This is a genomic window from Mariniluteicoccus endophyticus (assembly GCF_054780035.1).
In genome coordinates this window covers 57672-164824 of record NZ_BAAGXC010000038.1, presented here as the reverse complement: position 1 = coordinate 164824, position 107153 = coordinate 57672, and the positions used below count along the sequence as shown (strand labels likewise).

Below are 107153 nucleotides of genomic sequence, written 5' to 3'. Positions count from 1 at the left end.
GCCGCCAGCGTCGTCCTCCTCAACCAGTTCGAGGGCCAGACCGTCTGCCTCGACGTCCGCGCCGCCGAGCCCTCGGTGACGCTGCTCAAGGGCCAGACGCAGTGGTGCCACACCTTCCCCGCCAAGCCCCAGGCGCCGACGTTCGACAACCTCACGTCGACGATCACTATCCCCGACGTGGCCGGGGCCAGCTATCAGGTCGACGGCCAGCCCGTCGCGCCGGGAACGATCACACTGAAGGTCCCCTTCGGCGGCCAGTGGGTGACGGTGACGGCGACGGTCCAGGGCAGCCCGACGGTCTACACGTGGAAGAACCGCTTCCCCGAGGTCGTCACCCCGAACGCGCCCGTCTTCGACGACGGCCAGCAGCGCCTCATCACGCCGATCAACAAGGGCGTGTACTGGTACATCGACGGCTACAACGACGGGAAACCACTCGTGGCCGGCAACACGGTGGACATGTCGGCGTACGCGGGCCAGACGATCCGGATGTATGCGGTGGCGGCCCAGCCCGCCGTCACGCTCCTGACGGGACAGACCGAGTGGTTCCACACCTTCCCGGCCCGACCCGACCGTTCTATCGCCAACGGTGACGAGTTCGACGGCGAGGGTCTGTCCAAGTACTGGCGCATCTACACCCAGGACACCCCGGCGAACCGCAAGTCCCTCTACCGCCCCGAGAGCGTGTCGGTGCACGACGGCGTGCTTGACATGCGTACGCGCCGTCACTGCATCGCCGACGAGCGGGAGAAACTCACCGACGCCAACGCCACGACGGCGGTGTGCCCGGCCGGGAAGATCACGCGCTACAGCACGGGCCGTGTGGACACGAACTACATCTACGGCATGCCGGCGCGGGTCGAGGTCCGCGCCAAGCTCGACCCCGAGCACCACGGCATCACCTCGACAGGCTGGATGCACAACGACCAGCCCTTCTGCAACAACGGCGTCACGACGACCGACATCGCCGAGATGGACATCATGGAGGTGTGGGCGACCAACTACAGCAAGACGTTCAGCCACATCACCTGTGACGGCGGCAAATACCACACCAACGGCGTGGAGACCCACCAGTGGATCCCGGGCGAGTGGCACACGTGGGGTGTCGAGTGGGACGGCCACGCGCTGCGGTACTACTTCGACGGGAAGCTGCAGACCGGCCCGTACGGGTCGGAGATCACCGCTCAGACGCTGGGCATCACCCAGGAGCGGTTCCTCAGCGCCATGCACGACCACATGTGGCAGTTCGTCATCAACGTCACCGCGCCTGTCGACGGCGGCTGGGCGCCGTGGATCGACGACACGTTGCCGTTCCGGGACCGCCACGACCTGTACGACTACGTCCGCATCCAGCCGTTCGTGCAGATGGACTGCCAGCCGTACGGCCTCATCGGCGAGTACGCGGCCCGGCACCCGGAGCTCGGCCGGTCGACGGGCTGCGAGTACGCCGCCGGCGTACCCGGTTCCCGCGCCCAGAACTTCGAGCACGGCCGCGTCTACTGGTCACCGGCCACCGGCGCCCAGCCCGTGAGCGGGGCCGTCCTCGACAAGTTCCTGCGCTCCGGTGGTGAGCGACGGATGGGCCTGCCGACGAATCCGCCGCTGGCCATCCGGGACGGTGGCACGTCGCAGACGTTCCAGAACGTCACGATCCTCCACTCGCCGGCGACCGGCGCCCACTGGGTGCGTGGCCTCATCCGCGACAAGTACGCCCTGACCGGCTGGGAGAACGGCAAGCTGGGCTACCCGGTGACCGACGAGGTCTGCGGCCTGCGCGACAACGGCTGCTACCAGCGCTTCCAGTTCGACGACCACATCTACTGGTCCGCAGGCACCGGGGCACACTCCGTGCTGGGTGCGATCTACCAGAAGTACGCGTCGATGGGCTGGGAGAACGGCGACTTCGGCTACCCCGTCACCGACGAGATCTGCGGGTTGCGCGACGGCGGCTGCGTGCAGCGGTTCCAGCACGCGAACGGCCACATCTACTGGTCGCCCGCCACCGGAGCCCACTTCACACGCGGGCTGATCCAGGACCGGTACGGGGCGATGGGCTGGGAGAACAGCACCATCGGCTACCCCGTCACCGACGAGATCTGCGGGATCCGCGACGGCGGCTGCTACCAGCGCTTCCAGCGGGAGTCGGGCCACCTCTACTGGTCGCCCGCCTCGGGGAGCTGGGGCGTGCAGGGGGCGATCTGCGCCTACTGGGGCTCCGCCGGCTGGGAGAACGGCAGGCTGGGCTATCCCACGGGTCCCGAGCGTTGCGCTAACCGTCCGGGCGCCCTCGAGTGCGACCAGAGTTTCCAGCGCGGGCGGATCACTTGGAGCTCGGCGCACGGGGCGCGCGGCTGACGCCCGCTCCCCCGCCGAAAACTGCGCCCCGGTCGACCGTCAGGTCACTGGGGCGCAGTCACATACCAGGCACCGCCGAGGCGTACGGCCGTCATGCCCTGCACCATCGCGCTGGCCGCCGCCGGGGTCGTGGTGGCGGTGGACAGGTCTGCGTTGTCCCCGTTGACGTTCGCGCCCCTGACCGTGGCCTGCTTCAGCTCGTCGCCGAACTGCTGGCTGGCGGCCGCGGCCGCCTGGCTCATTGCGTGGCGGCACATCTCGAAAGCGTCGGGCTCGCTCTCGATGACCTGGCCGCCGGCCGCCATGACCCGGCAGGCCGTCTCGCTGTCCTGGTGGCCGAGCGCGCGGAGGAACGCCTGGACGGCGTCGTCGGGGTTCTTGTGCTGGACCGATCCGGCCGAGCCGGCCGTGGGCGCGGGTGCGTCGGCGGATCCCCCGGTCTCGTCGGCGCAGCCGGTCATCGTCAGCGCGCAGGCCAGAGCGAGCGCGGCGGGCAGGTGACGGGCGCGGGACATGGGGACTCCTGTGGTCGGCTTCACCCATCGTAGGGCCGCCGCCCAAGGCGTTCGGGGCTCCTCTCACGGCAGGAGGCTGCTCCTGTCGGGGGCCCGTGGCACTCTGGTCAGGTGCCGCTGCCCGCCTGGATGTCCGACGACCCCGCGCTGCGCCACCACCATCGCCGCCCCGCGTCGGCCGGGCGGACCGAGCCGCTGCCCGGCTGGGTGCCTCCGCCCGTCACCGAGGCGCTGGCCCGTCAGGGCATCGAACGCCTGTGGACCCACCAGCGTCGGGCCGTGGACGCCGCGCGGGCCGGGCGCCACGTCGCGCTGTCGACGGGCACGGCGAGCGGCAAGTCGCTGGCCTATCTGCTGCCGGTGCTCGCGGCGACCTGGGGTGGCGAGCCCGTGGCTCCTCCGCCGGTCCCCGAGACCGGCGGCACGGCGGCGGCACGCGTACGCCAGTTTCTCGCCCGCCCCCACACGGCGCTCTATCTCGCGCCGACGAAGGCGCTCGCGCACGACCAGCTGAGGTCGTGCCGCGACCTGGGCCTCGACACGTGGCGGGTGACGACGGTCGACGGCGACTCCGACACGGCGGAGCGGGCGTGGGCCCGCGACCACGCTGCCTATGTGCTGACCAACCCCGACATGCTCCACCGCTCGATCCTGCCGAACCACGAGCGGTGGGGCGGTCTGCTGCGGTCGTTGCGCTACGTGGTGATCGATGAGGCCCACCGCTACCGGGGCGTGTTCGGCAGCCACACCGCCCAGGTGGTACGCCGGCTGCGGCGGCTGTGCCGGGCGTACGGCTCCGACCCGGTCTTCGTGTGCGCGTCGGCGACCACGGCCAACCCGCGCGAGGCCATGGCGGCCCTGGTCGGCCTCGACGAGGACGCCGTCGAGCTCGTCGACGAGGACGCGTCGCCGCACGGCGCCCTCGACCTGGCGCTGTGGAAGGCCGAGGGCCATCACGACACCGTGACCGCCGACCTGCTCACCCGCTTCGTGGGCGAGGGGCGCCAGACGCTGGCGTTCGTGGCGTCGCGCCACATGGTCGAGGTCGTCGCCCGCCGGGCCCGCGAGGAGATGGGGTCGACGATCGCGTCCTATCGCGGAGGCTACCTGCCGTCGGAGAGGCGGGCGACCGAGGCGGGGCTCCAGTCCGGCGAGCTCACGGGCGTCGCGACCACCAACGCGCTCGAGCTCGGCGTCGACATCGCCGGTATGGACGCCGTCGTCGTGTCGGGCTATCCGGGCACGCTGTCGGCGCTGTGGCAGCGCGTCGGCCGGGCGGGACGCAGCGGCGAGGACGCCGTCGCGGTGCTCGTCGGCCGCGACGACCCGCTCGACACATGGCTGTTCGACCACCCCGACCAGATCGTCGCCGCGCCTGTCGAGCGCAGCGTCATCAACCCCCACAACCGGCTGGTGGTCGCCCGCCACCTCGCCGCCGCGGCCCAGGAGATCCCCTGCACCGCCGACGACGAGCAGTGGTTCGGCCCCCAGACGGTGCCGCTGCTCGACCAGCTCGCCGACAGCGGCGTGCTGCGCAAACGGCTCCACGGCTGGTTCTGGACGCGTCCCGACCGCGCCGTCGACGCCATCGACCTGCGCTCGATCGGCGGGAAGGCCCTCGAGATCGTCGACCGTGACACCGGCGGCGTCGTCGGCACCGTCGACCCCGCCGCGGCCGACCGGACCGTCCACCCCGAGGCGGTCTACGTCCACGCCGGCGACGTGTTCGTCGTCGACGAGCTCGACCGCTCCGAGAACGTCGCCTTCGTCCGCCGCGACGACCCCGGCTACACGACCCAGGCCCAGGACGTCATGGACGTGTCGGTCATCGGCGTACGCCGCGACGAGCCGTGCGGGGCGGGCCACCTGCGGTTCGGCGACGTGACGCTGACCATCCAGGTCACCGGATATCTGCGCCGCGACGCCCGCACCGGCGACGTCTGGGACGAGACGCCGCTGGCGATGGCGGAGCACCGCATGACGACCCATGCGATCTGGTGGACGCTGCCCGAGCCGGCGCTGGCGGGGCTGGGGTTCAGCCACGTCCAGCTCGGCGCGGCCGCCCACGCGCTCGAGCACACCCTCATCGGGCTGCTCGCCGCGTTCGTGCCGAGCGACCGCTGGGACGTCGGCGGCCTGTCCACCGCACTCCACCCCGACACCGGCCAGCTGACCATCTTCGTCCACGAGGGTCTGCCCGGCGGGACAGGTGTCGTCGAAGCGGGGTTCGACGTTGCGTACGCGTGGCTGTCGGCCGCCGGCGACCGCCTCGAACGCTGCCCGTGCGCGTCGGGCTGCCCAAGCTGTGTGATCTCGCCCAAGTGTGGCAACGGCAACCAGGCCCTCGACAAGGCCGGTGCGCTGCGGCTGGCTAACCTGCTGCTCGGCTGACCTCACTCCAGCCGCCCCGCCCGGGCGACCGCAGACACCTCGGTCGGCAACCCGGGGAACCTTGCACCGACCGCGACCGCGACGTCGACGGTGACCACGTGCTCGGCCCAGTCACCGACGGCCCGACACGTCTTCACCCGCGCTCCGTTCGCCCGCGCCGACCGCGCGGCCACCTCGCACGCCGTGCCGCGTCCGTACGCCTCGGCCCCCGCCACCGCGGCCAGGTCGGCCACTCCCCGGACCCGGTGCTGGGCCGCGGCGTACGCGACCGCCAAAGACACCAGCGCACCCGCAGCCAGCAGGAGGACGGCGGTAACGGCGACCAGCGGGGTGACCGACCCACGCTCGTCCCTCATCGCACCCCCGGCTCGGTCACGACCTGGGCCGAGGCCCGCAGCCGCACCGTCGGGCCACGCTCACCGAACGGTCTGGCCGGCGCCTCGACCTCCACCACGACGACGTTCCCACGCCGGTCGACGTCGACGTCGGCACCCCTGGGGGCGTCCCGCCGAGCGCGGCGGGCGGCCTCGTCGTCGCCCCGAGCCACCTGACGCGCGACCTCCGAGGCCGTGTCCCAGCACTGCCCCTGGACCAGCGCGACGCCGACCAGACCGAACGCAGCCGTCAGCGCGACCACCAGCGCCACCAGCCCCAACGCCAGCTCGGCGGTGACCATCCCCCGCTCGTGCACTCTTCCTCCTCCCGACGTGTGGGCCGCGGGCGGCACCCCTGTCGCCCGCGGCCCCGTCATCCCCCGCCGGCTCAGCCGACCTTGATGAAGTGGCGCAGCACGGCCGAGACCAGTTCCCACATCAGCTGTCGGAACTCCGGCATGCTCACCACGGTGATCAGCACGCCCGCCAGCGTGCAGGCCGCCACGATGCCCACCGCGTACTCCGCCGTCGTCATGCCCCGCTCGTCGCGCACGACCTCGGCCGGCTCGGCACCGGTCGGCTCCACCATCTCCGCCATCTCTCGTCCTCTCTGTCGGTGTGGCATTGTCGCCACGTCCCTCACACTGGGTCTCGACCCCCGCGAAACGGCACGGCTGCCCACGACCTGTGGACCGTCCTCCCCCGCACACCCCGTGCAGCCTGTGGACAGTCATCCGAAGAAGCGGACGACGACGCCACCGATGGCCGGGACCACGCCGACCAGGACGAATGCCGGCAGGAAACACACCATGAGCGGGAAGACGCTGCGTACGCCCGTGGTGCGTGCCCGGGCCAGTCGCGCGTCGTGGGCGGCGCGCAGAGCCTGCTCCTCGTGCCGTCGCAGCATCGGCGCCACCGCCGCCCCCGACGCGGCGACGCGCCCGATGTCGGCCGCAGTACGGCGCCATGCCTCTGACTCCACGAGCAGCCCCCACGCGGCCCGCTCCGACAGCCCCAGATCCAGGGCGGACGCGACCCGCGCCAGGTCGTCGCCCACCACACCCGGTAGCGACGGGCCGACCGCATGCACGACGCTGCCCAGCGGCAGGCCCGCCTCGACACCGCACGCCAGCAGGGTCAGGGCCTCCGGCAGGTTTTCCCTTCGTTCGGCCTCACCCCCGGTGCGGTCCGGCCGGATCAGGCCCAGCCCGAACGTCACGCAGACGCCGACGACAAGGGCTGCTGCGAGCCGCCCCCACCACGGCAGTGGCACCACCGACGCCGCTGCGAGCGCGGACCCACCACCGAGCACAACCCGCGTGCGCGGGGCCAGGGCCGCGTCGCCCGCTGCGCTAAGGACGGGCGCACGGACCGGCACGGTCCGGCCCGGTGGGCCCACCGCCCACCACACCGCGAGTGAGGCCAGCACCCCCGAGATCATTGCCTCCCCCGTTCCGGGCCGGTCACCGACCCATCCGTTCGGTCCACCACAACCCGACCATCGCCAGGGCCGCACCACCCACCAGGCACGCATGACCGAAGAACGTGCCGAGCAGGAATGCCACCGGGTCACCGCCGATCCCATAGCCCACCGCCAGCCCGGCCAGCGGCAGCGCCGACAGCAGCCGCCCCGTCAGGCGGGCCGTGGCCAGCTCGGCGGCCACCACCGCTGCGACCTCGCGGTCGGCCCGCAGCCGCTCGGCGACCGAGTCGAGAGTCTCCGCCAGCGGCGCCCCTGTGGTCTCCGCCAGCGTCCAGGCACGTGCCAGGCGCCCCAGCCCCTCACCACCCGGCGTACGCGCCGCCTCGCCCCACACCACGGCCACGTCGCCGCCCACCGCGGCCGCCGAGGCGGCGGGGCGCAGGACGGCGAAGTCGCGGGCCGCCGTCGACAGCGCCGTGGCGGGTACGCGTCCCACCGACAGCTCCTGGGCCAGCGCCGAGCAGGCCCGGGCGATGTCGTCGGCGAGCCGGTCACGTCGCCTGCCGCGCCACGCCCCGCGCGCGACCGTGCCGACGCCTGCGGCGACGACCGCCACGGTGGCCGACACCGCACCCGCGCGGCCGCCGAGCACCTGTCCCACCACCAGCACGGCCACCACCGCACCGACCACCACGAAAGGGGTGGCGGACAGGTGGCGCTCCCGGCGGACGCGCTCCTCACCGCGGCGCGGAGCGACCAGCAGCCACGTCGCGAGCCCGGCCAACCCACCCGCCACGACGCTCACCGCGACCACCACCGCTCGAGCACGTCACCGCCGGGCCCCCGGCGTACGCGGCCGTTGAAGAACTCCAGCGCCGGTGTCACCGTCAGCCCGTCGGGACCGCGGTCGACGACGTGGATGCCCGTGACCCGGCGTACGCCCGAACGGGGCTCACGCCGCACGTGGACGACGGCGTCGAGCGCGGCCCCCGCCTGCAGGTGGAGCGCCTCCCTCGACATGCCGCCGAGCGCCGCCAGCGCCTCCAGCCGGGCGGGCACGTCGGCGGCGGAGTTGGCGTGGATGGTGCCGCAACCGCCCTCGTGGCCGGTGTTCAACGCCTGGAGCAGGTCGCAGACCTCCGCCCCGCGCACCTCCCCGACCACGACACGATCGGGACGCATGCGCAACGCCTGCTTGACCAGCAGCGACAGCGGCACCGCGCCGGCCCCCTCGGCGTTGGCGGCGCGCGACTCGAGCCGCACGCAGTGGGGGTGGTCGGGGTCGAGCTCGCGGGAGTCCTCCACCACCAGCAACCGCTCGTCGTGGGGGACGCGGGCCAGCATCGAGGCGAGCAGGGTCGTCTTCCCCGAGCCTGTGCCGCCGGCGACCAAGAACGCCACGCGCGCGGCGACCATCGCCTCCAGCACCTCGGCCCCGGCCGGCGGCACCGAGCCGCTCGCGACCCACTGCTCGAGCGAGAAGCGGCGTCCCGCGGGCACGCGCAGCGACAGGCAGGTGCCGGGATCGGCGAGCGGTGCGAGGATCGCGTGGAGGCGCGTACCGTCGGCCAGCCGCGCGTCCACGTAGGGCGAGCCGTCATCGAGACGGCGCCCGATCGAGGTCGCCAGCCGCACCGCGAGCCGTCGGACGTCCTCGTCGGACGCGAACGTGACGCCCGCTGGTTCGAGGCCGTGGCCGCGGTCGACGAACACTCGGTCAGGCCCGTTGACGAGCACATCGGTCACCCCAGGCTGGCGCAGCAGTGGTTCCAGCAGCCCAGCCCCGGTCGACTCTCGGCGCAACCGTTCGACGACATCCACGAGCACGCGGTCGTCGACGTGCTGGCCGAGGGACCTCATTGCCGCCGCCACGTCGGACGGCGTGGGCGCATGCCCCAGCTCGGCCAGCCGCAGGCGCAGGCGCTCCATGTCGGCGACCTGCATCAGCCCTCCCCCAAGACGCGGTCGGCCAACGACTCCAGCGCGCGCCGGAAACGGCGGCCACCGGCACGCGAGGCGGGCTCACCCCGGTCGGCGGCCCCCGGCAGCGCGCGGTCGTCGGGCAGGTCCCCCAGCAGCGGGATGCCGAGCCCCCGCGCGACCTCCGAACCACTGAGCGCCCCGGCGCGTGCGACGAGGGCCAGCGGGGCCACGGGATCGATGCCGGCCACCACCCGCCGCCCTCCCGCCAGCCCGCGCACGCTCGCCGGCGTCACGAGCAGCGTCCCGTCACACAGATCGACGCGCCCACCCAGCCCCGCGTCACCGCGTGAAAGGTCGACCACGACGACCTCGTGGGTGCGGGCGGCCGACCTGACGACGGTGGCGACAGCCGCTTCGCCCGGCGGCTCGGCCCCGGGGTCGCGGTCCCACGCCAGGACCTCCAGACCGTCGCTCCGGGGCAGGTTCGTGCCGAGGTCACCGACGAAACCGCGTGCCGCGGCGAGCCCCGACCAGCGCCAGCCCGGCGTGCGCTCCAACCCCAGTGCGAGATCGAGGCCGCCACCCCGCGCGTCCAGGTCGACCAGCAACGTACGCCGCCCCCGACGCACCGCGAGATCGGCGAGCGCCACCGCGAGCGTGGACGCGCCCGCGCCACCGACGCCGGCCACGACCCCGATGACGGTGGCCCGCCCGCGCGTCGCGCCAGCCAGCGACGCACTCAGCCCGCGTACTCCGTCGGGCAGGACCGTTGCCACCGCGCCGAGCGCGGACGACCAGCCGCACAGCTGTTCCTCGTCACCGGGCCGCCCGACCACGTGGAGGGTGCCCGGCTCGCCCGGACCGTGACGGGCCGCCGCCGCGGCCACGTCGACGCCCACGACCACGGCCCGCCACGAGCGCGCCAGCAGCCCCACGTCGCGCTCGTGGACGGCGGGCACGTCGACGGCGGCGGCGGCCGCGAGCGTCGTCTCGGCGAGGGCGGCGTCGTCGGTCAGGACCAGCACGCGGGCATCAGGGGTGGCGTCCATGACCCGACACTGGTCCGCGCACTCGCCCGATCGGTCACTCCCACACAGACTGTGGACAACTCTTGGCGCAAGCACTTCCACCTGTGGAGAAGATCGCAGGTGAACCCCTTCCCGACTGGGGGAAAGGGTGCTACAACTGATGCAAGGATCCTTCCACCACAATCAGGTACCCACGCGGCGACCACAACCGTCCCAAAGGTTGTCGAGCCGAGGGCTTGCCCCGGCCGACGTTTGAACGCTGTGCACGCTTGGTCACCTGACCCTGAGGTGGGTCACGGCTCCCGACGTCCTCGCGGCGACGGGAGCCGCGGCATGTCCGCACCTTTCCCGACCACCGTCAACCGGACAAACCTAGAGGACGACCTTCTTGTCGGGCGACTTGAACCACACCATCTGACCGCCCGCGGCGTTGACCTGGGCCGCGACGCCACGGACCAGCTGGGCGCGCGAACGCTTCGTCATCGAACCGCCGTGCCCGATGAGCAGGTCGACGAACGCCTGATAGGCGGCGCGGTCCTCGGCGAGGAGGTGAAACTTCTTGAACCCGTATTGGCGGCGGTGTCCCCCCGCCGAGTCGTGGGTGACCATCCGCACGTGCCAACGACCCTTGGCGTCGATCACGACGTCAAGCCCGATCTGCCACTCCCCCGGCGAGGTGACGGTCTCGGTGCGGTCGTCGAACGTCCATCCGGCGTCGACGAAGGGCTGGGCCCAGTCAGACACGTCCATCCTTCCTGAAGCGCCGCGCGGCCCCGAGCGGAGAGGACTCCGCCCCGAAGGTCAGGGCGCGGGCGCACTGAACGATCCAGTCGCGTACGCCAGCGAGGTGGCCCGTCGCGTAGCGCTGCAGGACTTCAGCGTACGCCCCTCCCGCCGCGGCATGGCCCTCCTCAGGCACCAGCGCCGCGCGCGGGTCGATGCGGCCCTCGACCAGCACCATGTGCTCCACCGCCCGCGCCAACACGCCGTCACCGCCGCCGAACGGCGCCATCGTGGCGATCTCGCCGTGCGCGATCGCCGCCACGACCACCGGGGACGCCTCCGTCGGCAAGGTCAACATGTCCAACAGCCCGTTGAGCCGTGCGGTGTCGGCCGTCGTCGTGCGTCCGAGGGCATCCTCCCCGACGACATCGCGCGCCAGCAGCACGTGGGCGCGTGCCAGCACCTGGGCCGGCGTGCGCCGGATTCCTGCGGCGAGGTCGATCAGCTCGGTCGACAGCCGCACCGCACCGGGCAGCCACTGATCGCCCTCCATGCCCGCCGAGGCCTTCGCCCCGGCCAGCAGGGCACGCGCGGAGGTCTCTGCGGGGATCTGCCGTAGCCCCCGGTCACGCAGGACGGCTTCGGCGGCATCGACGGCCGCGGTCACGGCGGACGGCACGCCCTCGACGCGGCCAAGATCGGCGAGTGGGTCATTCACGACCTAGAGTTTGCCCCATGACCTCCCGACGCACCGCCTACCCGCCGCAGGCCGTCGCGTGGATGGTCGGAGACGAGAATCGCCGCGTGCTCGACGTCGGCACGGGCCGGGGCGGCCTGGCAGCCATGCTCGTGGACGCTGGCCACACCGTCCACTGCGTCGACGAGGACCACCGCCGCGTACGCCGCCTCCACACGCGCCTGCCGAGCGCCCACCCGTTGGTAGCGAAGGCCGAGGCGCTGCCGTACGACAGCTGCCGCTTCGACGTCGTCACCGTGCACGAGTCGCTGACGCGGTTCGCACCGGGCCTCGCCCTCGCCGAGTTCGCGCGGGTGCTGCGGCCCGGCGGCCACCTCGCCGTGGTGTTCGACAGCCGCGACGACACGGTGCCCTGGGTCAAGCGCCTCGCCCGCCGCATGCAGCAGGTCGATCCGACCGCGATGCGCGGTTCCTACGGCGACGAGACCATCGCCGCGCTGGAGGAGTCGCCCTACTTCCCCGACATCGAGCAGCAGGCGTTCCGCAATTGGATCCCGATCGACCGCCGCGGCCTGCTCGCCATGGTCGACAACCGTCCCGCGGTCGCCGAGGCCGACCCCGCCGACCGCGAGGCGTTGTTCCACGACGTGGCCGAGATCTACGACGCCTCGGCCCGCGCGCCCGAGCCGCTGCTGCTGCCGTTCCAGTCGATGTGCTGGCGCGCGTACGTCGACCACAGCGAGCTCACCCAGCCCGTCACCGAGGACTCGCTGAAGATCTCGATCCGCTTCTGAGGGTCAGCCCTCCGCGGCGGCCCGGTCGGCCTCCTGCTGCGACCACGCCAGCAGGTCGTCGCCGCCGATCGCAGCGGCGAGCAGGTCGGGGAACTGGTCGGGCGTGCAGGCGAACGCCGGGATGTCCAGGTCGACGAGGTCGGCGGCGAGGTTGCGGTCGTACGACGGCGCACCGGAGTCGCTGAGCGCGAGCAGGGCCACGACCTGGACGCCGGCCTCCTTCATCGACCGCATCCGCGCCAGCATCTCGTCGCGGATGCCGCCCTCGTACAGGTCGGAGATCAGCACGAAGATCGACTGCGTGGGGTTGGTGATCAGGCTCTGGCAGTACGCGATGGCGCGGTTGATGTCGGTGCCCCCGCCGAGCTGGGTGCCGAAGAGCACCTCCACCGGGTCGTCGAGCCGGTCGGTGAGGTCGACGACAGCCGTGTCGAACACGACGATCGACGTCTTCAACGACTGCATCGACGCCAGCACCGCGCCGAAGATCGACGAGTAGACCACCGACTCCGCCATCGACCCCGACTGGTCGATCGCCAGCACGATGTCGCGCTGCACGCCCATGCCGGCGCGGGCGTACCCCACCAGCCGCTCGGGCACGACGGTCCGGTGCTCCGGCAGGTAGTTCTTCAGGTTCTTCGCGATGGTGCGATTCCAGTCGATGTCGCGCAAGCGCGGCCGATGGGTGCGGGCGGCGCGGTTCAGCGCCCCCTTCACCGCGGTCTTCGTCTTCTCGGCGATCCGCTTCTCGATCTCCTCGACGACCTTCGCGACGACGGTACGCGCGGTCGCCCGCGAGGTCTCCGGCATGACCGAGCCCAGCTCGACCAGCGTCGACACGAGGTGGACATCGGGCTCGACGGCCTCCATCAGCTCGGGCTCCAGCAGCAGCCGCTTCATGTTCAGCCGCTCAACGGCGTCGCGCTGCATCACCTGGACCACGGTGTTCGGGAAGTAGGTGCGGATGTCGCCCAGCCAGCGCGTCACGCTCGGTGCCGAACCCCCCAGCCCGGCGCCGCGCACGCCGCCCGCCTTCTCGCCGTCGTACAACCTGGCGAGCGCGGCGTCCATGCGGCGGTCCGGCTCCGCGGAGAGCCTGTTGGTGCCCGACGAGTCGTCGGCTCCCAGCACTAGCCGCCAACGACGCGCGCGGTCGATCTCGCCGCTCTCCGCGGGCACGTCCAGGGCGTCATCGAGGTCGCCTCGGTCGGGTGCGAGGTCGTCACTCATGGTCGCCTCCCATCAGGGCCCGCACGGTCGCCAGCACGCCGGCGGCGAGCTCGGGGTCGAAGGTCACGTCGGTGGCGGCCTCGGCCGGTGCGACGGGCTCGAGGCGGCGTACGCGGTCGGCGATCGCGCGCCGCTCGGTCAGGGCGTATGCGCCGAACGTACGCCGCAGCATCGGCACCACCGACACGAAGTCGCCCTCGTCGAGCTCGCCCAGCCACTCGTCGAGGATCGACAGCAGCTCGACCGAGTGGACGAGCAGCAGCGCCGATCCGGACAGGAAGCCCTCGACCCATGCCGCCTTCTCGGGGGCGGTCGTGCCGTGCGACAGGGCTCGCGACAGGCGCCGCTCGGCTTCGTCGTGGGACGACCCGTCGACGACGAGCGCGTCGGCGTCCAGCAGCAGCCGCACGAGCCGACCGGCAAGCAGGCCCGTGACGTCGCCGCGGTCGATGATCTCGCGCAGCGTGGCCAGCCAGGCCGCCTCGGCGTCGGGGTCCTCGAGCAGCGCCATCACCTCGTGGGCCGCCTCGACGTGGCCGATCAGCTCGGCGGCCGCCTCGCCGCCGAGACCACCGGCGGCCGCGGGCAGGCCGGCACAGATGCGGGCCAGCAGCGCCACCGCCACCTCGGTCAGCGACCCGGTGTCTGTGCCGCGCACGTCGCCGTAGCGCCGCGCCCGCACCAACGGTCCGAATGCCTGCAGCAGCTGGCTGACGTCGTTGTCCTGGGCGGCGTGGTGGTCGAGCGCGGTCAGCAGCGTGGGCAGCGCGCCGGACAGGTCGGCCCGCAACGCCGACTCGACCGCGGCCGTGACGGACGGCAGAGACGTCGCCCGGTCGACGAGCCTCGCGGCGGCGGCGTCGGCGACCGTCGTGCCCCACAGCGATGCCTCGATGACGTTGACGGCGTAGACGGGGTCCCACGCGATCTCCCAGGCCTCCTTGAACGTGCCCGTGCCGGTGGTCTCGTGCTCCTCGCCCCACGGGACGCCGACGATCCGCAACCGCTGCAGCAGCCGCGACCTCTCCCGGTCGTTGTCCTTGCGGAGGTCGAGGACGAGCTCCTTCGGCTCGGGGTCGAGCTTCAGCCGCAGCGTCCGCGCGCGGGCGCGCAGGTCGGCCTCCAGTGGCATCGACGGCGCCGTGTCGGGCACGGTGCCGAGCCGCTCGCCCACCACCGCGTCTCGGGTGACGAGGTCGAGCGCCAGCCGGTTGCCGTCGCACATCACGGCCAGCGTCGCCTCCATCACTTCATCGAGACCGGGCAGCGGCCGGCCGCGGATCACGGCCAAGGTCTCGGCCAGGCGTACGGCCTCGATGACGTGTGCAGACGACACCGGCAGGTCGTGCTTGCGCAGCACGCGCGCCACGCCCGTCAGCCAGCGCACGAGCGTCTGGTCGGACTCGGTGAACAGGTGGAAGTACCAGCCGGGCGAGTCGATGCCCGCGCCGTAGCCTGAGCGGTACGCCAGCCTCGAGTGCGTCCACGGCACCCAAGTCATCGTCACCTTGCGCTTCGGCAGGCCGCGCAGCGTCTTGTTGTCGGCCGTCGCGGGCGGCAGCTTGCCCGTGAGCGCGGGCACGTGCCACGCACCGCAGACCACGGCCACCCGCTCGAACTCCTTCGTGGCGGCCCGCAGCACCTTGCGCATGTGGGCCTCGCGCCGCGCCTCCCGCAGCTCCTCGGCCTCGGAGCGCCGGCGGCGGAGCCCCTCGGGCCCGTCCGGGTCCTCGCGCAGCACCGACATCGCCTCCGCGACCGCGTCGAACGGGTCGCCCTCGAAGCGGTGCTCGATGACGTCCTCCCACCATCGCTCGGGGTCGTCGTGGCCCGCCGCGTGGGCCAGCAGCGCGATCGGGTCGTCGCGGACCTGGTCGGCGGGGTCGGGCCACTCTTCGCTCGGCTCCGTCTCCTCGGTCCCGCTCGGATCGGGTTCGTCCACCTCGCCCGGCTGGGGGGCGTCCACCTCGCCCGCGGGACGGGGGTCGTCGGCCAACACCGTCGCAGCGGGCAGGTCCATGAACCGCACCGGGCGGTGGTGGGCCACCGCCCAGCGGATGGCCTGCCACTCGGGCGAGAATGAGGCCAGCGGCCACAACGACGCACGCGACGGCTCGTCGGTCGCGTACGCCAGCAGCGCCACCGGCGGCTGGAGGTCCGGCGAGGTCGCGTACCCCACGAGCGCGTCGGCCTCCGGCGGGCCCTCGATCAACACGACCTGCGGGTCGTACGCGGCCAGCGCAGCCGCGACCGCGCGGGCGGATCCCGGCCCGTGGTGGCGTACGCCGAGGACGCGCACCGGCGGGACCACGGCCACCTCCCCGGCAGCCGGGTCCTCGGCGTGCGTGTCCACGCTCGGCTCGGTCATGGGATCGTTCACCGCACCTCGCGGGCGGCCCGGTAGAAGTCCTTCCAGCCGTCGCGCTCCTTCACGACGGTCTCGAGGTATTCCTTCCACGCGACGGCGTCGGTGACGGGGTCCTTGATGACCGAGCCGATGATGCCCGCGGCCACGTCGGAGGCCCTCAGCGTGCCGTCGCCGAAGTGGGTGGCGAGCGCCATGCCGTTGGTGATCACCGAGATGGCCTCGGCGGTCGACAGCGTGCCCGACGGCACCTTCAGAGACGTCTTGCCGTCGACGGTCACGCCGCCGCGCAGCTCGCGGAAGACCGTGACGACGCGGCGGATCTCGGCGATCGCGTCGGGCACCTCGGGCAGCTCGAGCGCGCGTCCCAGGTCGGCCACACGCCGGGCGACGATCGAGACCTCGTCGTCCTCGGTGGCGGGCAGCGGCAGGACGACGGTGTTGAAGCGGCGGCGCAGGGCCGAGGAGAGGTCGTTGACGCCGCGGTCGCGGTCGTTGGCGGTGGCGATGAGGTTGAAGCCGCGGGTCGCCTGAACCTCGGTGTTGAGCTCGGGCACGGGCAGCGTCTTCTCCGACAAGACGGTGATGAGGCCGTCCTGCACGTCGGAGGGGATACGGGTGAGCTCCTCGACGCGGGTGATGCGGCCCTCGGCCATGCCGGTCATGATCGGCGAGGGGACGAGCGCGGCCTTCGTCGGGCCCTCGGCGAGCAGGCGGGCGTAGTTCCACCCGTAGCGCACGGCCTCCTCCGCCGTTCCCGCGGTGCCTTGGACCAGCAGCGTCGAGTCGCCCGAGACCGCGGCGGCCAGGTGTTCCGAGACCCACGACTTCGCGGTGCCGGGCACACCCAGCAGCAGCAGGGCCCGGTCGGTGGCGAGCGTGGCGACCGCGACCTCCATGAGGCGGCGGTTGCCGACGTACTTCGGCTGGACCTCGAAGCCGTCGTCGAGCGTGCCGCCCATCAGGTAGGTCACCACCGCCCACGGCGAGAGCTTCCAGCTCGTGGGGCGGGGCCGGTCGTCGACCTCGGCGAGGTGGGCGAGCTCGGCGGCGAAGAGCTGTTCGGCGTGCGGGCGGAGGAGTTCCTCGGGCTTGTTGGTCATGGGCGGCTCCTAGCCTGGTCGACATCGGCGGGGTCTGGATCGGTGGGTTGGGCGATGGTGAGGGCGCGGCGCAGGTCGAGCGTCATCGCCGACGTGCTGGTCGCGTTGCGCAGGGCCGGGACCTCGCGCCCCAGGTCACGCAGGCGGCCGGCGACGTCGACGCGCCCGTGCGGGTCGACGCGCGTGGCTGCGGCGACCACGACCTCGCGCTGGCGTCCCTGGGTCGTACGCGAAAGCCAGTCGAGGAGCGGCTCGAGGATGCCGTCGGGCCACCGGTCGAGCGCGACCAGCAGCTCGGGCACGGAGTCGGGGTCCTTCTTCAGCAGCGAGCGCAGGTGGCCAGCCTGGGCCTCGGGCGACGCGACGGCCAGCAGGCGCGGCGTCAGGGTGCCGAGGTCGCGGCCCAGCAGCGCGGCGGCGACGTCGCCGTCCCCCTCGCGCAGCGCGACCCGGGCCAGGCCCTCGTCGAGCGTGAGCCCGTCATGGACGTCGCGTCCCACCAGCTCGACCGCGGACTTGCCGACGAGGGCGGGCCACAGCGACAGGGGTAACGTCCCCGCCAGCCAGGCCAGCACGGCCGAGGGCTTCGGATCGGCGGGGCCACCGTCGCGGGCGTCGACCTCGACCAGCCGCGGGTCGATCGACAGGCGCCGCAGCATGCCGCGCTTCGCCGCGGCGGCGACGCGTACGGCCGTGCGACCTGCCAGCGGGCTGTCGGTACGCAGCGCCTGCAGCTCGCGGGCGGTCTCCGAGACGACCTTGCTGCGGTCGTCGAGGCAGGCCTCGAGGAAGGGGAAGTCGTCGGGTCCCAGCCCGGTGCGCAGGGCGCGCAGGAGGCGTACGCGGCCCTCGGCGTTCTCCTTGGGCCACACCGCCTCCAGCGCGGCGCGGGCCGCGGCCGGGTCGTCGGCGCGGCGACACTCGAGCCAGGCGGCGCGACGTGCGAGAGTGCCGAGCTCCCACACCTCGTCCCCGCCGTGGGTCACGCCGTCGTCGGTGGCCGACCACACCTCGCGCTGGGCACGCAACCAGGCGCCGGCCTCGCCGAGGACCGCGCCTGCCGGATCGTGGAGACTGCGGTGGCGCAGGGTCAGGTCGAGCAGCTCGGGGACGATCTCAACCGGGACGCGCATGCCATGCTCCGCGAGCGATCCGAGCGCCTCGCCGACGACCTCGTGGCGGTTGGCGCCCAGCGCCTGGCGGAACGCCGACACCCAGCCCCGCGGCGGCAGCGGCCGCGTCTCGGCGGGAAGATCGGGCGTCACGACCTCGCCGGTGGCGACACCCGCCGAGGCGCGGGCGGCCACGAGGTGGAGCGTCGCCGCGTCGAGCGCGACCTCGGGTGCGGTGGCACCGGTGCGGGGGCGCAACGGCTCGGGCAGCACGGCCGCGTCGAGCGGGTGCCGGGCGGTGCCCACGATCGCCGACGCGACGATCGCGTCGTGGGCGTTCACAGGATCACCAACCTTCCGTCGCTCACGTCCGCGTCGCCGAACGCCAGCGGGTTCAGACCCTCGGCCGACCACTCGCCGAGGATCGACACCGTCCGGGAGGTGGTCCGGGCCAGGCCGCCCCACAGCGCCTTCTCGGGGCCGACGACGCGCAGGCTCTGCCCCGTCTCGTCGGTCACGGCCCAGGCGTCGTCGACTCGGCCGAGGCGGCCGCGTACGGCGACCGGCCACAGGCCGAGCCACGGGTCGAGGGCGAGCGCGTCCGCGTACGCCCGGCGTACCTGCGCCGCGGTGCCCGCGTCGGGAACCCACGCGGGGGCCTTCGCGGAATCCGCGTGGCGCCGTCCGACCGCCGCGCGCATCGGCGCGACGCCGGGGAAGAAGTGGAGATCGAGCTCGTGCACGGTGCCGGGGGTCAGCTGGGCGTCGAAGGCCGTCCCCGCGGCGGCGAACAGCAGCACCAGCGCCCAGCGCCCCGTCTCGATGCCACGCAGCCAGACGCGGCGGGTGGTCACGCGCTCGTCGTCGTCGATGTCGTGGAGACCGACGACGACCCAGCGGTCGCGTACGCCGGGCTGGTCGGCGACCACCTCGGCCTGCGGCAGCGAGAAGCCCACGTGGGCCCGGACGGTCGCCCGCAGGTCGTCGGCGAGGGCGTCGCGGCGCGGCCAGGTCGTGGCGAGCAGGCGTATGAGCCCGAGCTCGCCGAGCAGTTCGGCCGGGTCGCCGGTGACGTCCTCCGGCAGACTGCGCAGCATCGCGGCCACCCCCGGCGCCTGCGCGTCGACCATGCGGGCGGCCATGTGCTCGGCCCAGCCCGCGCGTACGCTGCCCGCCAGCCCGTGGGCCACCTGGTCATCGATCCACGTCACGAGGTCGGCCAGGCCGCCGGTGACCCGCTCCTCGCGCTGCGCCAGGCGCGCCGCGGCCGCCGCGATCTGCTCCGGCGTACGCTCCTTCGGCTCGGCCGGCTCGGGCTTCGCCTCCCTGGGCCTCGGCGCCCACGACGGCGGCTCGGCTACCGACCCGTCCTCGGCGAGCTGTCCCTGCGCCCACAGGAACAGCAGACCGAGCGCGTGCTTGCAGGGGAACTTCCGCGACGGGCACGAACAGCGGTACGCGGGGGCCTGCGTGTCGACCGACACCTTGTAGGGCGTCTTCGACGAGCCGCGGCACTCGCCCCACACCATGGCGCCCTGTTGGCCGGTCCCCGACCATGGGGCGGGCGTCGCGAGCTTGCGTCCCGCCACCTCGGCCTTCGAGTCGGGCGCGGCGGCGACGACACGGTCGACGCTCCATCGCTCAGCCATGCGCCGCAGGCTAGTCCCGCACAGGTTCGTGCGGCGGGACAACCGACCCCCTGGGGGGGTGACGCGGGTCACTGTGGTCGGTAACCTCGCCCGCATGAGCGACGAAGCCCAGAAGCCCCAGGACACGCTGTCGAACCTGTCGAGCGAGGACCGCACGTTCCCGCCGCCGGCCGATCTCGCCGCGCAGGCGAACGTCACCGAGCAGACGCTTCAGGAGGCCACCGCCGATCCAGAGGCGTTCTGGGCCCGGCAGGCCGAGCGCCTGTCGTGGGGCCAGCGTCCGACGCAGACCCTCGACTGGTCGAACCCGCCGTTCGCGAAGTGGTACGCCGACGGCACGCTCAACGCGGCGTACAACTGCCTCGACCGTCACGTCGAGGCCGGTCACGGCGACCGCGTCGCCTTCCACTTCGAGGGCGAGCCGGGCGACGAGCGCACCATCACGTACGCCGACCTCACCCGCGACGTGTGCAGAGCCGCCAACGCCCTGTCGAAGCTGGGCGTCAAAGCCGGCGACCGCGTCGCGATCTACCTGCCGATGATCCCCGAGGCCGTCGTGGCGATGCTCGCGTGCGCCCGCCTCGGCGCCCCACACGTGGTGATCTTCGGCGGCTTCTCATCCGACGCCGTGTCGACACGCATCAACGACTGCGGCGTCGAGGTCGTCATCACCGCCGACGGCGGCTACCGTCGCGGCAACCCCTCGGCGCTCAAGCCCGCCGTCGACGCGGCGCTCGAGAAGTGCCCCCAGGTCAAGAACGTGCTCGTCGTGAAGCGCACCGGCCAGGAGACCGGGATGACCGAGGGCCGCGACCAGTGGTGGTCCGACGTCGTCGATGGCGAGTCCGACCAGCACACGCCCGAGATGTTCCCCGCCGAGCAGCCGCTGTACGTCATGTACACCTCCGGCTCGACCGGCAAGCCCAAGGGCATCCTCCACACCACCGCCGGCTACCTCGTCGGCACCTCCTACACCCACTGGGCGAGTTTCGACCTCAAGCCCGAGACCGACGTGTTCTGGACCGCCGCCGACATCGGCTGGGTCACCGGACACTCCTACCTCGTCTACGGCCCGCTGGTCAACGGCACCACGTCTGTCATGTACGAGGGCACCCCCGACACGCCCCACCAGGGCCGCTTCTGGGAGATCGTCGACAAGTACGGGGTCACCCAGCTCTACTGCGCCCCCACCGCGATCCGCACGTTCATGAAGTGGGGCCAGGACATCCCGGCCAAGTACGACTTGACGAGTCTGCGCATCCTCGGCTCGGTCGGCGAGCCCATCAATCCCGAGGCATACGTCTGGTACCGCGAACACATCGGGCGCAACCGCTGCCCCGTCGTCGACACGTGGTGGCAGACCGAGACCGGCATGCACATGATCGCGCCCATGCCGGGCGTGGCCGACGGCAAGCCCGGCGCGGCGATGCGCGCCGTCCCCGGCGTCACCGTCGACGTCGTCAACGAGGAGGGCCGGCCGGTCGGCAACGGCGAGGGCGGCTACCTCGTCGTCACCAAGCCCTGGCCAGCCATGCTGCGTACGTTGTGGGGCGACGACCAGCGCTTCGTCGACACCTACTGGTCGCGCTTCGACAACATGTACTTCGCCGGTGACGGCGCGAAGAAGGACAACGACGGCGACATCTGGCTGCTCGGCCGCGTCGACGACGTCATGAACGTCTCCGGCCACCGCATGTCGACCACTGAGATCGAGTCGGCGCTCGTGTCCCACCCGAAGGTCGCCGAGTCGGCGGTCGTCGGCGCGACCGACCCCACCACCGGGCAGGCCATCGTCGCGTTCGTCATCCTGCGCGGTGACGCGGGCGACGGCGGCGAGGGCATCGTCGACGAACTGCGCAAGCACGTCGCCAAGGAGATCGGCCCCATCGCCAAGCCGCGCCAGATCATGGTCGTCGACGAGCTGCCGAAGACGCGCTCGGGCAAGATCATGCGCCGACTGCTCCGTGACATCGCCGAGAACCGCGACCTCGGCGACGTGACGACGCTGACCGACTCCAGCGTCATGGACACCATCAAGCAGAACATGGGCAAGTAGGAGGCCGCGTACAACAGGCTGAAAACTCCACGACAGGCCATGCAACGCCTGTTGTGGAGTTTTCAGCCTGTTATGACGCGGTGGGGGCGACCTCTGTTCGGAGAGCGGCGAGGTACCGGCTGGTAAAGTGGCGCACGGTGTGCCGGGAAGTCTGGTCGGCGTCGTCCGTCCCGACCCCGAAAGTGAGCCAATGGCTTCTGCGCCTGCGAGCCCGAACAACCCCGACACCGAACCCACGTCGCGCCGCGAACGCCTGTTCGCACGGTTGAACGCCGAGGACGCGCGCGTACTCCCCGCCCTGCTGCGGCAGGAGACCACCGGTGGGGTGCTGATGCTGGTGGCCACCGTGGCGGCGCTGCTGTGGGCCAACCTCGCCGGCGACAGCTACGAGGCGGTGCGCCACACCTACCTCGGCCCGCTGAACATCCAGCACTGGGCCGCCGACGGGCTCCTGACGATCTTCTTCTTCGTGGCCGGGCTCGAGCTGAAGCGTGAGCTCACGTCCGGCTCGTTGTCGAAGCCGGCCGAGGCGCTCGTGCCGATCGTCGCCGCGATCTCCGGCATGATCGTGCCCGCGCTGTTATACGTGGCGGTGAACGTCGCGACGCACGACGGCCATCTGGGTGGCTGGGCCATCCCCATGGCCACCGACATCGCGTTCGCGCTGGCCATCCTCGCCGCGACCGCGCCGCGGCTGCCGACCAGCCTGCGGGCATTCCTGCTCACCCTGGCCATCGTCGACGACCTCGGCGCGATCCTCGTGATCGCGTTCGTGTTCACCGAGACCATCCACTTGGTGTGGCTGGCCGTCGCCGCGGCCTGCGCCGTGGTGTGGTTCCTGCTCCAGCGCCGTCACGTCGACCATTGGGCGTTCTACGTGCCGCTGTTCGTGCTGGCCTGGTGGGCGATGCACGAGTCGGGCGTTCACGCCACGATCGCCGGCGTGTTGCTCGGCCTGCTGTCCCGCTCGGACGCCGACGACCCGCACGACCCGGTCGACCGCTGGGGCCACTTCTGGCACCCGATCTCCGCGGGCTTCGTCGTGCCCGTGTTCGCGCTGATGTCCGCCGGTGTGGCCGTCACGGTCCCCGCGCTGAGCGCCGTGGTGACCGAGCCGGTCGGGCTCGGCATCATCCTCGGCCTCGTCGTGGGCAAGCCGCTGGGCATCTTCGCCGGCGCCTGGCTCACCGCGAACCTGACCCGCGCCCAGCTCGCGGCCGACCTCTACTGGCGCGAGGTGCTCGCGGTCGCGATGGTCGGCGGCGTCGGCTTCACCGTCGCCCTGTTCGTGTCCGAGCTCGCGTTCCCGGCCGAGCCCGCCGTCGTCGAGACCGCCAAGGCGGGCGTGCTCGTCGCGTCTTTGGCCGCAGGTGTCGTGGGTGCGCTGGCGCTGGCCTTCCTGTCCAGACGACGGCCCGACGACCTGCCCGACCGCATCTGATCGCCGTCTCGCCGCCCTCCGGCCGGCCGGTCTGACACGCCGTCCGCCATGGGGGCCCTACTCCGATCCATCAACAAACCGTTAGGCTCAGACCCATGGCGCACCAATTCGTTCCCGGCGACGGCCGCACCCAGACCCACGCGACGCCCGCGGTGGGCGACCTGGTCAAGCTCATCTCCGATGACGTGAAGACGTTGGTCCAAGGCGAGATCCAGCTGGCCAAGTCCGAGCTCGTCCCGTCGGCGAAGAACGCCGGCGTGGGCGCTGGCATGTTCGGTGCCGCCGGCTATCTCGGCCTCAACGCCGTGTCGCTGCTGTTCATCGCCGGTGCGCTCGGCTTCGCGAAGCTCTTCGACGCCCCCACCGGCTGGATCGCCCTCGGATTCGTGTCGATGGCCGGCGTCCTGCTCGTTCTTGCCGGCATCCTCGCGCTCATCGGCAAGGGCCGCATCGACAAGGTCAAGGGCCCGGAGCGCACCCAGGCCCACGCCCAGGCCACAGTCGACCAGGTCAAGGCCGCCGTGACCCGCGCCAACGCCGAGGTCAAGACGAACGCCCTCGAGCGCAAGACGTTCGAGCACCCCGACCTCCGCTGACATGCGCCCCGTCGGGGCGCTCGAGCTCGGCGGGAGCCACTTGAGCTCCGCCGCAGTCGACCCGCGGACCGGGGACGTCGTCGAGCACACGAGAATTCCGCTGCGCGCCGGCGTCCCATTCGACGAGCTGACCGCCCTCGTCGCGGACGCCGCCGGGCGCATCCGCAGCACCCGCTGGGGCGTCGCCATCCCCGGCCCCTTCGACTACGCCCGCGGCATCGGCGGCCACCATCCCGGCGGCAAGCTCGCCTGTCTCGCCGGGCGGGATCTGCGCACCGCCTGGGCACCGATCCTCGGCGAGACGACGTGGCTCAATGACGCCGACGCCTTCGGGGTCGGCTGCCACGCCTCGCTCGGCAGGCCGGAGCGGCTGCTGGGTCTCACCCTGGGCTCCGGCATCGGATCCGCCTTCGTCGTCGACGGGTTGCCCGTGGCCGAGGGGCCCTGCGTACCCCCGCACGGGGAGGTGCACGACCTGCCGCACGACGGCGGGACGATCGAGGGCCAGCTGGGCCCCGCGGCCATCGCCGCCCGCCTCGGGGCACCCGACCTCGGGACGCTGTGCCGAAGGGCGCGCCGTGACCCGGCGACGCTTGGGGCGCTGCGTACCGCTATGGGCGATCTCGCCCGTGCGCTCGCCTCGGCAACCACGGGATTCGCGCCGTCGGTCGTCGCGGTCGGCGGCTCCCCCACGCGTTCGTGGGACCTCTTCGGCGACGCCTTCGCCACGGGACTCGGAGGCGTACGCGTGGTGCCGTTGACCGACACCGAGCAGGTGGCCCTGGCCGGTGCGGCCCTGTACGCGGCCCGGTGACCCGTCACCCGCCGGTCCTCCTGCTGTCCATGAAGTAGGGCGGCGGTGACCCGCGTACGCGTGATCTCGCTCTCCCCCGGGCTGGCGCCCGCTGCACAGGGTCGACCAGGGAGTAGCCTCGACGTGATGTCTATCGAGATTCTGCCCACGACGCCCCAGAAGCTGTGGGGCTGGGGGCGCACGGCGCCCACCACCGCGCAAGTCCTGTCCACGCCCGATGTCGAGATGATCGCTCGCGCCGTGGCCCAGGTCGCCGACGACAACGACTCCAAGCCCGCCCACCTGCGCCGAGGGATCATCGCGCGCGGGCTGGGACGCTCTTACGGTGACGTGGCCCAGAACTCCGGTGGTCTGGTCGTCGACATGACCCCGCTGCGCACCATCCGCAGCATCGACCCCGACACCGCGATCGTCGACCTCGACGCCGGTGTCGACCTCGAAAGCTTCATGAAGGCCGCGCTGCCGTACGGCCTGTGGGTCCCCGTCCTGCCCGGCACCCGCCAGGTGACCGTCGGCGGTGCCATCGGCAACGACATCCACGGCAAGAACCACCACTCGGCCGGCTCGTTCGGCAACCACGTCGTCGAGATGTCGCTGCTCGTCGCCGACGGGCGCGTGCTGACGCTGACGCCCGAGGGCTCGACCGACGACCCGACCGCCGAGCTGTTCTGGGCGACCGTCGGCGGCATGGGCCTGACCGGCATTATCCTGCGCGCGAAGATCCGCATGACGCGCACTGAGACGGCGTACTTCATCGCCGACGACGACCAGACCAGCAACCTCGACGAGACCATCGCGATCCACAGTGACGGCTCCGAGAAGAACTACACCTACTCCTCCGCCTGGTTCGACGCGATCTCCGCACCGCCGAAACTTGGCCGCGCCGCGATCTCCCGCGGCTCGCTGGCCACGCTCGACCAGCTCAAGGAGTACGCGCCCAAGCTCGCGAAGGACCCGCTGGCGTTCAAGGCGCCGACGCTGATGACGTTCCCGGACATCTTCCCCAACGGTCTGGCGAACAAGGCCAGCTTCATGTTGGTGGGAGAGGCGTACTATCGCATGGGCGGGACGCACCGGAACCAGATCAAGAACCTGACGCAGTTCTACCACATGCTCGATCTGTTCGGTGAGTGGAACCGGGCCATGGGTCCGGCGGGCTTCCTGCAGTACCAGACGCTCGTCCCGACCGAGGCCGTCGAGCCGTTCAAGCAGGTCATCCGCGACATCCAGAAGTCTGGCCACTACTCGTTCCTGAACGTGTTCAAGCTGTTCGGCCCCGGCAACCAGGCGCCCCTCTCGTTCCCCATGCAGGGCTGGAACGTCTGCGTCGACTTCCCGATCAAGAAGGGCCTCGGCGAGTTCTGCAATGAGCTCGACAAGCGCATCATGGAGTTCGGCGGCCGTGTCTACACCGCCAAGGACTCCCGCGTCTCCGCTGAGAACTTCCGCCGCATGTACCCGCGCACCGACGAGTGGGTCGCTACCCGTCGCGCCATCGACCCCAACGGCGTCTTCGCCTCCGACATGGCCCGCCGCCTCGAGCTGGTCTGACCCCGCCCGAAAGGAAACCCCCTGTGATCAACGCCGTCGGCGCTCCCCAGAAGATCCTGCTGCTCGGAGGCACCTCCGAGATCGGCCTGTCCATCGTCGAGGAATACCTCAAGAAGGGCCCCGCCCGCGTCGTCCTCGCCGCGCTCCCGAACGACCCGATGCGTGACGCGTCCGTGGCCCAGATGAAAGCCGCCGGCGCGGCCGACGTCGAGGTCATCGACTTCGACGCCGTCGACTTCGACTCCCACCCCGCGATGATCGAGCGCGCGTGGACCGGCGGCGACGTCGACCTCGCCATCGTCGCCTTCGGCATGCTCGGCGACGCCGAGGAGCTGTGGCAGGACCAGAAGAAGGCCGTCTTCGCCTGCCACCTCAACTACACAGGCGCCGTCTCGGTCGGCGTCCTGCTGGGCCAGAAGATGAAGAACCAGGCCCACGGACAGATCGTGGCCATGAGCTCGGCCGCCGGCCAGCGCGTACGCCGCTCCAACTTCGTCTACGGCTCCCAGAAGGCCGGCCTCGACGGCTTCTACACCTGCCTGGGCGAGGCGCTCGCGCCGTTCGGCCCGCGCGTGCTGGTGGTGCGCCCCGGCCAGGTGCGTACGCGCATGTCGAACCACCTCGACGAGGCCCCGCTCACGATCGACAAGGAGAAGGTCGCCGAGCTGGTCGTGAAGGCCACCGACTCCAAGAAGGAGATCGTCTGGACGCCGCCGGCCTTCGAGGCGGTCATGCTGGTGCTGCGCCACATCCCGCGCCCGATCTTCCGCAAGCTGCCGATCTGATCGCTGACAGGATTGGCCCGGACCCCAGGGGGTCCGGGCCAAGTCGTTCGAGGAACCGGTCAGTGCCGCTCGCACACGGTCGAGGCCGGGGCCGACGAGCCGGAAAGATACTTGTAGGCCACCTTGAAGTCGGTGCAGCGCTCGCGGTCCTCCGGGAGGTACTCGGCCGGATTGCCCCACCCGTACCCGATGTAGCGGCTGACCCGGCCCATGTCGAAGGCGTCCGCGGCGGCGTTGCTGTCGTAGACGTAGCCCTGCCAGTACCACCCCGCGATCTTCGCGGAGTAGGCCCGGTAGGCGGCACGGTCCGCGTTGGCACCGGTCAGGTCGACGCCCAGGAACGCGCTCGCCTTCTGGTAGTTGTACTCGCCGGTGAGCTGGATGTAGCCGCGGCCGCGATAGTGGTCGCTGCGGTTCTGCACGATGCCGTAGTCGAACCCGGACTCGTTGGCGAGGGTGGCGAGGAAGGCAGCCTTGCGCTTGGGGGTGGTGATGCCGCGGGCACGCATCTCGGCGTTGAGGCCAGGCAGGCCCTCCTGGACCCGCGACGTCGCGGCCACCTTGCCGGGGAACATCGCCTCGAGGTCGGCGCGCGTGATATCGCCCGACCTCGGCGGGGTGGTGGGCGCTGGCGCCGAGTCCGACGACCCGCCGAACAGGGCGCGCCAGGTCTTCCACTCGGCGACGCCGTTGGCGGTCAGCCCCTTCTTCCTCTGGAAGTCGACGACCGCGTTGTGGTCCGACCAGGAGAAGTCCCCGTCGTCGGTGACGATCTTGTAGCCGTGGTGGCGCAGCAGGGCCTGGAGAGCGCGTACCTCGACGCCGGTGTCGCCGCGCTGGACGCGCAGGGCGAGGTGGGCCTGGACCTCGGCGTCGGCGATGCCGTCGACCTTGAGCCCCTTGGCCTTCTCGAACGCCTTGACGGCGTTCACCGTCGTCGAGCCGTAGTGGGCGTCGGTGACGAGCGAGTAGCCGTGGGCGCGCAAGAGGTACTGGATCGAGGCGACGCGGGCGTCCTGCTGCCCCGGGCGGACCGACGGGGCCACGGCCGCGTTGGCGGTGACGAGCCCGACCGGTGCGACGACACCGGCGGTGGCGACGACGGCGGCAGCGCCGACGAGTATGCGCTTGGAGAGATTCATGGGTTGTCCTCAGGGTGGGTGACGGAATACCGGGACGCTATCCCCCTGGCTCCTCGGACGCGCCCCGGATCCCACGGATGTTTCCACCGGAGATTTCCTGTGTGGCCAAGGAAAACCGGCCCTCGGCGGTCCACGACCAGCCGAACACTCCACACCAGTCCGGGCAACGCCCGTCATGGAGCTTTCGGTCCGGTTCGGCGCTGCGCACGGTGTACGCGGGTGCGGATGCGGATGCGGCGAGGGTACGGACGGCGAGGGCCCCGGCGATACCGGGGCCCTCGGACGCTGCACGTCGGGGAACGTCAGTGGCGCGCGCAGATGGTGGACGCCGGGGCGTTCTGACCCGAGAGGTACTTGTACGCACGCTTGAACGAGTCGCAGCGGTGACCGTCCTCGGCGCGAGCGCGGGCGTTCGACTTGTTGTCGTAGCCCACGTTGCGCGAGATGCGACCCATGTCGAAGCGGTCGGCGGCACCGTTGCTGCTCGGCCGCGCCTCCGTCCAGTACCAGCCGGCGATGTTGGCCGAGTAGGGCAGCTGCGAGGCGCGGACCTGATTGGCACCCATGAGGTTGACGCCGATGCCCTTGCCGGCGTCGCGGTAGTTGAAGTCACCGGTGAGCTGGATGTAGCCGCGGCCACGGTAGACGTGGGTGCCGTAGCCCTTCTCGCCGATCGCGTAGTCAAAGCCCGACTCGTGGGCGAGCGTGGCGAGGAAGGCGGCCTTGCGGGCGGCGGTGTTGATGTTGCGTTTGCGCATCTCGGCGTTGAGGTGGGGCAGACCCTCCTCGACCCGACGCGTGTCGGCGACGCGACCGGGGAACATCTTCTCGAGATCGGCGCGGGTGATGTCACCCGGGTGGGGCTTGCCGGGCGGCGGGGGCGGCTTCGGCGGGTCGGTCGGCTTGCCGGCCGACGCCCCGAACAGCGCGGCCCAGGTCTTGGGGCCGGCGACGCCATCCGTGGCCAGGCCCTTCTTCTTCTGGAAGGACACAAGAGCCGCACGCGTCCGCGGGCCGAAGGAGCCGTCGGCGGCGATGGTCGCGCCGTGGTGGCGGAGCATCGTCTGCAGGGCGCGTACGGCGTTGCCCTGGTCGCCGTGGCGAACCGTCGGAGCCAGCTTGGCCTGCGTCGCGGGACCGGCGATGCCGTCGACCTTGAGGCCATGCTTCTGCTGGAAGGCGCGGACCGCGGCCTCCGTCTGCTTGCCATAGCTGCCGTCGACGCCGATGTTGTGACCGTGGTGACGCAGCAGGTACTGCACCGACGTGACGAGGGTCGACTTGTTGCCGATGCGCAGGTCGGCGGCGGTGGCGGTCTGCGCGGTCATGATGCCCACGGGGGCAGCCACACCGAGCAGCGCGACGGCCGCGGCGGCCGAGGCGACGAACTTCTTCGAGGTCTTCATGACAGGTCCTTCAGGGAGGAGGAGAGCCGGTGACACCCATGACGCTAGGCGGCGCGATGCGTCCCCGACAGCCCGTGACCCCCGGATGTTTCCACCGGAGATTTCCTGTGCAGGAAAAAATTCCGGTCGATTCAGCCGTGGAACGCCCGATACAGCGCGAGCGCGAGCGCGGTGCGGTCGCGCTGGTCGAGCTTGCGCAGGAGGTTCGACACGTGGTTCTTGACGGTGCCCTCGGCGAGCACGAGCTCGGCGGCGATCTCGGCATTGGTGCGGCCCGCGGCGACGAGCTCGGCGACGGTCCGCTCGGTGCGGGTGAGGATCGCTAGGGGGTCGTCCCGGGGGGGTCTCGCCGGACAGCGCGATGCGGGCCACCCGCGGATCGATGACCAGCCCACCGGCGGCGACCTCGGCGATGGCCTCGGCCAGCCGGTCGGTGGAGACGTCCTTGAGGAGGAATCCCGCCGCGCCGGCCCCGATCGCCCCCCGCACGACGGCCTCGTCGTCGAACGTCGTCAGCATGAGGGCGGGCAAGTCCGGGTGTGCCTTCGCCAGCTCGGCGATCAGGGTCATGCCGTCCATGCCGGGCATGCGGGCGTCGGTCAGCACGACGTCGGGTTCGCAGCGCGTGACCATGGCCAGCGCCTCCCTGCCGTCGGCGGCCTCCCCCACCACCTCGATGCCGTCGGTGGTCTCCAGCAGCATCCGCAACCCGCGGCGCAGGAGCTGCTGGTCGTCGACGATGAGCAACCTGATCATGCGTGCTTCCCTTCACGTACGGAACCGGTGAGGACGACGCCGCGCTCGTCGACGCGCGCGACGAACCGACCGCCGAGCTGTTCGGCGCGCTCCGTCAGCGAGCGCAGCCCGAAGCCCGCCTCGGTGTTCTCGAGTCCCTCGGTGCCACGCTCCCGACCGTTGTCGGCCAGCTCGATCTCGACACCGTCACCCTGCCAGTGGACGGTGATGTCCACCTCGTCGGCGCTCGAGTGGCGCAGGACGTTGGTCAGCCCCTCCTGCACGAGACGGTACGCGAACAGCGAGGCCTCCTTGCCGAGCGCGTGCTCCTCGCCGGTCTGGTGGACCTCCACCTTGAGCCCGGTGCCGCGGAAGCTCTCGGAGATCGCCTCGAACGCGGCGATGCCGGTGAGGTCGGTGTCGCGGGGCGGGTTGAGCGCGCGTACCCAGCGGCGCATGTAGGCGAGGGTGCCGCTCGCCTGCTCGCGGGCGTGCTCGACCTCGGCGAAGGCCTTGTCGGAGTCCTTGTCGCGCACGCGCATCGCGTACTCGAGCGACATGCCGATGAGCGTGAGCCTGTGCCCCAGCCCGTCGTGGAGCTCGCGCGCCGAGCGGGCCCGCTCTTCTGCGAGCATGAGCTCCTTCTCGACGTCGTGGGAGGCACGCAGCTCGGCGAGCAGGTCCTGGTTGGCGCGCCGCTCGCGGTCGAGCTCACGCAGGATCTGGCCCAGCAGCAGGCCGAGGCCGCCGAGCACGGCCAGGCTGATGGTCTCGACGAGGATGCCCACGGGCTGCTTGTACAGCGCCAGCATCATGATCGCCCCCTGGGCGGCGATCCCGCCGAGCGCGGGCGACGCCCCACCACAGACCCCAGGCGGCCACGACGAGCGCCAGCACGAGGATGACCACCAGCAGGCCGAGACCGCCGGAGCTGTTGAGCGTGGCACCGAGGACCCCCGCGTACGTGAGGATCATCCAGCGACGATCGGCGGTGCGGCGGTGGAGGATCCAGCCCGCGCCCATCGCGACACAGCCGATGACGGAGGTCACGACGACCCCCATGCCGAACGGCGAGCCGGGCAGCAACGCCCCCACCAGGCTCAGCAGGGTGACCACTCCCCAGATGACGTCCAGCAGGATCAGCATGCGTCGGGAGAGGCCCATGGGAGCAGCCTAGAGGCGCCGGTCCCGCCCCACCCATGACTCCGGTCACGGGTCGGCGGTCCCGCGGTCATCCTCGATGGCACCGAGGTGCTGACCGCCGCCACCTGTTCCGGCACATGATCGGCGGAAGAGTGGTGGCCATGAGCACAATCATCGAGTCCCAGACCCAGACCCCCTCCGAGACCACCGCCCCCGCGCCCCGCTGGCCGGCCTGGCTGCGCGCCGTCCTCACCCCCGTCCTGTTCGTCGTCACGATGCTGGTCTTCGTCGCCATCCAGTCGATCCCGGCCGTGACGGCCGCCCTCCAGCCGAAGGGTGTGACGTCGCTCGTCGCGCTGACCATCGGCTCCTGCCTGACGCTCGCGACGGTGTGTGCCCTCGTCGCACTGCTCATGCGCCACGTCGACCGCCGTCCGCTGCGCGAAGCCGGGTTCGTGTGGACCGCGCGCAGCCTGCCGCTGCTGGGCCTCGGGCTGGCGATCGCGCTCGTCGTCACCTGGGCGACGTTCCTCCCGGGTCTCGCGCTCGGGCAGATCCAGCGCGTCCCCATCCCCACCGAGCTGCTCACCCCGGGTGCCGTCGCCATGCAGATCTACGCGTCCCTGGTCATGGCGTTCATCCTGCAGGGCATCCCCGAGGAGCTGATCTTCCGCGGCTACCTGATGCAGGTGCTGCGCGACCGCCCGGTCGTCGCCTGCTGGGCGTCCGCTGGCCTGTTCGGCATCATCCACCTGCTGTCCACCGGCGGCCAGCAGAACGCGCTCGACCACGTCCTCTACCTGGCGCTGCCCTTCGGCTTCGGCTTCGCCGCCGCCGCGCTGGCCCTGCGCCTGCGCTCGGTGTGGGTGGCCGTCGGCATCCACGCCGGCTCGCACGTCGCCAACATGACGGGCAGCTTCCTCGGCATCATGGCCGAGGGACGCTTTTACTGGGCCGTCGGCGGACTGCTGTTCGTGCTCGTCGGTCTGGTGGTCCTGCGCGGCACGAAGGCCTCGCAGGTCGTGCTCGACCGCTGACCTGCGGGCGCCGGGCGCCCCTCAGGACTCGACGAACTCCATGCCACGGGTCGTCGCCCACTCTCGGGCGGCGGCCCGCAGCGCGTCCTCCACGCCCCGGTTCTCCTTGCCGGGGCGAACGAACAGCCGCTCGGGCGTCACCGATCCGCCGCCGGTCTGGCCGGGCCACGGGAGGGGGCGTACGCGGGCGGCCACCAGCAGGCCGGCGTGCTCGCCGTCGAGCTCGGCCCACCACACAGGGTGCTGGTCGGCGTACTCGATCCAGCAGTCGGCGAAGAGGTCCATGAAACCGGGCTCGGGCACGAGGCCCTCCGCGCGGGCGGCCTGGATCGTCAGGGCGGCCACGAGCAGTGCATCGTCCACGCCGGCCTGGCGGATCCTGGGCTCTGTCATGGGGGCATGCTTCCACAGCGTGATGCCCCCCACGCCACTGCGGCCACAGGCGTTACCGACCCGTTGGAATAGCCGACGGCTCTGTCAGTGGTGTCCTGTTGACTGGTGCCATGACCACATCTCCGGGCATGCATCGAAACGACCTGCGAGGCGACGCCCTCGCCATCCTGCGTGACCTCACCGGACGCCCGGACGCCGACTTCCGTGACGGCCAGTTCGAGGCCATCGAGGCGCTCGTCGCCGACCGGCGCCGCGCGCTGGTCGTCCAGCGCACCGGCTGGGGCAAGTCGGCGGTCTACTTCGTGGCATGCCTGCTGCGTCGCCGCCAGGGCTTCGGACCGACGCTGATCGTCTCCCCCCTGCTCGCGCTGATGCGTGACCAGCTCGGCGCGGCCGAGCGGGCGGGCGTACGCGCGGCCGCGATCAGCTCGGCCAACACCGAGGATTGGGACGAGGTCATCGGTCGGGTCCACGCCGATGAGGTCGACCTGCTGCTGATCTCGCCCGAACGACTCACCAATCCGGGCTTCCGCGCCAACGTCATGCCGCGACTCATCGGCTCGCTCGGCCTGCTCGTGGTCGACGAGGCCCACTGCATCTCCGACTGGGGCCACGACTTCCGGCCCGACTACCGCCGCATCCGCGACCTCATCGGCGAGCTCCCGCCCGGCATCCCGGTGCTCGCGACGACCGCCACGGCCAACTCGCGCGTGGTGACCGACATCGAGGAGCAGCTCGGCGTACGCCTCGACGGTCAGGCCGAGGAGGTGTTCACCGTGCGCGGCTCGCTGGCCCGCGCCAGCCTGCGGCTGGGTGTGCTCGAGCTCCAGACCTCCCGCCAGCGGCTCGGCTGGCTGCTCGCCCACCTCGGCGAGCTGCCGGGCTCGGGAATCATCTACACGCTCACCGTCTCGGCGGCCGAGGACACCGCGCGGCTGCTCGCCGACAACGGCCACCGGGTGCTCGCCTACACCGGCCGCACCGACAACGTCGACCGCGAGCGCGCCGAGCAGGCACTGAAGGCCAACGAGGTCAAGGCGCTGGTCGCCACGAGCGCGCTGGGCATGGGCTTCGACAAGCCCGACCTGGGCTTCGTCGTCCACGTCGGTGCCCCCTCGTCCCCGGTCGCCTACTACCAGCAGGTGGGACGCGCCGGGCGTGCCACCGACAACGCCGACGTGCTGCTCATGCCCGGGACGGAAGACAGCGACATCTGGCGCTACTTCGCGACCGCCTCCATGCCCACCGAGCGCAAGGCCGGGTCGGTGCTCGAGGCGCTCGCGAACGCCGACAAGCCGTTGAGCGTGCCCGCCCTCGAGGCGCGCGTCGACCTGCGCCGCTCGCCGCTGGAGATGCTGCTGAAGGTACTTGCCGTCGACGGGGCCGTCGAGAAGGTCGGCGGCGGCTGGCGGCTCACCGGTCACCAGTGGGCGTACGACACCGAGCGCTACGAGCGCATCAACGCCTCCCGCGAGGCAGAGCAGAAGGCGATGAAGGAGTACGCGCGCACCGACCTGTGCCGCATGGAATACCTGGCCCGCCAGCTCGACGACGAGACCGCGACCCCGTGCGGGCGCTGCGACTCGTGCCAGCGGGCCCGTGGTGAGGCGCCGTGGTATCCGACGGACGTCCCCACCGACTGGACCGAGCGCGCCGACGCCCAACTGGCGAAGGTGGGGGTGCCGATCGAGCCGCGCGGCCAGTGGCCGTCGGGCATGGACCGCATGGGCGTGCCGGTGAAGGGCAAGATCAGGCCCGAGGAGGCCGTGGCGGAGGGCCGCGCGATCGCCCGCCTCACCGATCTCGGCCACGGTGGGTCGCTGCGCCGGCTGTTCGCGCCCGGCCCCGACGGCGAGCCCGTCGACGGCGAGATCACCCCCGAGCTGGCGCGTGCGTGCATCGAGGTACTCAAGGGGTGGGGCTGGAACGAGCGACCCGTCGCGGTCGTCAACGTGCCCTCGGCCACGCGGCCCAGACTCGTACGCTCCGTCGCCGCCGGTCTCGCCCAGGTCGGGCGTCTGGTCGATCTCGGCGAGCTCGACCTCGTGCCGGGTCTCCCCCAGCCCCAGCGCGGCAACAGCGCCTACCGCCTCGGGCAGGTCTGGGGCCGGTTCGCCGTGGGTGACGAGCTCGCCGCCCGGCTGGCCGACGTCCCGGGGCCCGTGCTGCTCGTCGACGACCGGGTGGACTCCCGCTGGACGATGGCGGTGGCAGGACGGGTGCTGCGGAGCGCGGGAGCCCCGGCGGTGCTGCCGTTCGCCCTGGCGCTGGAGGCCTGACTCAGAGCATCCCTCCGGGGGGCCCGCCGCCCGTCCGGATCACGGTCGGGCGGCGGGGAGAATCGGGGTCAGCGGACGGGGACGAGGTCCTCGACCTGCAGGCGGATCTTCTCGGCATCGGCGTCGTTGCGGGTCTCCTCGGCGGCGAGCTCGGCCTCTGCCCGGGCGCGGTAGGACTCCTTCTCGCGCTGGGTCACCGACTCGTCCCAGCCGAGCAGCGGAGCGATGACTCGGCAGATGTCGTCCATCGCCGCGACGCCGCGGTCGCGGGTCTCGAACGACAGGCGTACGCGGTGCAGGAGCACGTCCTCGAGGTGGAGGGCGCCCTCGTGGGTGACGGCGAACGCCACCTCGGCCCGCAGGTACGCCGGCGCCGACGGCAGCGGCTCGCCCAGCGACGGGTTTTCGGCGATCATGTCGAGCAGCACCTCGACCTCGGAGCCGTAGCGGCCCAGCAGGTGCTCCACCCGCGCCTCGTCGAAGCCGAGCTCCTTGGCCTGGCGCTCGAACTGGCGGCTGACCGCCGTGAGGCCGGCGCCGCCGACCAGCGGTGTGGTCGCAGTCACCGACGGGAGGGCCTTGGCCCGGGTCTCGCCGAGCGCGAAGTCGACGGCGTCCTCGGCCATGGCGCGGTACGTCGTGAGCTTGCCGCCCGCGATGACCGACAGGCCGGGGGCGATCTCGGCGACGGTGTGCTCGCGCGAGACCTTCGTCGACGAGCTGTCGTCGGCCTTCTTGGGCTGCAGCAGCGGGCGCAGGCCGGCGTATGTGCCAATGATGTCGTCGCGCGTGAGGTTCGACGAGAGCACCTCGTTGGCGTGCTCGAGGATGTAATCGACGTCCTCGGCGGTCGCGACCGGGTGCTGGCGGGCCTCGTGCCACGCGGTGTCGGTGGTGCCGATCACCCAGTAGCGCTGCCATGGGATGATGAACAGCACCGACTTCTCGGTGCGCAGGAACAGCCCCGCCTCGCCCTTGATGCGATCACGCGGGACGACGATGTGGATGCCCTTCGACGCCAGCACCTTAAGGCCGGTCTCGTCGGTGCGGGTGCGTAGGCGCTCCTGCGATTCCTCGGTCCACACGCCGGTGGCGTTGATGATGCGCGACGCCTTGATCGCGTGGCGCGTCCCGGTCTCGAGGTCCTCGACGATCGCGCCGGTGACGCGTCCCGAGCCGTTGGAGACGAACTCGACCACCTGGGTGCGCGAGGCGGCGTACGCGCCGTAGTCGGCGGCCGTGCGCACCAGGTCGATGACCAGGCGGGCGTCGTCGACGCGGGCGTCGTAGAAGCGGATCGAGCCGATGACCTTGTCGTGCTGGATGTCAGGGAACATCTCGAGTGTCTGCTTCTTCGACAGGTGCTTCTGGACGGGCACGGTCGACCCGTGCGAGCCGACCCTGGCGAGGGTGTCGTACATGCCGACGCCGACGGCCGAGTAGGAGCGCTCGATCAGCGGCATCTTCAGCGGCCACAGGAACGGCTGGGCCTTCACCAGGTGGGGCGCGATGGTCGTCAGCAGGCGACCGCGCTCGCGCAGCGCCTCGGCGACGAGTGCGAAGTCGAGGTTGTAGAGGTAGCGCAGGCCGCCGTGGACGAGCTTCGACGAGCGCGACGACGTGCCGGCGGCCCAGTCCTGCATCTCCACGATGCCGGTGCGCAGGCCGCGGGTGGCGGCGTCGAGCGCGATGCCGGCACCGGTGACACCACCGCCCACGACGAGGACGTCGAGCCCCTCGTCATCGGACATGGCCTCGAGCGACAGCTGGCGGTGCTCGGCGGTGAGGCGAGATGTGGTCATGGTTACCTCCTAGTACGGCGTACAAACAGTCTCACCCCGTGCTGCACATCCGATCAACCTCGCTGCACGATCGTGCAACGGGTTGTCGCGGCCCGGGACGGGCGTGCACCGTCAGTCGAGCGCCAGCACCCACGACGCCCACGGCTCGATGCGCTCGGGCCTGACGAACGGCCCCTCCCACGCGTCGGTGGACACGAGCACCTCGGCGCTCTCGACGCGCGGCAGCCCGTCCGGCCAGACGGCCGGCTCCGATGAGCAGTTGGCGACGACGACCAGCGTGCGGCCCTCACCGTCGGGCGTACGCGTGAACGCCCAGACCTGCGGGTGGTCGGGCAAAAGCAGCACGAAGCGGCCGTCAACGACGGTCGGCTCGGTCTTCCGCAGCGCGATGAGCCGGCGGTAGTGGTGGAACACCGAGTCCTGGTCGGCACGTGCGGCCGCCGCGTTGACCTGGGCGTGGTTCGGGTTGACGTCGATCCACGGCTCCCCGGTAGTGAACCCCGCGTGAGGCGAGTCGTCCCACTGCATCGGAGTTCGCGCGTTGTCGCGGCTCTTCACCCGCAGCGCGGCCAGGATCTCGGTCTCCTCGCGGCCCAGGCCGAGCGCCTCGGCGTGATGGTTCAGCGACTCCAGATCGCGGTAGCGCCCGATCTCCTCGAAGCTGGCGTTCGTCATGCCGATCTCCTCGCCCTGATAGACGTAGGGCGTCCCGCGGTGGAGGTGGAGGACGGTGCCGAGCGTCTTGGCGCTGCGTACGCGGTGGGCGGGCGAGTCGTCGCCGAAGCGCGAGACGGCCCGCGGCTGGTCGTGGTTGTTCCAGTACAGCGAGTTCCAGCCCTGGTCGGCCAGACCGTCCTGCCAGTGCGCGAGGTTGGCCTTGAGCACCGGCAGCTGGAGCGGCTGGACGTCCCACTTCGCTCCGCCCGGCCGGGTGTCGAGGTCGACGTGCTCGAACTGGAACACCATGCCGAGCTCGCCGCGGTCCGCACCGGTGTAGAGACGGGCCTGCTCGACCGAGACGCCGGGCATCTCGCCCACGGTCAGGAGGTTCTGCCCCGCGAGCACCTCGCGATTCATCTCCTGCAGGAACTCGTGCATGCGCGGGCCGTTGGCCACGTGGGCGAACGACGGCGACAGCCGGCGGCTCTCGGGGACGTCGCCGTCGGCCAGCGGGAGGGTCTTGGAGATGAAGTTGATGACGTCCATGCGGAACCCGTCGACGCCACGGTCGACCCACCAGCGCATCATGTCGTGGACCGCCTCGCGGACCTCCGGGTTCTCCCAGTTCAGGTCGGGCTGCTTGGGCGAGAACAGGTGGAGGTAGTAGTCGCCGGAACGTTCGTCACGGTGCCAGGCGGGCCCCGAAAAGGCGGCCTCCCAGTTCGTGGGCTCGGGCACGTCACCGTCGCGGCCGGGACGCCACCAGTACCAGTCGCGCCTCGGGCTGTCCGGGTCGCGCGACTCCTGAAACCAGGCGTGCTCGTCGGAGGTGTGGTTGACCACGAGGTCCATGACGAGCTTCATGCCCCGCGCGTGGAGGCTGGCGATGAGCTCGTCGAGGTCGGCAAGCGTGCCGAACGAGGGGTCGACGTCGCGATAGTCGGAGATGTCGTAGCCGTTGTCGTCCATCGGCGAGCGGTAGACGGGGCTCAGCCAGACCACGTCGACGCCGAGCTCGGCGAGGTGGTCGAGGCGGGCCGTGATGCCGGGGATGTCGCCCACGCCGTCGCCGTCGGAGTCGCTGAACGAGCGTGGGTAGATCTGATAGACCGTCGCGGTCCTCCACCAGCCGTCGGGCCGGCCCTCGCGGGCGACAGTGGTCTGGCCGTCGTTACTCATGCACCAACCTTACAAAGTGGTCAGTGTGCCCGACGAAGTGGTCAGTGGGCGTCGGCGCCCGTCCCTCCGTGGCGCTCGGAGTCGCGCAGGAGCCGCTCTGGCACTTTCGTGCTGCGCTCGCGGTCCCACGGGCGCTGCCAGCCACCGAGCTCGAGCAGGGCGTCGACGAGGTGGGCGGTCAGGCCCCAGATGAACAGCTCGTCGACGACGAACGCTGGCCCGCGATAGCCGCTGGGGTGCACGGCCGTACGCCGCAGCTCCGGATCGACGAGCCGGTCGATGCCCACGCGGTGGACCGAGGCGACCTCCGCGGGGTCGCGTACGCCGATCTCGTGGGGGTGGCGCCACCAGGCGGCCACCGTGGTGACGTCGAACCCGGACGCGGCGACGTGGGCGGCGGGCATCTCGCCGAGCACGTCGACCGTGCGCGGGTCGAGCCCGACCTCCTCGCTCGCCTCCCGAAGCGCCGCCGCGACCGCGTCGGCATCGGTGTCGTCGACGGCACCGCCGGGGAAGGCCATCTGCCCCGCGTGCTTGCGCATCGTGTGGGCCCGCTCGATGAACGTCAGGTCGGGGTTGTCGCCCTCCAATGCGAACAGCGCCAGCACGGCGGCGGGGCGACCGCCGCGCGGGCGGCGCGAGGAGACGAGGCGCTGCGAGGCGGTGCGGTCGGCCAGGCCGCGGGCGAGGGCTGCCAGCTCGTCGGGAAGGTCCATGATCACGCTTTGGCCCCCAGGTGCTGGGCGACGAGGTCGAGCGCCTGCCGTTCGGTGGTGAGCGGGCCTACGTGGCGGGCGACCACGCGACCATCTGCGTCGACGAACAGCGTCATGGGCGGCCCGACGATGCGCAGCGGGGCTGCGAGCTCCTTGTCGGGGTCGACGACCTGCGGGTAACGCCAGCCGGCCCGGCCCGCGAACTCAACGGCCAGCTCAGGGCGCGGGTCGACGTAGTCGACGCCCAGAATCAGCACCCTGTCGCCCACCCGGTCCTGCAGCGCCGTCAGCGCGGGCGCCTCCTGCCGGCAGGGGCCGCACCACTGGGCCCACACGTTGACCACCATCGGCTTCCCGCGCAGCCCGGCCAGGCGCACGCGGGAGTCGGCGCCGAGGCAGTCGAGCGTGACGTCCGGGAGCCCGTCGGGACGGGCGGGAGCGGTCGGGTCGGACGCCGGGCAGTCGGCGATCCCGGCGGCACGGCGCTGCTCGAGGACCGCGGCCGTCGTCGCGGCGCCCTTCTGCTCGGCCTGCGGCGCCGGTGCATCCGTACGCGCGGTCACGACCTGCGACTGCCCGCCCGAGCAGGCGGTCGCCACGAGCGTGAGCGCGGTGAGCGCCAGGGCCTGCGTACGTCTCATCCGCGCGGCTCCCGCACCAGCTTCGCCGCAGCGACCGGATCGGTCGGCCCCTCGCCGTACGCCGGGCACAGCGCCGCGACCGGGCAGGCGCCACAGGCGGGGTTGCGGGCGTGGCAGCGGCGGCGGCCGTGCCAGATGACGTTGTGGCACAGCTGGATCCACCCGGACGGGGGGAACAGCAGGCCGGTCTCGGCCTCAACCACGTCGGGCTTGGTGGAGTCGGTCCAGCCCAGGCGACGGGTGACGCGCATGTAGTGGGTGTCCGGTGTGATCCCCGGGACGCCGAACGCGTTGCCCAGAACCACGTTCGCCGTCTTGCGCCCCACGCCGGGCAGCTTGACGAGCTCGGTGAGCCTATGCGGCACCTCGCCACCGTGGTCGTCGACCAAGGCCTTCGAGAGCCGGAGGATCGAGTCGGTCTTGGCCCTGAAGAACCCTGTGGGACGGATGATCTCCTCCACGACGTCACGATCGGCGCCAGCGAGGGCCGCCGCGTCGGGGAAGCGCTCGAACAGCACCGGCGTGACCAGATTGACCCGCTTGTCGGTCGACTGGGCCGACAGGACGGCGGCGACGAGCAGCTGGAGCGGGTCGGTGAAGTCGAGCTCGCAGCGGGCGTCCGGATAGGTCTCGGCGAGGATCCGGTTCACGCGGCGTGCCCGTCGCACGAGGGCGAGGGGCGGCTTGGCGGGGACGACTGGCACGCAGGCAAGCGTACGTGCTCTTCGGCGCCTGACGTGACGCACTTCACCGTCACCGGGTAGCCTTCGACGGAGCTCTCAGCGTTCGTCAGGAGAAGATGTGGAAGCGCAGGATGTCCTCAAGCAGGCCCCGCTGTTCAAGGGCCTCGACAGCGACGCGGTCGCCGAGCTCTCGGCGACGATGACCTCGATCACCCTGAACCGAGGTGCGGTGCTGTTCCACGAGGGCGACACGGGCGACCAGCTCTACGTGGTCGTGCAGGGCAAGGTGAAGCTCGGCCGTCACGGGTCGACCGGCCGCGAGAACCTCTTGGCCGTGCTGGGCCCCGGCCAGATGTTCGGCGAGCTGTCCGTCTTCGATCCCGGCCCCCGCTCGACCACGGCGACCGCCGTCACCCACTGTGAGCTGCGCGTCCTCGAGCACGCCGAGATCGACGCGTGGCTCGCGCGGCGCCCCGAGATGGCCAAGGGTCTGCTCGGCCAGCTCGCTGGCCGCCTGCGCCGCTCCAACGACGTCATGTCCGACCTCGTGTTCTCCGACGTCCCGGGTCGCGTCGCCAAGGCGCTGCTCGACCTCGCCTCGCGGTTCGGCGAGCGCACTCCGGGCGGCCTGCTGGTCCACCACGACCTGACCCAGGAGGAGCTGGCTCAGCTAGTCGGCGCCTCCCGCGAGACCGTCAACAAGGCGCTCGCCGACTTCGCGGCCCGCGGCTGGATCCGCCTCGAGCCGCGCTCGGTGACGATCCTGGACCTCGAGCGCGTGGAGCGCCGGGCACGCTGACAACCCACCCGAACCCCACTAGTGCACAAACCTGCACGAGTTGGTCCCGGGAAGTCCGTCAGGACCCCAACCAGCGCCCACGGGACATCGCGCGTAACAGGGGGTCACTGCCCAGGTTTGCGTACGTCCGGACCAGCGTGCGTACGCCCAGACCTGTGTCCGTGCTGAATCAGCGAAAAATTCTGCTCAGCGCGCCGTTCTGGGGCATCTGGAGGCAACTTTCTGCTGATTCGGCACGGCCGACGCCAACTCGGGGCCGCTCGGGCTCCGAAGGGATCAGCGCCGCCCGCCGACGCTGTCTGGTGAGCACAGGGCGGTGAGCACATGCCGGACCTGCGTACGCCCATACCCACTTGCATTCGGCGTCCAACCCTGCCCGACCGCCTGTCGCGTGTGTCCAGATCGGTCCCGGAACGCACTGCCAAGGAGTGATCCGTGACGGTTTGTGCACGGATTGGGCGTGGATCAGGCCAGGGAGCGGGTGTCTCGGTGCGATTCACACAGGGGACCGTCGGCGTGGGAGTCGCAGAGCAGCGCACGCCCCTTGCACGAGCGGGTCACGCAGTCGCGCCAGTGGTCGGTCGGCGAGCCGCACAGCTCGCAGCGCCCGATGACGGCGGTGTGATCGGAGAACCGTACGCGCTCACGCCCGTCGAAGACCGCCAGGGTCCCCTCCCACAGGGAGTCGTCGCCGAATCGCTCGCCGTAGCGCACGATGCCGCCGTCGAGCTGGTAGACCTCACCGAAGCCGCGGTCGACCATCAGCGCCGACAGGACCTCGCAGCGCACTCCCCCGGTGCAGTAGGTGACGACCGGACGGTCCTTCAGGTGGTCATAGCGCCCCGAATCGAGCTCGGCGACGAAGTCGCGGGTCGTGGTCACATCGGGCACGACGGCCCCGCGGAAGCGGCCGATCCGCGCCTCCCACGCGTTGCGCCCGTCGAAGAACGTCACTTCGGCGCCGCGCTCGGCCACGAGGGCGTCGACCTGGTCGGGGGTGAGCCGCCGGCCGCCGCCGACGACGCCCCGCTCGTCGACCCGCACCTCGTCGGGGACGCCGAAGGTCACGATCTCGGGACGCACCTTCACGCTCAGGCGGGGGAGGTCGTCGCCCCTGCCGTCGCTCCACTTGATGTCCATGTCACGGAAGGGGGCGTACGAGCGGGTGCGCTTGGCGTACTGCTTGCAGGCCGTGACATCACCGGCGACGGTGCCGTTGATGCCGTGCGGCGAGACGATGATGCGGCCGCTGAGCCCGAGCTGCTCGCACAGCGCGTGCTGCCACAGCCGGACGGCCTCCGGGTCGGCGAGAGGGGTGAAGCAGTAGTAGAGCAGGACCTTCGGGATGGCCACCGTCAACCCCGCAGGAAGTCGAGCTGGGCCTGGGCAGACTGCTCCGCGGCGTGGCGCAGCTCGGGCGCGAGTAAACCGTAGACGCGGTCGACCACGTCAGCGGCGGTCTCGGCGCCGTCCGCGACCGCGCGCCGCACCTGGTCGAGGCGCTCCCGCCGGTGGGTCATGTAGTCGCGCAGCACCCCGGCCGGGTCGTTGACCATCGGGCCGTGACCGGGCACGATCCGGCGCACGGACCTCTCGTCGACGATGCGTTGGAGGCGCATCAGCGTGTCGAGGTAGGCCTCGAGGTCGCCGTCCGGGGCGGCGATGACCGAGGTGCCACGGCCCAGAACGGTGTCGCCGGTGATGAGCTCGGCCTGGGTGCTCTCGACGAGGAAGCCGACGGAGTCGGCGGTGTGTCCAGGGAGATGGAGCACCGTGATCGTGACCGGCCCGAACGCGACGACCTCACCGTCGGTGAACGGCTCGCCGGTGCACAGGGCTGGGTCGAACGCGCGGATGGTCGCGCCGTGCCGGCGCGCGAGCTCGGGCCCGGCCGCGGTGTGGTCGGGGTGGTGGTGGGTGTACCAGACCTCGTGGACGCGGTTCTCGCAGGCGGTCTCGATGTCGGTGAGGTGCTCCTCGTCGGGCGGCCCGGGATCGATCACTATCGCGCGGCTGACGTGCGGCGCGACGATAAGCGTGTTGGTTCCCTCCATCGTCATGGGGCCCGGGTTGGGCGCGAGGAGGTGGTGGATCACTGCCATTCGCCCGACCGTAGCGGATAGCTGGACCTCCAGCGGTCGCCGTCACGCACGTATCTCGGGGTGACGGCCTCGACGGTACGCCCGCGGGCGGCCTGGGTGACACGCCCCAGGACGCCGAGCAGCGCCAGCTCGCTCAGCACCGAGCGCGTCGCGGGGATCAGGATCGAGTCGTCGGTGTCGACGCCCGGGTCGTCCACGTCGAGCCAGCGTCCCTCGATGGCCTCCTCATCACCGGCGACCAGATGGGTGCCCTCCGGCACGAACCACTGGTAGAACCACGTGTCGAAGCGGTAGGCCAACGGCTCCGGCGTCAACCAGCGCGCCCAGAGCAGGAGCGAGCCGGGGTCGGCGGTGCAGCCGCACTCCTCCGCCAGCTCCCGTACCGCGCAGGCACGCAGCGGGTCGGCGTACGCCTCGTCGGCGGGCTCGAGCTTGCCGCCGGGGAAGGCCCACACCCCACCGAACTTCATGGTGGCGCGCCGCCGCATCATCCACACCTGAAGGCGCCCGTCGACCTCGCGCAGCGGGACGACGGTGGCCGAGGGTCGGGCAGGGGCCGGGTCTCCCCCGGCCTCCGCGCCCGCCCTCATCTGCTCGGCCACCCGCGCGGGCATCCTTCCCATCACCTCGTTGGGGACGTGGTCGAAGATCTCCCACGAGTGGGTGCCCGCGAATTCCACGGCTCAGGCCACTTCCGCGACCATTTCGATCTCGACGGCGCAGTTCATCGGCAGCGTCGCGACGCCGACGGCGCTGCGGACGTGCTGTCCCGCATCGCCGAAGACCTCGGCCACCAGCTCGGAAGCGCCGTTGCCAACGGTCGGCTGGCCTGTGAACGACGGGTCGGAGGCCACGAAGACGACCATCTTCACAATGCGCGTGATGTTGTCGATGCCCCCGGCCTCGGCTGCGACGGCCGCGAGCGCGTTCAGCGCGCAGGTGCGGGCCTGCTGGGCGCCCTCCTCGGGCGAGACCTCGGCGCCGACCTTGCCGGTGACCTGGAGCTCACCGTTGACGAACGGCACCTGGCCCGACGTCCACACCTGGTTGCCGACGCGCGTTGCAGGGATGTACGCCGCGACGGGCTTGGCCACCGCGGGGAGCTCGATGCCGAGCTCTGCGAGCTTCTCGGAGGGCTTCACTTGTCGCCTCCTTCGGGCAGCGGCCGCTTCATGTAGGCCACGAGGTTCTCGGGGTTGTTTGGGCCGGGCACCATCTGCACCAGCTCCCAGCCGTCGGCACCCCAGTTGTCGAGGATCTGCTTCGTCGCATGGACCAGCACGGGCACGGTCGCGTATTCCCACTTCGTCATGGTCGGCAGCCTAGTTCAGGGCTCCGACACGACGTCGGGGCCCTCACTCCCCGGCCAGGCGCCCGGTACGCGCTCAACTACTCGATCTCGGTGACGGTGCGCGCGGCGAGGTGGTCGTCCTTCTCCTGGATCCAGACCGCGCGTTCGCCCTTCTGGATGTCAGCCCTGAAGTCCGCAGCCGCGAAACCGCCGACGATACGCTACGACACAGCGTAGGATAACCCCCTGTGGGACGAATGTCCCGCAGCCTCGTCCCGGCGTCAGCTCAGCCCCACGATGTTGCCCTCGTCGTCGAGGTCGATGCGGTGGGCCGCGGGCGAGCTGGACAGTCCCGGCATGGTCCGCATGTCCCCGCAGATCGGATAGATGAAACCGGCCCCGACCGACGCCCTGACCTCGCGCACCGGCAGGCGCCAACCGGTCGGAGCGCCCTTCAGCGTGGGGTCGGACGAGATGGACAGGTGGGTCTTCGCCATGCAGATCGGCAGGTCGCCGAACCCGTTCTTCTCGTACGCCGCCAGCTGCTTGCTCGCCGCCGGCGCGTAGTCGACGCCGTCGGCCCCATACACCTTCGTGGCGATCGCCTCGATCTTCTCGGTCAGCGGCCGCTCGACCTCGTACAGCGGCGCGAACGAGGTCTCCTCCTCGCACGCGTCGATCACCGCACGAGCCAGCTCGACGCCCCCCTCGCCGCCGTTGGCCACCCCTTCGTAGACCGCCGCGCGCGCCCCCGCGGCCTCCGCGATGCGACGGATGGCCTCGACCTCGGAGTCGTGGTCGTCGGGGAACCGGTTGATGGCGACCACCGGTGAGACGCCATGCAGGCGTACGTTCTCGATCTGCTTGACCAGGTTGGCCGCACCCGCCTCGACCGCACCAGGGTCCTCGGCGAGCAGCTCCGGCGGCAGCGGCTTGCCCGTGGCGATCCTGAAACCGCCCGACGCGAACTTGAGCCCGCGGACCGTGGCCACGACCACCGCCGCGTCCGGCGCCTCGCCCGAGACCCGGCATTTGATGTTGAAGAACCGTTCCGCGCCCATGTCGGCGCCGAACCCGGCCTCGGTGACCACGAAGTCGGCGCAGCGCAGGCCCACCAGATCGGCGATGACCGACGAGTTGCCGGTCGCGATGTTGCCGAACGGCCCGGCATGCACGAGCGCCGGCGTACCCTCCAACGTCTGCATGAGGTTCGGCTTGATGGCCTCCTTCATGATGACGGCCATCGCACCCGCGGCGCCCAGCTGCTCGGCGGTGACCGGCGCACCCTCACGCGTGCAACCGACGACGATCCGGCCGAGGCGCTCCCGCATGTCGCCGAGGTCCCGCGTCAGGGCGAGGAGCGCCATGACCTCCGACGCGGCGGTGATGTCGAAGCCCGACTGGCGCGGCACGCCGTCGAGACGGGCGCCGAGCCCGAGGACGACGTTGCGCAGCGCGCGGTCGTTGACGTCGAGCACGCGCCTCCACGTGATGGACGACGGCTCGAGCCCCAACTCGTTGCCGTGGAACAGGTGGTTGTCGATCATCGCAGCCAGCAGGTTGTGGGCAGCCGTGACGGCGTGGAAGTCGCCGGTCAGGTGGAGGTTCATGACCTCCATCGGCACGACCTGCGAGTAGCCGCCGCCCGCCGCCCCGCCCTTGATGCCGAATGTCGGCCCCATGGATGGCTGCCGGATCGCGATGAGGCCCTTGCGCCCGAGGCGGCCGAAGGCCTGCCCCAGTCCCACGGTGGTCGCGGTCTTGCCCTCACCGAGCGGGGTGGGGGTGATGGCGGTGACCACGACGTACTTGCCGCGCGGACGACCGGCCAGCCGCTGCTGGGCGGCGGCACCGTCGACCTTCATGACGTGGCGCCCGTACGGCTCCAGCAGGTCTTCATCGAGGCCGAGGTCGGCGGCGACGTCGGCGATGGGGCGCAGGGTTGCCTCGGAGGCGATCTGCAGGTCGGACTTCATCTCTGCTCCTTGTGGGACGGCGTAGTCCTGGGTACGCGGCTCGTGGACGCACGACCCATCTTCCAACCTCGTCCGTCCGCGAGCGTTTCGGGGTCCCCTCTAGGCTGGAGCGCATGTCCCACGAGCTCCAGATCGTCACCGGCAAGGGTGGCACCGGCAAGACGACGGTCGCCTGCGCCCTGGCGTACGCGCACGCCCTTCGTGGCCGGCGCGCACTGGTCTGCGAGGTGGAGGGGCGCACCGCCATCGGCGACCTGTTCGGCGTGACCATGCCCGCCGGCGCGGAGGTCACGCTCCTGCGCACGATGCGGGGCGGTGAGGTACGCGGGCTCTCGGTCGACGCTCGGTCGGCGCTGTGGGAATACCTGAACAAGCACTTCAAGCTCGGCATCGCCGGGCGCGCGCTGGAGAAGTTCGGCGTCGTCGAGTTCGCGACCTCCATCGCGCCGGGTCTCAGCGACGTGCTGGTGACGGGCAAGGTGTACGAGGCCGTCCGGCGGGGGCTGATGGGCCGCGCCGAGGCGTACGACGTGGTGATCCTGGATGCCCCGCCGACCGGTCGCATCGCGCAGTTCCTCAACGTGCACCGGTCCGTGACCGATCTCGCGAAGGTCGGCCCGATCCACGCCCAGGCCCGGTCGGTCATGGAGCTGTTCACGTCCCCCACGACGGTCATCCACCTGACGACGCTGCTGGAGGACATGCCGGTCACCGAGACGCTGGAGGCCGTGCACGAGCTGGCGGAAACGCGCATCCCCCTCGGCTCGATCATCTGCACGATGACCTCCCCTCCCCTCACCGGGGAGGGCGCGCTGGCCGACGACGAGCTCCTCCCGGCCGCTGCGGGACACCTCACGGTCACCGGGCTGGACGACCCGACCCTCGAGGCCGACCTCTCCCGACTCCTGACCGTCGCCGCGACGGCCAAGCTCGAGGAGCAGGCCCAGAACGAGACGCTCGCCACCGCCGGGCTGCCGCTGGTCGACCTCCCCCGGCTGCCCGAGGGGGTCGACCGCGACGGCCTCGCCCAGCTCGCCGCCTGGCTCGACGAGGACCTCATCGAAGGAGCCGACCGATGACCCACGTGTTCGACGTCGACACGCTCGTCGACGACCGCGACGTCGAGATCGTGCTGTGCTGCGGCGCGGGTGGTGTCGGCAAGACGACGACCTCGGCCGCGCTCGCCCTGCGCGCGGCCGAGCGCGGACGCAAGGTCGTGGTGCTCACGATCGATCCTGCGCGGCGGCTCGCCCAGAGCCTCGGCCTGACCCAGCTCGACAACACGCCACGGCCGGTGGAAGGCATCGAGGGCACCGGTCGGCTCGACGCAGTGATGCTCGACATGAAGCGGACCTTCGACGACGTCGTCACCGGGCACGCGTCCCCGGCGGTCGCCCAGCAGATTCTCGACAATCCTTTCTACGAGGCCCTTTCGACGTCATTCTCGGGCACCCAGGAATACATGGCGATGGAGAAATTGGGACAGCTCCACGCCCAGGCGCGGCGTGACGGCCGGTGGGACCTGATCATCGTCGACACACCGCCCTCCCGCAGCGCGCTCGATTTCCTTGATGCCCCGGAACACCTGGCCACGTTGCTCGACGGACGCATGCTGAGGATGCTGCTCGCCCCCGCCAGGGGGCCCATGAAGCTGATGAGCGTGGGCGTGAACGTGGTCATGGGGGCGATGGGGAAGATCCTCGGCGCCCAGGTACTGACCGACGTCCAGGCGTTCGTGTCGGCGTTCGACACCCTGTTCGGCGGTTTCCGGACACGCGCGGAGGCCACGCTCGCCACGCTGTCGTCGCCCCACACGCGGTTCGTCGTCGTGGCGGCACCGCAGGTGTCGCCCCTGCGCGAGGCGGGGTTCTTCGTCGACCGGCTCGCTGAGGAGTCGCTGCCGCTCGCCGGTGTCGTGATCAACCGCGTCCACCACAGCCCGGCGGCGCTGGACGCCGAGACCGCGGAGACCCGTCTGGCGGGCCTTCCCCAGTGCGACGAGGTGGGGGTGCGTGCGGCCCGGGTCGCGCTGGAGACGCATGCCTGGCAGGTGCGCCAGGTCGAGCAGGAACGTCGTCAGATCACCGGTTTCACCGCGTCGCGGTCCGGGATGGCCGTCGCCGAGGTCCCCGCCCTGGACGGAGACGTCAGTGACCTCGCGTCACTGCGCGCGGTGGGGCTGCGGCTCGCCCATCAGGAGTGACTTCCACGACTCGACGTCTGTGCGCACGCGCAGGAGATGACGGCGCTCACGCTCGGTCATGCCTCCCCACACGCCCCACTCGATGCGGTTGTCGAGGGCTTCGGCGAGGCACTGCGTTCGCACGACGCAGTCACCGCACATGGCACGGGCCTTCTTCTGCTGGGCGCCCTCCACGAACAGGGCGTCCTCGGTGCCCTGGCACTTGGCCTGGAGCGTCCAGTCATCCTGCTGAAGTACTGTCATCGCAGTCCCCCTCGATCCCCCTGGGTCGAACCTGCGAGCAATGACCATCTCATTACCGGTTGTCAGGTGAGACCCTTTTCGCACAGGTTAGAGATTCCTGAGTGGAAAATGCCAGTTGGGCCACTGGTGTGGGCCGGGGGTGCGGCAATCGTTACCCGCGTTCCCCTGTTCGGGGGTAAGACCGCGGTATGAACCTCCTGTGAAGGACTCGAGACCTCGGTCATTGGGGCCCTGAAGTCATGTCACGTAGGCTGCCTACCATGGCCAAGTCTTCTGCGCGCGCGGGTACCCTTCTGTACCGCCTCCTCATGTTCGTGGTCGTGAGCGTCTTCGCAGGTGTTCTCGTCGCGGGCCTCTTCATCCCCTTCGCGGGGATGGCGGGGGCCGCCACCAAGTCAGTGGCGAGCAGCCTCGAGAACCTCCCTGCCGATCTCGAGATCCCGCGCCAGTCGGAGCGGTCGGTGGTGAAGATGGCCAACGGCGAGGAGCTCGCCCGCTTCTGGGACGAGAACCGCGTCTACGTCGGCCTCAACGACATAGCGCCGATCATGCGTCAGGCCCAGGTCGCCATCGAGGACCATCGCTTCTATGAGCATGGTGCTCTCGACACGAAGGCGACGCTCCGCGCGCTCGTCCGCAACTCCTCCAGCTCGAGTGGCACCCAGGGCGGCTCGTCGCTGACGCAGCAGTACGTGAAGATGGTCCGCGTCGAGACGGCCCACATCGCCGGCGACGACGGCCAGAAGCAGGCGGCCCAGGCGCGCTCGGTGACGCGAAAGATCGAGGAGCTCCGCTACGCGATCGCCCTGGAGAAGAAGTTCTCCAAGGACGAGATCCTGGAGCGCTACCTCAACATCGCCTACTACGGCTACGGCTCGTACGGCGTGGAGGCCGCGGCGCAGAAGTACTTCTCGACGTCGGCGAAGGACCTCTCGCTCGACCAGGCCGCGCTGCTGGCCGGCCTCGTCCAGAACCCGGCCCAGACCGACCCGGTCAACTACGAGCGCATCGCGCTCGAGCGCAGAAAGGTCGTCCTCGGCCGCATGGCCCAGCTCCAGATCATCAGCGAGGACGACGCGAAGAAGGCCGCAGCGACCCCGTTCGACCGCAGCAGGATCCGCCCGACGGTCAACGGCTGCGTCGGCACGCGCTACCCGTTCCTGTGCGACTACGTGTCCCGCTCGCTGAGGAAGATGCCCGCCCTGGGCGCCACTCCGGCCGAGCGTGAAAACACGCTGAAGCGCGGCGGCCTCACCATCGAGACCGAGATCGACCCGCGTACGCAGGACGCCGCCGAGAACGCCATCAACCGCGTGCTGAACCCGGAGGACCCGGTCATCTCCACGATGACGATGATCCAGCCGGGCACCGGCCTGATCCTCGGCATGGCCCAGAACCGCCCGAAGATGGGCAACAACCTCGCCGCGGGCGAGACCTACTACAACTACGCCGTCGGCGGCTCGATGTCCGACGACGACATGGGTGGCGCCGAGGGCTACCAGGCCGGTTCGACGTTCAAGGCGTTCACCGCCGCCGCCGCGCTCGCGCAGGGCATCCCGCTGTCGAAGACCTATGACGCCGCGGCATCGATGAACTTCACCGGTCGCACGTTCAAGAACTGTCAGGGCAAGTTCAAGCAGTACGGCGACTGGACCGTGAAGAACTCGACCGGCACCAACGGCGTCATGGACATGTACCGCGCCGCCGCCTACTCGGTGAACACCTATTTCGTCCAGCTCATCGCCGACGTCGGCGGCTGCGAGACCACCAAGATGGCCAAGGACCTGGGCGTGAAGCTCGGTTCGCGCGGCGACATCGTCGAGGAGTTCAACTCGATCCCCGCGTTCACGCTGGGCTCGGCCGAGGTCACACCGCTGTCGGTGACGGAGGCGTACGCCACGTTCGCCGCGCGCGGCAAGCACTGCGACCCCATCATCATCAAGAAGGTCACCGCGAAGGACGGGCGTGACGTGCCGACCCCGTCGGCCAACTGCCGTCAAGTGATGGATGCGAAGGTCGCCGATGGCATGAACTCGCTGCTCAGCCGAGTCATGTCGGGCACGGGCGCCCGCGCCACGATCCCCGGCGGCTACCCGCAGGCCGGCAAGACGGGCACGACCGACTCCAACCAGGCGATCTGGTTCGCCGGCTACACCCCGCAGGTCGCCGGCACGGCGATGATCGCCATCGACAAGACCCACCCTTACTGGAAGTCGAAGGACTGGTTCAACAAGCGCGGCACGGGCGCGAAGCCGACGCTGAAGGGCGTCACGCTCCCGTCGTCGAGGTACTCCCTCGAGGGCTCTGGCGGCGGCGACGCCGGCCAGGACATCTACAAGCCTGCGATGGCGGCCGCCCTGCAGGGCAAGCCGAAGACGAGGTTCGAGGAGATCGGCCGCGAGGTGACCGAGGGCAAGCCCGTCGCGATCCCGTCGATCAAGGGCATGACGATGGAGCAGGCCAAGGCGACTCTGCAGGACGCCGGCTTCTCGGTCATCACCTCGCGCGTGTCGAACTCGGCTCGTCCGGGCACGTGGATCGGCACCACGCCGTCGGGTGGCACCGCCCCCAAGGGCTCGACCATCACGTTCCTGATCTCGTCGGGTCCCGCGCCCAAGGCCGAGCCCAAGAGCGAGCCGTCGAAGGCCCCCGCACCGTCCGCTCCGGCTCCCGCACCGTCGGCTCCGGCTCCCGCACCGGCGCCGGCACCGCCGGCCACAGCGCCGCCGGCCCCCGCTCAGCCGGCTCCCGCTCAGCCGGCCCAGCCGTCGGGCCAGGCGTCAAGGAAGCCGTGACGTGATCGGTCGCGTCCTGGCCGCGACGGCCGGCTTCGGCGCCGCATGCTTCGGCTACGGCGTCGCGGTCGAGGCTCGCCGCTTCACCCTTCGCCGGTTCACCGCCCCGGTCCTCCCGGCCGGGGCGGCGGCCGTTCGCGTGCTCCACATCTCCGACCTCCACCTGCTCCCGGGCCAGCGCACCAAGCGCGAGTTCGTGCGCGGGCTGGCCTCGCTGCACCCCGATCTGGTCGTGAACACGGGTGACAACATGGCAACGCCTGCGGCGTTGTCGGCCGTCCTCGACACGTACGACGGGCTCCTCGACGTCCCCGGCGTCTTCGTTTGGGGGTCCAACGACTACCACGGGCCGGGCTTCCGCAACCCGCTCACCTACTTCGCCGGCCCAAGCAAGCCCGGCGCCGACCGTGACCACCCGCCGGCGGAGCTCCCGTGGCGCGAGCTCGGTGAGGCGTTCACGGCACACGGCTGGCAGGACCTGACTCATCGGCGCGCGACCCTCGCCCTTGACGACCTGGTCTTCGAGTTCCGTGGCACCGACGACGGCCACCTGGGGCGCGATCGGTACGCGGAGGTCGCCGGTCCCCCCTCCCCCGGCGTGGACGTCTCGGTCGGGGTGACCCATGCCCCCTACCTCCGCCTGCTCGACGCGATGACGTCGGACGGCTGTGACGTCGTCATGGCCGGCCACACGCACGGGGGTCAGGTCTGCGTGCCCGGCCACGGCGCGCTGGTGACGAATTGCGACCTCGACACAGCACGGGTGAAGGGCCTGTCGACCCACACCGCAGGCGGGCGCACGGCGGCCCTGCACGTGTCTGGCGGGCTGGGCATGTCGCCCTTCGCCCCCTACCGCTTTGCCTGTCCTCCCGAGGCCACGCTCCTGACGCTCACGGCGCGCGACGCACGCTGATTCGAGTTGGTACGCGGGCAGCCGGGGCGCTACTATTCTCTGGTGCCCTCAGGGGCGCTCGGGGTGTGGCGCAGCTTGGTAGCGCGCATCGTTCGGGACGATGAGGTCGCAGGTTCAAATCCTGTCACCCCGACAGAATCCAAGGGCTCCGGTCGATCGACCGGAGCCCTTGCTCGTTCCCGCAGTGGGTCAGGACTTCGCGCCGCGGTGCCAGATCCACCACTGGTAGAGCCCGCACATGAACCCGCCGCCGATGATGTTGCCCAACGTCACCGGCAGCAGGTTGTGGAGGAACACGTTCGGCCACGTGAGGTCGGCGTACTTGGCCATGTCGAGCCCGAGCGCCGAGAAATCCCTCAGGATCACCGCGTACGGCAGCAGGAACATGTTCGCCACCGAGTGCTCCATGCCCGTCGACACGAACAGGGCCACCGGGCCGACGACCGCGAGGGCCTTGTCGACGACGGTCTTTCCCGCCCACGCCAACCAGACACCGAGACAGACCGCCAGATTGGCGAAGATGCCGAGCACGAACGCGTTGAACCACGTGTGATGAAGCTTCGTGGCGGCCGCGTCGACGACGACCTTCCCCCAGGCGCCGGACGCGTTGTGCTGGAGGTCGCCGAAGAAACTCAACGCGACCACGACGAGCGCTCCGACGAAGTTCCCCAGCCAGACGATCGCCCAGTGCTCGAAGAACCTCGTCCACGACACCCGACCCGCGGCCTTCGCCACGACCGTCATCGTCGTCGAGGTGAACAACTCCGCGCCGGTGATGACCACGAGCAGCAGGCCGACGGAGAACACCACTCCCCCGACCACCTTCGCCATCCCGTACGGCATCGCCGAAGCGCCCGTCTGGCTGGTCACGTAGAACACGAACCCGAGGGCGATCCACGCACCACCAAGAGGTGACAGGGCCGCGATGAACCACGGTTCGCGGGACGGGCGGACGGCCAATTGGTCTTCGGCGTACGACGCGAGGGCGTCCGGTGCCGGCGCGACGGTGGACGGGGGCGAGGCGACCTGCTGGGACGGGGAGGAGTCTCCGCTCATGCATTCAGCCTAGATCCGCGTACGCGGCGCCGTCCCGCCCCACCCCACCGGGCCGGATCAGGCGTGGCCCCAGAACCTGTCCTCCGCTTCGCCGTCGGCGGAGAACAGCTCGACGACCGCGATCCGGCCGTCCTCGATGGTCAGCAGGTCCACGCCCGCCATGTCCATCGTCAGCCCCTCGCGGGAAGCGCTGAACCGTACGGGCACGGCGACCTTCGCCCCGTTGCCCATGGCCGGGCCGGTCTTCTCGACGACGAACGTGCCGCCGGTGACCTCCATCATGCCGCTGATCAGCGCGCCGACGGCGGGTCCTCCGATGTGCGCGCCCGAGAACCGGTTGTCCCCGGGCTGGTGCCACGCGACCTCGTCGGCGAGGAGCCCGCTGACCGTGGCGAGGTCTCCTGCGGCGAGAGCGGCGAAGTAGGTGTCGGCGATCTGTGTGGGGGTGGCGGTGGTCATGGCAGCTCCTTCTCGTCGTGCCGCGCCGGTCGCGCGGGCACCCCGAGCGTGACATCATCACCCATGGTCACCTCAACGTTACGAAGGGAAACCATGCACCGCGCGTACGACGTCCTGCGCCAGACCTGCCCCTCACGCGGGTCGCTCGCGCGCATCGCCACCAAGTGGACCGCCCTCATCGTTCTCGCCCTCGGCGACGACCGGCTGCGCTTCGGCGAGCTGCGGAGCACCGTCGAGGGGATCAGCCCCAAGGTTCTCACCGAGACGCTGCGCAGCCTCGAACGCGACGGAATCCTCACGCGCCACGAGTTCGACGAGATGCCCCCGCGTGTGGAGTACGAGCTCACCGCCCTCGGCCACACCCTCCTCGGGCCGATCCACGCCCTGACGAGCTGGGCGGAGGCGTACGCCGAGGAGGTCGAGGCCGCCCGGGACAGGTTCGACGACAAGATCCTCCTCGGGAGTGGCCCGGCTGGTTTACAGTCGCCCTGACGATCTACGAAGGAGTGACATGGACAAGGTGGTCCCCTCGGCAGCCGAAGCGGTCGCCGACATCCCCGACGGAGCTCGCCTCAGCGTCGGCGGCTTCGGCCTGTGCGGCATCCCGAGCGTCCTCATCCAGGCCCTGCACGACCAGGGCGCCGACGACCTCGAGGTGTTCTCGAACAACTGTGGCGTCGACGACTGGGGCCTCGGCATCCTGCTCGGCGACAAGCGCATCCGCCGCGTCGTCGGCAGCTACGTCGGCGAGAACAAGGAGTTCGCACGCCAGTACCTGTCGGGCGAGCTCGAGGTCGAGCTCACCCCGCAGGGCACGCTGGCCGAGCGCCTGCGCGCCGGCGGCATGGGCATCCCCGCCTTCTACACCGCGACCGGTGTCGGCACGCAGATCGCCGAGGGTGGCCTGCCGTGGCGCTACGACGCCGAGGGCAACGTCGCCGTCGCGTCGCCGGCCAAGGAGGTACGCACCTTCGAGACCGCCGAGGGCCCGAAGGAGTTCGTGCTCGAGGAGGCCATCGTCACCGACTTCGGCCTCGTCCGCGCCTGGAAGGGAGACCGCCACGGCAACCTGGTCTTCCGCTCGTCCGCCCAGAACTTCAACCCGCCGTGCGCGATGGCGGGCCGCGTGACCATCGCCGAGGTCGAGGAGCTCGTCGAGCCCGGCGAGCTCGATCCCGACCAGATCCACCTGCCGGGCGTGTTCGTCCACCGCGTCGTCGCCCTGACCCCCGAACAGGCCGCCGAGAAGCGGATCGAGAAGGTCACCACCCGCCCGCGTACCGAGACCAAGGAGGCCTGACGATGCCCTGGACCCGTGAGCAGATGGCGGCCCGCGCCGCCTCCGAGCTGTCCGACGGCTCGTACGTCAACCTCGGCATCGGCCTGCCGACGCTCGTCCCGAACTACGTCGACGACGACGTCGAGCTCGTCCTGCAGTCCGAGAACGGCCTGCTGGGCTTCGGCGCCTACCCCTACGAGGGAGAGGAGGACCCCGACCTCATCAACGCCGGCAAGGAGACCGTCACGCTGCGCAAGGGCGCGTCGGTGTTCGACTCAGCGACCTCGTTCGGCATGATCCGCGGCGGCAAGATCGACGCCGCCATCTTGGGGGCGATGCAGGTGTCGAAGGGCGGTGACATCGCCAACTGGATGATCCCCGGGAAGATGGTCAAGGGCATGGGTGGCGCGATGGACCTCGTCCACGGCGCCAAGTTGGTCATCGTCCTGATGGAGCACGTCGCCAAGGACGGCTCCCACAAGGTCGTCGACGAGTGCTCGCTGCCGCTGACCGGCAAAGGTGTCGTCCAGCGCATCATCACCGACCTGTGCGTCTTCGACGTCACCGAGGGCGGGCTCGTGCTGGTCGAGCTGGCCCCCGACGTCACCGAGGAGACCGTCCGCGAGAAGACCGAGCCGGAGTTCACCTCCGGGCTCTGAGCCGTGTGCGAAGAGCCCGGCCCCGCACGTCGCGGGGCCGGGCTCTCGTCGTTCGGCAGGTCTCGTCGTTCAGTACCGCGGGCCGCCCTGGCCGTACGCGCCCTGCTCGTACCCGCCGGGCTGCCCCGGATGGCCGTGGGGTCCCGGTGCACCATGGGCGGGACCGCCCTGCTGCCACTGCGGAGCCGTGGGCGCCGCGGGTCGGTCGCCGGAGCCGCGGCGGGCGAGGGCCGCACGGATGACGCCGAGCCCGACCAGCGCGAACGCGACCACGCTCAGCGCCTGGAGGACGAAGGAGAACACCGTCATCATCGCGAACCGGGTGGCCACGGGCACGGTCCCGAGAGCCATCGGGTAGACCATCGAGATGATGCGGGTCAGGATCTCGAGGCCGAAGCCGGCGACGGTCATCGTCCGCGCACCGGACAGCTCACGGTCCGACGGGAACTTCATGAGCACGACGATCGCGACGACGATGAGGGCGACGAGGCCGAGCAGGGCGATGCCGCCGTTCAACAGGCCGTAGGTGCTTGCACGCATGGGTTCCTCCAGATGAGGTCGATCGAGGCTACTTCTCGCCGGGTTCCCGTCGGGGCGCGTCGTCGGGGAGATCGAGCGAGCCGGGCGGCCACCAGGCGCGGCGGACGACGGCGTACATGATCCAGGCGAGCACGCCCATGACCACGAGCGCGCCCACCAGGAGGAGCCAGAGCCGCGCGTCGGCGGCCAGCACGGGCACGATCAGCGGCCGGTTCCCGCGTAGACGACGGCCTCGTCGTCGCCGTCGAGCCCGAAGGCCGTGTGGGCGGCGCGCACCGCGCGGTCGACCGAGCCGGCGTCGATGACCACCGAGATGCGGATCTCGGAGGTGGAGATCATGTCGAGGTTGACCTCGGCCTCGGCGAGCGCGTGGAAGAACTTCGCGGTGACGCCCGGGTGGGTCTTCATGCCGACACCGACGACGGACACCTTGGCGATCTGGTCGTCGTAGAGCAGGTCGTCGAAGCCGACGGACTCCTTGACGGCGTCGAGGGCCTGCATGGCGACGCGGCCCTCCGACTTGGGGAGAGTGAAGGAGATGTCGGTCTTCTGGTCGGAGATGCGCGACACGTTCTGGACGATCATGTCGATGTTGATCTCCTTGTCGGCGATCACATCGAAAAGCTTCGCGGCCTCGCCGACCCGGTCGGGGACGCCGACGATCGTGATCTTGGCCTCGTTGCGGTCGTGGGCGACGCCGGAGATGAGGGCCTGCTCCATGGGATTGCCTTCCTTGTCGGTCATGGTGATGTCGGCGAGGTCCTTGACCCAGGTGCCGGGACGGTCGGAGAACGAGGAGCGCACCTGGACTGGCACGTTCTCGCGACGCGCGTACTCGACGCAGCGCAGGTGGAGGATCTTCGCGCCGCAGGCGGCCATCTCGAGCATCTCCTCGTAGGAGATCTCGGGGCTCTGCTTCGCGGCGGGGGCGATGCGCGGGTCGGCGGTGTAGACGCCGTCCACGTCGGTGTAGATCTCGCAGTGGTCGGCGCCCAGCGCAGCGGCGAGCGCGACGGCCGTCGTGTCGGACGCGCCACGGCCCAGGGTCGTGACGTCCTTGGTGTCCTGGGAGACGCCCTGGAACCCGGCGACGATGACGACGTCGCCCTCACCGAGCGCGCCCTCGATGCGGCCGGGCGTGATGTCGATGATGCGGGCGTCGCCGTGCTTGCCGGTGGTGATGACGCCGGCCTGCGAACCGGTGTAGGAGCGGGCCTCAACGCCCAGGTCGGACAGGGCCATGGCCAGCAGGGCTGCCGACTGGCGCTCGCCGGTGGTGAGCAGCATGTCGAGCTCGCGGGGCTTGGGGATCGGGGAGACCTGGAGGGCGAGGTCCATCAGTTCGTCGGTGGTGTCGCCCATGGCCGAGATGACGACGACGACCTCGTGGCCGTCCTGCTTGGCCAGCGCCACACGCTTGGCGACGCGCTTGATGCTCTCGGCGTCAGCAACGGACGAGCCACCGAACTTCTGCACTACGCGGGTCACGATTCTCCTCTGGTCGGTTTCCCGGGGGAATCTTAGTGCGCGCGCGTCCATGCGCCTGCCGCGTCCACCATCCACGCCCCTATCGTGGGGGGATGGACACCATTCGCTGGGGTATCGCAGGGACCGGCCGCATCGCCGAGACGTTCGCCGCCGACCTCGCCGTCGCCGAGGGTGCCGAGCTGGTCACCGTGGGCTCGCGCGACGCCGGACGCGCCCAGGACTTCGCCGACCGGCACGGCGGCGGCACCGGCCTCACGTACGCCGACCTGATCACCCGCGACGACGTCGATGTCATCTACATCGCCACGCCCCACCCGCAGCACCACGAGTTGGCGCTGGCGGCGGTGCAGGCGGGACGCGGCGTACTGGTCGAGAAGGCGTTCACCGCCACGCTCGCCGGTGCGCGTCAGGTCATCGCCGCCGCGCGCGAGACGGGGACGTTCTGCATGGAGGCCATGTGGACGCGCTTCCAGCCAGTTGTGGTCGAGCTGCGCCGCCTCGTCGAGGCCGGCGAGCTGGGCGACGTACGCCGCGTCGAGGCCGACCTGGGCGCGTTCCGCTCGTTCGACCCCGCCGACCGCCTGTTCGACCCGGCGCTGGGCGGGGGCGCGCTCCTCGACCTGGGCGTCTACCCGGTCTCGTTCGCGCAGGACTTCCTGGGTGAGGTCACGTCGGTCCATGCGGTCGGCGATCTCTACCCCAACGGGGTCGACTCGGAGTTCTCCGCGGTCCTCGGGTTCGCGGGCGGCCGCTCGGCGGTCGTGTCGGGCGGCTTCGTCGCGCCCTCCCCCGGCCGCGCAGTGGTCGTCGGCACCGACGGCTGGGCGGAGGTGCTGCCCCGCTTCCACCACCCCACGCGAATGGTAGTGCAGCCGCGCGACGGCGAGGCCCGGACCGTCGACCTGGAGCCCGTCGGCGCCGGGTACGCCGAGGAGATCCTCCACGTGGGCGAGTGCTTGCGGCAGGGGCTGACCGAGTCGCCGGTGATGTCGCTGGACGATACTTTGACGGTGATGGGGGTGTTGTCGCAGGCCTGTGCGCAGCTCGGTGTGGCCTACGAGGAGGCCGCGGGCAACCTCTGAGCCCCGGGTAGATTGCGGCCATGCGCCTGCTCGTCCTCCTGCACGGAATCGGCCAGACCCCTCAGACCTGGCAGGACCTGGTGACGGCGATGCCGTCTGGGTTCCGGGTCCTCGCACCCTGGCTGAGGGGCACGCGTCCCGCGCGTGACGAACGGTTCAGCGTCGAGGGGGCGGCCGACGACGTGCTGGGCCTGCTCAACGAGCACGGCGCCGACGAGATGTCGCTGGTCGGCATCTCGCTGGGCGCGGTCGTGGCCCTCGATGCGGCCGTCCGCGCGCCCGAGACGGTCTCCCACCTCGTGCTCGCCGCCGGCCAGGTGAACCCGCCGAGGTCGGTGATGCGCGCCCAGAAGATGGTCTTCCGGCTCATGCCAGCCCGGCGCCTGGCGGCGATGGGCGTCGAGAAGAAGCGGTTCCTGCAGGCCCTCGACGAGGCGGCTCGCGTCGACTACCGGTCACGGCTCGGCGACGTGACGGCGAAGACGCTGGTCGTCGTGGGGGCCGACGACCGGGCCAATATCCCCGCGGCGAAGGCGCTGGCCGAGGGCATCCCGGGCGCCCGCCTCGAGCTGGTGGCCGGCGCGGGCCCGCAGGTCAACGTCGATGCACCTGAGGAGTTCAACCGGTTGGTGTGGGACTTCCTGGCCCGATGATCATGGACCGACCATGATCATCGGTCGACCCGCGCTCCCCCGCCGGCGGCCAGCTTGAGCACGTCCGCCTTCGTCGCCATCGACGTGTCACCCGGCGTGGTCATCGCGTACGCCCCGTGGGCCGCGCCGTATTCGACGCACGTCTGCAGCGGCTCGCCCTCCAGCAGGCCGTAGACCAGTCCCGAGGCGAACGAGTCGCCGCCGCCCACGCGGTCGAGGATCTCGAGGTGGGGCCGGTCGACCGACTCGACGACACCGGTCTCGGGCGACCATGCGATGGCGCGCCAGTCGTTGTCGGAGGCGGTGTGGACGCCGCGCATCGTCGTGGCGATGACCTGAAAGCCCGGATATTCCTCGGCGACCTGGTCGATCATGGTCGCGAAGTGGTCGACCTCGAGGTTGGTGAGGTTCTCGTCGACCCCCTCGATCTCGAAACCCAGCGCGGCGGTGAAGTCCTCCTCGTTGCCGATCATGACGTCGACATGGCGGGCGAGCTCGCGGTTGACCTCCTGGGCACGGGCCTGACCCCCGATGGCCTTCCACAGCGACGGCCGGAAGTTCAGGTCGTAGGAGATGACGGTCCCGGCCTCCTTCGCGGCCTCCAGCACCGCGATCGCCGTCTCGGCGGCCTGGTCGGACAGAGCTGCGAAGATGCCTCCGGTGTGGAGCCAGCGCACGCCCTCCTCGCCGAAGACCCGGTCGAGGTCGAGGTCGTCGGGCCGGACCTGCGAGATCGCGGTGTGGCCGCGGTCGGAGGCCCCCTTCGCGGCGCGTACGCCGAAGCCGCGCTCGGTGAAGTTCAGCCCATTGCGGACGGTGCGTCCGACCCCGTCGGACGGCACCCAGCGGATGTGGGACGCGTCGACACCGCCGGCCTGGACGAGCATCTCCACCAGGTGGCCGACCTCGTCGTCGACGAGCGCGGTCAGCACGGTGGAGCGCAGGCCGAACACGCGGGCGAGGCCGCGCACGACGTTGTACTCGCCGCCGCCCTCCCAAGCAGCGAACTGGCGGGCGGTCCGGATGCGCAGGTCGCCGGGGTCGAGCCGCAGCATGACCTCGCCGAGCGAGGCAGCATCCCAGCGGCAGTCGGCGGCGGGGCGGATGGATAGGGGCACGGGTCCTCCTGGGTCGGCGGGGTCAGCGGGTCAACTCAGTGGCCGCGGCGACGGCCTCGGAGCTGAGCCGGCGGACGGTCTCGAAGTCACCGTCGCGCAGCAGGGTGGGCGAGACCATCCACGTGCCGCCGACCACGTTGACGTTGGGCAGCGACAGGTAGTCGCCCAGGTTCGACGTCGACACCCCGCCGGTCGGCATGAAGGTGACGTCGCCGAACGGTGAGGCGTACGACTTGATGGTCTTCGGCCCGCCGAAGTCCCCGGCGGGGAAGAACTTGAGCTCGGTCAGCCCCAGGTCAAGCGCCTGGATGATCTCGGTGGGGGTGAGTACACCGGGGAACACCGGCAGCCCGGCGGCCTGGGCCGCGCGGACGACGTCGGGGCTGAGGCCGGGCGACACGATGAACCGCGCCCCGGCCTCGACGGCCCGGTCGACCTGGGCTGTGGTGACGACCGTCCCGGCGCCGACGAGCATGTCGTGCTGCGCCATCGTCGCGATGACCTTCTCGGCCCCGGGCACCCGGAACGTCACCTCGGCGACGGGGAGCCCGCCGCCGATCAGCGCCTGGGCGAGATCGTCGGCCTGCGCGACGTCCTCGAGCACGACGACGGGCACGACGTGCTGGGGGAAGAGCTCAGTGGTTCTCATCGCCACATCGTCCCACCGGGCTCCCCGGTGGCGGCAGGCGGGTTCACAGAAGATATGAGGTCGCTGTGAGTCCACGCGGAACGCTTCGGTTCGGTCCCGTCCCGGACGGAGACTCGGACGTATGGACCACGACCTGCGCATCGGGGACGTCGAGCGCGACGACGCCGCCCGCCTCCTCCAGGAGCACCTGACCGCCGGACGCCTCGACCACGAGGAGTTCGCTCTGCGCATGGAGGGTGCGCTGCGCGCGACCCACCGCTCCCAGCTCGACGAGCTCTTCCTCGACCTGCCCGGCCGCCGCCCCGGCGCGACGGTGCCGCAGCAGGCGGCCCCGCTGCCCGCGGTCGCGAAGCCCGCGCACCATCCATGGTTCCCCTACGCGATCGGGGCCCTGGCCGTCGGCTCGGTCGTCAGCGGCATGGCGCTGGTCCACGAGGCGATGGATCCCGACGTCATCATCCAGCGGGGAGGACGCGGTGGGCGCCACGGCCACCTGCCACCGGAGGTCATCGCCGAGCACCTCCACTTCCCGTGGATGCCGCTGCTGCTGTTCGTCCTGGTCGTCGGCACGCTGGCCTTCGTGCTCGCCCGTCGGGCGACGACCCCCTCGACCACAGCGGGACCGCGGCCAAGCGAGGCCACCCTGACCGGCAAGCAGCGCGCAGCGATCGACCGGGAGGTACGCGCGGGACACCGCGTACGGGCGATCAAGCTGTTCCGCGAGGCCACCGGCGCGGGCCTGAAGGACGCCACCATGGTCGTCAGCGCGTGGGAGCGGCGGATGAAGGCGCGCGGCTGAACCCGGCGTGGGACGCCGATGGCGGGCGAACCGCCTCTGGCCGCAGAATGGGATGCATGGACCCACGCGAGCTGAGGATCGGCGACGAGGAGCGCGACGACGCCCTCTCCCTGCTGCAGGGCCACCTGACCGCCGGACGACTCGAGCACGACGAGTTCGACGAGCGCGTCGGAAAGGCCCTGGCCGCGCGCCGACGTGGCGACCTCGACGACCTGTTCCTCGACCTGCCCGGGCGGCGGCCCGGCGGCGAGCTGGTGCCGGTCGAGGCCTCGCCCGACCCGGCACCCGCGCCGGAGACGCACGAGGTCGAGCAGCGCAGCGACTGGTGGGGTTCCTGGTGGATGTTCTTCCCGGTCCTCGCCATCGCGGGCGGCTCACGCCAGATGTGGCTCGTCCCTGTGGCCCTCGTGTGGCTGTTCTGGATCTACCCGTCGTTCGTCGCACCCCGGACCCGTCGGCCGGCCATCGCTGCCGAGCCCCGCGCCCTGACCGTGGCCGATCGTGGCGAGATCACCCGGGAGATCGAGTCCGGCAAGAAGATCCAGGCGATCAAGCGGTACCGCGAGATCACGGGAGCCGACCTCAGGACCGCCAAGGAGGCCGTCGAGCGCTGGGACCCGTACGCCTGAGCGTCGCGAGCTCCACGTCTCAGCCGCGGACGCACACGGCTCCCCACATGCAGGGAGCACCGTGCGTCACCGGGAGCGGCGTTCACCCCGGAACGGCGACGTGCCCCGGGCGGGGCCCGGGGCACGTCAGCGGGGTCAGCCCCGGACGGCCACCCGGATCGCCACGCCGAGGTCGTCGTCGCGGGTCCAGCCGTCCCCGACCTCGCCGCGCGACATCGACGTGGCGAGCACCTCGTCGGCGATGAGGTCGGCATGCTGCTCGATGGCGTCGGCCATGTCACCGTCGGCGGCCCACTCCAGCGAGATGCGGTCGGAGACCTCGAAACCGCTGTTCTTGCGGGTCTCCTGCACCAGACGGATGACCTCGCGGGCCTGCCCGGCCTGCACCAACGCCGGGGTCAGCTCGAGATCGAGCGCGATCGTCTCACCCTGGTCGTTGATGACCGACCAACCCTCGCGGGGACGCTCCGAGACGACCACGTCGTCGGGACCGACCTCGAGACCAGCCGGGTCGACCTCGGGACACTCGACGGTCGCCTTCCCCTGCGTACGCAGGGACTCCGCCAGAGCCGCGGCGTCGGCCGCGGCGATCGCGTTCGCGACGACCGGCGTCTGCTTGCCGAATCGCTTGCCGAGGTTGCGGAAGTTGCCCTTCGCCGAGTAGTCGACCAGGTCGCCGGCACCGGCGAACGACTCCACCGTCACGAGGTTGAGCTCGGCGGCGATCTCGGCGCGGAGCTCGTCGGTCAGGCGCGTGTACGCCGCCGTGGGGATCAGCGCACGGCTCAGTGGCTGGCGGATCTTGACCTTGGCCTCCGAGCGGGCGGAACGCCCGAGCTCGACCAGGCGCTCGGTCAGCTCGACGGCCGCGTCGAGCTCCTCATCGATCAGCGACTCGTCGGCGACGGGCCACGTGGTGAGGTGGACGGACTCGGGGCCCTGCGGGTCGGACGCGGCGAACAGGTCCTGCCAGACGCGCTCGGTGATGAACGGCGTCATGGGTGCCATGAGGCGGGTCAGGACGTGCAGGGTCTCGTGCAGGGTCCACAGCGCCGACTGGTCGCCGTCCCAGAAGCGGCGGCGCGAGCGGCGGACGTACCAGTTCGACAGGTCGTCGATGAACTCCTGGATGCGCGAGCCGGCGTGCTGGGTGTCGAACACCTCGAGGGCGGCGGTCACGTCGCGTACCAGCACGTTCGTCATCGACACCAGCCAGCGGTCGAGCACCGGCCGGTCGGCCACGGCCGGGGCGGCCGGCGCCGACGCGGGCGACCAACCGTTGGTGCGCGCGTACAGGGCGTGGAAGGCGACCGTGTTCCAGTAGGTCAGCAGGACCTTGCGTACCGTCTCCTGGATCGTGTTGTGGCCGACGCGACGCGCCATCCACGGCGAGCCCGATGCGGCCATGAACCAGCGCACCGCGTCGGCGCCGTGCTGGTCCATCAACGGGATCGGCTCGAGGATGTTGCCGAGATGCTTAGACATCTTGCGGCCGTCCTCGGCGAGGATGTGGCCCAGGCACAGCACGTTTCGGTAGTCGGACTGGTCGAAGACGGCCGTGTTCACCGCCATCTGCGAGTAGAACCAGCCGCGGGTCTGGTCGGTGGCCTCGCAGATGAAGTCGGCCGGGAAGCTGCGCTCGAAGACCTCCTTGGAGCCCTCGGCCCACGGGTAGCCCCACTGCGCGAACGGCATCGAGCCCGAGTCGAACCAGGCGTCGATGACCTCGGGCACGCGGCGGTAGGTGCCCTCCTCGCCATCGATGGTGAACGTCACGTCGTCGATGTAGGGGCGGTGGGGATCCAGGTCGGACAGGTCGCGGCCGGCGTACTCCCCCAGCTCGGCGAGCGAGCCGATGCACACGAGCTTCGACGGGTCGGCATCGTTGCGCCAGATCGGCAGCGGCGTGCCCCAGTAGCGGGTGCGCGAGAGCGCCCAGTCGACGTTGTTCTTCAGCCAGTCGCCGTAGCGGCCCCACTTGATCGTCTCGGGGAACCAGTTGGTGTTCTCGTTCTCACGGAGCAGGGCGTCCTTGAACTGGGTGGTACGGATGTACCAAGACGGCTGCGCGTAGTACATGAGCGGCGTGTGACAGCGCCAGCAGTGCGGGTAGGAGTGCTCGTGCTTCACCGCGCGGAACAGCAGGCCACGCGTACGCAGGTCGTCGAGCGCGACGGCGTCGGCGTCCTTGAAGAACATGCCGCCGACCAGACCGACCTCGGCCTTGAACCTGCCGTCGGGGCCGATCGGGTTGACGAACTCCACGCCGTTGCGGCGGCACGACTGGTAGTCGTCCTCGCCGAACGCCATCGCTTGGTGGACCAGGCCGGTGCCCTCGCCGATCGCGACGTAGTCCTCGGTGACGACGAACCAGGCGCGGCCCGGCTGCTCGACGGCGTCGAACGGACGCCGGTATTCCCAGTCGACCATCGACGAGCCCGGGAACCGGTCCTGGACCTCCCAGCCCTCGCCGAGCACCGACAGGTTCTCCTCGGCGACCACGACGGTCGACTCGCCGTCGGTCGCGGTGACGTAGGTGATGTCTGGGCCGACGGCGACGAGGGCGTTCGACAGCAGCGTCCACGGCGTCGTGGTCCAGATGACGAGGTCGGCCTTCTCCGCGTACGGGCCGGAGGTGAGCGGGAAGCGGACGTACGCGGTCGTGTCGGTGACATCCTCGTAGCCCTGCGCGAGCTCGTGGTCGGACAGCGTGGTGCCGCAGCGCGGACAGTAGGGGGCGACGCGCTGGTCCTCGGTGAGCCAGCCCTTGTCGAAGATCTCCTTCAGCGCCCACCACTCCGACTGGACGTAGGAGGAGTCCATCGTCCAATAGGCCTCGTCCATGTTCACCCAGTAGGCCATGCGCGTGGTCAGCTCTGAGAACGCGTCGACGTGGCGCATGACCGACTCGCGGCAGCGCGTGTTGAACGCCTCGATGCCGTACTTCTCGATCTCGGGCTTGCCGTTGATGCCGAGCTCCTTCTCGACGGCGAGCTCGACGGGCAGGCCGTGGCAGTCCCAGCCGGCCTTGCGGGCGACGTGGCGTCCACGCATCGTCTGGAAGCGCGGGAACACATCCTTGAACACGCGCGCCTCGATGTGGTGGGTGCCCGGCATGCCGTTCGCCGTCGGCGGACCCTCGTAGAACGTCCACGGCTCGCCGTCGGCGGTCTGCTCCAGCGACTTGTCGAAGATGCGGCGCTCGGCCCACAGCTCGAGGATCGCGTGCTCCATCTCCGGCAGGTTCACCTGCGGCGGCACGGCGTTGTAGGTCGGTGCGGAATCGGTGGTCATACGATCCTCTTCGGTGGTCAAACGGTTCTGGCCAGGCTGAAGAGGGACGAGCCGGTGCCCGCGGTACCACCCTCGTTGGCGTCCATGGGTCAGCAGGGACGCCCACTTGATTCACTGCCGCGGCCGGGTCTAATGAGCTCCGCGTACGCGAAGCCGTTCTTCCGGCAGCTCCGGGGTGATGGCCCCATCGATGCCTTGCGACGAGCACATTCTGTCACGCAGCGCCGGGACCGCCAAAGCGCGTTCCACCCCGACTGGCCAGCAGGACCAGCAACGCCAGCGCGGACACGACGACAGAACAGATGTCCATCGGAATCTCCTGTGGAGATGGGTCTCCAGTCTTCACCAGAGTCCCGGACGGCCCCGATTGTTCCCGGCCGGCAAGAGTCCCTTCTTCCCGGCCGCAGCTCACTGCCCGGAGATCCTCGCCTCGGCCATCGCGTCGGCGATCTCGTTGGTGGGCCGGCCCTCGTCAGCGCTGCGGCGGGCGATCTCGGTCATCGTCCCCCGGATGCCGCGGATCCGGCCGGCCACCGCGTCGGCGTCGTACTCGCCGAAGATGTCGCCCGAGGCGTGCATCATCCCGCCGGCGTTCACGACATAGTCGGGCGCGTACAGGATGCCAGCGGCCAGGAGGCGCTGGCCGTCGGCGGGGGTGGCCAGCTGGTTGTTCGCCACGCCGCACACGATGGGCGTACGCATGGCCGCAATGGAGCGCTCGTCGACGGTCGCGCCGATCGCGCATGGGGCGAGGACGTCGCACTCGGTCGCGGTGATCTTGGCGACGTCAGCGGTCTGCGCGCAGAACTCGTCCACGCAGCGCTGGACGGCATCGGTGCTGACGTCGGCGACGGTCAAGCGGCCGCCGGCCTCGTGGACCATGCGCGCGAGCTCGTAGCCGACGTTGCCGACGCCTTGGACGGCGACGTGACGACCGGTGAGGTCATCGCTGCCGAACACGTGCTCGACACAGGCCTTCAGCCCCTCGAAGCAACCGCCCGCCGTGTAGGCCGAGGGGTCGCCCGCGCCGCGGGAGACACCGAAGATGTAGTCGCACTCCGAGGCCAGCACGTCGACGTCGGCGGGTCCGACACCGATGTCCTCGGCGGTCCAGTAGGACCCGCCGAGGCGCTGCACGTGTCGCGCGAACGCGCGCAGCAGGTCGGGGTTCTTGTCGGTGTGCGGGTCGGCGATGACGACCGACTTGCCGCCGCCGAGCGGCAGCCCCGCCAGCGCGTTCTTGTAGGTCATCGCCTTCGACAGGCGCAGCACGTCGTTCAGGGCGTCGTCGTCGCTCGCGTACGCACGCATGCGGCAGCCGCCGGCAGCCGGGCCGAGCGTGCGGTCATGGACGGCGATGATGGCACGCAGGCCGGTGGCCTCGTCGGTGCAGAAGTGGACGTCCTCGTGGGACGCGAATTCCGGGTGGTCGAACAGCATCGCGGGATCTCCGTGCATCGTTGTGGCGGCACCGTTGTCTCTGGTACGCACCCTAGTGGCGCACGCCACACGCTGTCATCGACCTGCACCGACCCGCCGGTGTGTCACCGCCCTGCCGGGCCGCGGCCTGCGAGAGCGATCGCCCCGGACACCCCCGGGGCGAGGAGGGAGCGAGCATGCCTGCACGCTAGCCCGCCCAGGCGGCCCGGATGGGGAGATTCACGCCTCGACGTAGCGGCGTCCTGAGAATGCCCGTCCGAGGGTGACCTCGTCGGCGTACTCCAGGTCGCCACCGACCGGCAGGCCGGAGGCGAGCCGCGCGATCTTCACCCCCATGGGCAGCATCAGACGGCTCAAGTATGTCGCGGTCGCCTCACCCTCCAGATTGGGGTCGGTGGCGAGGATGACCTCCTGAACGGTCCCGTCACCGAGTCGCTGGACGAGCTCGCGTACGCGCAGATCGGCCGGGCCGATGCCGTCGATGGGGCTGATCGCCCCACCCAGCACGTGGTAGGTGCCACGGAACTCACGCGTGCGCTCGATCGCCACCACGTCCTTGGGCTCCTCGACGACGCAGATCGTCGTCTGGTCACGCCGCGGGTCGCGGCACACGCGGCAGCGGTCCTCCTCGGCCACGTTGAAGCAGACCTCGCAGAACTTCACCGTCTCCTTGACGCGGCGGAGCGTGTCGGCGAGGCGTTCCACACCCTCGGCGTCGGCGCTGAGGATGTGGAACGCGATGCGCTGGGCGCTCTTGGGACCGATGCCGGGGAGCTGGCCGAGCTCGTCGATCAGATCCTGGACCGGGCCCTCGTACATCAGAAGCCGAGCCCCTGGGTCATGCCGCCGAACTTCGCCTCGGTCATCGCCTGGGCCTTGTGGGAGGCGTCGCGGATCGCCGCGACGACCAGGTCGGCGAGTGACTCGGTGTCTTCGGGGTCGCAGGCCTCCGGCTTGATCGTGAGGCCGATGAGCTCGCCCGCACCGGTCATCTTCGCCTCGACGAGGCCGCCGCCGGCGGAACCCTCGAACTCGGTGGCCGCCAGCTCTTCCTGGGCCTGGGCCATCTGGGCCTGCATCTGCTGGGCCTGGGCCAGCAGCGCGTTCATGTCCATGCCTTCGGGCATCATCTCGGCAGCATCCTCTCGGTCGTGTGAGTCAAGCCTATGTGGGGGTGTCCTCTTCACCAATCAGCTCGGCGCCGAGGTGTTTGGTGAGGAGCTCGGTGGTGGTCGCCGTGTCGACCGTCTCGACCTCGGTGAAGTCGGACTCGTCGTAGTCCGGCTCCTCCTCCGGCGTCGCGGCCACGGGCCCCTGACGGGTCGGGCGGATGCCCTCGCGGGCCCGCGCCGACAGGGAGGCCGGGGCGGGTTGGGGCGGCGGCGTCGCAGCGACGGGCGCCCCACCCCGCTCGTCCCGCTCCGGCTGGTTGGTCTGGGGCGGGGTTGGCTGGGGTGGCGTGGGTTGGGGCCGGGACGGCTCGCGTGGCGCGGCGAGGTGGGCGTCCTCTGGCGGAGCCTCCTCGAGGTCGGGCTCGGGCCACTCGTCGGGCGGGGCCTCCTGGCCGCGCGCCGCGGCGGGGCGGGACGTCCCCTGGGCGGGCTGCGGATGACCAGGGCCGCCCTGCGGGGGCCCGCTCGGGGCAGGCTGATGAGGGGGCGACTGCTGCGGGGCCGCGGCGGGCTGGGCCGGCGGCTGGGGTCGCTGGGCGGGCGGACGCGGCGCGCCCTGCTGGGGCGCCGCAGCGGCGCCGTCGACCAGTGTCTGGATCTTGAGGTCGGCACCGATCACCTGGACGATCGCGTCGCGCAGCACGTCTTCGCTGCCACCGCGCGAGAACCCGTCACGGGCACCGGCGTTCTTCAGGGCCAGGGTGAGGACGCCGTCGGAGACGTCGTGGACCTGGGCGTTCTGGCTGATCAGCACCCAAGTGAACCGACGACGACCCTTGACCTCCTCGAGCACGTCGGGCCACAGCCGTCGGACATCTGCCGTCGTCAGACCACCGCCAGAGGGCGCGCCCTGCGCAGCCGGCGGCTGTTGCGTTGTCTGGGGCTGCTGCTGCGACGCCTGGGGCTGGGGCGCTGCCGGACGCGGCTGCTGCGGGCCGGACTGCTGCGGGCCGGCGGGTGCCGGTGGCTGGGGACCCCGCGGCTGCTCCGGCTGATGGGGCTCCGGCTGGCGGGTCTCGGGCTGTCGCGGTTCTGGCCGGGCCGCCTGTTCGGCGGCACGGTGTGTCGCATCACCGCCGGCGGGCTCCGCCGGGGCCGCCGGGGTGGAGGGTTCGGCCGGGCGACCGGCCGCCGGTGCGACACGTTCCTCGGGGCGGACGAGCGGTGTGGACGACGGCGGAGCCTCCGGCGCGGGACCGTCGAGTGAGGCCATGCCGATGCGGCGCTCGAGCCGATCGAGACGGGCGTGGACACCACGCTCGTCGACGTCGGCGCCCGGGAGCAGGACACGCGCACACATGAGCTCGAGGTGGAGTCGCGGCGCCGTCGTGCCACGCATCTCGGTGAGGCCCTCGGCGATGACCTCGGCCGCACGGGTCAGCTCGCCCGCGCCCATGGCCGCGGCCTGGGACGCGAGCCGCTCGCCCTGGTCGTCGGCGGCCTCGATGAGGCCCGAGCTCAGGGCGTCGGGCACCGCCGCGACGATGACGAGGTCACGCAGGCGGCGCAGCAGGTCTTCGCCGAACCGGCGCGGGTCCTGGCCGACCTCGATGACCTTGTCGACCGCTTGGAAGACGCCCTTGGCGTCGCCGGCGGCGAAGGCGTCGAGGATCTCGTCGAGCAGCGAGTCGGGCGTGTAGCCCAGCAGCGCTGCGGCCTGGGCGTACGTCACGCCCTGATCGCTCGCACCGCCCAGCAGCTGGTCGAGCACCGAAAGGGAGTCGCGCACGGACCCCTGACCGGCGCGGACGACCAGCGGGAGCACCGTCTGTTCGACCGCGATGCCCTCGGCGTCGCAGAGCTTGCCGAGGTAGGCCTGGAGCACCTTCGGCGGCACGAGCCGGAACGGGTAGTGGTGGGTGCGGGAGCGGATCGTGCCGATGACCTTCTCGGGCTCGGTCGTCGCGAACACAAACTTCACGTGAGGCGGCGGCTCCTCGACAAGCTTCAGCAGGGCGTTGAAGCCCGCCGTCGTGACCATGTGGGCCTCGTCGACGATGTAGACCTTGTAGCGCGAGTGGACCGGCGCGAAGAACGCACGCTCACGCAGGTCACGGGCGTCGTCGACGCCGCCGTGGGATGCCGCGTCGATCTCGATGACGTCGATCGAACCGGGACCACCACGGGCGAGGTCACGGCACGACTGGCACTCGCCGCACGGGTCGGGACGCGGGCCCTGCTCGCAGTTGAGGGCGCGCGCGAGGATGCGCGCCGACGTCGTCTTGCCGCAGCCGCGCGGGCCGGAGAACAGGTAGGCGTGGTTGACCCGGTTGTTGGTCAGCGCGCGCATCAGGGGCTCGGTGACGTGTTCCTGACCGATGACGTCGGCGAAGGAGTCGGGCCGGTAGCGGCGGTAGAGCGCCAACGGCGCCGGGGGCGCGTCGCGCACCGGGCGCGACTCACGCGCCGGCGGGGCCTCCATCTCGCGCGCGGGCGCCGGTTCGGAGGAGACGTCGGCCACGGGGTCGTCGCCCCCGAGCAGCGACTCGCCCTCCTGCTCGAACGGCTCGAAGCCGTAGCCGAGCTCGTCCAGCTCTTCTCCGTCGTCCACGTCGGAAACCCTAGTGGGCCCCTCCGACAATTCCCACCGCCCTCCGGCACCGATGGGCATGGGCGGATAATGTCGATACAACCACTTCTAAGGAGAGCGTGATGGCCCAGGACAAGAACGACGCGAAGTTCGGCTCGCTCGAGGGTGAGACCCATGACCGCACGCCCCGCCGGGACGGGCTCCACGACGGTCTCCGCGACGACCGCGACGGGGCACTGACCCTGCACGAGGAGCGTCTCGTCGCCGGCACCGAGAAGATCCGTGCCTCCGCCGTACGCATCCGCGTGAAGGTCGTCGAGGAGGAGAAGACGGTCACCGTGCCCGTGCGCCGCGAGGTGCTGGAGATCATCGAGCTCGACGACCCCGACACCCTCAAGGGCGCCGGCGGCCTGCGCAAGCCCCGCGAGATCGTCCTCCACGAGGAGCGCGTGATTGTCGAGACCGTTCCGTACGAGCGCGTCACCATCTCCCGCGAGAAGGTCCGGGAGGACGTGGTCGTCGAGGGTGACGTCGCCCGCGAGGTCCTCGAGATCGACGGCGACGAGGACCTCCACCGCTAGACGGTATGGGTGACCCCGATCGGGGGTGAAGCTCTGGCAGGCCGGGGCCTCGCCGCGTAACGATTCGTGGGTTGCCGGACAGGGTGGGCCTGTCTGGCCTTTCCGACATACGTGGGAGGCCCCGGTTGTTTACTGAGCGTACGAGTGTTGGTCTGGATGTGCATGCCCGCTCCGTGGTGGCGCATGCGATGGATGTCCAGACCGGCGAGATCTTCAAAGCAAGACTCTGCCCCGATCCTGTGGAAGTGACGGCCTGGATCAAGGCCCTGCCCGGACCATCAGCGGCGATCTATGAGGCTGGCCCGACCGGTTACGGTCTGGCCCGAACCCTGCTGGGGAACGACATCAGGACGGTCGTCGCGGCCCCGTCCAAGCTCCAGAAGCCTTCCGGGGCTCGGGTGAAGACTGATGCGATCGACGCCGAACACCTGTCGACGCTGTTGCGGCTGGACGCGTTCACTGCGGTCGCGGTTCCTGATGAGCTGACCGAGGCTGCTCGTGACCTGGTGAGGACCCGCGAGGACTGCCGCAGTGATCTGATGCGGGCCAGGCATCGCCTGTCGAAGCTGCTGCTGCGGCATGGGATCGTCTATTCGGGCGGGCAGGCCTGGGTCGGATCCCATGACGCGTGGCTGCGCCGGCAACGCTTCGACTCGCCCTTGGTCCAGGCCGCCTTCGATGAGGCCTACGACAGCGTGGTCACGATCACGGCGCGCCGTGATCGTCTCGATGACCGCATCACCACCATGGCTGCCGACAGTCCGTGGACCGACACCGTCCGTCGGCTCGGCTGTTTGCGAGGGATCTCGACGCTGACGGGGTTCGGGTTGGCGGTCGAGATCGGCGACTGGGCCCGGTTCAGCGGCAACTCGATCGGCTCCTACCTGGGGCTCGTCCCGTCGGAGAACTCGTCCGGGCAGTCCCGGTCGCTGGGGCCGATCACGAAAACCGGCAACGGTCATGCCCGGCGGCTGCTGGTCGAGGCCGCTTGGCACCACCAGCACCGCTACGTCCCGGGCAAGACGATCCGTGACCGTTGGGATCTTGCGTCCCCGGCTGCCCGGGCCCGCGGTGACCTGGGCAATCGCCGGTTGAACCATCGCTGGAACCAGTTCAAAGCCCGCAAGAAGGCCAACAACGTCGCCAACGCCGCGATCGCCCGCGAGCTCGCGGGCTGGTGCTGGTCGCTGGCCGTCCTCGAGGAATAGCCCCTCGGGGCCCACAAACTTGGCCCAAAGCCAGGTCCGCGAGGGGCGACGCAGCGACCGGAACGACCCGCGATACACCTATGAGCAGCCGTCATCAACGACGCCGGCGACGCTCGACGCTAGACAGGCGTGACGTTCCGAGCCGAAAGCACCGTCCTGCGGTAACCAACCCGCGATTATCAGACTGACATCGCCGTCGACAGACACGCGAAACCCCTCGTCAACACCACTTCGGGCCAACACAAGGAGAGGCGCCACCAAGCATCCAGCCTGGTGGCGCCTCGTCCTGCCCTCTTGACAAGAACCACACCCATATCAGCTGTACTGACCGGACACGTTGATCGACGGTCAGGAGCTTGACCTTGACGCAGCGTCAATGTTTAGCGTCGCGAGCATGACAGTGACGATGATTGACAGTGCCGCTGGGATGCGGGCGATGGTGAGCAGTTCTCCGGAGCAGTGGAAGGACGCGGCTCGCAGACTGTGGGAGCCGATGGCGGGGATGTACTTCTTCATTCCCGGTGGCCCTGATCTGGCCGCGGTTCACAGCCAGAACTTCGGTTTCGGACCCTCCGTAGCGGCAGACAAGATCCTCGGCGCGGTCGACGCTTTGGAACGCGCCGATGCTTGGGGCCGTGTCGAGCGAGCGCTCGAAACGGGGCTGCGGGGGCTGAGTGCCGCCGATCCGACTGTGGCGATGCCTGACCTGAAGGTGTTGCTCGTGCTCGGGGATCCCACCAACAAGCACTTCATGGATGAGATCCGCGGCCTGTCGGCCTTCGGTGGGATCAGCGGGTACATCGCCATCACGATCTGGCCCACCGACGAGGTTCTGGCGCGGTTGGAGGGCATCGCCCTGCACGAGCTCCACCACAATGTGCGGTACTCGCCAGGACATGTGGTGTGGAACCCGCAGACGGTGACGGTTGGTGAGCACGTGGTGGCTGAGGGTCTCGCGGACCTGTTCGCCGCCGACATGGTGGGCGAGCAGGGATTCACGCACTTCGTCAGCGACCAGACCCGTACCAGTGACGAGGTGCTGCGCCGCGTTGTGGAGGGCTTGGACGTGACTGGCATGCAGGATTTCGCGGCTTGGGTGTTGGGCGATCCGAGCGCTCGCCTGTTCGGCGCGACACCGGTCGGGCTGCCCACCGGCGCTGGTTACGCTGCCGGGGCTCGCATCGTGTCCGCCTTTCTGGAGGCCACCGGACAGTCACCCGCCAGGGCTGTGGCCACGCCCGCCTCCGAGATCCTGGCCGTGGCACTGCCACAGTTGGGTCTGACAATGCCTGCCCGCTGACGAGAGAGGCCGAGATGGTGGAGTGGACCGTCCAAGAACTCGCTGACCGCGCCGGCATCAGCGCCAGGACATTGCGTCACTATCACCAGATCGGCCTGCTCGTCCCGGACCGGATCGGCGCGAACGGCTACCGCTACTACGGACCCGTCGCCGTGGCACGCCTGCAACGCATCCTGCTCCTGCGTGAAGCTGGCCTGGCTTTGAGTGCGATCAGCGAAGCACTGGCAAGTGACGCGAACCCAGGAGACGAGATCACCGCCCTCGAGGCGCACCTGACACACCTCGAGCACGAGCGGGAAGCACTGGGACGTCGTATCGCGTCCGTCGAGCACACAGTGGCGATGAGACGCGAGGGGCGCCAGCCCCGGATGGACATGATGCTCGAAGGCTTCAACGACCACTACGAGGCTGAGGTGACCCAACGATGGGGACGCGTGGTCTTCGAGCAGTCCAACCGGTGGTGGCATGCCAAGAGCCTCACCCAGCAGCGCCAGTTCCAAGCCGATGCCGAGCGACTCTTGGCGCGGTGGGGCGAACTTCACCAGTCGGGTGTCTCCCCATTCGGCGACCCGGCCCAACAGCACGCAGCCGCCCACGCCGCCTGGTTCGCCCAGATCCCCGGGACGCCCGGGCATGCCGGCGACCTGGACAAGACCCGCGCCATGCTCATCGGCATGGCCAACCTCTATGCCACCAACCTAGACTTCCATCCCGCTTTCGGTGGTGCCAAAGCCGCCGGCTTCGCCGCCCAAGCGCTGCGCCACTACGCCCAGAGCTACTGACAAGAACCCTTCGGGATGGTCGCTGCACCCGAAGGGAATGCCGCCATGACTCATGCAAATGCAGCACTTACTCCACGTCACCGCCTCAAGGTTGCCCAGCTCGTGGTTGACGAGAGCTGGCCTGTCAGAGAGGTCGCCGCCCGATTCCAGGTCTCCTGGCCCACCGTGAAGCGCTGGGCCGACCGCTACCGCGCCGGCCAGCCCATGCAGGACCGCTCCTCACGACCGCACCACTCACCGACAAGACGAGCCAAGCGACGACGAAGCGCTGCATCCAACTACGCCTACGCCTCCGAGAAGGCCCAGTCCAGTTGGCCTGTCGGCTCGGGATCGCACCGTCAACGGTTCACCGCATCCTGTCCGACGCGCACCTCAACCGCCTGACGCATGTCGATCGTGCCACCGGCGAGCCCGTCCGCCGCTACGAACACGACCACCCCGGCGCCATGCTCCACGTCGACGTGAAGAAGCTCGGCAACATCCCCGACGGCGGAGGCTGGCGCTACGTCGGCCGCCGCCAAGGCGAGAAGAACCGAGCCGCCACCCCCGACAAACCCAGGAACAAGTACCGGGACCCGTTGATGGGCAAGGCCTACGTCCACACCGTCATCGACGACCACTCCCGCGTCGCCTACGCCGAGATCCACGACGACGAAACCGCCCTCACCGCCACCGGGTCCTGGTCCGAGCCGTCGAGTGGTTCAACGCCCGCGGCATCACCGTCGAGCGGGTTCTGTCCGACAACGGCGGCGCCTACCGCTCACACCTGTGGCGCGACAACTGCGTCGAGCTCGGGATCAGCACAAGCGCACCAGGCCGTATCGGCCGCAGACCAACGGCAAGATCGAGAGATTCCACCGGACCCTGGCCGACGGCTGGGCCTATGCCCGCTGCTACACCTCCGAAGCCGAACGTCGCGGCGAGCTCGAGGGCTGGCTGCACTACTACAACCAGCACCGGCCCCACACGGTCTACGGGAACCAGCCGCCGTTCTCACGATTGACCAACGTGTCCGATCAGTACAGCTAGGAGTCACATCAGGACAGGGCCGCGGCGCGGCGCACAGACCTCGTCCACAGGTACGCCGCGACCGGCACCACCAGCAAGGACAGCCCGGCGGCGACGAGCATGCGGTCGCCGCCAGTCGCCGAGTACGCGTACACCCACGGCCCCAGCAGCCAGAGCACCGGCCCCTCCGCCAGCTGGGAGCCGCCCAGGGTGACCGACCAGACCAGGCCGACGAACGTCACGCCCAGCGCGACACCAATGCCGAAGTGCGTGGCCAGCCACAGGTCGACCAGCAGCAGCGCCAGCGCCGACGTGGCTCCCACGACGAGCACCGAACCGGCATGCCCCGACAGCAGTGCGCCCCACACCACCAGCGGCACGATCAGGAACCCCAGCACCAGGGTCTGCGCCGCGCACCAGCGCCAGGCGCTCACCCGGGTGAGGGCGACGCGCAGCCCGTCGCGGTGGGCCAGGGTCGTCAGGCAAGCCAGCAGGCAGGTCATGCCGGGGATCACGACGAGCGCCATCAGCCCATGGACGTACGTGGGTCGCCACAGCAGCCGCGTGACCGTGATCAGGAGCAGCGCCCCGACGGGGATCGCCCACACCCACCACGTACGCAGCACCGACAGGGCCGCGACCACCGTCCGTGGCCGACCCCGGCGCACGGGGGCGTCGACGACCAGCGGCGCTGCCGGGCCTGCATGGGCGGTCTCGGAGCGACGCGGTCGGGGCGTCCGGGCGGGGACCGCCACAGCGAGGACGGCGACGACCAGGGCTGCCGCACCCGTCATCAGCGACAGCGTCGTCACGGGCAGCGAGAGGACGGCCTCGCCGGGCTGTGCGGGCACCCCGTTGGCGTGGGTGTGCAGGAGGGGCAGGGCCGCGCGTACGCCCCACGTCCACGGCTCGGCCCACCAGGTGGCGTGCTCGGCACGGATCGTGCCCGCCACGTGACCGATGAAGGTGACCGCGACCGCGGCGTACAGGCCCAGACGACGCGCCACCAGCACGCCGAGCGCCAACCACGGCAGCGCCCCCACCCAAAGCACGACGGTGAGCGCGGCCAGCCGGCCCACCGGCACGCCGGGCAGGCCCATGGCGACGCCGAACGGCAGCATCGGCAGCGTCAGCGCCGCCGTGAACAGGGCGAGCTCACCGGCGAGCACCAGCAACCGGGACACGTGCGTGATCCCCTGTCCGGGCGAGCGCGACGGGGTGCCCGCCGAGCGGGTGGACCGCTCGCGGGTCACTGCCAGCGCGCCGACCAGGCCGGCAAGACCGCCTGCGAGACCGGTGGCGTACATGGACTCCCACGCCAGCAGCGCCGTCCACGACTGGAGGTCGCGCGTCGCGATCAGCAGCCAGCCGGAGCACTGCAGGAACGCCACGAGCAGGCCGAGGACCCACAGGAGACCGCCGAAGGTGCGGCGGGTGGCGACCAGCTCGGCGGCCAGGGTGCGGATGAGCGTGGTCATGCCGTCACCCCCGTCGTGGCGCGGAGGTACGCGGCCTCGAGGTCGCCCTCGGCGAACAGGTCGAGCGGTCCCTGGTAGACCATGCGGCCCGCGGCCAGCACGCCGATGTCGTCAGCGAGGTGGGTGACCTCGCCGAGCTGGTGGCTGGAGATCAGGACGGTGCGTCCGGCCGCGGCGAGGTCGCGCAGGAGGCGGCGCAGCTCGATGATGCCCTCGGGGTCGAGGCCGTTCTGGGGCTCGTCGAGCAGCAGGATCGCCGGGTCGGTGAGCAGGGCGATCGCCAGCGCGAGCCTGGCCTTCATGCCCGTGGAGAACGAGCCCGCGCGCTTGCGGCCGGTCCCCGTGAGACCGACGACGGCGAGCACGTCGTCGACACGCTGCTTGGGCGTCCCGGTCAGGCGGGCGTGCACAAGGACGTTCTCGTGGGCCGACAGGTGCGGGTAGAACGCCGGGCCGTCGACCGACGCGCCGATCTGGTCGAGGCTGGCGCGCGTCCAGGGGGCGCCGAGCACCTCGACCGTCCCGGAGTCCGCCTTCAGCAGCCCCAGCACGATCTTGAAGGTCGTCGACTTGCCGGCCCCGTTGCGGCCCAGCAGCGCGTACACGCGACCGGGGTGGACGGTCAGGTCGAGGTGGTCGAGGACGAGCTGGTCGCCGTAGGACTTCGTCAGCCCCCGGCAGGTCAGGGTCGGTGCGGTGTTCATGTCTCCAGAGTTCCGCGCCCGCGCCGCCCGCGGATCCTGCCGCGGAAGGGACTTCTGGGGTCCTCTCCCCCACCCCCTCCTCCTGTGGGAGGAGGTCAGCCGGGCAGCCGGCCGGCGGTCCGTACCGGGTCGGCCAGCCCCATCGCGTACGCCAGCACGACCAGCGCCACACGGTCGCGCGCACCGAGCTTCATCAGCAGGTTGCCGACGTGGGTCTTGACCGTCGTCTCGGCGACGACGAGCCGCTGGGCGATCTCGGAGTTGGTCAGGCCCTCGGCGATGAGACTCAGCACGTCGACCTCGCGGGCTGTGAGGCGTTCGTCCGCGTGGGGCACCGCACCGGCGCGGTTCATCGCTCCGACGACGTGCTCCGCCACGGCCGGGTCGAGGACGGCGCGCCCCGCGTGGACGGCACGGATCCCGTCGAGGACCGCCTCGGGCTCGGCGTCCTTCAGCAGGAACCCGCGCGCGCCCGCCGCCAGCGCGCCCGTCACCAGCTCGTCGACGTTGAACGTGGTGAGGACCAGCACGCGGGTGGGCCCACCGGAAGCCACGATCCGCCGGGTGGCCTCGACCCCGTCGAGGACGGGCATGCGCAGGTCCATGAGCAGCACGTCGGGTTCGTGCCCGGCCGAGAGGTCGACCGCCTGCTGCCCGTCGGCGCCACGCGCGACGACGGTCATGTCGGGCTGGGCGTCGATCAGTGCGACGAAGGCCGACACCAGCAGCGGCTGGTCGTCGACGACGGCGACGGTGATCATGGGGCTCCTCCTGGGGTGGGGGTCTCTCCTGGTCTCGCCGGCGGTCGCTCGGGGAATGCGCTGGCGACGGGGATCGTCGCGCGCAGCGCGAAGCCGTCGCCGTCGGGGCCGGCCTCGAGGGTTCCACCGGCGGCGACGACACGCTCGCGTACGCCGGCCAGGCCGTGGCCTCCGGGCAGTCCGGAGTCCCGCGTACGGCTGTTGATGGCCTCCACCACGACCACGCCGTCGGCGTGCGCGAGAGAGAACATGGCTTCCCCGCCCGCATGCTTGACGAGGTTCGCCAGGGCCTCGCCGGCGACGCGCAGGACGGTCAAGCGCACGCGGGCGGGCCACTGCTGCTGCCAGGCGGCGAGGTCGCCCTCGGTGGGCAGCTCGACGGACAGCTCCGGGAGCGCACTGCGGGCCTGCTCGGCGAGACCGGGCAGTGCCGTCAGGTCACCGGCGGGAGCGGTGTCGCCCTGCTCGCGGAGCGACCCGACGAGGTCGCGGGTCTCGGCGAGGGCCGACCCGGTCAGGTCCTTGATCGTCTCCAGCGCCGCCCGTAGGTGTTCCTCGCCACCGATCGCCAGGGCCGTCGACGCCTGGACGCGGGCCACGGCGAGGCTGTGCGCGACCACGTCGTGCACCTCGCGGGCGATCATGGTGCGCTCCTCCTCGGCGGCCCGCGCGGCCCGCGCGTCGTGGGCACGAGCCTGCTCGGCGAGGTCACGGGCATGCCGCTCGGCGAGCTGGCGCTGCTTGGCCGCCCACACGTAGCAGCCGACCAGCATCAGCACGTGCATCGCGATGCCGAGGAACGACAGCCCCGACGCGCGGACGAACGGGCTGGCGAACGAGCCAGCGATCCCGAGGAAGACTGCCGCGTACCCCCAGCGCGGCGACGGGCCGTGACGCGTGATCGCGAGCACCGACAGCGGCGCGGCGAACAGGGCCGGGGAGATGCCGAGGTTCAGCGGCGACAGGGTCACCACCGCGCCGAGAACAGCCAGAAGCGAGTAGGAGGCGACGAACGACGGGACGGGATGGGTACGCCGCAGCAGCATCGCGGGCACCAGCGCGAAGTGCACGAACGCGTTCGCCACATACGGCCACCGTGGCCCGAACTCGACGAGGAAGGTGCCCTCGATCGCGGCCACGACGACGAACAGCGCCGCGACCACGACGTCGCCGACGGGGATCGCTCGGAGGTTGCGCAGCACCCCGTCAGCCTAGGGAACGCGGCCGGGGCCCACATCCTCCCGCGGGAGGACCCGTCACCGGGTGCCGACCGTGCCGAATCGACCTCAAGTTCGCCTCGGACCCCAAAGATCCGGGGCTCGGAGACGAATCGGAGCTGATCTGGCACGCTCCTCGTCTCGCTGGCGCTCGCTCGGAGAACGGAGGCGCAGGTGGCCGCGCCGACTCGGAGAACGGAGGCGCAGGTGGCCGCGCTCGCTCGGGGAACGGGGGCGCGGGTGGCCCGCGATCGCTCGTCTCTCGCCCGGAGTGCGGAGAAGCAGATCTCGCGGGGCGGGAAAGAAAGGGGTCCCCCGCGCACCCGACAGAGCTCGCTTACCCTTGCTACCTTCCGGTCCTGGGGGAGTTGGGCAAGATACCGCCGCACGGGGAACCTTCAGCCAAGTGTAGCCAGTGCGGGGCGGCCCCACCAATCGTCGCCGGGCGCGGTTCGCGTCGACCCGCCGTTTCGTTGTACGCTCTCCGACGGAGGATTCGCCTAGAGGCCTATGGCGCTCGCTTGGAACGCGGGTTGGGTTCACGCCCTCGCGGGTTCAAATCCCGCATCCTCCGCCACGAGGAAGCGCCGCCCGGTTCGACCGGGCGGCGTTGCTCGTTGTGGGTGTCCGTGGTTCAGGCGGTGACGTTCACCATCACGACGTACGCCGTGGTGTCCTTCTTGCCGAACAGGCCCTTGACGCTGTCGACCACGCCCTCGCCGATCGCGCCCTTGCCGAATCGGTCGGCGACCGCGTCGCGGACCTCCTCGAACATGGGGCCCTCAGTGAGGACCTCGGCGCGGCCCTCCAGCAGCGGGACCTCGAGGTCGGGCTTGCCCGAGCGGTTGCACGCGCGCAGCATGACGACGGCCCCGTCGGCGAAGCGCGCGGCGGCGGTCTCGAGCTCGGTCCAGAAGCCGACGCGGAGGTCGGAGGCCGTGACCGCCTGCTCGATGGTGTCGACGTCGGGGTTGAACGTCGAGACGAGCACGTGCTCGGAGTCGGTGAGCGCCACCTCAGGCCTCCCGGTCGTCACCACGCGCGGCGGCGCGGTCGCGGATCTGCAGCTCACGGGCGTCGGCCGCGTCCTGCAGCGCCTTCTTGCGGACGCTGCCGGCGGTACGCATGGGCAGGCCGATGCCGAGACCGAGGACGAGGGCTCCGGCGGTGGCGAGCAGGGTGCTGGTGAGCACCTTCTGCCAGGGGCTGACGAACTCGGCGGAGCGGTTGGCGTTGGCGATCGCCATCATGCTGCGGATGTCCACCCAGGCGTTGAACAGGTAGTAGCCAGCAACGGCGAGGCCGACGACGCCGGCCAGCGCGAACAGGATCTTGAGGATCTTCATGCTCGTCAGCCTAGGGCTGGCGACGCCGGCGCGCAGCACCCAGAAACCCGCTCTGGCAAAGTTCTCACCGAGCGGTCAGGCTTCTCAGCGGTACCCGCCCAGCGAGCGGGCGTACGCGATGGCCTCCATCGCCAGCTCGAGGTTGGCCGCCGTGAACCCGTACGCCAGCCGCTGCGGGGCGCCGCCGCGCCGGCACCAGCCGACCCGGCGGGTGTCGTCGTGCGAGGTCTCCCCCGCCGCACCGGGCACCGCGTTGGCGCCGGTATGGGGAAGCACCATGCCGTGCAGGAACAGGTACGCGGACGGCCGGAGAGCTTTCCCGCGTCGCGGCGCTGGGTCCACCCGAACCCGAAGCTCACCAGCCCGAGGAGCACGACGAGGGCGATGGTGCCCCACGTGAAGACCGGGTTGCCCGACTGGGACAGCACCAGCACGGCGACGAGGACCGGGACGAGGACGCCTCCGCCCATGCAGCCCAGGCCTCACGAGCGGGTCTCTGCGAAGTCGAAGTCGATAGTGCGGTTGAGGTCGCCCAGGCCGTTGGTCCGGCCGAGCCAGACGATCTGGCTCGGCCGGGCTCTGGCTGGTCATCGACGGCGGCGCGCGGTGCCGAAGATCGAGCGGACGATCTCTCGGCCGGCGGTGCGAGCGATGTCGCGGAAGACGGGCGACTCGACGACCGACTCGACGAGGCCCTTCTCGTTGGCCTTCCGCTTCTCCTCGGCGAGGCGCTGCTTCTCGGCCTCGCGCGCGGCTCGCTCCGCCTCCTTCTGGGCCTCCTTCTCGGCAGCCAGTCGCGCCTTCTCGTCGAGCTTGGCCTGGGCCTCGGCGGCCTTGGCCTGCTCGGCGGCGACGCGCTCGGCCTCGGCGGCCTTCGCCCCCTCCTCCACGCGGGTGGCCAGCATCTCGCGGGCGGACTCACGGTCGATCGCCTGGCCGTACTTCGCCATGAGCGGCGAGCCGGCGATGCCAGCCTTCAGCTGGTCCTCCGGCGTCGGCGCCATGAGCGACTGCGGTGCGCGCATGCGCGTCCACGCGACGGGCGTCGGGGCGCCGTCGGGATCCATGACGGTGACGATCGCCTCGCCGATGCCGAGCTGCTGGAGCACCTCGGCCAGGTCGTACGGCGACTTCGGGAACGTCGCGACGGTCTGCTTGAGCGCCTTGGCGTCGTTGGGGGTGTGGGCGCGCAGCTGGTGCTGGACGCGCGAGCCGAGCTGGGCGAGCACGTCGTCGGGGACGTCCTTCGGGGTCTGGGTCACGAAGAACACGCCGACGCCCTTGGAGCGGATGAGGCGTACGGTCTGGGCGATCGCGTCGAGGAACGCCTTGGACGCGTCGTTGAACAGCAGGTGGGCCTCATCGAAGAAGAAGACCAGCTTGGGCTTGTCGACGTCGCCGACCTCGGGCAGGTCGTGGAACAGGTCGGCGAGCAGCCACATCAAGAACGTGGAGAACAGCTGGGGGCGGTCCTGGACGTTCGGCAGCTCGAGCAGCGAGATGATGCCGCGGCCGTCGGTCGTGACGCGCATGAGGTCGGAGGTGTCGAACTCTGGCTCGCCGAAGAACTGGTCGGCGCCCTGGTCGGACATCGTGATCAGGGAGCGCAGGATGACGCCCACGGTCGCCGCCGAGAGGCCGCCGATCGTCTTCAGCTCCTCCTTGCCCTCGTCGGAGGTGAGGTGGGTGAGCACGGCGCGCAGGTCGGTCAGGTCGAGCAGCGGCAGGCCCTGCTGGTCGGCGTAGTGGAACACCAGGCCGAGCGAGCTCTCCTGGACGTCGTTGAGGCCGAGCACCTTCGACAGCAGCGTCGGGCCGAAGCTCGTCACCGTGGCGCGCACCGGCACACCGTTGCCCTGGCCGCCCAGCGCGTAGAACTCGACCGGGCACGCCTGCGGCTGCCAGTCCTGGCCCATCTTCTGGGTGCGCGCCGTCAGTTTCTCGTTGGACTGTCCGGGCGAGGCGAGGCCCGAGAGGTCGCCCTTGATGTCGGCGGCGAACACGGGTACGCCAGCGGCGGAGATCTGCTCGGCGAGGCCCTGTAGCGTCTTCGTCTTGCCGGTGCCGGTCGCGCCGGCGACCAGGCCGTGTCGGTTCAGCATGCCCAGCGGGATGCGTACCTTCGCCGACGGCACGGGGGCGTCGTTCTCCACAAGGACGCCCAGCTCGATGGCGGGCTCTTCGAACGTGTAGCCGGTCGTGATGGTCTCGGCGTACGCAGCTGTTTCGCTCATGCCAGCAAGAATCCCATACGGCACCGACGGATTCGTTATGCATTCCCAACCAAATCGTGATCTGGCGGGAACCGGCTCCCCCGTCGGTATTGACTACAGTGGCCGCGTGATCTTCAAGCGAGTCGGCGACACCCGCCCCTACCCGGACCATGGCTATGTCCAGAAGCAGTGGGCCGCCATCGCGCCGCATCAGGTGCGCCTCGACCAGCTGGTCACCACCAAGCGCACCCTCGACCTCGAGGCCCTGCTGGAGGAAGACTCCACGTTCTACGGAGACCTGTTCGCCCACGTCGTGGCGTGGCGCGGGGAGCTCTACTTGGAGGACGGTCTCCACCGGGCGCTGCGCGCCGCGCTGCAGCAGCGTCAGACGATGCATGCCCGGGTACTGGAGCTGAGGTAGTAAAGTCCTGCGGACAGCAATTTCCTCGAGCAGGATCGGAGACCCCTGTGGCCAGTCAGTACTGGAGGATGCTCAAGACTCCCCTGACGCTGCTCCTCGTGCTCGGACTGCTGCTCTTCGCCTACAAGTGGGGCATGGCCAAGGTAACCGCGCCCCTCGGGCCGAAATACGTCAAGCCGTGCGTCCAGACCCCGATCAACAACGGGGTGCTCGATTCGTCCCAGGTCGTCGTACGCGTCCACAACGGCTCGAAGCTCCGCGGCAAGGCCGGTGACGTCTCCCAGCAGCTCCGCAGCCACGGCTTCAAGGTGACCAAGGTTGGCAACGCCGAGCAGCGCTCGCCCAAGACCCAAGTCATCGGGTTCTCCGCCGACGCGCCCGAGGTCCAGCTCGTGGCCGGGTGGTTCACCAAGGCCGAGAAGGTCGGCGACGCGACCCGCGCCGACCACGCCGTCGAGGTGCTCATCGGCAACGACTACGACGCCATGCAGAAGCAGGCCCCCACGACCATCCCCGTGGGACAGCCCACCCTGTGCCTCCCGGAGCCCCCGACCACCCTCGAGTGAGGCCGTCCCACGAGGGCCCGTCCAGAACTTCATCGCCCCGTGCCGGTTCCCGAGGACATGCGGGGCGATCTCGTCGTTCGGCGCAGGTCGGTCGGCGCGCGAGCCGGTCGGTCGGTGTGGGCCGGGTCGGCCGGTGCAGGTCGGTCGGCGCGCGAGCCGGTCGGTCGGTGTGGGCCGGGTCGGCCGGTGCGGGCCGGGTCGGCCGGTGCGGACAGATGGGTGGACCAGGTCAGTCGGTGTCGGCCTCGTCGGGCGCACCCAGGCCTCGGCGCCAGCGTGCGAGGCGTCCCCGCTGGCCGACCTCACGGAGGCGCTCCTCGACCATCATCCGGTGACGGGTCGGGGTCACGACCAACAGCTCGTCCCCCGTACGCAGCAGCGTCCGCTCGTCGGGGGCGAACGGCTCCTCACCGCGGATGACCAGCGAGACCACGGCGTCCCGGGGCAGACGCAGCTCGCCGATCTCCACGCCCGCGAGCTGGGAGTGCTCCGGCACGCGGACCTGGACCAGCTCGGTGTGGATGCGTTCCATGGGGGCGACCTCGACCTCGACGTCGGTGGGCCCGGCGTCGGTCAGGCCGAGCATTCGGGCCGTCCACGGCAGGGTCGGGGCTTGGACGACCGTGAAGACGACGACGAACACGAGCACGACGTCGAAGAGCTTCTCCGCACCGTTGACCCGGTCGACCAGCGGCACCGTCGCGAGGATGATCGGCACCGCCCCGCGCAGGCCCGCCCACGACAGGAAGACCTGTTCCCGCAGCGGGACCCTGAACCAGACCGCCGCCGCGTACACCGACAGAGGGCGGGCGACGAGCGTGAGAAAGACGCCGAAGACGAGAGCCATGCCCACGGTCCCCCAGGTGATCCGCCCCGGCGAGGCCAACAGGCCCAGCATGACGAAGAGCCCGATCTGGGCGATCCAGCCGATGCCCTCGACGAACGAGCGGGTCGCCTGGCGGTGGGGCAGGCCGCCGTTGCCGAGCATCACGGCACACACATAGACGGCGGCGAAGCCGGATGTGTGCACGAACACGCCCAGGCCGTAGGCGAGGATCGCCCACACCAGTGCGGCGAGCGGGTACAGGCCCGCGCTGGGCAGGGCGATGTTGCGCAGAAGCTTCACGCCGAACCAACCCAGCACCACGCCGATGAACAGCCCGCCGGCGAGCTCGAACCCCACCATCAGGACGAAGGCACCGAGCCCCTCCCCCGCATGGCCGGCGGCGTACGCGCTGGCGGCGCTCACCAGAAGAACCGTCGGGGCATCGTTGAGACCGGACTCGGCCTCCAGCGTCGAGCGCAGCCGCGACGGCAGCGGCACCTTGCGCAGCACCGAGAACACTGCCGCCGAGTCGGTCGGCGAGCACACAGCGCCCAGGAGCACCGCGATCCACGGGTCGAGCCCCAGGACGACATGGCCGAAGAGGAAGCACGCCCCCACGCTCACGCCGATGCCGGCGGTCGCGAGCAGGCCCGCGACGGGGATCGCCCCCTTGATCTCGACCCAGCGGGTCGTCAGTCCGCCCTCGGCGAGGATCAGCACGAGCGCGGCGAAGCCCAAGGAGTGGGCCAGCGACGCGTCCTCGAACTGGATGCCGAAACCGGCCTCGCCCAGGCCTATGCCGAGGCCGAGGAAGAGCAGCAGCGAGGGCAGGCCCATCCACGAGCCGATGCGTGACGAGACGATGGCGACCATCACCACAGCCGATCCGACGAGCATCAGCTGGTCGAGGTCCATCGCCATCCGGGCCTCCTGCGTGTTGTGGTGACCCTATTTTTTCACAGACGGACGCCTCGGCGCGCGTCTGCTCAGCGGCTGCGTCGGTGGCGCGTACGCACGGCCTCGAGCATCGCCACGACCGACTGCACCGTCTGGTCGACCGCTGCTGTGCGACCGCCGTGAACAGGCAGTCGACGACGACGAGCATTGTGAGCCGGGAGGCCGCCGCGCCGCCGCGCATCGGCGTCTCGTCGGCGGCGGTGTTCAGCACGGCCCCGGCCACCAATTCACTGGTGATCGCGTGGAAAGTCTCGCCGTTCGGCATGTGTCCCGAACGCCCGCGTGGTGGGCGTCCGCCGCCGGCAGCAGACGCCACCGCCGATGCCCCCGAACGCAGAAAGGGCCGGACCCGATGGTCCGACCCTTTCCGATCTGGCGGTGACGGCGGGATTTGAACCCGCGGTAGGTCTCCCTACACTCGCTTTCGAGGCGAGCTCCTTCGGCCGCTCAGACACGTCACCGTCGAGAGACATTACCTTCTTTGATTCGATGACGCCAATCGTTCACCCGGTGGCCGTCACACGGCGGCGACCCCCGCGACGACGCGCTCGAGGTTCCCGGGGTTCAGCGCCGCGACGCAGATGCGCCCGCTGTCGAGGCCGTAGACGCCGTGCTCCGCACGCAGGGCCTGCATCTGCTCCGGGGTGAGGCCGGAGTAGGAGAACATGCCGTTCTGGGTGGTGATGTAGTCGACGTCCATGTCAGGACGGGCGGCGCGCAGGCCGTCGCGCAGGCCCTGGCGCATCTCCTTGATGCGGTTGCGCATGCCAGCGAGTTCGTCCTCCCACTGGTGGCGCAGCTCGGGGTCGGTCAGGATCGTCGACACGATCTGGGCGCCCGTGGTGGGCGGGTTGGAGTAGGTCGTGCGCACGATGATCTTCAGCTGCGACATGACCCGGGCAGCCTCGTCCGCGTTCCCGCAGACCACCGACAGCGCACCGACACGCTCGCCGTACAAAGAAAACGTCTTCGAGAACGAGTTGGTGACGAACGTCGTCACACCGGCCTCGGCGAAACGGCGAACGACGGCGCCGTCCTCCTCGATGCCGTTGGCGAAGCCCTGGTAGGCAATGTCGAGCATCGGGACGAGGTCGCGACGCTGGACGACGTCGAGGACGCGGCCCCACTCGTCGGGGTTCAGGTCGTACCCCGTCGGGTTGTGGCAGCAGGCGTGCAGCACGACGATCGTGCGCTCGTCGAGGCCCTCGAGGGTCGCGATCATCCCGTCGACGTCGACCGCGCGGTTGGCGGCGTCGTAGTAGGGGTAGGTCTCGACATCGAATCCGGCGCGGGCGAACAGGGCGCGGTGGTTCTCCCACGAGGGGTTCGAGATGTAGACCTGCGCGTCGGGATTCACCGACTTGAGAAAGTCCGCGGCGATCTTCAGGGCGCCCGTGCCGCCCAGCGACTGCACGACGGCGATGCGGTCACGCTCGACGGACGGGCCGAAGACGAGCTCGGCGACGGCGTCGTCGTAGGCCTTCAGGCCGTCGATGGGCAGGTAGCCGAAGGGCTTGTGGGCCTCGGCGAGCTTCGCCTGGGCAGCCTTGACGCACTCCAGAAGGGGCACCTTGCCGGACTCGTCGGTGTAGACGCCGACGCCGAGGTTCACCTTGTCGGGGCGCGTGTCGGCGTTGTAGGCCTCGGTGAGGCCGAGGATCGGGTCGCGGGGCGCGCGCTCGACGCTGCTCAGGATGCTCATGGTGCCCATCCTGTCACCCCGACTGCGGGGGGTGCACCGCGTTCCGCCCTGCGTAACCGCGCTCAGTCGTCGCGGCGGGCGGCGAAGAAGGTACGCAGCAAAGCGGCGCACTCGTCCTCGCGGAAGCCGCCCATCACCTCGGGGCGGTGGTTGAGGCGTGGGTCGCGCACCACGTCGAACAGGGACGCCACCGCGCCGGCCTTCGGGTCGAACGCGCCGAAGACCACGCGGGCCACGCGGCTGAGCACCAGCGCACCGGCGCACATCGTGCAGGGCTCGAGGGTGACGACGAGCGTGTGCCCCTCCAGGCGCCACTCCCCCGACGCCTCGGCAGCTCGGCGCAGTGCCAGAACCTCCGCGTGGGCGGTCGGGTCGCCGGTGAGCTCGCGCTCGTTGCCGGCGGTCGCGACGAGCTGGCCGTCGGCGTCGAGGACGACGGCACCGATCGGCACGTCGCCCTGGGCGCGCGCCGCACGGGCGGCCTCGAGCGCGACGCCCATGGCGTCGTGGAGCCGCACGGTCAGTCGTCGAAGGCGTCGAGCGCCTTGCGGAACTGGTCGCCGGCGCCCATCTTCTCGGCGATCCGCGTCATCAGCTCGTCGACGTCCGAGTCGAGGTCGTCGCAGATCTGCTCCATCTCGAACTCGCTGATGCCGAGGTCCTCGAGCATGCCGAGGTCACCCAGGGGCTCCGAGTCGTCCTCGTCGTCTGGGGCGTCCTCGCCGAGGAAGTCGGCGACGTCGCGGGCGATCGGCCAGTCGTTGGCCGCGTACCCGTCGGACAGGAGGGCCTGGACCTTGGCACCGCGCACACGGCAGATCACGAAGACCTCGTCGGCGAGCGAGACCATCCCGAGCGCACCGGCGTCGGCGGGCAGGCGGCGCAGCTGGGAGATGAGCTCGTCGAGGTCGTTGGCGAGGTCCTTGGCCAGCGGGGTCGCCACGGCGGCACCGTCCTCGCGGTGGACGCCGATGACCAGGTCGATGTCCTCGTCGGTGGCGTCCTCGAGGTCGTCGTAGTCGTCGAAGTCGTCGAGCGGGTCGACGTCCTCGTCCGGACCGTCGGCGGCATCACGACCGCGCAGGTCGAACGACTCGTAGTCGTCGTCGGCGTCGTAGTCGCTCATGCCAGCTCCTCGGTGGGGGTCGATCTCGACGCCATCGTGTCAGATCTCGAGCCCTGGCACGAGACCCACCCGCGAACACGTCCGGCGTTATGGTTGAATGGTAAACATGAATGACTCGGGGGCGACCAAGCGAGCGGCCTACGTGGAGCTCGGCCAAGACTTCAGGCGGGACATGAACTACATCCAGGACCGCGTCGTCGCCGACGCATCGGCGGGCACCGACCCGCAGGGGCGTCGGCTGTGGCCGGTCCAGTCTGGTCGCTACCGTCTCATCGCCGCTCGGGCCTGCCCGTGGGCCAACCGCACCATGATCGTGCGCCGCCTGCTCGGCCTCGAGGACGCCATCTCCCTCGGCATGCCCGGCCCGACCCACGACGTCGACTCGTGGGTCTTCGACCTCGACCCCGGCATGGTCGACCCGGTGCTCGGGTTGACCCACCTCAAGCAGGCGTACGACAACCGCGTGCCCGACTACCCGCGCGGCATCACCGTGCCCGCCCTCGTGGACATCGAGACCCAACGGGTCGTCACCAACGACTTCGCCCAGATCACTCAGGACTTCGCGCTCGAGTGGACCGCCCACCACCGCGAGGGCGCCCCCGACCTGTGGCCCGCCGAGACCCTCGACGAGATGCATTCGGTGATGGAGATGGTCTTCACCGAGGTCAACAACGGTGTCTATCGCTGCGGGTTCGCCGGCTCGCAGGAGGCGTACGATGCCGCATACGACCGGTTGTTCACCGCCCTCGACACGCTCGACGAGCGCCTGCGTACGCGCCGCTTCCTCATGGGCGGTCAGATCACCGAGGCCGATGTACGCCTGTTCACCACACTCGCCCGGTTCGACCCCGTCTACCACGGCCACTTCAAGTGCAACCGCCAGCGGCTGTCCGACTTCGGCGCGCTGTGGGCGTACGCGCGCGACCTCTATCAGACCCCGGGATTCGGCGACACGATCGACTTCGTGCAGATCAAGCAGCACTACTACGTGACCCACAGCGACATCAACCCCACGCAGGTCGTCCCCGCGGGGCCCGACCTGTCGGGCTGGCTCGCACCGCACCACCGCGAGGAGCTCGGCGACCGGCCCTTCGGCGACGGCACGCCACCCGGCCCGGTCGCCGCAGGCGAGGAGGTCCCGCACGCCCACACCGCGCACGGCACAGGCCGCCCCACGGCCGACGAGACGGCCCACGCGCTGGCGTACCTGACCCGCTGACCGCACGGGCCGCGCGCCTGTAGGCTCACGCCGAGAACCTTCGGAAGGGGCCCCATGCAGGTCATCGACGTCAACCACCCGCTCGTGGAGCACAAGCTCACCATCCTCCGCGACCAGAAGACCGACTCGCCGACCTTCCGTCGCCTGACCGAGGAGCTTGTGACGCTGCTGGGCTACGAGGCGACGCGCGAGATCCGCGTGCGCGAGCACACCGTGCAGACCCCCGTCGCCGAGGCGAAGGGCGTCCATCTGGTGTCCCCGCCGCCGCTCGTCGTGCCGATCCTGCGCGCCGGCCTCGGCATGCTCGAGGGCATGACGCGGCTCATCCCCAGCGCCGAGGTGGGATTCGTCGGCATGGTCCGCGACGAGGCGACCCTCGAGCCGTTCACGTACGCCGAGCGCCTGCCCGCCGACCTGTCGGGCCGCCAGTGCTACGTGCTCGACCCGATGCTGGCCACCGGCGGCTCGCTGGCCGGGACGATCAACTTCCTTGTCGGTCGCGGCGCCGACCACATCACATGCATCTGCCTGCTGGCCTCGCCCGAGGGCATCGAGCGCCTCGAGGGGCTGCTGGCCGATCTCGAGGTGCCATGCACGCTGGTCGTCGCGGCGATCGACGAGAAGCTCAACGAGGTCGGCTACATCGTCCCCGGCCTCGGCGACGCGGGCGACCGCCTGTATGGCCTCGCCCAGTGAGACCACGCCGCGACGCCCCTGGCTCGCCTCGGAGCTGAACCGAAGCGTCGTCGGATCGGTCTTCGGCGCGATCGGCTTCGTCGTGCTGATGCCGACGGGAGAGGACGTGTCGCTGCGGACGCTGTACGCCAGCCGCGCCATGCAGGCGTTCTGGTCGTTCTGGGCGGCCTACTCGGCGGCCTCGGCGCTGACGATCCCCCTGGCGTTCCGGGGGCTGAAGGGTGACGCGCTCGCCGACGCCGTGCTGAACGGCGATGACCAAGGAGCCGCATGGGTGCGTCGCATGATGCGCCATCCGTGGGGCCGCTCGTTCCTCGTCGGCGGCGGCACACTGTCGTTGTCGCTGACCATCTCGCTGACGAGCCTGATGATGATGGTGCTGCTCCTCGCACTGGAGGCGCTGGACCGCATGAGCGCCACGATGACCGTCATCGGCATCGCCGCGACCATCGGCTCGTGGCTCTACCTGTGGATGATCTACGCGCTGCAGTACGCGCGCGAGGACCTGCGTACGCGGTGCCTCGAGTTCCCGGGCGAGGAGCGCGAGCGCGAGTTCAGCGACTACGTGTACGCGGCCATGGCCGGCCAGGTGACGTTCGGCACCACCGACGTCGCCGTCACCACCGCGGCGATGCGCCGCCACGTGACCGTCCACGGCCTGCTGGCGTTCGTGTTCAACACGATCATCCTGGCCGTGGTGATCAGCCTGCTGGCCGGCGGCTGAGCCGACTCCTGGGCAGCACGGTCGCTGCCTCGCCGCACCCCTGCTCAGTAGTAGTACGGGAACTTCGACCAGTCGGGGTCGCGCTTTTCGAGGAAGGCGTCGCGGCCCTCGACGGCCTCGTCGGTCATGTACGCCAGGCGCGTGGTCTCGCCGGCGAAGACCTGCTGGCCGACGAGCCCGTCGTCGATGGCGTTGAACGCGTACTTGAGCATGCGCTGAGCGGTCGGGGACTTGCCGCAGATGGTCGCGGCCATCTCGAGGCCGAGGTCCTCGAGGTCGTCGTGGTCGGCGACGCGGTTGACGGTACCCATCTCGTACGCGCGCTGCGCGTCGTAGGTCTCGCCGAGGAAGAAGATCTCGCGGGCGATCTTCTGACCCACCTGCCGGGCGAGGTATGCCGACCCGAAGCCGCCGTCGAACGAGCCCACGTCGGCGTCGGTCTGTTTGAACCGCGCGTGCTGGCGCGAGGCGATGGTCATGTCGGACACGACGTGGAGAGAGTGTCCGCCACCCGCGGCCCAGCCGTTGACCATGGCGATGACGACCTTCGGCATGAAGCGCATCAGGCGCTGCACCTCGAGGATGTGCAGGCGTCCCGCACCCGCCTTGTCGACGGTCTCCGCGGTCTCGCCCTCGGCGTACTGGTAGCCCGAGCGGCCGCGGATGCGCTGGTCGCCGCCGGAGCAGAACGCCCAGCCGCCGTCCTTCGGCGAGGGGCCGTTGCCGGTCAGCAGCACGCAGCCCACGTCGGACGACATGCGCGCATGGTCGAGCGCGGTGTAGAGCTCGTCCACCGTGTGCGGGCGGAACGCGTTGCGGACCTCGGGGCGGTCGAACGCGACACGCACCACCGGTACGTCCTTGGCGCGGTGGTAGGTGATGTCGGTGAAGTCGAACCCGGCGACGGGCTCCCAGAGCTCAGGCTTGAAGGTCACCCGGTCACGATAGCCGGGCGGCACCGGCGGGGTCACCGTCGGCCGCGGACCCGGGGTCGTCCGTCTCCCACCAGCGGTCCTCCGCCTCCTCCGCCGCATCGAACGGCAGGCTCTCGTCGATGGCGGGCAGGTCGGCGGTGGGCATGGGCTCACCCGGGGCGGGCGCGTCCTCGGCGTGGTCGAGGTCGCCCGAGGCGTGCTGCGCCTCCTCGGTGGCCGGGCGGGGATCCTGCGTCATAGGGCCAGCGTACGGGCGGAGCATCGCCAGCACCAGAGGTACGCGGCCGGCACCCGCACACGCCTGACGCCACATGTGGCGTCACTAGGATTGATTTTGACGCCACCAAGGCGCACACTTGACGTCATGGAGCTTTCGAAGTACATCACCGCAGTCCAGGAGCAGATGGCCAACGCCACCGCCTTGGCCGAAGAGAACCATCAGCAGGTGGCGCAGAAGCTGGGATCCGCCCTGGGGCCCGCCCTGCGCCTCGCGCTGATCGAGGCGGTCGCCGACGCGGCCACCGAGATCGGCCGGTCCATCGACGGCGACGTGCGGGTCCACATGGATGGTCTGACACCGAAGTTCACCGTCACCCAGACCACTGCCGAGGACACCACCGACGACGACGTCGCCCAGGTCCTCGACGACGACTCCGATGAGGAGATGGCGCGCGTCTCGCTGCGGCTGCCCCAGTCGGTCAAGACCAAGATCGACGTGCTCGCCGCCGCCGAGGGCCTGTCCACCAACGCGTGGCTGACCCACGCCGCCATGGCCAAGATCGCCCGCATCCAGCGCGGCCGCCTCGGCGGTCCGGGTGGCCCGGGTGGTCCCGGTTTCGGCGGCCAGGGCGGCCCCGGATTCGGCGGCCCCGGATTCGGCGGCCCCGACTTCGGTGGACCTGGCCCCTTCGGTCCCGGCGGTCCCGGCGGTCCCGGCGGTCCCGGTGGCCGTCGCGGACGCCGCCGCGGTGCACGGCGGGGCCACGGTCCCGGGGGCTTCGGCCCTGGCCACGGCCCCGACGGCGAGCCGCCCGCACACCCGGAGCCCCCGCAGCGCGAGGGCGATCGCTGACACCTCCACGACAGGCCGAAATGACAGGCGTTGCATCGCCTGTCATGGAGTTTTCGGCCTGTTGTGTGTGAGGGCGCGGCGGCAGTCCTCCCCGTGCGCGTGGCGGCGTACGCGACAATGGACCGTGCGATCCCGGGCCTCGATCCTGCATCTCGACCTCGACGCGTTCTTCGCGTCGGTCGAGCAGCGTGACAAGCCCAGCCTGCGCGGCAAGCCCGTGGTCGTGGGCGGCATCGGGCAGCGCGGAGTGGTCTCGACGTGCTCGTACGAGGCCCGCGTGTTCGGCGTACGCTCCGCGATGCCGTCCCACGAGGCACGCCGGCTGTGCCCGCACGCGGCATTCCTGGCGGGGCGGTTCGGCGCCTACCGCGAGGCCAGCGCGCAGGTGATGTCGATCCTGCGGTCGGTGTCACCGCTGGTCGAGCCGCTGAGCCTGGACGAGGCGTTCATCGACCTGGACGCGGCGATGATCCCCGTCACCCACGACGAGGACGGTCTGCGCGAGCTCGCTAACCACATCAAGGACGAGGTCGCCGAAGAGACCGGCGGCCTCACCGCATCCATCGGTATCGGCACCTCGAAGTTCATGGCCAAGCTCGCCACCGAGCTCGGCAAGCCCGACGGCTGCCACATCGTCCCGCCCGGCACGGAGGTCGAGCTCATCGCTCAAATGTCCGTGCGCGCCATCCCGGGCGTCGGCCCGGCGACCATGGAACGCCTCCAGCGCCTCGGCGTCACGAAGATCGCCGACCTGCAGAAGATGGGCCTCGCCGAGCTGGTCCGCGAGCTGGGCCGCGCGTCCGGCACCAACCTCCACGAGCTCGCCCACGCCCGCGACGACCGGCCGGTGGTCGCCGAGCGCGAGGCCAAGTCGATCTCGGTCGAGGATACGTTCGAGCACGACGAGCGCGACCCCGGACGCCTGGTCGCGCTGGTGCGCCGCGACGCCCACGAGGTCGCCTCCCGCATCCGGGCCGCTTCGCTGTTCGCGCGCACGGTCACGCTGAAGGTGCGCCTGCCCGACTTCACCACCCACACCCGCTCAAGGACGCTCGATGGCGCCACCGACAGCCCCGAGCTGATCGCGCGCATGGCCACCGAGCTGCTGGCGGGCGTCGACACCCGCGGTGGCGTACGCCTGCTCGGCGTGGGCGTCTCGGGGCTGACGACGGTCGCGCAGGAGGAGCTGTTCCCGCTCGACCCGACGCCCGAGGCGCCCGACGTCGAGGAGGTCGTCGCCGACACCCGCGAGCGCCGGCGGCCGTCGACGTGGCTGCCGGGCATCGACGTCGTCCACGACGAGCACGGCCCGGGCTGGGTGTGGGGGCAGGGACTGGGTCGAGTCACCGTGCGATTCGAGACGCGCGAGACCGGCCCGGGGCCGGTGCGTACGTTCGCCGCGGACGACCCAGCCCTCCACCTCGCCTGAAGTTCACTCGGCGGTGACGGGCTCCTGCTCGGGTCGCGCCTTGCCGTCGACGGTCGACGGGGCCCTCGCAGGCAGGAGCAACCCCAAGACGATCCCCAGCGAACCCATGACCGCGCCCAGCAGGAACGCCGCGTGAAGGCCCGACAGCTGCGCGTCCTGCGGCACCACGCCGCGCGCGATCGCCGAGGCCACGCCCGACGACATCACCGTCACCAGCAGCGCCGCGCCCGCGGCACCGGCGACCTGTTGCAACGTCGACAGCAGCGCCGAGCCGTGGCCGTAGAGGTGGGGCGGCAGGTCGTTGAGCGACGACGTGAACACCGGGGTGAAGATGAACGCCAGCGCCAACGACATCGTCGCGTGGAGCGCGAGCAGCAGCCACAGCGGCGTACGCGGCCCCACCAGCGAGAACGAGGCGACGACCAGCGTCATGACGACCGCGGCGGGCACTACGAGCGGTCGCGCGCCGAAGCGGTCGAACAACCGGCCGATGACCGGGCCGAGCAGGCCCATCATCAGGCCGCCGGGCAGCATGAGCAGGCCGGTGGCGACGGTGGACAGCCCGCGCACCTGCTGCAGGTAGATCGGCCACAGCAGCACGACGCCCATCAGCGCCATGAAGGCGACCATCATCACCAGCAGACCGACAGTGAACGAGCGGTGCCGGAACGTGCGCAGGTCGAGCAGCGGCCGGTCGGCGCGCTGGAGCGCCAACTGGCGCCACACGAACGCGACGAGGGCGACCGCGGCGATGCCGAAGGCGACGAGCATCGTCGCCACTCCCCCGCCGCCGTGCTCGCCGATGCGCGACAGGGCGTACACCAGGCCGCCGAAGCCGAACGCCGACAGGACCACCGACAGCGCGTCGACGGGGGTGTCCTTCGTCTCGCCCACGTTGGTCATGCGCACCGCGCCGAGCGCGAGCATGCCGAGCGCGATAGGCAGGACGATCAGGAAGATCGCCCGCCACGACGCGAACTGCAGGACTGCACCTGACATGGTCGGGCCGAGCGCGGGCGCCATCGACATCGCCACGGAGACGAGGCCCATGACCTGACCGCGACGTTCGACCGGCACCAGCACGAGGATCGTCGTCATCAGCAGCGGCATCATGATCGCCGTGCCGGACGCCTGCACGATGCGGGCCACGAGCAGCGGCCAGAAGCCCGGCGCGAAGCCGGCCATCAGCGTGCCGAGCGAGAACAGCGTCATCGCCGTGAGGAACACCTGACGGGTCGTGAGGCGGTCCATGATGAAGCCCGTCACGGGGATGACGACGGCCATGGTCAGCATGAAACCGGTCGTCAGCCACTGCACGAGGCGGGCGTCGACGTGGAGGTCGGCCATGAGCGCGGGCATCGCCACGGCCATTGTGGTCTCGTTGAGGATGACGACGAACGCCGCACCCAGCAGGAGGCCGATGACGTCCCAGCGGATCCTGTCGGGCGCCTCGGCGGGCACGGCGGTGGCGGGGGCGGACTGCATGGGAGCTCCAGACGGCGGGGTTGAGAGGGGTCGTGCTCGTCGTCGAGCCGAGGGGACACTACGTGGTTCAGCCGCGGCGAACACCTGGTTATTCCAGACTCGCCCAAATGCCGCCGGAGGGCTTCTCCGTCCGTGCAGGGGCCAAGGGCTCAGGTGGTGAGGCCGGCGGCGTCACGGATCATCGACGCCTCCTGGTCGGTGACCTTGCCCTGGCCCTGCAGCTTCGTCAGCGTCTTCGCGAGCTTCTCGGCGGCGTCGTCGTCGCCGTTGTCCCACGCCTTTGCCAGCTGTTGGCGTGCGCCGTTGTCACTCACCTGGTCGATCGCCGAGGTCACCGCGGTCGTGTCGGCCCTCGGGGTGGCCGAGGCCGACGGCGTGCGCGACGGCGTGGCCTTCTTCGAGGTGGTGGGGGTCGGGCTGGGCGTGCGCGTGGGCGTGGTCCTGGTCGGCTGGGGCTGGGGGGTGGTCGGGCGGGGCGCCTGAGTGGTCGGCCGGGGTGCCGCGGGCACCGTGGGGGCGGCGATCGACGGGGTCTGGACGGCCGGGGGCACGACCTCGCCCCTGTCGCGGCCCAGCACCCACCACCCGCCGAACGCGAGGGCGGCCAGTAGGGCGAGCGCGGCGACGACCCATGGCCATCTTGTCCGGGACTCATCCTCGTCGAGCTCGGCGAGCCTGGAGCGGGGCGGCGCCGCGGGGGCGACGGGTTCTGTAGGCGTGAGCGGGGTCGCGGGCAGCACCGAGGTCGCGGGGGCGTCGGCGCCGAGCGCCATCGTGGGGGCATCGGGGTCGACCTCCAGCGCCTGGACCTGGGCGAGGATCTGGTCGCCGCTGGGTCGTGCGGCGGGGTCCTTGCGCAGCATGGCGGCGACGAGGTCGTCGAGCGCCGGCGGCACGCCGGGGACGCGCTCGCTGAGCCGCGGCGGACGCCCGTCGACCTGCTGGGTCGCCACGTGGACGGCGTCACCGGAGAACGGCGGGCTGCCTGTGAAGACGGTGACGAGGAGGCAGCCCAGGGCATACCAGTCGGACGCCTGCGTGGCTCCCTCGCCGGTGGCCTGCTCCGGCGACATGTACGCCGCGGTGCCCAGCGCCGTCGCGGGGGCGGTGAGGGTCGCCCCGAGCTTCTCGGACAGCTGGGCGATGCCGAAGTCGACCAGCTTGATCTTGCCGTCGGCGTCGTACATGACGTTGCCTGGCTTGATGTCGCGGTGGACCACGCCGATCGCGTGGGCGCCGAGCAGTCCGCGCGTGACGTCGCGGGCGACCGCGAGCCCTTCCTGCACCGTGAGGCGGCCCTTCTCCTGGATGACCTGGTGCAGGCTCGGCCCGGCGAGGAGCTCCATGACCAGGAACGACGTCTGGCCGTCGGTGCCCGCGTCGTAGACCTGCACCACGTGGGGGTTGGTGAGCCGCGAGGTCGCGATGGCCTCCCGCCGGAACCTCTCGGCCACCGTGGGGTCGGGATGGCCGAGGTCGACGGTCTTGACGGCCACGAGGCGCTCGAGCGTCAGGTCGCGGGCCTTCCAGACCTGGCCCATGCCGCCGCCACCGATCCGGTCCAGGAGCTGATAGCGGCCTACGAGGAGATCGTTCGTCTGCGAGGTCATGCTCAGGCCTCCTTCTCGGGCTCGGCGGTGGTCGGGACATCATCGGGACGGTCGGCGTCAGAGCTGGCGGCGTCGTCCGCCTTCGGGTCATCGGCATCCGGGTCGTGCACCGCCGCACCCCCGGAGGACTCGGTCGCGACCCCCGTCTCGGCCGGTGCGTCCTTCACCGGCTCCTTCTGGGCGACGCTCGCCTCGGGCTCCTTCTCGGCGTCCTGGCCCGCCTCGACGTCCTTGTCGGCCAAAGCATCCTTGCCCGTCACCGCATCCGCGTCCGCGGACTCTCCCGAGCCCACCGCGGTCGCGCCACCGTCACCTGCGGGGACGGCCACGGCGTCGGCGTACCGCTGCGCACGGTGGGCCCACAGCCACAGCCCGGCGCCGCCGAGGATCATGGGGACGCACAACCACTGCCCCATCGACAGACCGCCGATGAGCCCGAGATGGGCGTCGGGCTCACGGAAATACTCGGCGATGAACCGGAAGATGCCGTAGCCGAGGACGAACGCGCCGCTGATCTTGCCGCGGGCGTGCTCACGGCGCGCGTACCACCACAGCAGCGCGAACAGGAGCAGGCCCTCCATGAGGAACTGGTAGATCTGCGAGGGATGGCGCGGCAGGTCTCCCGCCTGGGGGAAGATCATCGCCCACGGCAGGGAGGCGGGTGTCTCGCGGCCCCACAGCTCACCGTTGATGAAGTTGCCGATGCGCCCCGCGGCCAGACCGGTCGGGACCGCCGGGACCAGCAGGTCGGTGACCTCGAGGAACGGTCGCCGGGTGCGCCACGCGTACACCAGCAGGGCGACCGCCACACCGATCGCGCCGCCGTGGAAGCTCATGCCGCCCTGCCAGACCGCGAAGATCTCCAGCGGGTGGCCCGCGTAGTACAGCGGCTTGTAGAACAGGCAGTAGCCGAGGCGGCCGCCGATGATGACCCCGGCCACGGCGGCCAGCAGCATGTCCTCGATATTGGCGCGCGTCCACGGCGCGGGGCTCGTGATCCGCGCGTACGGCTGGTGGCGCAGGCGGCGCACGAGCAGGACGTAGCCCAGCGCGAAGCCCACCAAGTACATCAGCGCATACCAGTGGATCTGGAGGGGGCCCAGGCGGAAGGCCACGGGATCCCACTGCGGATGGGTCAGGACGAAGGGCAGCACGGTGCCCCAGTCTGCCGTGTGTTCTCAACTCGTGCACATGTGCGGGTGCCGGCCCGCATCATCCCTCGTCCATCACCACCACGGTCAGGCCACCGGTCGTGGGCCGGTCGAGGTCGACCAGGGCCTGTGGCGCCTCGTCGAGGGTGATCCGTCGCCCGATCAGGCGGTCGAGCGGCACCTGCTGGTCGCGGATCAGCGCCAGCATCGACGGGTAGTCGTCGGCGGCCAGCCCGTGCGTGCCGAAGATCGCCAGCTCGTGGGCGACGACCAGGTCCATGGGGAAGGCCGTACGCGCGTCCCCGCCGAGCAGCAGACCCGCCTGCACGTGGGCGCCGCGGCGCCGGAGGCTGCGTACGCTCGCCTCGGCGAGGTCGGGACGGCCGAGCGCATCGAGGCCCAGATGAACTCCGCCGCCGGAGACCTCGCGGATGCGCTCCACGATGTCGTCGCCCCACGGCAGCGGATAGGCGCCGAGCTCCTCGGCGCGGGCCAGGGCGTCGGCGCTCACGTCGACGGCGACGACCTCCGCGCCCAGCGCGCGCCCGATGAGGACCGCCGACAGCCCCACGCCGCCGGCCCCGAGCACCAGCAGCCACTGGCCGACGCGCAGCATGCGGTGCCCCAGCAGCGCCCGGTACGCGGTCGCGAACCGGCATCCCAGCGCGGCCGCGGTGACGAAGTCGATGTCGTCGGGCAGCGCGACGAGGTTGACGTCGGCGTGGTGGACGACGACGCGCTCGGCGAAGCTCCCCGGCCCGGTGAAGCCCGGCTGGGTCTGGTCGGGGCACACCTGGGGCGCGCCGTTGCGGCACAGCACGCACTCGCCGCAGCCGCACACGAACGGGGTGGTGACGCGCGTGCCCAGCGGCCAGTCGCCGCGCACCTCGGACCCGACCTCGACGACGCGGCCGGCGAACTCGTGGCCGGGGATGTGCGGCAGCGGGATCTCCTCGCGGCCGCACCAGGCGTGCCAGTCGGACCGGCACACGCCGGTGGCCGCCACCTCCACCACGACACCGTGAGGAGGGCAGCTGGGTTCGGGGACCTCACGCACCTCGGGCATCTCCCCGGGCGCGTCGTAGACGACAGCGCGCATACTGCAGCATCCCACGCCGCCCGGCGACCCGGGTGGAATTCGGGTCAGAAGCCCTCGGGGTCGCGTGGCGTGTAGGGATCCTCGAGCCGGGACAGCTCCGCCTCGGTGAGGGTCAACGACAGCGAGGCGACCGCATCGTTCAGGTGGTGCATCTTGGTCACGCCCACGATCGGCGACGTGACGGCCGCAGCTTGGCGTACCCAGGCCAGGGCGACCTGCGCGCGGGAGACGCCGCGTTCGTCGGCGACCTCACGCACCGCGTCGACGATCGCGCGGTCGGAGTCCTCCTGGCGCTGGAACAGGGTCTTGCCGAACGCGTCACTCTGCTGCCGGGCGCTGGTCTCGTCCCAGTCGCGGGTCAGGCGGCCGCGGGCCAGCGGCGACCACGGCAGTACGCCGACCCCCGTGGCCAGACAGTAGGGATGCATCTCGCGCTCCTCCTCGCGGGACAGCAGCGAGTACTGGTCCTGCATCGAGATGAAGCGCGTCCAGCCGCCGAGGTCGGCCGCGTGCTGCATCTGCGCCAGCTGCCACGTCCACATGGAGGAGGCGCCGATGTAGCGGGCCTTGCCGGCCTTCACCACGTCGTGCAGCGCTTCCATCGTCTCCTCGACCGGTGTGTGGGGGTCGAAGCGGTGGATCTGGTAGAGGTCGACGTGGTCGGTCCCCAGCCGACGCAGGGAGTCGTCGACGGCCTTCATGATGTGGCGTCGCGACAGGCCCGCGCCGTTGGGGCCGGACCACATGCGTCCGTTGACCTTGGTGCAGATCACCACGTCCTCGCGGTTCGCGAGCTCCCCGAGCGCGCGTCCGACGATCTCTTCGCTCGTGCCGTCGGAGTAGACGTCGGCGGTGTCGAAGGTGGTGATGCCGAGCTCGAGCGCCCGCTCGAGGAACGGGCGCGAGTCCTCCTCGGTCATCGACCAGGGGTGGGTGCCGCGGTCCGGCGTACCGAAGCTCATGCACCCCAGGGTGATGGCGGAGACCTCGAGGCCGCTGGAACCGACGCGTACATGCTTCATGCGGCCATTGTCGCCGGTGTCGGCGAGCCGTTGAAGGGCCACGGCTGGACATGAGACCGGGGAACGACAAAGGCCCCGGCATGTGCCGGGGCCTTTGTCCTGCGCGCTCGGAGGGATTCGAACCCCCAACCTTCTGATCCGTAGTCAGATGCTCTATCCGTTAAGCTACGAGCGCCTGGCCGTTTCGCGACCGAGAAATAACTCTAGACCACTCGGACAGATCGCGCAAAACGACGCGTTGACTCATCAAAGATGCCCGCGTAGGCAGGGTCGTTGACTCATCTCAAGATGCCCGCGTGGGACGACCATGCATGGATGGGGTTGTCGATGAGTGAACGTCGTGTAGTGACCAAGGCGATGAGGGTCAAGTACGCCAAGGGATCCAGGGCCGAGAAGGGCGAGGTCCTCGACGCGTTGTGCCAGGCCACCGGCTGGCACCGCGACCACGCCCGTACGATCCGGTCATGACTTCGTCTGATTCTTCCCCCGCCGACGCGCAGGTTCGGGTCTCGGGTGCTCGGGAGCACAACCTGCGGAATGTGGACCTCTCCGTTCCGCGGGACTCGTTAGTGGTGTTCACGGGTGTGTCGGGTTCTGGGAAGTCATCGTTGGCGTTTGGGACGCTGTCGCGGAGTCGCAGCGACGGTATTTGGAGTCGGTGGCGCCGTACGCTCGCCGTCTGATCGACCAGGCGGGCGTTCCCGATGTTGACTCCATCACCGGGATGCCGCCGGCCGTGGCGTTGCAGCAGCGTGGAGGACGCAGTGCCCGGTCCACGGTGGGAAGCATCACCACGGTGTCCAGCCTCGTGCGGATGCTGTACTCCCGCGCCGGGGACTATCCGGATGGGCAGCCGATGCTCTACGCGGAGGATTTTTCTGCCAACACGGTGCAGGGGGCCTGCCCGGAGTGTCACGGCATTGGTCGTGTCTACGCGGTGCCCGAGGAGCGGATGGTGCCGGATCCGTCGCTCACGATCCGGGAGCGCGCGATCGCGTCCTGGCCAACAGCATGGCACGGACACCAGCTCCGCGACGTGTTGGTGGCCCTCGGCTATGACGTTGACGTGCCATGGAAAGATCTGCCCCGAGAGGACCGGGACTGGATCCTTTACACGGATGAGACCCCGTTCGTTCCGGTCCACTCCCGGTTGACGCTTGCTGAGGCTCGCGCCGCGACCAAGGCCGGGGTCGAGCCGAGCTACTCGGGCACCTTCGTCGGAGCCCGCCGGTATGTGTTGGACACATTCGCGAACTCGAAGAGCGCGTCGATGAAGCGTCGCGTCGCGCAGTACCTCGACGCCGCCCTATGCCCGGTCTGTCACGGAAAGCGGCTGAAGCCTGAAGCGCTCTCGGTCACGTTCGAGGGCCTGGACATCGCGGAGTTCTCGCAGTTGCCGCTTCGAGAGCTTGCTGACATGCTCTCCGACGTTGTTGCGGGAGCGCAACAGGCCGAGACCGTTCCCAATGGTGCTGTGCTGAATGCCAATTCCCGTCGCGCAGCCACGGAGCAGCGCATCGCCGCCGGAGGGTCCGCGCACGCCGCCGCACCCGATGTGCGCCGCACCGCAAACCGTTCGCCGGAGAAGCGCGCCGCTGCGTCCCGGCTCGCTTCCGGGCTGATCGAGCGACTCCGCCCACTGACCGATCTTGGCCTCGGGTATCTGTCGTTAAGTCGAGCCACCCCGACCCTGTCGGGTGGCGAGTTGCAACGAATCAGGCTCGCCACACAGCTCAGCTCCGACCTGTTCGGCGTCGTCTATGTCCTCGATGAACCATCCGCAGGCCTTCACCCACAAGACGTGACAGCGCTCTTGAAGATCCTCGACGGGCTCAAGAGAAGCGGAAACAGCCTGTTCGTCGTCGAACACTCCGTCGATGTCATGCGGCACGCGGACTGGCTCGTGGACATCGGCCCCGGCGCGGGCGAGCATGGCGGCCGCGTTCTCTACAGCGACCCTACCGATGGGCTTGCCGACGTCAAGGACTCAGTGACACGCGGCTACCTCTTCGGTGGCAGTGGACTGCCCCCGCACACCCCTCGCGACCCGCGCGGGTGGCTCCACTTGAAGGACGTGACTCGTAACAACCTGCACGGCGTCTCCATCGACATTCCCGTGGGTGTTTTCACAGCGGTCACCGGAGTCTCGGGTTCCGGCAAGTCGAGCTTGGTCAGCCAGGCCCTCCCGGCTCTCGTCAGTGACCGCCTCGGTCACAGCATTGCGGCGGAGGACGAACCGACCGGCGACGAGCTGCTCCTTGCCGATACCCCAGAGCGGCTCGACGGTGTCCTCGACGGCTCTCTCGAGGGGGTCCGGCGGGTTGTCACCATCGATCAACGACCCATCGGCCGAACCCCCCGATCGAACGTTGCAACATATACGGGCTTGTTCGACCACGTCCGTCGACGCTTCGCTGAGACGCCCGAGGCTCGCTCGCGTGGGTACAAGCCCGGCCGTTTCTCCTTCAATGTCTCCGGCGGCCGCTGCCCCACCTGTGAGGGCGAAGGGTCCGTGATGGTCGAGCTACTCTTCCTCCCATCCGTGTACACCGAATGCCCCGACTGTCACGGGACCCGGTACAAAGCCTCGACCCTCGAGATCACTTGGCGGGAGCGCACCATCGCTGACGTGCTCGCGATGAGCGTTGAGGAAGCCCACCTGTTCTTTGACGGTGAAGACGACATCACCCGCTCACTAGCCGCACTGTCAGACGTGGGTCTCGGATATTTGCGACTCGGACAACCGGCAACCGAGCTCTCTGGAGGTGAGGCACAACGCGTGAAGCTCGCAAGCGAGCTACAGCGCGCACAACGAGGGGACACCTTGTATGTTCTCGACGAACCCACTTCGGGCCTGCACTGCGCTGACGCTGACCGGCTCGTGACGCATCTGCAAACCCTCGTCGACGCAGGAAACACCGTCGTCGCGGTGGAACTTGACATGCGGGTGGTGGCAGCAGCCGACTACGTCATCGACCTCGGGGTCAAGTCCCGGCAAGTGGTGTAACTGTTGGTGATCCTTCGGGGCTGGGTTAGCTGGCGAGTGCGGGCGTGGTCTCCTGTTCGGGCTGGTTGGTGATGAGGCTGAGGCGGCTCTTGGTGAGGATTTCGAGGCCGGGGTAGCGGCGTCCTTCGGCCCATTCGTCGGTTTGCTCGGCCAGGACCGCGCCGACGAGCCGGACGATCGCGGCCCTGTTGGGGAAGATCCCGACACTGTCGGTGCGGCGACGGATCTCCCGGTTCAGGCGTTCGGTGGGGTTGTTGGACCAGATCTGCTGCCAGACCTCGGGCGGGAATTGCGTGAACGCGAGGATGTCAGCCCGGGCTTGGTCGAGGTGGTCGGTCACGGCGGGGAGCTTGTCGGCGGTGTAGTCCAGCAGTCGGTCGAACTGGGCGTGGACGGCGGTGGCGTCGGGCTGGTCGTAGACCGAGTGCAGCATCGCCTTGACCGCTGGCCACAGGCTCTTGGGTGTGATGGCCATCAGGTTCGCGCTGTAGTGGGTGCGACAACGCTGCCAGGACGCTCCGGGCAGGTTCGCCGCGACCGCCTCGACCAGCCCGGCATGGGCATCGGAGGTCACCAGACGGACACCGGTCAGGCCGCGGGCGACCAGGTCGGCGAAGAACTCGTTCCAGGCCGGTCCGGTCTCGGCAGTGGCGACCCGCATCCCCAACACTTCGCGGTGCCCGTCGGCGTTGACCCCGGTCGCGAGCATCACCACCGAGTTGACGACCCGTCCGCCTTCTCGGACCTTCATGGTCAACGCATCGGCGGAGATGAAGGTGAACGGCCCCGCATCGCCCAACGGGCGGTGGCGGAACTGCTCGACGTGTTCGTCGAGGTCGGCGGCCATCTGGCTGACCTGGGACTTCGAGAGCCGGTCGATGCCCAGGGTCTTGACGAGTTTGTCCATGCGGCGGGTGGACACGCCGGCGAGGTAGCAGTCGGCGACCACGGTGATCAGGGCTGTTTCGGCGCGTTTGCGGCGTTCGAGCAGCCAGTCGGGAAAGTAGCTGCCGGTGCGCAGTTTGGGGATGGCCAGGTCGATGGTGCCGGTGCGGGTGTCCAGGGTCCGGTGGCGGTAGCCGTTGCGTTGCGCGAGGCGGCCAGGGGTGGGCTGGCCGTACTCGGCGCCGGCCACCGCGTCAGCGTCGGCCGACAGCAGGGCGTTGAGCATGGTCTGCAACAAACTGCGCATCATGTCCGGTGATGCCTCAGCAAGGAGCTCGCTAAGAACGTGGGCAGGGTCGACAATGTGTGGAGCGGTCATCGTGATGGTCCTTCTCGAGTGAGTTGTGAGAGATGAGCTCGAGGATCACGCGGTGACCGCCCTGTCGTCCAGAGCCAGCCACCACGGCTACACCACTATGAGGGACTCAACTGACCTCGGACCCGGCGCCGGCGATGATGGCGGCACAGTCGTCGCCGCTGGAACTCCTGCACAAGTTGCCGATAACGGCGTCGGCGCGTCCGCAGAATACCTTGCCGCGGCGATCAAACTGATCGATGCGGCTACCTGAGCAGAAGAGCCGACGCTTGACAATCGATGACCCGGTACGCAGTCACAAGAGCACCGAGCGTGTACACACCCCAGGGATCGGCCA

The 107153-nt window shown here is 70.5% G+C and carries 102 protein-coding genes, 4 tRNA genes, 1 other RNA gene and 2 pseudogenes; 40 read left to right on the top strand and 69 right to left on the bottom strand.

Features of this window, described 5'->3' with window-relative positions:
* On the top strand, window positions 1-2355 hold a 2355-nt coding region (locus ACYVGD_RS16375), incomplete at its 5' end, for a family 16 glycosylhydrolase (RefSeq protein WP_460744847.1).
* 44 nt (window positions 2356-2399) lie between these two features.
* On the opposite strand, the gene ACYVGD_RS16370 is transcribed toward ACYVGD_RS16375, so the two are convergent.
* A complete protein-coding gene (locus ACYVGD_RS16370; protein WP_460744846.1) occupies window positions 2400-2870 on the bottom strand; it encodes a hypothetical protein in 471 nt (156 codons plus the stop codon).
* Between the two features lie 129 nt (window positions 2871-2999).
* Here ACYVGD_RS16370 and ACYVGD_RS16365 point away from each other — a divergent pair, with 129 nt between their 5' ends.
* Window positions 3000-5261 (top strand): DEAD/DEAH box helicase, encoded by a 2262-nt coding sequence (locus ACYVGD_RS16365; protein WP_460744853.1) that lies wholly within the window; start codon window positions 3000-3002, stop codon window positions 5259-5261.
* Window positions 5262-5263: 2 nt separating this feature from the next.
* Here the strand turns inward: ACYVGD_RS16365 and ACYVGD_RS16360 are convergent, their stop codons facing one another.
* The 9 genes from ACYVGD_RS16360 to ACYVGD_RS16320 all read right to left on the bottom strand — a co-directional run bounded on the left by ACYVGD_RS16360 (window position 5264) and on the right by ACYVGD_RS16320 (window position 11450).
* Window positions 5264-5617 (bottom strand): Rv3654c family TadE-like protein, encoded by a 354-nt coding sequence (locus ACYVGD_RS16360; protein ID WP_460744845.1) that lies wholly within the window; start codon window positions 5615-5617, stop codon window positions 5264-5266.
* Window positions 5614-5952 carry a TadE family type IV pilus minor pilin gene (locus ACYVGD_RS16355; protein WP_460744844.1) on the bottom strand — a complete coding sequence of 113 codons (339 nt, stop codon included), beginning with the start codon at window positions 5950-5952 and terminating at the stop codon, window positions 5614-5616. The genes ACYVGD_RS16360 and ACYVGD_RS16355 overlap by 4 nt, the downstream gene beginning before the upstream one ends.
* Before the next feature lie 71 nt (window positions 5953-6023).
* A complete protein-coding gene (locus tag ACYVGD_RS16350) occupies window positions 6024-6233 on the bottom strand; it encodes a DUF4244 domain-containing protein (RefSeq protein ID WP_460744843.1) in 210 nt (69 codons plus the stop codon).
* A 132-nt stretch (window positions 6234-6365) separates the two neighbouring features.
* Window positions 6366-7064, bottom strand: coding sequence for a type II secretion system F family protein (locus ACYVGD_RS16345; protein ID WP_460744842.1), 699 nt, complete (start codon window positions 7062-7064; stop codon window positions 6366-6368).
* 34 nt (window positions 7065-7098) lie between these two features.
* The gene (locus ACYVGD_RS16340; protein ID WP_460744841.1) at window positions 7099-7863 is read right to left on the bottom strand and encodes a type II secretion system F family protein; all 765 of its coding nucleotides are present in this window, start codon (window positions 7861-7863) and stop codon (window positions 7099-7101) included.
* Window positions 7860-9002, bottom strand: coding sequence for a TadA family conjugal transfer-associated ATPase (locus ACYVGD_RS16335; protein ID WP_460744840.1), 1143 nt, complete (start codon window positions 9000-9002; stop codon window positions 7860-7862). Before ACYVGD_RS16335 ends, ACYVGD_RS16340 begins: the two co-directional genes overlap by 4 nt.
* Window positions 9002-10030, bottom strand: a complete 1029-nt coding sequence (gene ssd / locus ACYVGD_RS16330; RefSeq protein WP_460744839.1) for a septum site-determining protein Ssd — start codon at window positions 10028-10030, stop codon at window positions 9002-9004. The genes ACYVGD_RS16335 and ssd overlap by 1 nt, the downstream gene beginning before the upstream one ends.
* 351 nt (window positions 10031-10381) lie before the next feature.
* The gene (locus tag ACYVGD_RS16325) at window positions 10382-10753 is read right to left on the bottom strand and encodes a hypothetical protein (RefSeq protein WP_460744838.1); all 372 of its coding nucleotides are present in this window, start codon (window positions 10751-10753) and stop codon (window positions 10382-10384) included.
* Window positions 10746-11450: a Fic family protein gene (locus ACYVGD_RS16320; protein ID WP_460744837.1), complete on the bottom strand. Its 705-nt coding sequence runs from the start codon at window positions 11448-11450 to the stop codon at window positions 10746-10748. The genes ACYVGD_RS16325 and ACYVGD_RS16320 overlap by 8 nt, the downstream gene beginning before the upstream one ends.
* Before the next feature lie 17 nt (window positions 11451-11467).
* Between ACYVGD_RS16320 and ACYVGD_RS16315 the strand changes: the two genes are divergently transcribed.
* Window positions 11468-12223, top strand: a complete 756-nt coding sequence (locus ACYVGD_RS16315) for a class I SAM-dependent methyltransferase (protein ID WP_460744836.1) — start codon at window positions 11468-11470, stop codon at window positions 12221-12223.
* A gap of 3 nt (window positions 12224-12226) precedes the next feature.
* Here ACYVGD_RS16315 and ACYVGD_RS16310 read toward each other — a convergent pair whose 3' ends face one another.
* Genes ACYVGD_RS16310 through ACYVGD_RS16290 form a run of 5 tightly spaced genes read right to left on the bottom strand, consistent with a single transcriptional unit; the run spans window position 12227 to window position 19682 of the window.
* A complete protein-coding gene (locus ACYVGD_RS16310) occupies window positions 12227-13453 on the bottom strand; it encodes a VWA domain-containing protein (RefSeq protein ID WP_460744835.1) in 1227 nt (408 codons plus the stop codon).
* Window positions 13446-15821 carry a DUF5682 family protein gene (locus tag ACYVGD_RS16305; RefSeq protein WP_460744834.1) on the bottom strand — a complete coding sequence of 792 codons (2376 nt, stop codon included), beginning with the start codon at window positions 15819-15821 and terminating at the stop codon, window positions 13446-13448. Before ACYVGD_RS16305 ends, ACYVGD_RS16310 begins: the two co-directional genes overlap by 8 nt.
* Window positions 15822-15829: 8 nt before the next feature.
* Window positions 15830-16921: an ATP-binding protein gene (locus tag ACYVGD_RS16300; protein ID WP_460744833.1), complete on the bottom strand. Its 1092-nt coding sequence runs from the start codon at window positions 16919-16921 to the stop codon at window positions 15830-15832.
* Window positions 16918-18375 (bottom strand): DUF5691 domain-containing protein, encoded by a 1458-nt coding sequence (locus tag ACYVGD_RS16295; protein WP_460744832.1) that lies wholly within the window; start codon window positions 18373-18375, stop codon window positions 16918-16920. The genes ACYVGD_RS16300 and ACYVGD_RS16295 overlap by 4 nt, the downstream gene beginning before the upstream one ends.
* Window positions 18372-19682, bottom strand: coding sequence for an SWIM zinc finger family protein (locus ACYVGD_RS16290; protein WP_460744831.1), 1311 nt, complete (start codon window positions 19680-19682; stop codon window positions 18372-18374). Before ACYVGD_RS16290 ends, ACYVGD_RS16295 begins: the two co-directional genes overlap by 4 nt.
* Before the next feature lie 94 nt (window positions 19683-19776).
* Here ACYVGD_RS16290 and acs point away from each other — a divergent pair, with 94 nt between their 5' ends.
* The 6 genes from acs (at window position 19777) to ACYVGD_RS16260 (ending at window position 26925) form a co-directional block, all read left to right on the top strand.
* Window positions 19777-21738, top strand: a complete 1962-nt coding sequence (gene acs, locus ACYVGD_RS16285; protein WP_460744830.1) for an acetate--CoA ligase — start codon at window positions 19777-19779, stop codon at window positions 21736-21738.
* 190 nt (window positions 21739-21928) lie between these two features.
* Window positions 21929-23179: a Na+/H+ antiporter NhaA gene (nhaA, locus tag ACYVGD_RS16280; RefSeq protein ID WP_460744829.1), complete on the top strand. Its 1251-nt coding sequence runs from the start codon at window positions 21929-21931 to the stop codon at window positions 23177-23179.
* Window positions 23180-23274: 95 nt separating this feature from the next.
* Complete coding sequence (locus ACYVGD_RS16275) at window positions 23275-23775, top strand: phage holin family protein (RefSeq protein ID WP_460744828.1); 501 nt, start codon at window positions 23275-23277, stop codon at window positions 23773-23775.
* Between the two features lie 40 nt (window positions 23776-23815).
* Complete coding sequence (locus tag ACYVGD_RS16270) at window positions 23816-24589, top strand: ROK family protein (protein ID WP_460744827.1); 774 nt, start codon at window positions 23816-23818, stop codon at window positions 24587-24589.
* A 126-nt stretch (window positions 24590-24715) separates the two neighbouring features.
* A complete protein-coding gene (locus ACYVGD_RS16265) occupies window positions 24716-26140 on the top strand; it encodes an FAD-binding protein (RefSeq protein WP_460744826.1) in 1425 nt (474 codons plus the stop codon).
* A 23-nt stretch (window positions 26141-26163) separates the two neighbouring features.
* A complete protein-coding gene (locus ACYVGD_RS16260) occupies window positions 26164-26925 on the top strand; it encodes a decaprenylphospho-beta-D-erythro-pentofuranosid-2-ulose 2-reductase (RefSeq protein WP_460744825.1) in 762 nt (253 codons plus the stop codon).
* 59 nt (window positions 26926-26984) lie between these two features.
* On the opposite strand, the gene ACYVGD_RS16255 is transcribed toward ACYVGD_RS16260, so the two are convergent.
* The 6 genes and pseudogenes from ACYVGD_RS16255 to ACYVGD_RS16230 form a co-directional block, all read right to left on the bottom strand.
* Window positions 26985-28067: a peptidoglycan-binding protein gene (locus tag ACYVGD_RS16255; RefSeq protein WP_460744824.1), complete on the bottom strand. Its 1083-nt coding sequence runs from the start codon at window positions 28065-28067 to the stop codon at window positions 26985-26987.
* A 302-nt stretch (window positions 28068-28369) separates the two neighbouring features.
* Window positions 28370-29473, bottom strand: coding sequence for a peptidoglycan-binding protein (locus ACYVGD_RS16250; protein ID WP_460744852.1), 1104 nt, complete (start codon window positions 29471-29473; stop codon window positions 28370-28372).
* Between the two features lie 131 nt (window positions 29474-29604).
* Complete coding sequence (locus tag ACYVGD_RS16245; RefSeq protein ID WP_460744850.1) at window positions 29605-29868, bottom strand: response regulator transcription factor; 264 nt, start codon at window positions 29866-29868, stop codon at window positions 29605-29607.
* Between the two features lie 76 nt (window positions 29869-29944).
* A pseudogene (locus ACYVGD_RS16240) lies at window positions 29945-30175 on the bottom strand (response regulator); the annotation flags it as partial.
* A 50-nt stretch (window positions 30176-30225) separates the two neighbouring features.
* A complete protein-coding gene (locus ACYVGD_RS16235; RefSeq protein ID WP_460744823.1) occupies window positions 30226-31023 on the bottom strand; it encodes a sensor histidine kinase in 798 nt (265 codons plus the stop codon).
* Window positions 30920-31372, bottom strand: a complete 453-nt coding sequence (locus tag ACYVGD_RS16230; RefSeq protein ID WP_460744822.1) for a hypothetical protein — start codon at window positions 31370-31372, stop codon at window positions 30920-30922. Before ACYVGD_RS16230 ends, ACYVGD_RS16235 begins: the two co-directional genes overlap by 104 nt.
* Before the next feature lie 140 nt (window positions 31373-31512).
* On the opposite strand from ACYVGD_RS16230, the gene ACYVGD_RS16225 reads away from it, so the two are divergent.
* Window positions 31513-32388 carry a lysostaphin resistance A-like protein gene (locus ACYVGD_RS16225; protein WP_460744821.1) on the top strand — a complete coding sequence of 292 codons (876 nt, stop codon included), beginning with the start codon at window positions 31513-31515 and terminating at the stop codon, window positions 32386-32388.
* 21 nt (window positions 32389-32409) lie between these two features.
* Here ACYVGD_RS16225 and ACYVGD_RS16220 read toward each other — a convergent pair whose 3' ends face one another.
* Window positions 32410-32781 carry a GNAT family N-acetyltransferase gene (locus ACYVGD_RS16220; RefSeq protein ID WP_460744820.1) on the bottom strand — a complete coding sequence of 124 codons (372 nt, stop codon included), beginning with the start codon at window positions 32779-32781 and terminating at the stop codon, window positions 32410-32412.
* Window positions 32782-32891: 110 nt separating this feature from the next.
* Here ACYVGD_RS16220 and ACYVGD_RS16215 point away from each other — a divergent pair, with 110 nt between their 5' ends.
* Window positions 32892-35060 carry a RecQ family ATP-dependent DNA helicase gene (locus ACYVGD_RS16215; RefSeq protein ID WP_460744819.1) on the top strand — a complete coding sequence of 723 codons (2169 nt, stop codon included), beginning with the start codon at window positions 32892-32894 and terminating at the stop codon, window positions 35058-35060.
* 68 nt (window positions 35061-35128) lie between these two features.
* Here ACYVGD_RS16215 and ACYVGD_RS16210 read toward each other — a convergent pair whose 3' ends face one another.
* From ACYVGD_RS16210 to nth, 5 genes are all read right to left on the bottom strand, one after another.
* Window positions 35129-36862, bottom strand: a complete 1734-nt coding sequence (locus ACYVGD_RS16210; RefSeq protein WP_460744818.1) for a glycerol-3-phosphate dehydrogenase/oxidase — start codon at window positions 36860-36862, stop codon at window positions 35129-35131.
* Window positions 36863-36973: 111 nt separating this feature from the next.
* On the bottom strand, window positions 36974-38701 hold the full coding sequence (locus ACYVGD_RS16205; RefSeq protein ID WP_460744817.1) for a glycoside hydrolase family 13 protein: 1728 nt from the start codon (window positions 38699-38701) through the stop codon (window positions 36974-36976).
* A 41-nt stretch (window positions 38702-38742) separates the two neighbouring features.
* A complete protein-coding gene (locus ACYVGD_RS16200; protein ID WP_460744816.1) occupies window positions 38743-39417 on the bottom strand; it encodes an NUDIX hydrolase in 675 nt (224 codons plus the stop codon).
* 2 nt (window positions 39418-39419) lie between these two features.
* On the bottom strand, window positions 39420-40058 hold the full coding sequence (locus tag ACYVGD_RS16195; protein ID WP_460744815.1) for a TlpA family protein disulfide reductase: 639 nt from the start codon (window positions 40056-40058) through the stop codon (window positions 39420-39422).
* Window positions 40055-40762 carry an endonuclease III gene (gene nth / locus ACYVGD_RS16190; protein WP_460744814.1) on the bottom strand — a complete coding sequence of 236 codons (708 nt, stop codon included), beginning with the start codon at window positions 40760-40762 and terminating at the stop codon, window positions 40055-40057. The genes ACYVGD_RS16195 and nth overlap by 4 nt, the downstream gene beginning before the upstream one ends.
* 97 nt (window positions 40763-40859) lie before the next feature.
* Between nth and ACYVGD_RS16185 the strand changes: the two genes are divergently transcribed.
* A complete protein-coding gene (locus ACYVGD_RS16185; RefSeq protein ID WP_460744813.1) occupies window positions 40860-41540 on the top strand; it encodes a Crp/Fnr family transcriptional regulator in 681 nt (226 codons plus the stop codon).
* A gap of 465 nt (window positions 41541-42005) precedes the next feature.
* Here ACYVGD_RS16185 and trhO read toward each other — a convergent pair whose 3' ends face one another.
* The 6 genes from trhO to ACYVGD_RS16155 all read right to left on the bottom strand — a co-directional run bounded on the left by trhO (window position 42006) and on the right by ACYVGD_RS16155 (window position 46909).
* Window positions 42006-42893: an oxygen-dependent tRNA uridine(34) hydroxylase TrhO gene (gene trhO, locus ACYVGD_RS16180; protein ID WP_460744812.1), complete on the bottom strand. Its 888-nt coding sequence runs from the start codon at window positions 42891-42893 to the stop codon at window positions 42006-42008.
* A gap of 2 nt (window positions 42894-42895) precedes the next feature.
* Complete coding sequence (locus ACYVGD_RS16175) at window positions 42896-43642, bottom strand: MBL fold metallo-hydrolase (protein WP_460744811.1); 747 nt, start codon at window positions 43640-43642, stop codon at window positions 42896-42898.
* Window positions 43633-44322, bottom strand: a complete 690-nt coding sequence (locus ACYVGD_RS16170) for an NUDIX hydrolase (protein WP_460744810.1) — start codon at window positions 44320-44322, stop codon at window positions 43633-43635. Before ACYVGD_RS16170 ends, ACYVGD_RS16175 begins: the two co-directional genes overlap by 10 nt.
* 3 nt (window positions 44323-44325) lie before the next feature.
* Window positions 44326-44784: a RidA family protein gene (locus ACYVGD_RS16165; RefSeq protein ID WP_460744809.1), complete on the bottom strand. Its 459-nt coding sequence runs from the start codon at window positions 44782-44784 to the stop codon at window positions 44326-44328.
* Window positions 44781-44954, bottom strand: coding sequence for a DUF4177 domain-containing protein (locus tag ACYVGD_RS16160; protein ID WP_460744808.1), 174 nt, complete (start codon window positions 44952-44954; stop codon window positions 44781-44783). Before ACYVGD_RS16160 ends, ACYVGD_RS16165 begins: the two co-directional genes overlap by 4 nt.
* Window positions 44955-45214: 260 nt before the next feature.
* A complete protein-coding gene (locus ACYVGD_RS16155) occupies window positions 45215-46909 on the bottom strand; it encodes a formate--tetrahydrofolate ligase (protein WP_460744806.1) in 1695 nt (564 codons plus the stop codon).
* Window positions 46910-47022: 113 nt separating this feature from the next.
* Here ACYVGD_RS16155 and ACYVGD_RS16150 point away from each other — a divergent pair, with 113 nt between their 5' ends.
* Window positions 47023-47988, top strand: coding sequence for an ArsA-related P-loop ATPase (locus ACYVGD_RS16150; protein ID WP_460744805.1), 966 nt, complete (start codon window positions 47023-47025; stop codon window positions 47986-47988).
* Window positions 47985-49112: an ArsA family ATPase gene (locus tag ACYVGD_RS16145; protein ID WP_460744804.1), complete on the top strand. Its 1128-nt coding sequence runs from the start codon at window positions 47985-47987 to the stop codon at window positions 49110-49112. Before ACYVGD_RS16150 ends, ACYVGD_RS16145 begins: the two co-directional genes overlap by 4 nt.
* On the opposite strand, the gene ACYVGD_RS16140 is transcribed toward ACYVGD_RS16145, so the two are convergent.
* The gene (locus ACYVGD_RS16140) at window positions 49071-49355 is read right to left on the bottom strand and encodes a WhiB family transcriptional regulator (RefSeq protein ID WP_460744803.1); all 285 of its coding nucleotides are present in this window, start codon (window positions 49353-49355) and stop codon (window positions 49071-49073) included. The genes ACYVGD_RS16145 and ACYVGD_RS16140 overlap by 42 nt on opposite strands.
* 260 nt (window positions 49356-49615) lie before the next feature.
* Between ACYVGD_RS16140 and ACYVGD_RS16135 the strand changes: the two genes are divergently transcribed.
* The 3 genes from ACYVGD_RS16135 to ACYVGD_RS16125 all read left to right on the top strand — a co-directional run bounded on the left by ACYVGD_RS16135 (window position 49616) and on the right by ACYVGD_RS16125 (window position 53196).
* A complete protein-coding gene (locus tag ACYVGD_RS16135) occupies window positions 49616-52150 on the top strand; it encodes a transglycosylase domain-containing protein (protein WP_460744802.1) in 2535 nt (844 codons plus the stop codon).
* A 1-nt stretch (window position 52151) separates the two neighbouring features.
* Window positions 52152-53063 carry a metallophosphoesterase gene (locus ACYVGD_RS16130; protein WP_460744801.1) on the top strand — a complete coding sequence of 304 codons (912 nt, stop codon included), beginning with the start codon at window positions 52152-52154 and terminating at the stop codon, window positions 53061-53063.
* A 59-nt stretch (window positions 53064-53122) separates the two neighbouring features.
* Window positions 53123-53196, top strand: a tRNA-Pro gene (locus ACYVGD_RS16125).
* Window positions 53197-53252: 56 nt separating this feature from the next.
* Here the strand turns inward: ACYVGD_RS16125 and ACYVGD_RS16120 are convergent.
* Together ACYVGD_RS16120 and ACYVGD_RS16115 are read right to left on the bottom strand one after the other, a co-directional pair.
* Entirely contained in the window at window positions 53253-54119 is an 867-nt protein-coding gene (locus tag ACYVGD_RS16120) for a formate/nitrite family transporter (RefSeq protein WP_460744800.1), read from the bottom strand.
* 57 nt (window positions 54120-54176) lie between these two features.
* Window positions 54177-54578 carry a nuclear transport factor 2 family protein gene (locus tag ACYVGD_RS16115; RefSeq protein WP_460744799.1) on the bottom strand — a complete coding sequence of 134 codons (402 nt, stop codon included), beginning with the start codon at window positions 54576-54578 and terminating at the stop codon, window positions 54177-54179.
* 63 nt (window positions 54579-54641) lie between these two features.
* Between ACYVGD_RS16115 and ACYVGD_RS16110 the strand changes: the two genes are divergently transcribed.
* From ACYVGD_RS16110 to ACYVGD_RS16100, 3 genes are read left to right on the top strand one after another with little or no spacing between them, the layout of a single operon-like run.
* On the top strand, window positions 54642-55070 hold the full coding sequence (locus tag ACYVGD_RS16110; RefSeq protein ID WP_460744798.1) for a winged helix-turn-helix transcriptional regulator: 429 nt from the start codon (window positions 54642-54644) through the stop codon (window positions 55068-55070).
* A 19-nt stretch (window positions 55071-55089) separates the two neighbouring features.
* The gene (locus ACYVGD_RS16105; RefSeq protein ID WP_460744797.1) at window positions 55090-55878 is read left to right on the top strand and encodes a CoA transferase subunit A; all 789 of its coding nucleotides are present in this window, start codon (window positions 55090-55092) and stop codon (window positions 55876-55878) included.
* Window positions 55879-55880: 2 nt separating this feature from the next.
* The gene (locus ACYVGD_RS16100; RefSeq protein WP_460744796.1) at window positions 55881-56516 is read left to right on the top strand and encodes a CoA transferase subunit B; all 636 of its coding nucleotides are present in this window, start codon (window positions 55881-55883) and stop codon (window positions 56514-56516) included.
* A 69-nt stretch (window positions 56517-56585) separates the two neighbouring features.
* On the opposite strand, the gene ACYVGD_RS16095 is transcribed toward ACYVGD_RS16100, so the two are convergent.
* Genes ACYVGD_RS16095 through ACYVGD_RS16085 form a run of 3 tightly spaced genes read right to left on the bottom strand, consistent with a single transcriptional unit; the run spans window position 56586 to window position 58544 of the window.
* Window positions 56586-57056 (bottom strand): hypothetical protein, encoded by a 471-nt coding sequence (locus tag ACYVGD_RS16095; protein WP_460744795.1) that lies wholly within the window; start codon window positions 57054-57056, stop codon window positions 56586-56588.
* Between the two features lie 28 nt (window positions 57057-57084).
* On the bottom strand, window positions 57085-57249 hold the full coding sequence (locus ACYVGD_RS16090; protein WP_460744794.1) for a hypothetical protein: 165 nt from the start codon (window positions 57247-57249) through the stop codon (window positions 57085-57087).
* A gap of 8 nt (window positions 57250-57257) precedes the next feature.
* Window positions 57258-58544 carry an aspartate kinase gene (locus ACYVGD_RS16085; protein ID WP_460744793.1) on the bottom strand — a complete coding sequence of 429 codons (1287 nt, stop codon included), beginning with the start codon at window positions 58542-58544 and terminating at the stop codon, window positions 57258-57260.
* Between the two features lie 92 nt (window positions 58545-58636).
* On the opposite strand from ACYVGD_RS16085, the gene ACYVGD_RS16080 reads away from it, so the two are divergent.
* Both ACYVGD_RS16080 and ACYVGD_RS16075 read left to right on the top strand, forming a co-directional pair.
* Complete coding sequence (locus ACYVGD_RS16080) at window positions 58637-59626, top strand: Gfo/Idh/MocA family protein (RefSeq protein ID WP_460744792.1); 990 nt, start codon at window positions 58637-58639, stop codon at window positions 59624-59626.
* A 20-nt stretch (window positions 59627-59646) separates the two neighbouring features.
* Window positions 59647-60279 carry an alpha/beta fold hydrolase gene (locus tag ACYVGD_RS16075; RefSeq protein WP_460744791.1) on the top strand — a complete coding sequence of 211 codons (633 nt, stop codon included), beginning with the start codon at window positions 59647-59649 and terminating at the stop codon, window positions 60277-60279.
* Window positions 60280-60296: 17 nt separating this feature from the next.
* On the opposite strand, the gene ACYVGD_RS16070 is transcribed toward ACYVGD_RS16075, so the two are convergent.
* Both ACYVGD_RS16070 and ACYVGD_RS16065 read right to left on the bottom strand, forming a co-directional pair.
* Window positions 60297-61397 (bottom strand): sugar kinase, encoded by a 1101-nt coding sequence (locus ACYVGD_RS16070; protein WP_460744790.1) that lies wholly within the window; start codon window positions 61395-61397, stop codon window positions 60297-60299.
* 22 nt (window positions 61398-61419) lie between these two features.
* Window positions 61420-62046, bottom strand: a complete 627-nt coding sequence (locus tag ACYVGD_RS16065; protein ID WP_460744789.1) for a bifunctional 4-hydroxy-2-oxoglutarate aldolase/2-dehydro-3-deoxy-phosphogluconate aldolase — start codon at window positions 62044-62046, stop codon at window positions 61420-61422.
* Window positions 62047-62167: 121 nt separating this feature from the next.
* Here ACYVGD_RS16065 and ACYVGD_RS16060 point away from each other — a divergent pair, with 121 nt between their 5' ends.
* A complete protein-coding gene (locus tag ACYVGD_RS16060) occupies window positions 62168-62845 on the top strand; it encodes a DUF1707 SHOCT-like domain-containing protein (protein WP_460744788.1) in 678 nt (225 codons plus the stop codon).
* Between the two features lie 56 nt (window positions 62846-62901).
* Window positions 62902-63474: a DUF1707 domain-containing protein gene (locus ACYVGD_RS16055; RefSeq protein ID WP_460744787.1), complete on the top strand. Its 573-nt coding sequence runs from the start codon at window positions 62902-62904 to the stop codon at window positions 63472-63474.
* A gap of 135 nt (window positions 63475-63609) precedes the next feature.
* Here ACYVGD_RS16055 and ileS read toward each other — a convergent pair whose 3' ends face one another.
* The 5 genes from ileS to ACYVGD_RS16030 form a co-directional block, all read right to left on the bottom strand.
* Window positions 63610-66768 (bottom strand): isoleucine--tRNA ligase, encoded by a 3159-nt coding sequence (gene ileS, locus ACYVGD_RS16050; RefSeq protein ID WP_460744786.1) that lies wholly within the window; start codon window positions 66766-66768, stop codon window positions 63610-63612.
* A gap of 408 nt (window positions 66769-67176) precedes the next feature.
* Window positions 67177-68208: a Leu/Phe/Val dehydrogenase gene (locus ACYVGD_RS16045; RefSeq protein ID WP_460744785.1), complete on the bottom strand. Its 1032-nt coding sequence runs from the start codon at window positions 68206-68208 to the stop codon at window positions 67177-67179.
* Between the two features lie 219 nt (window positions 68209-68427).
* Entirely contained in the window at window positions 68428-69027 is a 600-nt protein-coding gene (recR, locus tag ACYVGD_RS16040) for a recombination mediator RecR (RefSeq protein ID WP_460744784.1), read from the bottom strand.
* On the bottom strand, window positions 69027-69338 hold the full coding sequence (locus ACYVGD_RS16035) for a YbaB/EbfC family nucleoid-associated protein (protein WP_460744783.1): 312 nt from the start codon (window positions 69336-69338) through the stop codon (window positions 69027-69029). Before ACYVGD_RS16035 ends, recR begins: the two co-directional genes overlap by 1 nt.
* Before the next feature lie 34 nt (window positions 69339-69372).
* Entirely contained in the window at window positions 69373-71991 is a 2619-nt protein-coding gene (locus ACYVGD_RS16030; protein ID WP_460744782.1) for a DNA polymerase III subunit gamma and tau, read from the bottom strand.
* Between the two features lie 41 nt (window positions 71992-72032).
* Here ACYVGD_RS16030 and ACYVGD_RS16025 point away from each other — a divergent pair, with 41 nt between their 5' ends.
* The 5 genes and pseudogenes from ACYVGD_RS16025 (at window position 72033) to ACYVGD_RS16005 (ending at window position 76810) form a co-directional block, all read left to right on the top strand.
* On the top strand, window positions 72033-72491 hold the full coding sequence (locus ACYVGD_RS16025; RefSeq protein WP_460744781.1) for a YsnF/AvaK domain-containing protein: 459 nt from the start codon (window positions 72033-72035) through the stop codon (window positions 72489-72491).
* A 158-nt stretch (window positions 72492-72649) separates the two neighbouring features.
* Window positions 72650-73699, top strand: coding sequence for an IS110 family RNA-guided transposase (locus ACYVGD_RS16020; protein ID WP_460744780.1), 1050 nt, complete (start codon window positions 72650-72652; stop codon window positions 73697-73699).
* Window positions 73700-74093: 394 nt separating this feature from the next.
* Window positions 74094-74999: a DUF2268 domain-containing putative Zn-dependent protease gene (locus ACYVGD_RS16015; RefSeq protein ID WP_460744779.1), complete on the top strand. Its 906-nt coding sequence runs from the start codon at window positions 74094-74096 to the stop codon at window positions 74997-74999.
* Between the two features lie 14 nt (window positions 75000-75013).
* On the top strand, window positions 75014-75781 hold the full coding sequence (locus ACYVGD_RS16010; protein ID WP_460744778.1) for a MerR family transcriptional regulator: 768 nt from the start codon (window positions 75014-75016) through the stop codon (window positions 75779-75781).
* A 45-nt stretch (window positions 75782-75826) separates the two neighbouring features.
* A pseudogene (locus ACYVGD_RS16005) lies at window positions 75827-76810 on the top strand (IS481 family transposase).
* An 8-nt stretch (window positions 76811-76818) separates the two neighbouring features.
* Here ACYVGD_RS16005 and ACYVGD_RS16000 read toward each other — a convergent pair.
* From ACYVGD_RS16000 to ffs, 5 genes are all read right to left on the bottom strand, one after another.
* Window positions 76819-78267 (bottom strand): ABC-2 family transporter permease, encoded by a 1449-nt coding sequence (locus ACYVGD_RS16000; RefSeq protein WP_460744777.1) that lies wholly within the window; start codon window positions 78265-78267, stop codon window positions 76819-76821.
* Window positions 78264-78971, bottom strand: coding sequence for an ATP-binding cassette domain-containing protein (locus ACYVGD_RS15995; protein ID WP_460744776.1), 708 nt, complete (start codon window positions 78969-78971; stop codon window positions 78264-78266). The genes ACYVGD_RS16000 and ACYVGD_RS15995 overlap by 4 nt, the downstream gene beginning before the upstream one ends.
* A gap of 95 nt (window positions 78972-79066) precedes the next feature.
* On the bottom strand, window positions 79067-79732 hold the full coding sequence (locus ACYVGD_RS15990; protein ID WP_460744775.1) for a response regulator: 666 nt from the start codon (window positions 79730-79732) through the stop codon (window positions 79067-79069).
* Window positions 79729-80934, bottom strand: coding sequence for a sensor histidine kinase (locus ACYVGD_RS15985; protein ID WP_460744774.1), 1206 nt, complete (start codon window positions 80932-80934; stop codon window positions 79729-79731). Before ACYVGD_RS15985 ends, ACYVGD_RS15990 begins: the two co-directional genes overlap by 4 nt.
* Window positions 80935-81252: 318 nt before the next feature.
* An RNA gene (gene ffs / locus ACYVGD_RS15980) (signal recognition particle sRNA small type) lies at window positions 81253-81349 on the bottom strand.
* Between the two features lie 89 nt (window positions 81350-81438).
* On the opposite strand from ffs, the gene ACYVGD_RS15975 reads away from it, so the two are divergent.
* A tRNA-Ser gene (locus ACYVGD_RS15975) sits at window positions 81439-81526 on the top strand.
* A gap of 57 nt (window positions 81527-81583) precedes the next feature.
* Here ACYVGD_RS15975 and ACYVGD_RS15970 read toward each other — a convergent pair.
* From ACYVGD_RS15970 to ACYVGD_RS15955, 4 genes are all read right to left on the bottom strand, one after another.
* Window positions 81584-81964, bottom strand: a complete 381-nt coding sequence (locus ACYVGD_RS15970) for a hypothetical protein (RefSeq protein ID WP_460744773.1) — start codon at window positions 81962-81964, stop codon at window positions 81584-81586.
* Between the two features lies 1 nt (window position 81965).
* Window positions 81966-82295, bottom strand: a complete 330-nt coding sequence (locus ACYVGD_RS15965; RefSeq protein WP_460744772.1) for a hypothetical protein — start codon at window positions 82293-82295, stop codon at window positions 81966-81968.
* Window positions 82296-82379: 84 nt separating this feature from the next.
* Window positions 82380-82574, bottom strand: coding sequence for a hypothetical protein (locus tag ACYVGD_RS15960; protein WP_460744771.1), 195 nt, complete (start codon window positions 82572-82574; stop codon window positions 82380-82382).
* 308 nt (window positions 82575-82882) lie between these two features.
* Window positions 82883-84529 (bottom strand): helicase HerA-like domain-containing protein, encoded by a 1647-nt coding sequence (locus tag ACYVGD_RS15955; protein ID WP_460744770.1) that lies wholly within the window; start codon window positions 84527-84529, stop codon window positions 82883-82885.
* A gap of 106 nt (window positions 84530-84635) precedes the next feature.
* Here ACYVGD_RS15955 and ACYVGD_RS15950 point away from each other — a divergent pair, with 106 nt between their 5' ends.
* A complete protein-coding gene (locus tag ACYVGD_RS15950; protein WP_460744769.1) occupies window positions 84636-84929 on the top strand; it encodes a type II toxin-antitoxin system VapB family antitoxin in 294 nt (97 codons plus the stop codon).
* Between the two features lie 68 nt (window positions 84930-84997).
* On the top strand, window positions 84998-85495 hold the full coding sequence (locus tag ACYVGD_RS15945; protein WP_460744768.1) for a LytR C-terminal domain-containing protein: 498 nt from the start codon (window positions 84998-85000) through the stop codon (window positions 85493-85495).
* A 229-nt stretch (window positions 85496-85724) separates the two neighbouring features.
* On the opposite strand, the gene ACYVGD_RS15940 is transcribed toward ACYVGD_RS15945, so the two are convergent.
* The 5 genes from ACYVGD_RS15940 to ACYVGD_RS15920 form a co-directional block, all read right to left on the bottom strand.
* Complete coding sequence (locus ACYVGD_RS15940) at window positions 85725-87242, bottom strand: potassium/proton antiporter (RefSeq protein ID WP_460744767.1); 1518 nt, start codon at window positions 87240-87242, stop codon at window positions 85725-85727.
* 409 nt (window positions 87243-87651) lie between these two features.
* Window positions 87652-87739 (bottom strand) — tRNA-Ser (locus tag ACYVGD_RS15935).
* A 56-nt stretch (window positions 87740-87795) separates the two neighbouring features.
* Window positions 87796-88980, bottom strand: coding sequence for an amino acid aminotransferase (locus ACYVGD_RS15930; protein WP_460744766.1), 1185 nt, complete (start codon window positions 88978-88980; stop codon window positions 87796-87798).
* A 62-nt stretch (window positions 88981-89042) separates the two neighbouring features.
* Window positions 89043-89480: a nucleoside deaminase gene (locus tag ACYVGD_RS15925; protein ID WP_460744849.1), complete on the bottom strand. Its 438-nt coding sequence runs from the start codon at window positions 89478-89480 to the stop codon at window positions 89043-89045.
* Between the two features lie 20 nt (window positions 89481-89500).
* Window positions 89501-90106: a tRNA adenosine deaminase-associated protein gene (locus ACYVGD_RS15920; protein ID WP_460744765.1), complete on the bottom strand. Its 606-nt coding sequence runs from the start codon at window positions 90104-90106 to the stop codon at window positions 89501-89503.
* A gap of 106 nt (window positions 90107-90212) precedes the next feature.
* On the opposite strand from ACYVGD_RS15920, the gene ACYVGD_RS15915 reads away from it, so the two are divergent.
* Genes ACYVGD_RS15915 through ACYVGD_RS15905 form a run of 3 tightly spaced genes read left to right on the top strand, consistent with a single transcriptional unit; the run spans window position 90213 to window position 92745 of the window.
* The gene (locus ACYVGD_RS15915; RefSeq protein WP_460744764.1) at window positions 90213-91325 is read left to right on the top strand and encodes a glutathione S-transferase family protein; all 1113 of its coding nucleotides are present in this window, start codon (window positions 90213-90215) and stop codon (window positions 91323-91325) included.
* A 54-nt stretch (window positions 91326-91379) separates the two neighbouring features.
* The gene (upp, locus tag ACYVGD_RS15910) at window positions 91380-92021 is read left to right on the top strand and encodes a uracil phosphoribosyltransferase (protein ID WP_460744763.1); all 642 of its coding nucleotides are present in this window, start codon (window positions 91380-91382) and stop codon (window positions 92019-92021) included.
* Complete coding sequence (locus tag ACYVGD_RS15905) at window positions 92005-92745, top strand: DUF1345 domain-containing protein (protein ID WP_460744762.1); 741 nt, start codon at window positions 92005-92007, stop codon at window positions 92743-92745. Before upp ends, ACYVGD_RS15905 begins: the two co-directional genes overlap by 17 nt.
* Before the next feature lie 44 nt (window positions 92746-92789).
* On the opposite strand, the gene ACYVGD_RS15900 is transcribed toward ACYVGD_RS15905, so the two are convergent.
* Both ACYVGD_RS15900 and ACYVGD_RS15895 read right to left on the bottom strand, forming a co-directional pair.
* On the bottom strand, window positions 92790-93680 hold the full coding sequence (locus ACYVGD_RS15900; protein ID WP_460744761.1) for a 1,4-dihydroxy-2-naphthoyl-CoA synthase: 891 nt from the start codon (window positions 93678-93680) through the stop codon (window positions 92790-92792).
* 4 nt (window positions 93681-93684) lie between these two features.
* Window positions 93685-93918: a hypothetical protein gene (locus ACYVGD_RS15895; protein WP_460744760.1), complete on the bottom strand. Its 234-nt coding sequence runs from the start codon at window positions 93916-93918 to the stop codon at window positions 93685-93687.
* 126 nt (window positions 93919-94044) lie between these two features.
* Here ACYVGD_RS15895 and ACYVGD_RS15890 point away from each other — a divergent pair, with 126 nt between their 5' ends.
* Window positions 94045-94752, top strand: coding sequence for a hypothetical protein (locus ACYVGD_RS15890; protein WP_460744759.1), 708 nt, complete (start codon window positions 94045-94047; stop codon window positions 94750-94752).
* Between the two features lie 124 nt (window positions 94753-94876).
* Window positions 94877-96181: a DNA polymerase IV gene (locus ACYVGD_RS15885; protein ID WP_460744758.1), complete on the top strand. Its 1305-nt coding sequence runs from the start codon at window positions 94877-94879 to the stop codon at window positions 96179-96181.
* 3 nt (window positions 96182-96184) lie between these two features.
* On the opposite strand, the gene ACYVGD_RS15880 is transcribed toward ACYVGD_RS15885, so the two are convergent.
* The 6 genes from ACYVGD_RS15880 to ACYVGD_RS15855 form a co-directional block, all read right to left on the bottom strand.
* Window positions 96185-97666, bottom strand: a complete 1482-nt coding sequence (locus ACYVGD_RS15880) for an MDR family MFS transporter (RefSeq protein ID WP_460744757.1) — start codon at window positions 97664-97666, stop codon at window positions 96185-96187.
* A gap of 149 nt (window positions 97667-97815) precedes the next feature.
* The gene (locus tag ACYVGD_RS15875; protein WP_460744756.1) at window positions 97816-99276 is read right to left on the bottom strand and encodes a serine/threonine-protein kinase; all 1461 of its coding nucleotides are present in this window, start codon (window positions 99274-99276) and stop codon (window positions 97816-97818) included.
* A gap of 2 nt (window positions 99277-99278) precedes the next feature.
* Entirely contained in the window at window positions 99279-100430 is a 1152-nt protein-coding gene (gene lgt / locus ACYVGD_RS15870) for a prolipoprotein diacylglyceryl transferase (protein WP_460744755.1), read from the bottom strand.
* A 58-nt stretch (window positions 100431-100488) separates the two neighbouring features.
* Window positions 100489-101526, bottom strand: a complete 1038-nt coding sequence (locus ACYVGD_RS15865) for a zinc-dependent alcohol dehydrogenase family protein (protein WP_460744754.1) — start codon at window positions 101524-101526, stop codon at window positions 100489-100491.
* Window positions 101527-101570: 44 nt separating this feature from the next.
* Window positions 101571-102548, bottom strand: a complete 978-nt coding sequence (locus ACYVGD_RS15860) for an aldo/keto reductase (RefSeq protein ID WP_460744753.1) — start codon at window positions 102546-102548, stop codon at window positions 101571-101573.
* A gap of 102 nt (window positions 102549-102650) precedes the next feature.
* Window positions 102651-102723, bottom strand: a tRNA-Arg gene (locus ACYVGD_RS15855).
* A 152-nt stretch (window positions 102724-102875) separates the two neighbouring features.
* Here ACYVGD_RS15855 and ACYVGD_RS15850 point away from each other — a divergent pair.
* Complete coding sequence (locus ACYVGD_RS15850) at window positions 102876-103016, top strand: hypothetical protein (protein ID WP_460744752.1); 141 nt, start codon at window positions 102876-102878, stop codon at window positions 103014-103016.
* Window positions 103017-103344: 328 nt separating this feature from the next.
* Entirely contained in the window at window positions 103345-105555 is a 2211-nt protein-coding gene (locus ACYVGD_RS15845) for an excinuclease ABC subunit UvrA (protein WP_460744751.1), read from the top strand.
* Between the two features lie 25 nt (window positions 105556-105580).
* Here the strand turns inward: ACYVGD_RS15845 and ACYVGD_RS15840 are convergent, their stop codons facing one another.
* Window positions 105581-106819, bottom strand: coding sequence for an IS256 family transposase (locus ACYVGD_RS15840; RefSeq protein ID WP_460744750.1), 1239 nt, complete (start codon window positions 106817-106819; stop codon window positions 105581-105583).
* 52 nt (window positions 106820-106871) lie between these two features.
* Between ACYVGD_RS15840 and ACYVGD_RS15835 the strand changes: the two genes are divergently transcribed.
* Window positions 106872-107069 (top strand): hypothetical protein, encoded by a 198-nt coding sequence (locus tag ACYVGD_RS15835; RefSeq protein WP_460744749.1) that lies wholly within the window; start codon window positions 106872-106874, stop codon window positions 107067-107069.
* Window positions 107070-107153: the final 84 nt, after the last annotated feature.

What these genes read in the sequence shown, in the direction of transcription:
- ACYVGD_RS16035 (WP_460744783.1), bottom strand. Translation starts at nt 69,338, where the DNA reads ATGATGCCCGAAGGCATGGACATGAACGCGCTGCTGGCCCAGGCCCAG.
- ACYVGD_RS16045 (WP_460744785.1), bottom strand. Translation starts at nt 68,208, where the DNA reads ATGCTGTTCGACCACCCGGAATTCGCGTCCCACGAGGACGTCCACTTC.
- ACYVGD_RS16290 (WP_460744831.1), bottom strand. Translation starts at nt 19,682, where the DNA reads ATGGCTGAGCGATGGAGCGTCGACCGTGTCGTCGCCGCCGCGCCCGAC.
- nhaA (WP_460744829.1), top strand. Translation starts at nt 21,929, where the DNA reads ATGGCTTCTGCGCCTGCGAGCCCGAACAACCCCGACACCGAACCCACG.
- ACYVGD_RS16055 (WP_460744787.1), top strand. Translation starts at nt 62,902, where the DNA reads ATGGACCCACGCGAGCTGAGGATCGGCGACGAGGAGCGCGACGACGCC.
- ACYVGD_RS16135 (WP_460744802.1), top strand. Translation starts at nt 49,616, where the DNA reads ATGGCCAAGTCTTCTGCGCGCGCGGGTACCCTTCTGTACCGCCTCCTC.
- ACYVGD_RS15940 (WP_460744767.1), bottom strand. Translation starts at nt 87,242, where the DNA reads ATGGCGATGGACCTCGACCAGCTGATGCTCGTCGGATCGGCTGTGGTG.
- ACYVGD_RS16255 (WP_460744824.1), bottom strand. Translation starts at nt 28,067, where the DNA reads ATGAATCTCTCCAAGCGCATACTCGTCGGCGCTGCCGCCGTCGTCGCC.
- ACYVGD_RS15840 (WP_460744750.1), bottom strand. Translation starts at nt 106,819, where the DNA reads ATGACCGCTCCACACATTGTCGACCCTGCCCACGTTCTTAGCGAGCTC.
- ACYVGD_RS15995 (WP_460744776.1), bottom strand. Translation starts at nt 78,971, where the DNA reads ATGAACACCGCACCGACCCTGACCTGCCGGGGGCTGACGAAGTCCTAC.
- ACYVGD_RS16210 (WP_460744818.1), bottom strand. Translation starts at nt 36,862, where the DNA reads ATGACCACATCTCGCCTCACCGCCGAGCACCGCCAGCTGTCGCTCGAG.
- ACYVGD_RS16025 (WP_460744781.1), top strand. Translation starts at nt 72,033, where the DNA reads ATGGCCCAGGACAAGAACGACGCGAAGTTCGGCTCGCTCGAGGGTGAG.
- ACYVGD_RS15960 (WP_460744771.1), bottom strand. Translation starts at nt 82,574, where the DNA reads ATGGTGCTTCCCCATACCGGCGCCAACGCGGTGCCCGGTGCGGCGGGG.
- ACYVGD_RS16160 (WP_460744808.1), bottom strand. Translation starts at nt 44,954, where the DNA reads ATGACGAAGTGGGAATACGCGACCGTGCCCGTGCTGGTCCATGCGACG.
- ACYVGD_RS16015 (WP_460744779.1), top strand. Translation starts at nt 74,094, where the DNA reads ATGACAGTGACGATGATTGACAGTGCCGCTGGGATGCGGGCGATGGTG.
- ACYVGD_RS15965 (WP_460744772.1), bottom strand. Translation starts at nt 82,295, where the DNA reads ATGAAGATCCTCAAGATCCTGTTCGCGCTGGCCGGCGTCGTCGGCCTC.
- ACYVGD_RS16010 (WP_460744778.1), top strand. Translation starts at nt 75,014, where the DNA reads ATGGTGGAGTGGACCGTCCAAGAACTCGCTGACCGCGCCGGCATCAGC.
- ACYVGD_RS16150 (WP_460744805.1), top strand. Translation starts at nt 47,023, where the DNA reads ATGTCCCACGAGCTCCAGATCGTCACCGGCAAGGGTGGCACCGGCAAG.
- ACYVGD_RS16275 (WP_460744828.1), top strand. Translation starts at nt 23,275, where the DNA reads ATGGCGCACCAATTCGTTCCCGGCGACGGCCGCACCCAGACCCACGCG.
- ACYVGD_RS15895 (WP_460744760.1), bottom strand. Translation starts at nt 93,918, where the DNA reads ATGACGCAGGATCCCCGCCCGGCCACCGAGGAGGCGCAGCACGCCTCG.
- ACYVGD_RS16140 (WP_460744803.1), bottom strand. Translation starts at nt 49,355, where the DNA reads ATGACAGTACTTCAGCAGGATGACTGGACGCTCCAGGCCAAGTGCCAG.
- ACYVGD_RS16000 (WP_460744777.1), bottom strand. Translation starts at nt 78,267, where the DNA reads ATGACCACGCTCATCCGCACCCTGGCCGCCGAGCTGGTCGCCACCCGC.
- ACYVGD_RS16110 (WP_460744798.1), top strand. Translation starts at nt 54,642, where the DNA reads ATGGTCACCTCAACGTTACGAAGGGAAACCATGCACCGCGCGTACGAC.
- ACYVGD_RS16310 (WP_460744835.1), bottom strand. Translation starts at nt 13,453, where the DNA reads ATGAGTGACGACCTCGCACCCGACCGAGGCGACCTCGATGACGCCCTG.
- ACYVGD_RS16220 (WP_460744820.1), bottom strand. Translation starts at nt 32,781, where the DNA reads ATGACAGAGCCCAGGATCCGCCAGGCCGGCGTGGACGATGCACTGCTC.
- ACYVGD_RS16030 (WP_460744782.1), bottom strand. Translation starts at nt 71,991, where the DNA reads ATGCCCATCGGTGCCGGAGGGCGGTGGGAATTGTCGGAGGGGCCCACT.
- acs (WP_460744830.1), top strand. Translation starts at nt 19,777, where the DNA reads ATGAGCGACGAAGCCCAGAAGCCCCAGGACACGCTGTCGAACCTGTCG.
- ACYVGD_RS15865 (WP_460744754.1), bottom strand. Translation starts at nt 101,526, where the DNA reads ATGCGCGCTGTCGTCTACGACGCGCCCGGGGAGATGCCCGAGGTGCGT.
- ACYVGD_RS15875 (WP_460744756.1), bottom strand. Translation starts at nt 99,276, where the DNA reads ATGACCTCGCAGACGAACGATCTCCTCGTAGGCCGCTATCAGCTCCTG.
- ACYVGD_RS15930 (WP_460744766.1), bottom strand. Translation starts at nt 88,980, where the DNA reads ATGAGCATCCTGAGCAGCGTCGAGCGCGCGCCCCGCGACCCGATCCTC.
- ACYVGD_RS16100 (WP_460744796.1), top strand. Translation starts at nt 55,881, where the DNA reads ATGCCCTGGACCCGTGAGCAGATGGCGGCCCGCGCCGCCTCCGAGCTG.
- ACYVGD_RS15920 (WP_460744765.1), bottom strand. Translation starts at nt 90,106, where the DNA reads ATGAGCGACTACGACGCCGACGACGACTACGAGTCGTTCGACCTGCGC.
- ACYVGD_RS16065 (WP_460744789.1), bottom strand. Translation starts at nt 62,046, where the DNA reads ATGAGAACCACTGAGCTCTTCCCCCAGCACGTCGTGCCCGTCGTCGTG.
- ACYVGD_RS16250 (WP_460744852.1), bottom strand. Translation starts at nt 29,473, where the DNA reads ATGAAGACCTCGAAGAAGTTCGTCGCCTCGGCCGCCGCGGCCGTCGCG.
- ACYVGD_RS15925 (WP_460744849.1), bottom strand. Translation starts at nt 89,480, where the DNA reads ATGGGCGTCGCGCTCGAGGCCGCCCGTGCGGCGCGCGCCCAGGGCGAC.
- ACYVGD_RS16155 (WP_460744806.1), bottom strand. Translation starts at nt 46,909, where the DNA reads ATGAAGTCCGACCTGCAGATCGCCTCCGAGGCAACCCTGCGCCCCATC.
- ACYVGD_RS16195 (WP_460744815.1), bottom strand. Translation starts at nt 40,058, where the DNA reads ATGAGACGTACGCAGGCCCTGGCGCTCACCGCGCTCACGCTCGTGGCG.
- ACYVGD_RS16120 (WP_460744800.1), bottom strand. Translation starts at nt 54,119, where the DNA reads ATGAGCGGAGACTCCTCCCCGTCCCAGCAGGTCGCCTCGCCCCCGTCC.
- ACYVGD_RS16370 (WP_460744846.1), bottom strand. Translation starts at nt 2,870, where the DNA reads ATGTCCCGCGCCCGTCACCTGCCCGCCGCGCTCGCTCTGGCCTGCGCG.
- ACYVGD_RS16080 (WP_460744792.1), top strand. Translation starts at nt 58,637, where the DNA reads ATGGACACCATTCGCTGGGGTATCGCAGGGACCGGCCGCATCGCCGAG.
- ileS (WP_460744786.1), bottom strand. Translation starts at nt 66,768, where the DNA reads ATGACCACCGATTCCGCACCGACCTACAACGCCGTGCCGCCGCAGGTG.
- ACYVGD_RS15955 (WP_460744770.1), bottom strand. Translation starts at nt 84,529, where the DNA reads ATGAGCGAAACAGCTGCGTACGCCGAGACCATCACGACCGGCTACACG.
- ACYVGD_RS16230 (WP_460744822.1), bottom strand. Translation starts at nt 31,372, where the DNA reads ATGGGCCTCTCCCGACGCATGCTGATCCTGCTGGACGTCATCTGGGGA.
- ACYVGD_RS16300 (WP_460744833.1), bottom strand. Translation starts at nt 16,921, where the DNA reads ATGACCAACAAGCCCGAGGAACTCCTCCGCCCGCACGCCGAACAGCTC.
- ACYVGD_RS16095 (WP_460744795.1), bottom strand. Translation starts at nt 57,056, where the DNA reads ATGCGTGCAAGCACCTACGGCCTGTTGAACGGCGGCATCGCCCTGCTC.
- ACYVGD_RS16205 (WP_460744817.1), bottom strand. Translation starts at nt 38,701, where the DNA reads ATGAGTAACGACGGCCAGACCACTGTCGCCCGCGAGGGCCGGCCCGAC.
- ACYVGD_RS16175 (WP_460744811.1), bottom strand. Translation starts at nt 43,642, where the DNA reads ATGGCAGTGATCCACCACCTCCTCGCGCCCAACCCGGGCCCCATGACG.
- ACYVGD_RS15905 (WP_460744762.1), top strand. Translation starts at nt 92,005, where the DNA reads ATGGCCTCGCCCAGTGAGACCACGCCGCGACGCCCCTGGCTCGCCTCG.
- ACYVGD_RS16105 (WP_460744797.1), top strand. Translation starts at nt 55,090, where the DNA reads ATGGACAAGGTGGTCCCCTCGGCAGCCGAAGCGGTCGCCGACATCCCC.
- ACYVGD_RS15990 (WP_460744775.1), bottom strand. Translation starts at nt 79,732, where the DNA reads ATGATCACCGTCGCCGTCGTCGACGACCAGCCGCTGCTGGTGTCGGCC.
- ACYVGD_RS16265 (WP_460744826.1), top strand. Translation starts at nt 24,716, where the DNA reads ATGTCTATCGAGATTCTGCCCACGACGCCCCAGAAGCTGTGGGGCTGG.
- ACYVGD_RS16365 (WP_460744853.1), top strand. Translation starts at nt 3,000, where the DNA reads ATGTCCGACGACCCCGCGCTGCGCCACCACCATCGCCGCCCCGCGTCG.
- upp (WP_460744763.1), top strand. Translation starts at nt 91,380, where the DNA reads ATGCAGGTCATCGACGTCAACCACCCGCTCGTGGAGCACAAGCTCACC.
- ACYVGD_RS15945 (WP_460744768.1), top strand. Translation starts at nt 84,998, where the DNA reads ATGCTCAAGACTCCCCTGACGCTGCTCCTCGTGCTCGGACTGCTGCTC.
- ACYVGD_RS16235 (WP_460744823.1), bottom strand. Translation starts at nt 31,023, where the DNA reads ATGATGCTGGCGCTGTACAAGCAGCCCGTGGGCATCCTCGTCGAGACC.
- ACYVGD_RS16360 (WP_460744845.1), bottom strand. Translation starts at nt 5,617, where the DNA reads ATGAGGGACGAGCGTGGGTCGGTCACCCCGCTGGTCGCCGTTACCGCC.
- ACYVGD_RS16060 (WP_460744788.1), top strand. Translation starts at nt 62,168, where the DNA reads ATGGACCACGACCTGCGCATCGGGGACGTCGAGCGCGACGACGCCGCC.
- ACYVGD_RS16350 (WP_460744843.1), bottom strand. Translation starts at nt 6,233, where the DNA reads ATGGCGGAGATGGTGGAGCCGACCGGTGCCGAGCCGGCCGAGGTCGTG.
- recR (WP_460744784.1), bottom strand. Translation starts at nt 69,027, where the DNA reads ATGTACGAGGGCCCGGTCCAGGATCTGATCGACGAGCTCGGCCAGCTC.
- ACYVGD_RS16305 (WP_460744834.1), bottom strand. Translation starts at nt 15,821, where the DNA reads ATGACCGAGCCGAGCGTGGACACGCACGCCGAGGACCCGGCTGCCGGG.
- ACYVGD_RS15880 (WP_460744757.1), bottom strand. Translation starts at nt 97,666, where the DNA reads ATGCAGTCCGCCCCCGCCACCGCCGTGCCCGCCGAGGCGCCCGACAGG.
- ACYVGD_RS16115 (WP_460744799.1), bottom strand. Translation starts at nt 54,578, where the DNA reads ATGACCACCGCCACCCCCACACAGATCGCCGACACCTACTTCGCCGCT.
- ACYVGD_RS16075 (WP_460744791.1), top strand. Translation starts at nt 59,647, where the DNA reads ATGCGCCTGCTCGTCCTCCTGCACGGAATCGGCCAGACCCCTCAGACC.
- ACYVGD_RS16225 (WP_460744821.1), top strand. Translation starts at nt 31,513, where the DNA reads ATGAGCACAATCATCGAGTCCCAGACCCAGACCCCCTCCGAGACCACC.
- ACYVGD_RS16215 (WP_460744819.1), top strand. Translation starts at nt 32,892, where the DNA reads ATGACCACATCTCCGGGCATGCATCGAAACGACCTGCGAGGCGACGCC.
- ssd (WP_460744839.1), bottom strand. Translation starts at nt 10,030, where the DNA reads ATGGACGCCACCCCTGATGCCCGCGTGCTGGTCCTGACCGACGACGCC.
- ACYVGD_RS15860 (WP_460744753.1), bottom strand. Translation starts at nt 102,548, where the DNA reads ATGAAGCATGTACGCGTCGGTTCCAGCGGCCTCGAGGTCTCCGCCATC.
- ACYVGD_RS16315 (WP_460744836.1), top strand. Translation starts at nt 11,468, where the DNA reads ATGACCTCCCGACGCACCGCCTACCCGCCGCAGGCCGTCGCGTGGATG.
- ACYVGD_RS16335 (WP_460744840.1), bottom strand. Translation starts at nt 9,002, where the DNA reads ATGCAGGTCGCCGACATGGAGCGCCTGCGCCTGCGGCTGGCCGAGCTG.
- ACYVGD_RS16200 (WP_460744816.1), bottom strand. Translation starts at nt 39,417, where the DNA reads ATGGACCTTCCCGACGAGCTGGCAGCCCTCGCCCGCGGCCTGGCCGAC.
- ACYVGD_RS15890 (WP_460744759.1), top strand. Translation starts at nt 94,045, where the DNA reads ATGGAGCTTTCGAAGTACATCACCGCAGTCCAGGAGCAGATGGCCAAC.
- ACYVGD_RS16145 (WP_460744804.1), top strand. Translation starts at nt 47,985, where the DNA reads ATGACCCACGTGTTCGACGTCGACACGCTCGTCGACGACCGCGACGTC.
- ACYVGD_RS15915 (WP_460744764.1), top strand. Translation starts at nt 90,213, where the DNA reads ATGAATGACTCGGGGGCGACCAAGCGAGCGGCCTACGTGGAGCTCGGC.
- ACYVGD_RS15850 (WP_460744752.1), top strand. Translation starts at nt 102,876, where the DNA reads ATGAGTGAACGTCGTGTAGTGACCAAGGCGATGAGGGTCAAGTACGCC.